Below are 115,343 nucleotides of genomic sequence, written 5' to 3'. Positions count from 1 at the left end.
CTTTTATTAATAATATTTTCACTTATACCCTTAATTTCTCTTGTTAAAGCAAAAAATCCATATTTTCTTATATTACTTGAAAATAAATTAGATAGAGAGCCTTCGTCTTTAGAATTTATAAAAGAAACAGAAGATGGTTTTTTATATTTATACAATGGAACTCAGAGGATAAATGTTCCATATAAAATTGTAAGAGTAATTAGAGAAGACCCAATTGGATACCATAAATTAAACGATGTAATAGAAAAATTAAATTTTTATCATGAGAAATATAATGATATTACTGAATTAAAATCAATTGGTAAAACATTTGAAAATAGAGATATTTATGCCTTAAAAATTTCAAAAAAGGATAAAGAGGATAAACCTACTATTTTAATTGTAGGTTGCCATCATGCAAGAGAGTGGATGAGTGTTGAAATTCCAATGAAAATTATAGAGTATTTATTAAATAATTATGAATTAAATAAAGATGTTAAAAGGTGGATTGAAAATTTTGAAATTTGGGTAATCCCAATTTTAAATCCAGATGGTTTTGAATATTCTATTAAATATGACAGAATGTGGAGAAAAAATAGAACATTAAATTTTGATTCCTCAAGAGGAGTTGATAATAATAGAAACTATGGATTTATGTGGGGTTTATCGGATGGCTCTTCATCTATTCCTTCATCTGAAACATATAGAGGAAAAGCACCATTTTCAGAATTTGAAAATATGGCTATAAGAGATCTTGTTTATGAAAATCCCCCTTCAATTGCTCTATCATATCACTCATTTTCAGAACTTATTTTATACCCATGGGGTTATACAACTGAACCAACTCAAGATAAAGAACTTTTTGAAAATTTAGCAGTTGAAATGGCGAAAACAACTGGTCCACCAAATGATAATGATTATCCTGGACCATATGATTACTATCCTATGCAATCAAGTTCTCTTTATCCTACAAGTGGCGATCTTACTGATTTTTTATATGGAGAGATGGGTTCTCTTGCATTTACTATAGAACTAAATTCAGTACAGGAATTTTTTGATCCACCACCTGAATTAATCGAACCAACTTGGGAACAAACAAAAGGAATATTTTTTGTAGCAATGAATTATGTTGATAAATTAGGATTATTAAGATTAAAAATTGTAGATCAAGATGGAAATCCTTATGAAGGAGAGGTTTCAATTTTAGAAAAAAATTTAAAAAAGAAAACACAAAAAAAGGGTCTCTTTAACTATTTTTTAGAGGAAGGCGAATATACAATCTTAATAAAGGGAAGAAAATATAAAGTTAGTATTAAAAATGGAGAAGTATCAGAATACTTTATTAATTTAGGTGAGATAAAAATAGATAAAGAATTAATTGATTTTGGAGAGATAGAGTATAAAGAGAAAATTCCTTTTCAATTTGAAGTTGAAGGAGAAGGAATAATTGAAGCACCAGAGGAAATTATTTTACCAAAAAATGAATTTTCAGGAAAAGAAAAAATAAGTGGATATATAAAAATAGAAGATCCAATTTATGATAAAGATTATGAATTTATAATAAAACTAATTGGTAAAACTGATACAAAAGAAGTTTTAATAAAATTTAAATTTGTAAAAGATAGCACCCCACCAGAAATAAAATTTAATATTGAAGATGGTTTTATTACAAATAAAAATAGCATAACAATTTATGGAGAGACTGAAAAAGACGCAAGAGTTTATTTTTTAGAAAATGAAATTAAATTAAACGAAGAGGGAAAATTTTTTGTTGATATAAATTTAATTGAAGGAGAAAATGAAATCAAATTTAAAGCAATAGATAAGTTTGGAAATTCAAAAGAGTATTTACTAAAAATAGTCTGCGATCTAACACCACCTATAGTTGACTTTGATATTAAAGATGTTTTTAAAACAACTTCTAATATTTTAACTATAAAAGGTAAAGTTAATGAAAGGGTGAAAATTTATATAAATAGTATTGATTATGGTTTATTTGAAGGTGATAATTTTGAAATAGAAATACCTTTAAATGATGGTATCAATAAATTAAATATTGAAACTTACGATTTAGCAAAAAATAAAACTGTTGTATTAAAAACAGTTTATAAGGTCGAAAAGAAAACAGTTGAACTTTTTATAGGTAGTAAAAAAATATTTATAAATGGATTTGAAAAAGAGATTGATACTTCTCCATTCATCTTAAATGGAAGAACATATGTTCCAATAAGATTTTTATTAGAAGCACTTGGTGGAAATATTTCTTATAATGAAATAGATAAAAGCATTTCTTTTACTCTCTATGATAAAGTTGTTTTAATGTGGGTTGATAAGAAAAATTATTTAGTTAACTTCAAAGAATATTTTATGGATTCTTCTCCAATAATTGTAAAACCAGGAAGAGTTATGGTTCCATTAAGATTTATTGCTGAAGCTGTAGATGCAAAAGTTTTATGGGACAACCTACTTAAAAAGATAACAATAATTTATCCTTATATTTAATTTATTTTGTACCAACAACAATCAATCTTGATGCCTTATAATCATAAGGAGAACCATTTAGGTCTCCAAAAATTTCTACTTTTCTAAAACCACACTCTTTTAAAAGTGATTTTATTTCAAAAGCAGAGTATAATCTTAATTTAATAGTGAACTCTTTGATTTTTTTATCTTTAATAATAATCCATTTTGATTCAATTCTTTCAAAATCCCCTAAAATTTTCCTCTCTTCTAAAACAATAAAATCACCCACTTTATACCAATCTCTTGCTCTAAATATTCTTGCAAGAATCTCTTTTCCTATTAAATCAATTAGTAATTTTCCCTATAAAAATTTCTCATATCTTCTTTTATAAATTCTATATTCAAACCCTCTTCTTTACTCTTTTTTATAGCCATTTTTTATCTACTTCAAGAGAAGTATTCTTTATTCTATCTTCATTAAAAAATATTGGTTGCAATGTTTTCCAAAAATTTTCGTCCTCATACCATTTATATTCCGTAAATATCCTCCTCATGTTATTTTGGTGTCAGACACCAAATTAACATATTAATGATTAATGAGCAAATCATTATTTTTTTAGCCCATACCTCCACCAGATCCTCCACCTCCACCCCCTCCACCTCCTGAAAATCCTCCACCTCTTCCACCGCCAGAACTCCATGAACTTCTTGAAGTTTTGTAAGAGTGAGATGTTGCAGAAACTATATTTGTAATTGCAGAATTTATATAGTTTAATCCCTTATTAAAACTTGAAAAATGGGAAGTCCCAGCAAACCCTATTAATCTTCCATTTTCAATATCTTCTATTTGAGGAAATATAATTTTAAGTGCTTTAAGAACAGTTTTTGAAACACCCAAAACTGTTCCATAAATTAAATATTTTTCCCACAAAACTATAGATTTTGGACCATACTCTTTTAAATTTGAAAAATCACTTAAAAATCTTTTGAATGCCATCCACTTATCAAACTCTTCTTTACCTTTAAAAGATCTTCTTTTTATCGCAAAAAACCCAGTTATAAAGTATATCGGGGATAAAATTAACCAAATAAGATAAAAAAGGTTTCTAAATAAAACTGTTAAAATTATTGATAAGACTGGTATAATGCATCCTAAACCAATAGTGAATACGCTTTTCTTTTCACTAACTTTATCAAAAAAATCATAATTTTTAGATTCTTTTTTAATTTCTTCTTTGAATTTTTCAAAATTATAATAATATTTTTCTTTATTTTTTCTTATTTTATTATTAAGTTCTTTTATTGTAAATCTATCACCCTTATCAAATAAAATTTTATCAATCAATATTTTCTCAAATTCTGAAAGTAAACTCTCTTTCTTTTGATAGTTTCCTTTATCAAGAATAAAAGATAAATTTTTTGTTGAAGACGAACTCTCTTCTAAATCTATTATTCCTTGATGAATTAAATCCATTATTGTTGCTTTTAAAAAAGATTCTTGAAATGCACCAAAAGTGATAAGATGACCTAAAATTGCTGGTTTAATATCACTTGGTGGCTCTCTAAAATATTCATAATTTTTAGGAATATTAAATTCTTTTCCATATTTTAAATATTGATAAATTAAAAGAAAAATTAGTAAAAAGAAAACCAATAATGGTAACCAAATATTTATTTTTGCAAAAATTCTTTCTCTATTTGCCTCATTTGCCCATCTTGTCTCTTCTTTTATAACACTCTCTTTTATGTTTCCTTTATTTATGGTTTCAACAGTAAAATATGATGATGGAATTAGGACTCTTACTTCAACAAATTTATGTGGAGGGACATCATTAACATAAAGATAGATTGTTTTATCATCAATCTTTTTTATTTCTCCCCAAAGTGGCCCATGAGCCCAAATAAAATATTCATCTTTTGGAATTGGTGAAACAAGTCTTATATTTGATTCAAATTCGCCAATTTTTTTATCCCAACCCTCTCCTTGAAGTTTCCAATAAAATTCACCATAATCTTCATAAACATGAATTACACCTTTTAATTTATAAACAAATTTAAATGTTTTAGTTTCATCATTTGCAGTATAATAAAAATTAATTCTATAATAACTATCTCTATCCTCTATAAAATATGTATAGAGAATTTTACTTGTATCTTTTTTGTATAATATATCTCCTTCATAAATCTCAAAAAGTTCAAGAGATTCATAACCCTTTTTAGGTAAATCATAATAACCAAAAGTAAAATTTCCCTGAAATGTATAGGTTCTCTCTTCAATAAAATTTGCACTTCCATCTTTATTTAAAATTACATCGATTTTAACTTTTGGAATTGAATAATCTTTTGCAAAAGATGTGTTTAAGTCTACTATGAAAAATAATAAAAAAATTATTAAAAAAATTATTTTTTTCATAAGCATAACTCCTTTAAATAAATTTCTTTAATTTTATCATTTATTTTATTATTTCACAAAGATTTTAGACCACTTCCTGTTAAAACACAAATGATTTTCTCTTTTTTATTTAAATATTTAATATACTTTTTTAATCCTGCATACTGAACTGCTGATGTGGGCTCAACAAAAATACCTTTTTTAGCAAGTTCTTTTTGTGATAATAAAATTTCTTTTTCATTAACAGTAATTACCTCACCAGAAGTCTCATAAATTGCATTTAAAATCTCTTTTCCTCTTAATGGATTTGCTATTGCAATTCCTTCTGCAACTGTTTCTCTTTTTTCAAATTTTTGAATTTCAAAACTTTTATTTTTATAAGATTCATAAATAGGAGCACAATTTTCTGCTTGAACACAAATAAGTTTTGGAAATCTATCTAAAAGTTTACCTCTCTTTAAATCTTGTAAACCTTTATAAATTCCAAGAAGAAGAGATCCGTTTCCAACTGGAATTACAATTGAATCAGGAAGAGAAAATTCAAGTTGTTCAAAAATCTCATAAATAATTGTCTTTGTTCCTTGCAAAAAATAGGGATTTAAAAAGTGACTCGCATAATAAAAATCTTTTGCAAATTTTCTTGCTTCAATATGAACTTCTTCTCTTGATAAAGGTAAAATATGTAAATTTGCTCCAAAAATCTTTATTTGGTTTATTTTATTTTTTGAAGCACTTTCTGGAACAAAAATATCACACTCAATGCCCCCAAGCGCACAATAGGATGCAATTGATGCTCCAGCATTTCCAGAAGAATCTTCCACAACTCTTTTTATACCAAGTTCCTTAATTTTACTTATCAAAACAACTGAACCTCTATCTTTAAACGAACCTGTAGGAAATAAAAAATCGAGTTTAAAATATATTTCATTCTCCTCTATATTTAATTTTATTAATGGTGTAAAACCTTCATTAAAAGACACTATATTTTTTTCGTCTTTAATTGGTAAAAAATTTTTGTATCTAAGGAGGCAAAATTTTTTTGTATCAATAAGATTAATTTTAAATTCAACATCGAATTGCAAATCTAAAAAACCACCACAATCACAAATAACCTTTTTATCTTCCTCTTTATAAATTTTGCTACACTTGTTGCATTTAAGATTTATTTTTTCCATTTAAAAATTTTATGTTTATTTCATTATTTAAAATTAACTCTTCTAAAGCATTAACAACTTGAGGGTCATATAAAATTCCTTTATAATTTTTTAACTCTTTTAAAGCATCCTCCACACTATATGCTGGTCTATATGGTCTATGTGAAGTCATTGCTTCAAAAACATCACAAACAGCAATTATTCTTGCTTCAAGAAGAATTTCATCATCTTTTAAACCAAAAGGATATCCTGAACCATTTAACCTTTCATGATGTTGAAGAACTATTTCTGCTATTGGTATAAAATTTTCAATTTTTTTAATTATTTCATATCCATTTTTAGAGTGCTCTTTTATAAGTGAAAATTCATTTTCTGAGAGTTTTCCACCTTTATTTAAAACTTCAACTGGAAGTGTTAATTTTCCAATATCATGTAAAAATGATGCAATTCTTATTTTTTCAATTGTTTCTTCTGGTAAATTCATCTTTTTTGCGATTTTTGTTGCAAGAAGGGCAACTCTTCTTTGATGACCTAAAGTATAGGGATCTTTTATTTCTGTTATTTTTGTTATTAGATTTAAAATATTTTCAAGAGATCTTGCGAGTTTTTCTCTACTTTCTTCAATTTCATGTTTCAACTTTTTTTCTTCGGTTATATCTTCAATTATTGCAAATTCAAATTGAAATTCACCATTCTCATCAAAAACTGCTGCACAATTTAATCTTGCATATATAATTTCTCCATCTTTTCTTATATATCTTTTTTCAATAGAATATGAGTCAATTTCTCTATTTATTAATTTTTTAAATAAATTCCAATCTTTATCTATATCTTCTGGATATGTATATTCTTTCCAAGAAACCTTTTTTATTTCATCTAAACTATATCCAATTATTTTTAAATATGCTTCATTTGATGCGATAATCTTTCCGTCTATATCACTCATTGTTATACCAACAGGTGATTTTTCAAAAAGGGTTCTAAATCTTTTCATGCTTTCCTGAACTGCTTTCTCTAACATTTTCTTTTCTGTTATATCTTCTATCATAGCAATTTCATAAAGGAAATCTCCTTTTTCATCATCTACTCTAACAACTTTAAGATTTATCCAAATTACTTTTCCATCTTTTCTAATTGCTCTTTTTTCAACTGAATAAGAATATAACTCTCCTTTTATTAATTTATTAAATTTTTCTAAATCTTCTTTTATATCTTCTGGATATGTTAACTCCATCCAAGTTTTATTTTTTAGTTCATCAACTTTATAACCCATGATCTCTTCATATTTTGGATTACAATATAAAATTTCACCGTTTTTACTAGTTAATGTAATACCAAGTGGAGCATTTTCAAAAAGGGTTCTAAATCTTTTCTCGCTTTCTTTTAGACTCTCCTCAAGGACTTTTCTTTTTGTTACATTTCTAAATATTCCCTCTATAGCAACTACATTTCCATTTTTATCTTTAATAAACCAATTATTTTGTTCTAAATAAACTATTTTTCCATCTTTTCTTATAAATCTTAAAACAATGGGGTCTTTTATCTCGCCTGATATAATTTTTTGGAGTAAAATTTTATCTTCAGGATGAACTATTTTAAAAAATAAATCAGGATCATTGTAATGCTCTTCTGGAGTATAACCTGTAATTTCAGTTACAATATTATTAATATACTCAAAACCTTTTTTTGGATAAAAAGCATATCTAAAAATAATGTCTCTTGAATTATCAAGAATTCTCTTATATTTTGCCTCTGTCTCAAAAAATTTTTCTTTTGTTTTTATACTTTCTGTTATATCAGTTATAATACCTTGAACTATCTTGACTTCAGGAATTTCAATTTTTAAAATTGATAAATTTATGCTTACCCATTTTATTTCACCACTTTTAGTAATTATTCTAAAAATTTCAGTTAAGGTCTTATCTTTTAATTCATAAACATCTAAAAATAATTTTTTAATTTTTTCATAATCTTCTTTATGAATTAAAGATTTGAGGTCATTCCTTTCTTTTAAAATTTCATCTTTTTTATAACCAGTAATTTCTTCAAAATTTCCTTCAATTTCAATTATTTTTATTTTTTCTCTTTCAAGTGTTATTGTAAAAACAAAACCTTTAATGTTTTTAATTAATGAAGTTCTTTCATTTTCACTTTTTAATCTTTCAATTACATAAGAAATTTGCTTACTTAAAAATGAGATTAAATTTAAATCATCTTCATCATAAGTTATATCTTTATCATAACTTTGAAGTGCTATAACTCCAATTAATTTATCGAAAACTCTTAGGGGAGCACCTATATAATATTCAGGACATGTTCCATAAAAAATAAGTTTTCCCTCTTCTCTCAATTTTTCTATTTCTTCTCTTTTTAAAAGAGTTGGCTCGCCTCTTTCTAAAATATATTCTGTGATTCCGCCTCTTCTTTTTCTTGGTGTGGGTTTCTCATCTTTTAAATCAACGAAATATGGAAAATAGATATAATCTCCACTCTCATCTATTAAAGAAATATAAAAATTTTCTGCATAAATATACTCTTTTAACAACTTATGAATCTCTTCCAATAACTCTTGAAGATTTTTTACTCTAAAGGCTAAATTTGATATCTCATAAAGAATTTTGTTTAAAGTTTCTTTTTTAATCTTTTCAGAAATATCATATAAAATCAATAAATTCTTATTAATTTCAAGATTAACTAATACACTTTTAAAAGTTTTAACATTACCACTTTTATCTTTTAATTTAATTTTAAAAATTTTCTGTTCATTTATTGTCATATTCTTTTTAAATTCTAAATATTCTTTTTCATCTAAAAAAAATTCTTTTATCTCTTTCCCAATCAATTCTTCCTCTTTGAAATTTAAAATTTTATAAAAATTTTTACTGATAGATTTTATCTTTTCATTTTCCAAAATAAATGAGACATGATTTTCTAAATTATCAAAAATATGAACTATTGATTCGTTAATTTTATTCATTAATCTAATTATAACAAAATTAAAATTTTATACAAATAATAAAGAAAATTTATTTAGATATGTTGAAAAATTGGAAAAAATTTATATTAGAAAATTTATGATTTTGGTGCCGGGACCGGGACTTGAACCCGGACGGGTCTCCCCATACGCACCTCAAACGTACGCGTCTGCCAATTCCGCCATCCCGGCATCAAAATAAAAATTATACCCCTAAAATTGTTAAAGTCAAGGAGAGAATTCCAAAAGCAATTGCGCCAACAAGTGCAATTTTACTTAAGATTGCGTCTTTCCTTTTTTGAAGATGAAATAGGTGTGCACCACCAGAAATTGCTCCTAATCCTGCTCCTTTTGGTGTTTGAAACATAATTGAAAGAATAGTAACTAAACATACAATGAGTTGAATGAATAATAAAAGTTCTCTCACTCTTTTACCTCCTTCTTAAAAATAAACTTATCATTTTCAAAATCAACTATTATTGTATCACCTTTTTCAAATTCTTTATCAAGCAATCTTTTTGCAATTTCATTTTCAATCTCTCTTTGAATTGTTCTTCTTAATGGTCTTGCACCAAAAATTGGATCAAATCCAATTTCAGCAATTTTTTCAGTTGCTCTGTCTGTGAGTTTTAAATCAATTCCTTGAGACATAAGTGTTTTTCTAACTCTTTCAATCAAAAGATTAACTATTTCTTTAATTTGATCTTTTGTTAATTTATGAAAAACAATTATTTCATCAATTCTATTTAAAAATTCTGGTCTAAACTTATATTTAAGAAGTTCTAAAACTTCTTTTTTTGCTTTCTCAAAATTCTCTTTGTCATTTGGATCAACTTTCAAAAGAATATCACTTCCAAGATTAGAAGTCATAATTATTATTGTATTTTTGAAATCAACTGTTCTTCCTTTTGAATCAGTCAATCTTCCGTCATCTAAGATCTGTAAAAGTATGTTAAATACATCAGGATGTGCTTTTTCAATTTCATCAAGAAGTATAACAGAATACGGTCTTCTTCTTACTGCCTCAGTAAGTTGACCTCCTTCTTCAAAACCAACATAACCAGGAGGCGCTCCAATTAATTTAGAAACAGTATGTTTTTCCATAAATTCACTCATATCTAATCTTATCATCGCATTCTCATCTCCAAAAAGAAATTCTGCAAGAGTTTTTGCAAGTTCTGTTTTTCCTACACCAGTAGGACCTAAAAACAAAAATGAACCAATTGGTTTATTTGGATCTTTAAGTCCTGCTCTTGCTCTTCTTATTGCTTCTGAAACTGCTTTTATTGCTTCATCTTGTCCAATAATTCTTTTGTGTAAGTGCTCCTCCATTCTCTTTAATTTGCTGATCTCCTCTTCAACGAGTTTTGTTACAGGAATATTAGTCCACTCTGAGACAACTTGAGCAATATCCTCTTGAGTTACAACTGGAACTGATGATCCTTTTTCTTTATCCCACTTTTTCTTTAAATCTTCGATTTTCTTTTTTAATTCATCTTCAAGTTTTTTAAGTTTTGCTGCTTTTTCATAATCTTCAGTTTTAATCTTAGCCTCTTTTTCTCTTATAACTTTCTTTAATTCATCTTCAAGTTTTTTAAGTTCGTCAGGTTCTTTTTTAACATCAAATTTAACCTTTGAAGCTGCCTCATCAATTAAATCAATTGCTTTATCTGGTAAAAATCTATCTGTTATATATTTATCTGCTAAAATGGCTGCTTGAACTATTGCTTCATCTGTAATCTTAACTCCATGATGTGCTTCATATTTATCTCTTAAACCTTTTAAAATTTCAATTGTCTCCTCAACGGTTGGTTCAGAAACTAAAACTGGTTGAAATCTTCTTTCAAGAGCAGGATCTTTCTCAATATATTTTCTATATTCATTTATAGTTGTTGCGCCAATACATTGAAGTTCTCCTCTTGCAAGTGGAGGTTTAAGTATATTTGATGCATCAACTGCACCTTCTGCTCCACCTGCTCCAACAACTGTATGAAGTTCATCAATAAAAACAATAATCTCTCCTCGTGATTCTCTTATTTCATCAACTATCTTTTTTAACCTCTCTTCAAATTCTCCTCTATATTTAGTGCCAGCAACAATAGCAGGAATATCTAATGCAACAACTCTTTTGTCCTTTAAAATATCTGGAACTCTTCCTTGGACTATTCTTTGAGCAATTCCCTCAACAATTGCTGTTTTTCCAACTCCTGGTTCACCAATAAGAACTGGATTGTTTTTTGTTCTTCTTGACAATATTCTTAAAGTTCTTGCTATCTCTTTTTCTCTACCAATGACAGGATCAAGTTTACCTTCACGAGCAAGTTGAGTAAGATCTCTTGAAAATTGATCAAGTGTTGGTGTTTTGGTTTGTCTTTTCTCTTTTACTTTTCTTTCTTTTTTCTCAAGATAAGAAATTATTTTATCTCTGTTTAAACCTTTTTCTTTTAAAATTTTTGCAGCAACACCCTCTCCTTCATCAATTAAACCAAGAAGAAGGTGTTCTGGTCCGATATATTCACTTCCAAGTCCACTTGCTTCTTTTTGTGCAAGATCAATAACCCTTTTAACCCTAGGAGATAAAGATATCTCTTTTGGTTTTCTATCTTTCTTTTTCATAGTTGAAAGAACTTCTGTCTCAATTTCTTTAAGATCAAAATTTAAATCAAAAAGAAGATTTTTTACATAATCACTTCTTTTTAAAAGAGCAAGAAGAAGGTGTTCAGTTTTAATTTCCTCTTCTCCAAGTTCAGTTGCAATATTTTGTGATTCTAAAATAACCTCTTCTGCTTCACCAGTAAATTCATAAGTTATTGCACTTTCTCTTGGTGCTGAGAAAAATTTTGAAAACTCATCTTCAAAAAAGGAGTCAAATGGAGAAAAGAAAGAAAATTCATCTTTTATATACCCATGTTCTCTTGCACACTCTTCACAAATATGAATTACTTTCTTTTCTCCATCAACAATTCTTGTTATTGTATAATCTGCTTCTCTTTTATGACATATATCACAAATCATAGACTACCTCTATTTAAAATTTTTTTCTTCAATATCTTTTATCTTATTTAATCTTCTCTCATGTCTTTCACCCTCAAAACTCTCCTCTAAAAATGTTTTTACAATCTCAATTGCATCCTCTTTTTTTGTGGTTCTTCCTCCAATACATAAAACATTTGCGTTATTGTGTCTTCTTGATAAACTAGCAGTATTTTTATCATAACAAAGCGCTGCATAGATACCTTTAAATTTATTTGCTGTTATACTCATGCCTATTCCTGTGCCGCATATAAGAATTCCTAAATCAACCTCTTTTTTTAAAATTAGATCACAAACCTTTTTTGCAAAATCAGGGTAATCTGTTGATTCTGTTGAATTTGTTCCTACATCTATTGTGTCATGTTCAGTGCAAAGATATTTTTTTATCTCCTCTTTTAACTCAAAACCAGCATGATCTGATCCAATTGCTATTTTCATAAACTCACTCCTTTAAAATATTTATAATTTCTTCCTTTTTTATTTTTCCTTCTCTTAAAACATTTATATTTCCATCAACAACTTCAACAACAGTTGATGGAACTCCTCCTAACTCTCCTCCATCTACAATAAAATCAACAACTCCATTAAAAATTCTTTTTAAACCATCTAAATTTGTTGGTGTTTTTTCACCTGAAATATTTGCACTTGTTGTGGCAAGTGGAAAATCAAGGGATTTCAAGAGATTTATAATAAATTCGCTCTTTGGGATTCTAAATCCTAAAGTATCAAATTTTTTTAATGAAATTGAAAAATTTGGATCTTTTTTCTTTAAAACAATTGTTGTTTCTCCTGGAATAAACTTTTCTATTATTTTTCTACTTGATTCATCAACAACTCCATATCTTTCAATTTCTTTTTCATCTTTCACAAAAAGAACAAGGGGTTTACTAAGATCTCTTTTTTTAATTTTATATACTCTTTTTATTGCATCTTTATTCAAAGCATTACAACACAATCCATAAACTGTATCAGTTGGAATTATTCCAATTCCACCATTTTCAAGAAATTTTTTTATTTCATCAATATTTTCAAAATCAGCACTAAATATTTTTGTCTCTCTTATTTTCTCTTTTTCACCAAATTTTGACTCTACTCCAAAAATAATTCTTTCGATATTATCTTTGTGTCTTAAAATTCCTAAAATTGATAATAAAATTGAGAGAGTTGAGTATTCAAAATTTTTAAAAATAAGGAAAACAAATGGAAGTGTAATAAGAGAAACAATTGATGAAATTGAAACAATTCTTTTAACTATTAAGGTTATTATAAAAATAAAAATTTCGATCATTGCAACAACTGGGTTCAAGCCAATAATCATTCCGAGAGAAGATGCTATACCTTTTCCACCTTTAAATTTTAAAAAAATAGAAAAATCATGTCCTAAAACACCAGAAAAACCTGATAAAAATAGAAAAATTGGCTCAAAATGAAAAATATATTTACATATAAGAACTGGTATTAGACCTTTTGATAAATCAAAAAGACCAGAGAAAAGTGCAACTGAAAAACCTGCTACTCTTAAAACATTTGTTGCACCAATATTGCCACTACCAACTTTCCTAATATCTACCCCTTTTGTCTTTTTAACAAAAATAAGACCAAAAGGTATTGAACCATAAATATAAAAAATAAATAAAACTAAAATCTTTAATAAAATATTCATCAAATTTAATAATACCAAAAATTTGATAAAATATTAAAAGTCGGAGGTTATTTTGGAAAAGATATGGAAACTTAAAAAAGAAGAGATTAAATCAATTTTAAAAACAGATTTTGAGTTTGGTTTATCACAAGAAGAGGCAAAGGAGAGGCTTAAGATTTATGGATTTAATGAAATACCACCTAAAAAACCAAAATCAATATTTGTAAGGTTGTATTATCAGATTAAAAATTTTCTTGTTTTAATTTTAATTTTTTCTGCCATAATCTCTTTAATTTTAGGTGAATTAATTGATAGTTTAGCAATAATTGCAATTGTTATTATTAATGCTTTTATAGGAATTTATCAAGAGATAAATGCAGAAAAAAGTTTAAAAGCACTTAAAGAACTTTCTTCACCAACTTCAAAAGTTATAAGAGATGGAAAAATTATTCAAATAAAAACAAGAGAAATTGTCCCTGGAGACATTGTTGTGTTGGAAACAGGAGATAAAGTTGGTGCAGATTTAAGAGTTATAGAACAAAAAAATTTAAGGGTTGAGGAAGCCTTTTTAACTGGTGAATCATTTCCAGTTGATAAAACTCAAGAAGAAATTGAAAAAGATGATTTACCTATACATGATAGAAAAAATATTGTATTTTCTGGGTCAACAGTTGTATATGGAAGAGGAAAGGGTGTGGTTTTTGCAACAGGGGTTAACACTGAAATTGGAAAAATTGGAAAAATTCTTGAAGAGATTGAAGAAGAAAAAACTCCTCTTGAAATAAAACTTGATCAACTTGGAAAAAGTTTAGGACAACTATTTCTATTGGCTTGTCTTGGAATTTTTGTTTTATCAGTTATAAGGGGACTTCCATTTATAACTTCATTTATGACAGCAGTCGCTCTTGCAGTTGCTGCAGTTCCAGAAGGTCTTCCTGCAGTAGTAACTATTGTTCTTGCTCTTGGAGTAAAAGCAATGGCAATAAAAAAAGCAATTGTAAGAAATCTTTCTTCTGTTGAAACACTTGGTTCTGTTACAACAATCCTTTCAGATAAAACTGGAACTCTTACAAAAAATGAATTAAATGTAGTAAAAGAAGTTATTTTAGGTCCAAAAGATTTTTTTTATCTTGCAATTGTTTTATGTAATGATGCAAAAATTCAAGAGGGAGAAAGAGATTTTGGTGATCCAACAGAAGTTGCTCTCTTAAAGCATGCAGTTAAAAATGGTTTTGTAAAAGAAGATTTAGAGAAACGCTTTATTAGAATTGATGAAATTCAGTTTGATTCAGATAGAAAACTTATGTCAACAATAAATAGTGATGGAGAAAATAAATATGTCTTTACAAAAGGTGCTCCTGAAATTTTACTAAATAGATGTGAATTTTATCATGATGGAATTGAAATTAAACCAATAGAAGAAATTATTAATGATATTTTAATAGAAAATGAAAAGATGGGAAAAGAGGGATTAAGAGTTTTAGGTGTTGCATATAAAAGATTGGTAAATGAAAAGAGGGAAGATTATGAAAAAGATCTTATATTTTTAGGTTTAATTGCTATGGAAGATTCTCCAAGAGAAGAGGTTTATAAAGCAATAGAGAACTCAAAAAGAGCAGGAATTAAAGTAAAGATGGTTACAGGAGACCATAAAATTACAGCAATTAGTATTGGTAAAAAATTAAAAATAATTAATGATGATAATGAGGCAATTGATGAAAAAGAATTAAATAATGAAGAAAATTTAATTGAAATTATTAATAAGAAAAATGTTTTTGCAAGAGTTTCACCTCATACAAAACTTAAAATTGTAGAGGAGTTAAAAAATCTGGGAGAAAAAGTTGCTGTAACAGGCGATGGAATAAATGATGCATTAGCATTAAAAAAAGCAGATGTTGGAATAGCAATGGGAATAACTGGAACTGATGTTTCAAAAGAGGCATCAGATATCGTTTTAACAGATGATAATTTTGCAACAATTGTTGAGGCAATAAGAGAGGGAAGAAGAATATATTCAAACATTAAAAAGGTGGTTATGTTTCTATTGAGTTGTAATATTGGTGAAGTATTAATTATTCTATTTGCAACAATTATGAATTTACCAATTCCTTTTAAACCAATTCATCTTCTTTATCTAAATTTAATCTCAGATGCATTTCCTGCTCTTGCTCTTGGTGTTGAACCAGAAGAGGAGGGGATTATGGATTTACCACCAAGAAAACCAAATGAAAAAATTTTAAATAGGGGTAATTTAATTGGAATTTTAGCAAGTGCTCTTGTTGAGGCTCTTATTACGCTTTTTACTTTTATAAATATTTTAAAAAGTGGTGGAACTTTGGAACAAGCACAAACAGGGGCACTTATAACTTTAATAATTGCTGAATTAATAAGAGCATATGCAAATAAAACTGAATTTAAACCTATAAAATTAAAAAATATATTTAATAATAAATTTTTAAATTATTCTGTTTTTATTTCTATTGCTTTATCTCTTTTAATAATTTATGTTCCAATTTTTGATAAAGTTTTTTCTTTAACTCCTCTAAAACCTATCTTTTTTGAATATTTCCCCTTCTCTTTCCTTCCTGCAATAACATTTGAGTTTATAAAATATCTTCAATCTAAAAAACTATTCAAAGAAAATTTTAAATAAAATCATAATTAATATACCAATTAAAATAAATACAGTTTTTTCAATATTATTTTTTATAGAAACCTTTTTATGAAGTTCAGGAATTAAATCTGTAAGTGAAAGATATAAAAAATTTCCAGCAGTTAAACCTATAACATATGGAATTAAATCCTCAAATTTTTCTAACAAATAAAATCCAAAAACTCCTCCTAAAATTGATGTCAAAGCAACAATAAAGTTTAGTTTAAGAGCCCTTTTTGGCGTAAGTCCACCAAAAATTAAAACTCCATAATCTCCTAACTCTTGAGGCACTTCGTGAAAAATAATGTTAAGAGTCGAAATTATTCCAAGTTTAAAATTAACAAGATAACTTGAAGAAATTATAACTCCATCGATAAAATTATGAAGAGAATCACCAAGTAAATTGATTGGTATAAAAGTGTGTTCTTCACAACCAAATTCATGGCAATGTCTCCATTTTAAAAATGTTTCAAGGATGAAAAATAGAAAAATTCCAAAAACAATTGAGTAAATAGAATTTGTGTTTTCATTAAGAGATTCAGGAATAAGATGAAGAATTGCACCAGTAAGTAAGGCACCAGTTGAAAAACTTACAAGATAAAAACTTGTTTTTTCCAAATATTCAATTTTTTTATTTATAAAAAATATACCAATTAAAGAGATTAAACTAACAATTATAGTTGAAATTAAAATGTAAATTAAAATCATAAAAATAATTTTTATTTTTGGAAGAAGTTTTTTATAACTCCTAAAACATAATTTATATCATATTCTGTATGCTCATAAGTTACTTGAAATCTAATTAATTCTTCTCCTTTTGGAACTATTGGATAGTTTAAACCAGTAGATAAAACTCCGTTTTCCCTTAAATATTTAACAAGATTTTTCGTTTTTTCTGTGTCTCTTATTATAAGAGGAACAATAGGATGTTCACTTATAGTTGTTTCAAGTCCAAGAGAAACTATTCCATCTCTAAATTTTTTTGCAAGTTCTCTAACATATCTTATCATTCCTTTTCCTTCTTCGCTATCAATTATATTTATTGATTCAATTATTGCATTTGCTTCTCCTGGAGTTATTGGATTTGTATAAATATAAAAAGGTGCTTTTTCTCTTAAATAGTCAACAATAATTTTATCTGATACAAGATATCCACCATTTACTCCAAATGCTTTTCCAAAAGTTCCAATTAATATATCAACTTTTGTATTAAGCACCTCCTCAGTTCCTCTGCCACTCTCTCCAAAAATTCCAACTCCATGAGAATCATCTACAATAAGAATTACGCCTTCATCAAAATCTTTATCATATTTATTTGCTATTTCTTGTAGTTTATCAAGTGGAGCGTAGTCTCCTCTCATACTAAAAACTCCGTCAGTAATTATTAAAACTTTTTTTGCTTTTCCAATTTTCTCTTTTATTTTTTCTTCGCACTCTTTATAATCTAAATGTTTATAAATATCTTTATCTTTTGGCTTAGATAATCTTATTCCATTTATTATACAATTATGATTCAACTCATCACTTATAACATAAGTCTCTTCATCTATAAGAGAAAATAGAGTTCCAACAACACAACCATATGCAGAACTAAAAATTATCGCGTCTTCCCTTGAATGAAATCTTGCAACTTTTTCTTCAAGTACTTTATGAGGTTCATATGTTCCACTTATAAATCTTACTGCTCCTGGCCCAACACCAAATTTTTTAATTGCTTCCTCTTCCTTTTGTTTAACTCTTTCATTTAGATGAAGTGCAAGATATGAATTTGAGTTCATTCTGATATATTCTTTATCCTCTTCTCCTTTTAAAATATATCTATTTCCTTTAACCCCATCACACTTTTTAATATCTTGAATTATACTCTCTTTCCTTTTAACTATTCCCTTTTCATCAATCTCTTTTATTTTCTCTTCCAAAGACTTTTTTAATTTATTTAATGGCATAATCACCTCCTAAAAGTTTTTTGGTTAATTTTTCAATCATATCCTTCACCATATCTTGAAAAGAATACTTTGGATTAAAACCCCACTCTTCTTTTGCACATGTTGAATCAATAGATTTAGGCCATGAATCAGCAATACATTGTTTAATAGGATTAATCTCATATTCAATTTCAAATTCAGGGATATATTTTTTTATTTCTAAATATAGTTCTTTTGGAGAAAAACTCATACTTTGAATATTATAAGATGCTCTATGAATCAATTTTTTTGAATCTGCCTCCATTAAATCAACTGCTGCTTTTATTGCATCTGGCATATACATCATAGGAAGATATGTATCTTCCTTAAGGAAACATTTATATCTCTTATTTTTTATTGCTTCATAAAAAATTTCAACTGCATAATCTGTTGTCCCTCCCCCAGGTGGTGTAACATATGAAATGAGTCCAGGGTATCTAACTCCTCTTGTATCAACTCCATATTTATTATAATAATATTCACATAACAATTCTCCAGTAAGTTTAGTAATTCCATACATAGTTGTTGGTCTAATTATTGTTTCTTGTGGTGTGTTTTCCTTAGGAGATGAAGGACCAAATACAGCAATAGATGATGGATAAAAAATTTTACATTTATAATTTCTTCCAATTTCAAGAACATTAATAAGAGAATTCATATTAACATTCCAACATGACATTGGCGATTCTTCTCCTTTTGCTGATAAAATTGCTGATAAGTGATAAATTGTGTCTATCTGAAAATTTTTTACCACTCTCTCAATATCTTCATAATTTTGTGTATCTAAAAAAATAAATGGTCCTGACTCTTTTAATTCTTTGCTTGGCTCTCTCTTATGACCCGCTGCAATGACATTTTCACTTCCAAAAATTTCTCTTAAATATAAAGTAAGTTCTGAACCAATTTGTCCTGTTGCTCCTGTTACAAGGATTTTGCTCATAAATCCCTCCTTTTTTTAAAGAGAAAATTAACCATTAAAATTATATTAAATAAAAATCATTTTTACAATGCTTTATAATTATAATTAAAAGGAGGTGAAATAGTGGTTGATTTTGAAAAATTAGGATATTTTTATCTTGGGAAAAAGTATGACATAGAAAAAAATGAGGTATTCGATGAAATAATATTGTATGATTCCAAAGATCTTTTAACACATGGTATTTGCATTGGAATGACTGGAAGCGGGAAAACTGGTTTGTGTATTGGAATTTTAGAAGAGGCAGCTATTGATAATATACCATCTATTCTAATTGATCCAAAAGGCGATCTTGCAAATATTGCTCTACTTTTTGAAAATTTGTCACCTGAAGAATTTTTGCCATGGATAAATGAAGAAGAAGCTGCAAAAAAAGGATTAACAAAAGAAGAGTATGCAAAAGAGGTTTCTAAAATTTGGGAAGAAGGAATTAAAAAATGGGGTCAAAGTAAAGAGAGAATTAAAAAATTAAAAGAATCTGTTGACATTGTTATTTTTACTCCTGGAAGCAAAGCAGGGATTCCAGTCTCAATATTAAAATCTTTTGCATCTCCTCCAAAAGAAATTTTGGAGGATGAGGAGCTTTTAAGTGATAAAATTTTTTCGATAACATCAAGTTTATTAAGTTTGATTGGAATAGAAGGAGATCCATTAAAATCAAGAGATCACATTTTAATTTCAAAATTAATAGAAAATTATTGGAAAGAAAATAAAAGTTTATCCATAGAAACACTTATTCATGAAATTCAAAATCCAGTTATTAAAAAAATTGGAGTTATGGATATTGAAAATTTTTATCCATCAAAAGAAAGATACAACTTATCTCTTGCATTAAACAATCTTATTGCATCTCCATCTTTTAATCTATGGTTTGAAGGAGTTCCACTTGAAATAAATAAGATACTTTATTCAGAAAATGGAAAACCAAGAATTTCTATTTTTTATTTAGCACATTTAAATGAGAAAGAGAGAATGTTTTTTGTCTCGCTTTTATTTAATGAAATACTCTCATGGGTAAGAACTTTATCTGGAACAAATCATTTAAGAGCATTAATATATATGGATGAAATTTTTGGATACTTTCCACCAATTGCAAATCCTCCATCAAAAAAGCCTCTTCTTACTCTTTTAAAACAGGCACGTGCTTTTGGAGTTGGAATTCTCCTTTCAACACAAAATCCAGTTGATATTGATTATAAAGGTTTATCAAACATTGGTACATGGTTTATTGGAAGACTCCAGACAGAAAGAGACAAGGAAAAAGTTTTAGAAGGTTTAGACATTGCATCGCAAAATATAAATTTAAAATTTGATAGAAAGTTTTTTGATAAAGTTATATCTTCTTTAGGAAAAAGAATTTTTATTATGAATAATATTCATGAAAATGAACCAATTATTTTTGAAACAAGACATGTTTTATCATATTTAAGAGGGCCTTTGACAAAAGATCACATAAAAATTTTAATGTCCTCTAAAATAAAAGAGGGTGCTTTTGAAACCAAAAAAGAGTATAAAATGCCTTTTGAAATAAAAAATGTAATTCAAAAAGAGGAGATTAAAAAAGAAATTCCTATTGTTCCACCAACAATAACTCAATATTTTTTAAACTCTAAAAAAAATAATCTCAGAATCATCTAAATTAATTTATAAACCCTTCGTTTTAGGAAGTGCAATTGTTAATTTTAGTGACTCAAAAAAGGGATTAGATTATAATGTTGAAAAAATTCTGGCAGCAGAAATAAAAGACGCACCAATTCCAGTTGATTTTTCAAATTCATTTGAATTAAATATTAACTTAAATGAACTCTCTTCAAAACCAGAATCAGAAGCCTTTTTTGAAAACTTACCTAAACAAGCTTTTAATCCAAAAAATTATGATACTTGGAAAAAAGAGTTTATAAATCATATAAGGAATAATATAAATCTTGAAATTTATAAAAGTCCAACCTATAAAATTTACTCAAAACCAAATGAAAGTGAAAGTGAATTTAAAATAAGACTTGTTGAATTATCAAGAGATAAAAGAGAAGAAGAAAAAGAGAAGATAATCAAAAATTATGAAGAAAAGTTAAAGTCAATAGAAGAAAAATATAGAAAAGCATTACAAATTCTTGATAGAGAAAAGGATCAACTTCAGCAGAGAAAACTACAAACTACAATTTCATTTGGTGCAACAATTCTTGGCGCAATACTTGGTAGAAAAATCACAGGAGTTGGAAATATAGGAAGAGCAACAACTGCAGCAAGGGATGCAACAAGAATAATGAAAGAAGAGGAAGATATAAAGAGAGCAGAGGAGACAGTTCAAAAATATGAAAGTGAATTAAAGGAACTCGAAAAAGAGTTTCAGATAGAGATTCAAAAAATTGAAGAACGATTAGATCCATCAAAAGAGAGTTTTGAGAAAATTATTTTAAAACCATCAAAAACAGAGATAAATATAAGATTTTTCTCTCTTGTTTGGCTTCCATTTATTGAGAAAGAAGGGAATATAAATCCTGGTTGGTAATAAATTTTAAATATTTTTAAGTAAAAACAATGATAAAAGAAAAGGCGTAAAAGTAACCTCTATTATTGATGCAATAAAAAGAAGAGGAATTACAATAATATATGATTTTAAATACAAATCAATAGATTTTATTCCATCTTTAGTAGGTGAGAGAGAGTGAGCAAAAGTCAAAGAGAGAAGAAAAGCAAAAATTTCAAAAATTCCATGAGGCGCTATGCCAAATAAAAAAACTGAAATAGGATTTGCCTTCTCAAATATTAAAGGAAGAGAGAATACAACAGCACCAACTAAAAATCCATTTATATATGCAACAATTTCTGAAAAGATTCCAAAAGTAATAAAACTTAATATGCCAGCCACAACAACAACTCTAAAATTGTTTAAAAATATAAAGAAAATTCTCCCAAAAATTCCTTTTTGAGTATAAGGAAGAAAATAGGTTTCAAGATGCTTTTTTATTTCATCAAAAATATTTTTAAATAAATCTTTATTTACATAAGATGAATTTTTTATAAAAATGAAAACAAAATATACAATAATTCCTCCAATTAAAAAAGAGATGAAAAATCTTAAGAAAAATTTGAATAATTCAAATTTTCTTTTTTTTATTTCCGTGAGAACGCTTTTTATTATCTTCATAAAGTTTTAAATAAAGTTTATAGAATGGGTTTTCCTCAATATCTTCTTTTTCAAGAAATTCAATGTGCTCACAAAATCCTTCGTTTAAATCTTTACCACAAATTGGACACAAACCTTTACAATCATCTTTGCAAAGTGGATATGGAGGGATTAAAACAATTATGTTTTGCCTTATTGCTTCTTTAATATTTATCTCCTCTCCATTAAACAAAAATGTTGAGAGTTCATCACGATTTAACAACTTTTTTGGTTGAATCTCTTCTCTTTTTGTTGTATAAATTTCGTCAATTTCTGCAACAAGTTTATATGGAAAAAATTTAAGACATCTTCTGCATTGTAGTTCAACAGTCACTTCAAAATTTCCTTTTACAGTAAATCCCATACCAATATTTTCTATTTCTATATCAACAAGAACCGGAGACAAAATTTTAAAACCTTCAATTTCATTAAAAGTAAGTTCGAGAGAAACCTTTTTTTTAAGACCTGTTTCTCTCTTTAGATCTCTTACACTTATCATTTAATCTTCCTCCGATAATGCGTTTATACCATCATTAATTATGTTTCTTGCCTTAAGAAGGTAGTTATCAACTTTTGACAAGAGTTCTTTTACAAACTCCTTACCCTCATTCTTAATTCTTTCTGCTTCCTCTCTTGCCTCTTTAAGAAGTCTTTCAGCCTCTTCTTTTGCCTCAAGAACTATTTCTGACTCATAAATCAATCTTTTCTTATCATTTTCAGCATTTTCAATTATTTTTTTTGCCCTTTCTCTCGCTTCAGATATAATACTCTCTTTATTTCTTAAAATCTCTCTTGCCTTTTCAAATTCAGAAGGAAAATTTTTTTCAATCTCTTCAATAATTGACAAAAGTTTTTTCTCATCTACCATCACCATATTTGAAAAAGGGACAGGTTTCCCTTTTTCGATTAAAGATTTTAAATTACTTAACAAACCTAATATGTTCATTTTACCCCTCTACTTTTAATAAATTTTACAACAGATTCTGGTACAAATTTGCTTATATCTCCATTATTTAAAATTAATTCTCTAACTAAACTTGAAGATAAAAGTGTATATTTACTATCACTCATTATATAAATTGTTTCAATTTCAGGATAGAGAACTTTATTAAATGAAGACATTTGAAACTCATAATCAAAGTCAGATGTAATTCTTAAGCCTCTAATTACAAATTTTATTTTATTTGCTTTAAGATAATCAATTAAAAGGCCATTCAACATTTGAACTTCAACATTTTCAATCTGTTCCACCATCTCTTTAACCATTAAAAATCTCTCTTCTTTTGAAAACATATAATTTTTGTTTTTGCTATCTGAAACCAAAACAATTAATTTATCAAAAATTTTAGATGCTCTTTTTATTAAATCAAGATGTCCCAAAGTAGGGGGATCAAAACTACCAGGATAAACCGCAATTTTTCCTTTTTCCTTATCCATTCGTGCTTCCTCTCCTTATTATTAAAAAATCTAAAATAGTTTCTCCAATTTTCAAACTTTTTACTATTTCAAAACTTGTTTTTAAACTTTCTCTTTTAGAGTGTTCATAAATTATTATTGTTTCATCTTTAATGATATTACTAATTGAAATTATTTCAAGTGCTCTTTCACCAAGCCCAAATTCATATGGTGGATCAAGAAAAATAAAATCTCCTTTAGGAAGAGAACCTTTTTCTCCTTTTAAAAATCTTAAAACATCTTTTTTTATAACTTTTGCTTTATCTATCAAATTTAAACTCTTAAGATTTTCAATTATTGTTTTAATTGATTTAAAATTGTTGTCTACAAATACAGCAAAACTTGCTCCACAAGACAAAGCCTCTATTCCAACTGCCCCAGAGCCAGCAAATAGATCATAAAAAACTTTATTTTCAATATGTCCTCTTAATGAATTAAAAAGTGATTCTCTTACAATATCAAGAGTTTCTCTTACTCTTCTGTCATTAACCTCTAAAATTTTTCTTCCCCTTAACACTCCAGATGTTATCCTCATGATATATCAAGTAATTTAAAATCTTTGAATCTCAAAGATAACTCTTTTAATAAATATGGATAATCGAGTAGTGAATAATTTTTAATAAAAGACTCAACATCTTCTCTCGCAATTTTTAAAATCTCAAAATCTTCTTCACTTAAAAGATTTACAATTTTAAACTCTGAAACTCCATGTTGTTTTTCTCCACCAAGTTCTCCAGTTCCTCTAAATTTTAGATCCCATTCTGAAATTTCAAGACCAGAATTAGTTCTTTCTAAAACTCTAACTCTTCTTAGAGAATCTTTATCATAATTTGAAAGAATTAAAAGACAGTATGACTCCTTATCTCCTCTTCCAACTCTTCCCCTTAATTGATGTAAAGTTAAAAGACCAAATCTTTGTGCATCTTCAACAAGAATAATATTTGCTTCAGGAACATCAATTCCAACTTCAATAACACTTGTTGAAATTAATATTTGTGTGTCACCCTCTCTAAAATTTTTAATCTTCGCTTCCTTTTCATCTCCCCTCATTCTTCCATGTAAAATATCAATTTTTACTCCTCTAAATATTTCTTTAAACTCTTCATATTTCTCTTTAACAGATGAAATCTCTAATTTTTCACTCTCCTCAATTAAAGGACAAACAACATAAATTTTTTCTCCATCTCTTAATTTTTCTCTTACAAATTCATATGCTTTTTCTTTTTCTTCTTTTGGAAACACAATTGTTTTCACTGGCTTTCTACCTGGAGGAAGCTCATCTATTGTTGATATATCTAGATCTCCATAAAGAGTAAGTGCAAGTGTTCTTGGAATTGGAGTTGCAGATAAAACAAGTGTATGAGGAAAACGACCTTTTTTAATTAACTCACCTCTCTGCAAAACACCAAATCTATGTTGTTCATCAACTATAACAAGAGATAGATTCTTAAATTCAATATCCTCCTCTATTAAAGCATGAGTTCCTATAATTATATCTATTTCACCCTCTTTCAATCTTTTTTTAATTTCGTCTTTATTTTTTGTGCTTCCGGTTAAAAGTTCAACTCTTATATTAAAAGGAGATAAAAATTTTTTAACATTATTATAAGTTTGAATTGCAAGAATTTCTGTTGGAGACATCATTGCTCCTTGTGTTTTATTTAAAACAGAAAGATAGAGTGAATATGCAGCAACTACTGTTTTTCCACTTCCAACTTCTCCATGTAAAAGACGATTCATTACCTTCCCACTTTTTAAATCTCTTTCAATTTCATCTATAACTTTCAATTGTCCTTTTGTAAGTTTAAAAGGGAGTGAAGATATAAATTTTTCTCTATCACTCTCTTTTACTTCATATTTCATCCCCAATTTCTCTTTTATCTTCATTTTTCTTACTTGAAGGAAAAGTTGAAAAAGGAAGAGTTCTTCATATTTCAATCTAAACTCACTCTTTTTTAGACTCTCCTTTGAAAGAGGAAAGTGAATATTTTTTAATGCAAAGTTTAAAGGTACAAGTTCTCTTTTTTTAATTATCTCTTTTGGAAGTGGATCAAATATAAATTTTTCTGTTAATTTAATTGCTTCATTTATACAATTTGAAATAATTTTAGAAGTAAGTCCTTTTGTTTGGGAATATATTGGGACTATTTTTTCTTTTGAATCATCTTTAAAACTCTCTATCTCTTCAAAATCAGGGTTTTCAATTTGCCATTCACCAAAATTATATGAAACTTCGCCCATAAGTAAAAACTTTTTTCCTTTTCTGAAAAATTTTTCAAGATAAGGTTGATTAAACCATACTCCATATAAACTTGAAGTTCCATCAAAAAATTTAACTTTTAATATTGAAAGATTGCTTCTTATATTTTTTTTCTCAATTGACAAAACTTCTCCTTGAACTTGTGCATACTCACCATTTTTTACATTAACAATTTTTGTAAGTTTTCCAAAATCAATGTACTTTCTCGGAAAATAATAAATAAGGTCATATGAGTTATAAATTCCTAATTTATTTAAAATCTCCTTTCTTTTTTCTCCAATTTGAGGAATCTTATCAAGGTCTATTTCTCTTAATTTAAAAATAGAGTCTATAATTTCATTAAATATATTCCAATAAATTTTTTTTCTTTTTTCTAAATTTTCCTCTTGATATTCATTTAAAAGTTTTTTTAATTTTTTTATATCAATTCCATATAATTCAAGATGTGAAATATTATTTAATAAAAATGAATTAAACCCGCCAATTACAGATTTATTGTCAAATTTTCTTTTTCTTTCAAGTATTAAAATATCGAGAATTTTATCTATCATCTTATTCTTTTTCTTATATAAAAATTTCCAGGAAAACTCTGAATTAACCCTTTACTTTCAAGAGAAACAAGAATAGAAAGATCTTTCGAAGATTCAATTATATCATCAATATATGTTATTGTATAAGGAACTTTTTCCAAAACTCTTTTTTCATCTTCATCTAAAATTGGAAGAGGAGTGTCTTTTGGTTTTATATTTAATAACTCAAGAATATCAGAATATTTACATAAAATATTAGCACCATCTTTTATTATCTTATGACATCCTTCTGATTTTTCGCTATTTATTTGACCTGGAACAGAAAAGACCTCTCTTCCAAAGTCAATTGCAAAATCAACTGTAATCAGTGCACCACTTTTTATAGGCGCCTCAACAAGAACAACTGCTTTAGATAGACCTGCAATTATTCTATTTCTCTCTGGAAAATGATAATCCCTTGGTTTTTCATCTGGAAAATATTCAGAAATTAATGCTCCATTCTCTTCAATTTTTTTAGAAAGAGTCAAATTTTTTGATGGATAAATAATATTTAACCCACTTCCTAAAACTGCATATGTTTCTCCTCCACCTTTTAAGGCTCCTATGTGTGCATATGTATCAATTCCATAAGCAAGACCACTTATAACAACTACCCCATATTTCACAAGATAAGATGACAACTCTTCACTTACAAACCTTCCATAATCACTACATCTTCTTGTTCCAACAATACTAACTCCAATAAAATCTTTTTTTAATTTACCTTTATAAAAAAGTGCTATTGGTGGATCATAAATATTTTTGAGAGGTTCAGGATAATTTTCATCAAGAAAAGTTATAAAGTTAATTCCCCTTTTGTTATAAAACTCCAACTCTTTTTCTTCTTTGTCAAAAGAAGAACTATTGATTTCTTTATGTATTAAATCACTTTTAATTAATTCCCATTTTTTCTTTCTTGATAAATTGAGTTTTAAGATTTTTAAAATAACTTCTTTTTCACCATAAAGGTTTATTAAATCTAAAAGGTTTTTCATAAAAGAGTTCTCTTTCTCCTTCAAGAAGCATCTCTTCTTTATTCAAAAATAAAGCATAGTTTAAAAGAGTTAACCCCCTTTTTTCAAAAATTGAAAAGTATTCTTTTAGTTTTTCTTTATAATCTAAATCTCTATATGGATGGTGCTCCATTATAAATATTTTAATATTTGTCTCATTTAATATTTTTTCTGTGCTTTTAATTGCTTTATCAAGAACTTCACTTACAGGGCCATCAAAAATTAAAATATCTGGTTTTTCATCAATAACAAAACTCTCTGAATTTTCACTTGAGAAACCTGATATATCAGATGAATAAATCAATTTTTCTCCATCATCAATTAAAACTGAAATAACTCCTCCCATTTTCTCATCTACTCCATGTGGAAATATCTTTGAAAATTTTATCTTTGTTTTTCCAAAATTTATTTCTCCATTAGCAATATGAAAATTCTTTGAGTTTTTTTCAAGAATATTTAATAATTTTTTTGCTCTCTCTTTTTGATTTTCACTTATATAATTTTCTGGATCTTTTATAAAAACAATTTTATTTTTATAAAAATCTTCATAATATGAAAAGTGATCCATATGATAGTGAGTTATAATTATTAAATCACACTCCATTGCTTTTTCTTTAAGAATTTTTTTTATTTTATCTGCTGCTCTAAATTCATAGGGAGTTGGAGGAAAGAGATTTTTTATTTGTGGAATTGAAAAACCAGGATCAATTAGAATTTTTAAATTTTCAGTTTGCACAAAGACAGATGTACTTCTTACACCAAGTGTCTCTCCAGCTATTGGAAAAATTTTCATCTAAATTCTCTTCCCAAAAAGTTCTCTTATGTTTACTCTTTCTACTTTTACTTTTACAATCTTTCCTAAATCGCTCTCCTTTACTCCTTCAACAATTGTTACTCTTCCACCCTTCTCTTTTCCAATTCCTTTACCCTCTTTTAAATTTTCAATTAAAACTTCAACCTCTTTTCCAATGAATTCACTATATTTTTTAAGAGTTATCTCATCTTGAATTTTTATTAGATAGTTGAGTCTTCTTAATTTTTCACTTTCTGGAATCTCGCACTCAAACTTTTCTGAAAAAGTTTTTGGTCTTTTTGAATAACTAAACATATATGCTCTATCAAATTCAATCTTTTTAACTGCATCAATTGTTAAAAGAAAATCTTCGTCACTTTCTCCAGGAAAGCCAACAAGAAGATCAGTTGTAATAGATGCATCTTTAAAAAGACTTCTTATTTTTTCAACTATTTTAATGTAATCTTCAATTGTATATCCCCTTCTCATTAATTTTAATACTTTATTTGATCCACTTTGAAGTGGTAGATGAAAAAGATGGAGTAAATTTTTAACTTCGCATAACTCTTCAATCCACTCTAATTTGAAATTTTTGGGGTGAGAGGTTAAAAAACTTATTCTTTCAAGAGGAATTTTTGAAACCTCTTTAATTACTTTTATAAAACCGTCCTGAATTCCAAGGTCTTTTCCATAATCATTAACATTCTGTCCAACAAGAACTATTTCTCTTGCTCCTTCATTATAAATTTCTTCAGCCTCTTTTAAAACAACTTCCAGTGGTTTACTCTTTTCGAATCCTCTTGCAAAAGGAACAATACAATATGAACAGAAGTGATTACATCCAAAAATAATTGGTAAATATCTTGAGACAAGGGGTAAACTTTTTCTACTTACATCAACCTCGATACTTTTTGCAATCTCTAAAAGTTCTTCCTCTTTATCATAAAGACCAACAATATATGGATTAAATTTATTCTTAATCTCATCTTTATATATTTCACCAAGACAACCTATAACAATAAGTTTTGCGTCTTTCTTTTTTATTTTATTTACCTTACCAATGTAAGAATAAATCTTGTGTTTTACTTTTTCTCTTACAGCACATGTATTAACAATGATATAATCAGCAGTTTTAACATCACTTTCCACACCTTTTGAAGACAAAAGGGAATATAAATAGAGTGAAGTGTACTCATTCATCTGACAACCAAAAGTTTTTATATGAAAGTTAATCACTCTTCTCTTTTTAGATATTTATCTATAAGTGCTTTAGCATCCTCTTTTGTTTTTATTTTTTCAAGAATTTGATGCGCTTTAAGATACATTAAAAGATCTCCAACAAATGGTGATGGTGTTAAACCATATTCTTTTACAATTTCATTACCAGAGATTACAAGTGATTTAAATCTATTCTTTACAAATAAACCAACAAAATCAAGAACTTCTTTTCTTGGAAATTTCTTTAAACCCTTATAGTAAAATGTAAGTAACATATAGGCTTCTATTGTTTCTTTTTTGTATGTTCTAAAGAATGTTCCAATAAAATCAACTGATAGGATGTCTTGTCCTTCATCAAAACTATTTTTCAAATATTTAAATGCAAAAATTATATTTTGTACCTTTGTACATGTTCTAAGAGATGCATTAAATTTCTTTCTAACAAAAAGAGCAGGAGTCTCTTCACTAAAGCAAAGTAGCGCAAGTTTAAATGTTTGAATATGAAACACCTCTTTCCCAACTGGTTCATTCCAGAAATTTGTGTAAACTTCTCTTACCTCTTCTTGTTTAAAATATTTATCTGGGTTTTTAACAGAATCATCAAGATTGGTTAAAGCCATATCAACAAATTCAAAATTTATATTTGGGAACAACTCTTTTAATACACCACTCTCATTTAAATCATATAGAATTTGATTATCCATCAAAAGAATTCTAAAAAACTCTTCTCTTAATCTTTCAGGAGAAACTCTATCTAAAAGAGATTTATTTGCTTGAAGATTTTTGAGAGTATCCTTTTCAATTTCAAAACCTAATGCATGTTTAAATCTAAACGCTCTTAAAACTCTTATTGGATCTTCTTCAAAAATATTGGAATTAGTTTGTTTTATAATTTTATTTTCAAGATCTTTTAATCCATTAAAATGATCAATAAAGAAATCCTCTTCATCTTTAAAAATTTTTGTAAGATTAACAGCCATTGAATTTATTGTAAAATCTCTTCTTTCTAACTCTTCTTTTAAATTTTCTTCATTTATGAAGGATACATCAATCCTTCTACCCTCCCTCATTATCATAACTCTTGCATAAATTTCTCTTTTTCTCAAATAAAATACACTTGCATTTAAAAAATGTGCAAGAGCCTTAACAGTGCTTGTTGGAGCGTCTACAATAATATCTATATCACTACTCTCTTTCCCTAAAAGCAAATCTCTAATATAACCTCCAACAAGGTATACTGTTGTATTGTTTAATGAAAAGAATAAATTAACGGACCTTAAGAGTTCGTCCTCTTTGATCCTTTTTTTAAGTTCTAAAAGTCTTTTCTCCATCTTATGCCCCCTCTTTTCCAAGGTTTATGTTATATCTTTTTATCATTAATGTTTTACCATTTTTTTCATTAATTTCAAGTAAAAGTGAATTTAATCTAAGATCCCCTTTTGCAACTTTAAATCTTGTGGGTAGTTTTGTAATAAAGTGGTGAATTGCTGCCTCTTTTTCAATTCCAATAACTGAATCAAAACTTCCAGTCATTCCGACATCAGTTATATAAGATGTTCCAGTAGGTAAAATCTCTTCATCTGAAGTTTGAACATGAGTATGAGTACCAATTAAAGCGGATACTCTACCAGAAAGAAAATGAAGCATTGCCCTCTTTTCACTTGTAGCCTCAGCATGAAAATCAACTATTTTAATTATTATATCATTAAATTTTTTTAATTCTTCATCTATTTTTCTAAATGGACAATCAATTGGCTCCATAAATGTTCTTCCCTGAATATTTATAATCAAAACCTTCTCTCCATTAACATCAATTACAGTACTCCCTTTTCCTGGTGTACCATCAGGATAATTAAGTGGTCTTAAAATTATATTGGGGTATTTTTCGAATACAAGTTTATACTCTTTATTATCCCATATGTGGTTTCCACTTGTTGCAACATTCACTCCAAATTTTAAAATCTCCTCAAACTTTTCCAAAGTTACACCAAAACCTCCAGATAAATTTTCAACATTAGCAATAACAAGATCTATTTTTTCTTTATTTATAATTTTTTGGAGGGTCAAACCAAGGACCCTCCTTCCTGATTCTCCAACTATATCACCAATAAATAGTATTCTCATTTAGCATATCCCAGTGCTTTACTCTCTCTTACAACTAAAACTTTTATTTGACCTGGATAAACAACCTCATTTTCAATCTTTTTTGCAATATCATATGCTAACTTTGGAAGAAGAGAGTCATCAATTGAATCTGGTTTAACAAAAACTCTAACTTCTCTACCTGCTTGAAGAGCATATGCTTTTTCAACTCCCTCAAAAGATGAAGCAATTCTTTCTAACTCTTCAATTCTCTTTATATATTGCTCTATTGATTCATTTCTAACTCCTGGGCGTGAAGCAGAAATTGCATCTGCTGCTTGAATTATAAAATCAAGTGGTCTTTCAAGTGGAATATCATAGTGGTGTGCTTGAATTGCATGAATTATCTCTTCATCTTCACCATATTTTCTTAAAAGTTCTGCTCCAATTTGAGCATGAGGCCCTTCAACCTCTTTATCAAGCGCTTTACCAATATCGTGGAGAAGGCCAGCCCTTTTAGCCTTTTGAACATCCATTTGAAGTTCGCTTGCAATTATACCTGCAAGATATGCAACTTCAACTGAGTGTTTCAAAACATTTTGACCAAAACTTGTTCTAAATTTTAATTTACCAATTAATTTAACTAAATCTTTATGCATATCAACAATATTTAATTCTAAAAGGGCTTTTTCTCCTTCCTCTAAAATTTTCTCTCCCATCTCTTGCTTTGCTTTTTCATACAACTCTTCAATTCTGGAAGGATGAATTCTTCCATCAAGAATAAGTTTCTCAAGTGTTAATCTCGCAATTTCTCTTCTAATTGGATCAAATGATGAAATTACAACTGCTTCAGGTGTATCATCTATTATTAATTCTGTTTCAGTTAATGATTCAAATGTTCTTATGTTTCTTCCCTCTCTTCCAATTATTCTTCCTTTAATTTCATCATTAGGAAGTGGCACAACAGTAATTGTTGATTCAGCAACAAAATCTACTGCAGTTCTTTGTATTGCAGTTGAAATTATCTCTTGAGCCTTAATTTTTTCCATTTCTTTTAATTTATCTTCATATTCTTTTATTTTTTTACTAATTTCTAAACTCAGTTCCTTTTCAAGTTTTTCCATTAGTTCTCTTTTTGCTTCTTCTTCTGTTAAATTTGCTATACGTAAAAGTTCCTGTTTATGTTTTTCATATTGTCTTGCGAGCGCTTCTCTCATTTTTCTAACTTCTTCTTCTTTTTGAGCAACTGTTTTTTCTCTTCTATCAATAGATTCAAGTTTCTTTTCAATAATCTCCTCTCTTTGAATTAGTTTTGCTTCAAGTTTTTGTATTTCTTGCTTCCTTAATTTTAGTTCTTTTTCAGTTTCGTTTCTTATTCTAACTGCCTCTTCTCTTGCTTTTGAAATTATCTCTTTTGATCTTGATTCAGCATCCTGAACTGCCATCTCTTTAATTCTCTGCGCCTCTTTTTCTGCTCCACCAATTTTACTTTCAGCAACATATCTTCTTATGTAAAAACCAACTAACCCTCCTAAGAGAAAAACTAATATTATTAAAACTTCATATGCAATTAATGATAAATTCATATCTCATCCTCCTTCTTTTTTAGAACTTCAAAAATTAAAGATTCTCTGAAACCTTTGTTTATAAGATAATTTACTTTTTTTTCAAAATCATCTTTTCTTTGAGAAAATTTCTTAATGTTTTCTTTTTCAAGTGATAAATCTAAAAATTTTTTTATGCTTTCTTCAACAAAATTTTTATTTAGACCTAAATTTATTAAATATTTGTATATTTTAAATTCACCCCAGCCTTTTCTTTGATAAAAATTAATTTTTCTCTCTATAAGAGAGAAATCATTTATAAAATTTCTATCTTTAAGATATTCAATTACCTCATCAATCTCTTTTTCATTATATCCACAATTTATTAATTTCATCTTTAACTCTATTTCAAAATAATCCCTATTCCCTAAAAGTTTAAGGGAATAGTTAAGTAGTTCTTTATTCAATTTTATTTATTTTCTTCTTTATTAAGTTTTTCTTCTTCTGGAAAAACTTTCTTTCTTACCTCTTTTTCTATATCTTTCAAAATTTGTGGGTTCTTTTCAAAAAATTCTAAAACATTCTTTCTTCCTTGAGCAATTCTTTCTCCTTTATAAGAATACCAAGTTCCACTCTTTTCTATTATTCCAAGTTCAGTTGCAGCATCAAATATACATCCACTTTTAAGCACGCCTTTCCCATAAATTATATCAAAATAAGCCTCTTTATATGGTGGAGCAACCTTATTTTTCACAACCTTTGCTTTAACTGAGGTTCCAATAATTGTTTCTCCTTCTTTTATTGAATCTCCTTTTCTTATTTCAATTCTTATTGTTGAATAAAATTTTAGTGCTCTTCCTCCTGGTGTAACTTCAGGATTACCAAACATAATTCCAACTTTTTCTCTAACTTGATTCACAAAAATTGCAACAGTTTTTGATTTTGATATTGCTGTGTTTAATCTTCTTAAAGTTTGAGACATAAGGCGTGCTTGAAGCGCCATATATTGATCTCCAATTTCTCCTTCTAATTCTGTTTTAGGTACAAGGGCTGCCACAGAATCAATAACAAGAATATCAATTGCTCCACTTCTTGCTAAAGTTTCTGCAATTTCAAGCGCCTGTTCAGCATAATCTGGTTGAGAAATATATAATTTTGCTAAATCTACACCAATTGCCTCAGCATATGCTGGATCAAGAGCATGTTCTGCATCAATGTAAACTGCATAACCACCTTGTCTTTGAACCTCTGCTACTGCTTCAAGTGCAACTGTTGATTTTCCACTTCCTTCTTGTCCAAAAATTTCAATAATTCTTCCTCTTGGATATCCTCCAACACCAAGTGCAATATCGAGAGTTAATATTCCTGAAGATATAACTTCAGTATCAAGGAGCTCCCTTTTTTCTCCAAGTTTCATTATGGAGCCCTTTCCAAATCTTTTTTCTATATCTGATATAGTTATATTTAGCATCTTCTCTTTTTCGTCAGCCATTATATATACCTCCTAAATTTTCCATTTTCTTCAATTTTACCAGATTTTAGAAAATATAAAAGATTTCAAGTTAATTTAATTTTTGTTAACATTAAAATAAATATATTATGGAGGAAAGGAAGAGATGGAAAAGTTTGATGTAATTATTTTAGGTGCAGGTTCTGCAGGATATGTAGCAGCAATAAGACTTGGAGATTTGGGAAAAAGAGTATTAATAGTTGAAAACAAAATTTTGGGTGGAACATGTCTTAATCGTGGTTGTATACCAACAAAAGCAATTTTAAAAGCATCTGAGATTTATAGAGAGTCAAAAGAATCAAAAATTTTTGGCATTAATATAGATAATGTCTCTTATGATCCAAAGGGTATAAAAACATGGAAAGATAATGTAATCAAAAAACTTGTCTTAGGAGTTGAATACCTTTTAAAATCAAGAAAGGTTGAAATAAAATATGGAAGAGGTTATCTTGTTGATGGAAACATTGTTGAAGTTGAAACCTCACAAGGGAAAGAGAGATTTGAAGGTAAAGATATAATTATTGCAACAGGATCAGAACCTCTTTTGATTCCTGCATTTAAAATTGATCACATTAATGTACTCACATCAGATGATGCGCTTGAGTTAACTGAATATCCAAAAGAAATGGTAATTGTTGGTGCTGGAGCTATAGGTATGGAATTTGCAACATTTTTTAATTCATTTGGTACAAAAGTAACTGTTGTCGAAATGATGGAAAATGTTGTTCCAACTTTGAAGGATAAAAAAATCGCAAACCTTATTAAAAGAATTTATGAAAAGAGAGGGATAAACTTTAAATTAGGAGTTAAAATTGAAAATATTGATATAAAAGATAACAGAGTGTATCTTACTTTAGGAAACGGTGAAATTCTTGAAACTGAAAAAGTTCTTGTTTCAATTGGAAGAAAACTTAACTCAGATAATATTGGTCTTGAAAAAGTGGGTATTCAAACTGATAAAGGAAAAATTGTTGTAAATGAATACTTAAAGACAAATGTTGATCATCATTATGCAATTGGTGATGTTGTTGGTGGATTACTTCTTGCACATAAAGCAATGAAAGAGGGTGAAGTTGTTGCAGAAATTATTGTAGGATATGATACAAAGATGGATTATAGAGTTGTGCCATGGGCAATATTTACAACACCAGAAATTGCATCTGTTGGTATAACAGAAGAAGAAGCAAAAGAAAATGGTATTGATGTTATAACTGGTGAATTTCCTTTTATTGCAAACGGAAAAGCAGTTTCAATGAATTCAACAGATGGAATTGTAAAAGTTGTTGCAAAAAGTGATACAAAAGAGATAATAGGTGCTCAAATTGTGGGACCTGATGCATCAGTTATGATAGCAGAAGTTGCGCTTGCGATTAAAAATAAGTTAACTCTTAAAGATATTTCTGATACTATACACACACATCCAACACTTTCTGAAGCAATTATGGAAGCAACTAAAGTTCCATTAGGAGAAGCAATTCATATTGTTGTTAAAAGATAATTTAAAATAAGATTTTTGAGAATCTTTAAGTTTCAAAAGAGTATGGGGTGGTTTTTACCACCCCTATTTAATTTCTATTTAAAATTTCGTTTAACTCTTTTTTTAAAGATTCAAAAGAAAGCGCTCCAACAATTGAACCGATTACTTTTTTATCTTTAAAAACAAGGAGTGTTGGTAGATTAACTATATCATATTCCGATGCAAGAAAACTATTTTCTTCAACATCAACTTCATAAAATTCAACTTCTCCATTATAAAGTTTTTCAAGTTTAACTAAATGTGGTTCAATCACTTTACACGGATAACACCACTCTGCTGTAAATTTCACAATTTTTATACCACTTTTATTCAAAATCTTCTCTTCAAAATCTTCTTGAGTTAATTTCTTTAAACTCATATTATAAATTATAAATTAATTTTCTTCGAAAAATTTTTCATCTTTTATCTCATCTGGTAAATATTGAATCTTTTCATCTGGATGATCGTGTGGATATACATAACCTTGTCCCCAACCTAAATCTTTTAAACCTTTTATGACTGGATTTCTTAAATGTAGAGGGACAGGAAGATTTCCATATTTCTCTATTACTTCTAAAACTCTTTCTTGTGCCTTAAGTACTCTATTATCTTTTGGTGCCCTTGCAAGATAAAGAACAACTTCAGAAAGAATTAATTTTGCTTCAGGAAGACCAACTCTATCAACTGCCTCAGCACATGATGTTGCAATAACAAGAGCGAAAGGATCAGAAAGACCTATATCTTCACTTGCTAAAATTATTAATCTTCTTGTTATAAATCTTAAATCTTCACCTCCTTCAATAAGCCTCATAAGGTAATAAAGAGATGCATTGGGGTCACTTCCTCTTATACTCTTAATAAGTGCTGATATTAAATTATAATGCTCTTCTTTTCTATCAAATTTTATTTTTTTTGTAATTAAAAAATTTTCAAGATCATTAACGCTTATCTTGACTTTCTTATCTTTGTATTCTGCTTTTATGTTTTCAAGAACATTTAATAAAAATCTTGCATCACCATTTGAAATTTCAATTAAATAATTTTTAGAATCTTCGTCTAATTCAATATTTTCTAAAATTTTTAAAGCATTTTCTAAAATTTTTTCCATCTCTTCATGTTTATAAGGCTCTAAAATAAACAAGAAACATCTTGAAAGAAGAGGTGGAACAATTGTAAAATATGGATTTTCTGTTGTTGCTCCAATCAATATTATGTCTCTTTCTTCAACAAAAGAGAGTAAAAAATCTTGCTCTTTTCTATCTAATCTATGAATTTCATCAATAAAAAGAATTGTCTCTTTTTGAAAAAAATCTTTCTCTCTTTTAGCATTGTCAATTATAATTCTCAACTCTTTAATACAAGTTTCTGCTCCAGAAACTCTTATAAAATTTAGTTTGCTCTCATTTTTTATAATTTCTGCAAGAGTTGTTTTGCCAGAACCAGGTGGTCCCCAAAGAATAAGATTTGGAACTTCACCATTTTTAATTTTTTGTTTAAATGATTCAGTTATTATATCTTTATGACCTATAAATTCATCAAAATTTTTAGGTCTTAAAATAATTGAAAGTGGTTTTTTCATAAATCTTCAATAAAAACATAAAATGCATCAAGAATTAATTTATCATCTTTATACATATTTTCAGCATATCTTTTTATAAAATTTATTCCTAAACTTTTACTTCTTTCTTTTAAAATTTCCCATAACCTAAAGGTTAAAATTGCATCATCAATTGCTCTATGATATTCATCTGAAGGTATACCAAACTGATTTAAAGCATTTCTTAAAGAATGAGATTTTAAGTTTGGCGCTAAAAATTTTGATATGATTAAAGTATCAGAGAGGCGATTTTTAAGTTTTATATTTCCCCTTGTTTCAATAAATGGGACATCAAAGTTTAGTATATTATGACCAATAAGAGGATAATTATCAATAAATTCAAAAAATTCTCTAATTGCCCTCTCTTCTTCAACACCAAAATTAGAAATATCCTCTTCAGTTAATCCTGTCAACCTTTTAATTTCATCTGGCAAAGACTCTTTTGGATCGATTATTCTAGTAAACTTCTCTTTTATTTCTCCATCATAAACTTTTACACATCCAATCTCAACAAGTTTATTATATTCTGGATTAAGCCCTGTTGTTTCAATATCAAAGAAGATAAGAATCATTTTTAAGAGTCACCTCAACTCCAACTTTATCAAGAATTCCTTTAATAGGAGGTGAAGTTTTTTCAACTCTTACTGTTATATATTTTACTCTTTTATCTTCAAGAATTTTTCTTCCAATTTCTTTTGCAAGTGTCTCAATTAGTTTAAATTTAAAATTTTCAACAATATCTTTAGTTTTTTTATAAATTTCTGTGTAATCAATTGTTTCTTTAAGTTCATCCTCTCTTGGAGTATCACACTCTAATTCAATATCAACAACAAATCTCTGGCCAAGCAAATTTTCTTCTTTTATTGCACCGTGATAAGCATAAAATTCCATTCCCTTAAGAAATATTTTCATAACTCTCCCTTACAAACTCATCATATACTTTTACTGCTCTTTTTATCTCTTTAACATCATGAACTCTTAAAATATCAACTCCCTCTTCAACTGCTTTAAGAGATGCTGCAATTGTTCCTTCTAATCTTTCATAAACTGGTAAATTAAGAAGTTCTCCAATAAAACTTTTTCTACTTGGTCCTAATAAAATAGGAAAACCAAGATTTTTGAAAACACTTATATTTTTTATAATTTCAAGATTGTGCTTTAAATTTTTTCCAAAACCAATTCCTGGATCAAGAATTATATTTTCTTTTTTAATTCCATTTTCTAAAGCATAATTTATTCTTTCATTAAAAAAATCTATAATATCCATTATTACATCTTTATAATAATTTTCTGTTGGGGGTTTACCTCCTCTTCCATCAATTGAGTGCATTAAAACAACAGGTACATTATATTTACTTATAATTTCTACCATCTCTTTATCGTATCTTAAAGCAAGAGTATCATTTATTAAACTTGCACCAATATGCAGAGCCTCTTTTGCAATTTGAGGCTTATATGTATCAACTGAAATTGGAACATCAATTTCTTTAACAAGTCTTTTTAAAACAGGAATAACTCTTTTCCTTTCCTCTTCATAAGAAATCGGAGTTGAACCCGGTCTTGTTGATTCTCCTCCAATATCAATCAAATCCGCTCCCCATTCAACCATAAGTGTTGCAAGTCCAATTGCATTATCAATTAAATTTTCTCCATACAATCCATCTTCTGAAAATGAGTCTGGAGTTAAATTTATAATTCCCATAATGTATGTTCTTTTACCCCATTCAAAAATTTTATTTCCTATTTTTGTTTTTTTAATTTTTTCACCTAATATAATTTTTTCAATTTCCTCTGCCACTATCTTTAAACCAAAAGGTTGAAGTTTTAATTTAGGAATTAATTTTTTATAAATTGCTTGTGTTCCAATAATAATACAATCTACCTTCTCATTTTTTAAATTATATGCGTGATATGGAATTGCACAATCTCCTCCTAAAGATAAGCACTCCTGTTTTAAAATGTTTGCACCCCTCGAATCTAATTCTTCAACTTTTATGAGTTTTAATACCATTTTATCTTTCATTATTGATATTCCAACTGGATGAACATCAAGATCTTTTAAAATTTTTTCTTTTTCAAAATCTTTCAAAGATAGTTCTCTAACTCTATAATTCATTGTTTCCTTTTGAAATTAACATTAAAAATTCACTTCTTGTTGAAGCATATTTTTCGAATCCTCCCCTAATAGCAGAAGTAACAATTAAACTTCCCATCTTTTTAACTCCTCTCATAACCATACAAAGGTGCTCTGCTTCAATAACAACACCTAATCCCAAGGGTTGCACTTCTTCAAAAATTATATCTGCAATTTCACTTGTTAATCTTTCTTGAAGTTGTGGCTTTCTTGAAAGAGAGTCAACAACTCTTGCAATTTTTGAAATTCCAACTAGTTTTTTACTTGGAATATACCCAACATGTGCTTTTCCAAAAAATGGTAAAAAGTGATGTTCGCACATTGAGAAAAATGAAATATTTCTTAAAATAACCATTTCGTGATGTTTTTCTTCAACAAATCCATTCTTAAGGTATTCTCTTGGATTTTCATGTAAACCCCTAAAAATCTCTTCATACATATCTGCAATTCGAGTTGGAGTATCTTTTAAACCTTCCCTTTCTTTATCCTCTCCAATTGCCTCAATAATTAATTCAACCGCTTTTTTAATCTTTTCCTTATCTATCAATGTTGATCACCTCTCCATTAATTATCACATATTTTATAAAATTCATACCAACATAGTAAGGAATCTCTTTAAAACTTTTAAGTGAAAAAACAACAAAATCCGCTCTTTTACCAACTTCAATGCTACCAACCTCATTTTGTAAATTTAAAGCATACGCACCATTTATTGTGGATGAATTTATTGCCTCTTCAACTGTTAAACCCTCTCTTATTATACTTAAAGAAAGAATAAGAGGAAAATTTAAAGAAGGAGATGTTCCTGGATTAAAATCAGTTGATATTGACAGTGGAATTCCTAAATCTATTAATTTTCTCCCTCTTCTCTCATCTCTTTTAAAAATAAATCTTTCAAGCGGAAAAATTATTCCAACTGTGTCGCCCTTACTAAGTTCTTCTAATTCACTCTCCTCTGTTAAATCAAGATGTGAGAGAGATTTTATTTTATATTTTTTCGCAAGTTTTGAAGCCTTTAAATTATTAAATTGATCAATGTGAAGTGAAACTGATGCTCCTAAATTTTTAGTTACCTCTAAAATTTGAGTAGCCTCCTCCACTGAAAATGCCCCTTCTTCAATAAAAATATCAATGAAATCAAAAAGATCCTCTTTATAAATTTTTGGCATAATTTCTAAAACTTCGCTTAAGAAAACTTTTCTATCAAACTCTTTTGGAATAAGATGTAGTAAAAATGTTGAAACAGTTTTTATTTTACTTTCCTCCTTTATTTTCTTAATTGTTTTTAAAAGTTTAATCTCTTCTTGAAGAAAAAGTCCATATCCACTTTTTATTTCAAGAGTTAAAATTCCATAAGAGTTTGCAGTTAAAATTCTTTCTTTTGTTATTTTAACCAATTCATCTTCATTTAATGATATTGTATCTTTTTGCGTTTTATAAATACCCCCGCCTTTTTTCTGAATTGAAAGATATGATTCACCATTAATTCTTGCTAAAAATTCATCTTCTCTTGATCCACCAAAAAGAATATGTGTGTGAGGATCTACAAAACCAGGAAGCAAAATATTTTCATTTTTTAGATCAAGCACCTTTTCACCTTCAAATCTATCAAGAACCTCTTCTGTATCAGAAACACACAAAATTTTTCCATTTTTAATTGCAATTCCTCCATTATTAATAATTTTTAACTCTTTTAACTCTTCTCCTCTTTTTAGATTTGAGTTATAAGGAGTTATCAATTCTTTTATGTTATAAATTAATAAGTCGACATTTTCTTTCATTTAATCACATTTTGAATAACCACAATTTGGGCAAGTATAACAACCTTCCATACTTATCATAAGAGACCCACATTCAGGACAAATTTGAATATCTTCTTTTTTCAATTTAACTTCAACTTCTGGGGCACTTTTTTCTTCAAATTTTAATTCTTTCTTCTCTTCTTTACTCATTGAAAGATAAATCTCAATTGCCTTTGCAATTGCATCAGCACAAGAAAGTATCTTTTCTCCATCTTGCCAAATTGGATTTGGGCATCTTATTCCTTTAAGTTGTTCTATTATTGGTTCAGGTGAAACACCTGAACGAAGTGCAAGAGAAATTAATCGAGATATTGCTTCGGTTTGAGATGCAGCACATCCTCCTGCTTTGCCAAGAGTTGAAAAAACTTCACATATTCCATTTTCATCTTCATTTATTGTTACATATAAATTTCCACAACCAGTTTTCATTTTAATTGTTGCTCCATATGTTATTTTGGGTCTTGGTCTTGGAGAAAGTCTCTCTTTTTTTACATCTTCTTCTTTTTGTTCTTTACCTTTAACAAGAACTTGAACCTCTTTTGATCTATCTCTATAAACTGTTACTCCCTTAAGTCCAAGTTCATAAGCCATAAGGTAAACTTTTCTTACATCATCAACAGTGGCTTCATTTCTCAAATTAACAGTTTTTGATACAGCATTATCAACATAATCTTGAAATGCTTTTTGAATTTTTAGATGCCATTCTGGTTCTATATCATGTGCTGTTACATAAATTTTCTTCATATCTTCTGGAATTTCATCAATGTGTTGTATAGTTCCCTCTTCAATAATCTTTTCCATTAATTCATCGCTATATAATCCTCTTTCCTTTAACTCCTTTTCAAAAAGAGGGTGAATTTCAAACCATTGTCCTATTGCAACTTGTCTTTTAAATGCAAGTGCAAAAATTGGTTCAATTCCAGATGAGCAACCTGCAATTATACTAATAGAGCCAGTTGGTGCAATTGTTGTAACAGTTGCATTTCTTACTTTTCTATTTTCTTTCTCATAAACACTTCCACTCCATGCAGGAAAAACACCTCTTTCTATTGCTAACTCTTCTGACTTTTCCCATGCTTTTTTGCTTATAAAGGACATAAGTTCCTTTGCTAAGTTAATTGCATCTTCTGAATTGTAAGGAATCCTTAATTTAATAAGAAGATCTGCAAAACCCATTATTCCAAGTCCTATTTTTCTTGTTAGTTTTGTCATCTTTTCTATCTCTGGTAGAGGAAATCTATTTGCATCAATTACATTATCAAGAAAGTGAACTGCATCTTTAACAACTTTCCCTAATCTATCATAATCAATTTTTCCATCTTTTACAAATTTAGAAACATCAATTGATCCCAAATTACAAGATTCATAAGGAAGTAAAGGTTGTTCACCACAATCTAAACTCAAAATACCATTTGTTATCCATGTATAATCATTAGGAGCTTTTATATCATATACTTCCTCTTCACCATCTTCTTCTATATTAATAATTTTCTGATATTCATAATTAATTAAATTTTCATTTTTATAATCTATAAATCCAATTTTTTTATTAAATAACTTTGCTCTTTCACCTGAGACAATAATTCTATATATATTCACATCTGTATAAATTAAATCTGATGGAATTCCTAAAAATAGTAAAATTATCTGAACTTGCTCTAAAAGTTTTTTAGAAGCTGAAGATAAAGATATTGTTAATCTTCCATTTGAGTCATAAATTGAACCACAAGCTGAAAAAAGACCTCTTAAAATTGCTTTTAATGCTTCACTACTATTTTCTAACAATTCATCAGGTATTGTTTTTTCTTGATAATTAGAAAAATTAAATAAACTATTCAATTTATTAGTAAAATAATTTTTATAAGAATCAATAATATTAGAAGAGTTTGAATAATTTTTGAGAATTGGTGAAGAATGTGAAATTAAAACCTTTTCACTTCCTAAAGGAAGATTTATATTATTTGAATTACTTAAAGATTCTTTTCCTAAAAAATATCCTAAAAGTTCAAAATATTCTAAATTTTGATTTTCAGATTTAATTTCAGGTGTATTTAAAGGAATAAAAACTTTTTCTCCTATTTGAATTTCTTCTAACTTTTTCCATCCATTTTCAGTATATAATTTATGATCTTTGGTTATTTTTAAACTAATTCCTGACTCTAAAGTAATTTTATAAACCTTTTGAACTCCATTATTAATAACTTCTTGAATTTCATTCCATCCCTTACCTCCCCAAACTTTTAGACCTTTAACTAAATTTTTTGCTTTAACTAATCCTTTATTTGTAAAAACATATGTATCTCCAACAACGCATGGGTTTGTTGATTCAATTTCACCAAGGTGGGGTGTTGGATTTTTCTTGTTAATATTATCAATAAAAATAACCCCTGGGTCACCACTCTTCCAAGCGTGCTCAACAATCATTTCAAATACATCTCTTGCCCTAAGTTTTCTCCAAACTCTTCCATCTCTTGGATTAATAAGTTCATATTCTTCATCATTGAAATATTTGTTCATAAAATAATCTGTTATTGCAACAGAAATATTGAAATTTGTTAATACTCCTTCTTTATCTTTTGCTGTAATAAAATCCAATATATCAGGATGATCAACTCTTAAAATTCCCATATTTGCTCCACGTCTTACCCCACCCTGTTTTATTGTTTCTGTTGCTTTATCAAAAACCTCCATAAAAGAGAGAGGGCCTGACGCAACACCCATTGTTGATTTAACAATATCGCCTTTTGGTCTTAATCTTGAAAATGAAAAACCTGTGCCTCCACCTGATTGGTGAATTAAAGCAGCATATTTTACTGCATCAAAAATTTCTTTTAATGAATCACCAACAGGAAGAACAAAGCAAGCGGAAAGGTTTCCCAATTCTCTTCCAGCATTCATAAGAGTTGGTGAGTTTGGTAAAAATTCTAAACTGACCATCATATTAAGAAAATTTTCAAAAACTTTTTCTATGTCAACGTCTTTATTGTAAATCCTATCTATATTTGCGATTACTCTTGCAACTCTTTCAAAAAGTTCAAATGGGGTTTCTATAACTTCACCTTTTTCGTTTTTCTTAAGATACCTCTTTTCAAGAACAAGTTTAGCCTGGGGTGTAAGATTTATCTCTTTTTCCATGATATCCTCCTAAAATTATGAGTCTTTATTTAAATTTACAACCCTAAATATCTTAAGTCAATACAAGAATTTTTCTCATTTGAAAAGAATTTTTAATCTAAAAATCTTGGTATCGGAAGATCTTTCATTGTAAGTAATCCTGGTCTTGCTGCATATACAATAGGAATCATATTAACAGCAATTGAAATTGTTGCAACCCCACCCTGAATTTCTGGCTTGTTAACAAAATTTATTGGAGGTTCACCCTCAATAAAAATATAATCTCCAGTCTCAACTCCTTCCAGTTGAGGTAAAATTTGCTGAGGATGTTCTAAAATTATTTTCTCTTCTCCATCAACAAATCCTTTTGCAACATGTTTACATCCTGCAACCATACCAGGTTTAACTTCTATATATTGAGTTTTTCTATAAACATTTGAAATTATAGGCTCTCTATACTCTTCTATTTTTTCTAATTTCCAATTTAAAGCATCACAAATCATGCTTATAGATTCAGGAAATCCAAAATGTCCAACAATTTCCCCCTTTTTTAAGCCTTCATTAAACTCTTCAATTGTTGTTCCAACACCTTGAGTTTTCATAACAGATGGACCATATGGAGAAAGATCATTTACTCTTTTTGCGTATATTTTGTTAATTTTCTTCATTACGCCTGTTAAAGCAATAATTAAAGTATCTAAAACAAATCCAGGGTTAACACCTGTTCCAAGAAGTGTAACACCACCTTCTTTTGCTAATTTGTCGAGAGATTCTGCTAATTCTTTAGATGCTCTCCATGGATAAGCCATCTCTTCTGCAATTGTAATTACATTAACTCTATTTTTTAAAATAGGAACAATTTCTGGATACGCATCTTTAACTCTTGAGCATGTAGCATGAATAAATATATCAACTCCATTTTTAATTACTTCAAGAGGGTCTATGCTAATTTTAATTCCTAAAGTACCTTTTCCAATAATTTCTCCTATGTCAATACCTTTTCTCTCTTTTCTCTTTGAAACAACTCCAACAAGTTCAAGGTTCTTTTTCTCAAGAATTAAAGAGATAATTCCAGAACCCATTGCTCCTGTTCCATAAACTGCGACTCTAAATTTTTTCATCTCTCCTCCTCAAACCACTTTAAAATTAATTTATTATAACCTTTTTCATTAATAATTTTAGAAATTGAATAATTTATTTTATATCTTAAATCATTATCTTCGTCTCTTAATACAATAACTAAACCATTACTATAAACATTTGTCTTGAAAAATTTATTTTCATCTAATTTATATATATCTACTACAACTTTTTCAACAAGAATTGCGTCTGCTTCTTGATTTTCTAAACTTTTTATTGCCTCACTAAAATTTTTGTATGGAATTTTAGTAAGATTTTTAACATTTTTTACAATCTCTTCTGCATATGTATAAAGAGGAAGTATAAGAATTTTATTTTCTAAAGAGTTAATAGAATCTATTGGAGAATCGACTCTTGATATAAGAAGATAAGATAAATCAAAATAAGGAATAGAAATTGAAACTCCCTGAGGATATTTATATTTTAGTGGATATCCTCCTATTAAAATATCAATATCTTTTTTCAAAAGAGGTTCAAAATTTATTCCTTCAATTTCAATAAATTCTTTATCAAAATTTAACTCTTTAAGAAGAAGATTTAAAAAATCAATGTTAAACCCAACTAAATTTCCATTTTCTTTATATGAAAATGGAGGAAGGTCTATATTTATCCCAATTTTAATAACTTCTTTTTTATTTTTACAAGAAAAAAGAAAGAGACTTAAAAAAATTAAAATTAAAATAAGTGTCTTTTTCATTAAATTAATTATAAAACACACTCACTTTTAACTCTATTATCATCTAAAAATGTAACTCCCTCAAAAATAAGAAGCATCTTTTTTAAATCACTTCCATATCCATAATCACCTAAAGTAAAATCGCTCTTAATAACTCTATGGCAAGGAATTATAATAGGAAATGGATTTAATCTTAATGCATTTCCAACCGCTCTAAAAGAATTTTTTTTATTTAGTTTTAAAGATAGATTTTTATATGTTGTTACCATTCCACGTGGTACTTTTGATAAATGAATTAAAACATCTTTTTGAAAATCTGTTAAAGAATCAAAATTAATTAAATCCAAATTAAAAAACTCTTTTTTTCCAAAAAAATAACTTTTTATTTCATCAATAAAAATTTCATATTCTTGAGAGTAATTTTCTTCTACTTTCTTTTCAATATTTACTTTTATTATCTTAGCATTATTAATTTTTACTCTTAAATAAATAAAATCTAAATTTATTAAAATTTCTTCAAAGTCCAATTTCGCTTCCTATTTCTTTCATAGCATCAAGAGCAATTTCAATAAATTTTTCAAGTGGAATATTAAGTTCACTTTCACAAGTTTTAATGTGTTCTCTATTTGCACCTCTTGCAAACTCTTTTGTTTTAAACTTTTTCATAACTGAACTTGCTTTAACACTCATAAGTTTTTTATCAGGCATAACAAGAGCAGTTGCAACAATTAAACCAGAAAGTGGATCTGCTGCAAAAAGAGCCTTTGCAAGAAGAGATTCTCTTGGAATTCCATGTATTTCATTATGAGATTTAACTGCATTAACAAATTCATCGTCAAAACCCATCGATTTTAAAATTTCACCTCCAACCAAAGAGTGATTATTTGGATCATCCTTTGTTTCAGAATAATCAATATCATGTAAAATTCCACACAACTCCCATCTTTTCTCGTCTTGTCCAAGGAATTTTGCAACTCCCTTCATTATTGCGCCAACTGCAAGCGAGTGGTTTACCAAATTTACATCTTGTAATTTTTCTTTAATTAAATTAATTGCCTCTTCTCTATTCATTCATAGACCTCCACAATCATTGATATTTCAATTGCAGCATTTAATGGCAAATTTTTTACTCCTATAGCAACTCTTGAGTGTTTTCCTTTCTCTCCAAAAATTTGGAAAAGAAGATCGCTTGCGCCATTTATAACTTTTGGTTGATCAAAAAAGTCATCATTTGATGAAACAAATCCCTCTACCTTTATTATCTCTTTTACTTTATCAAGAGTTCCAATCTCATTTTTTAAATTTGCGAGGAGTTTTAAAAGAACCTTTTTACTCTCTTCATATCCCTCTTCTACTGTTAAATTTTCTCCTAATTTTCCTTTTTTCTCAGAAATAACACCAGAAAGAAAAAGTATATTTCCAACTCTTTTACATGGAATATAAGAACCAACTGGTTTTGTTGGTTCTGGTAAAGAAAGGCCAAGTTCTTTAATTCTCTCTTCAATCATATTAAACCTCCAAGTTCAAAATTTTATCTAACTCTTTAAAAACTTCATCAATATCTGAGTTTATATAGAGATCATATTTAACATTTTTTAATGAAACATCTCCTTTATTAATAATAACAACTTTTCCATTTGTAAATTGAGGCAAAAGAGAGGCAGGATAAACTTTTAAACTTGTTCCAATAACAAGAAGAAGATCACATTTTTTAACAAGTTCAACCGCTTCATCAAAATGGTGCACACTTTCTCCAAAAAAAACAATATTTGGTTTTATTAATCCTTCACATAAATCACATTTTGGAACTTTTTGAAATTTTAATTTCTCTTTCATCTCACTAAGAGAATATTCTTTACCACAACTTACACAGAAAGATTTCTCAATTGAACCATGAAGAGTCAATACAATTTTATTTCCTGACCTCTCATGTAACATATCAATATTTTGAGTTATTACTCCTTTTAATTTTCCTACTCTTTCAAGTTTTGCTAAAAATTTATGAGTAAAGGTGGGAATTGCTTTTTCAAGAAGAGATAAAAAATCCCTTGCAAAATCATAAAAGTATTCTGGATAAACAAAAAAATAATTTATATCAAAAGTCTTATCTGGATCATATCTTTTTGTTGTATATATTCCCATAGGACCTCTAAAATCTGGAATTCCTGCATTTGTTGAAATCCCTGCGCCAGTGAGAGATACAATATTATTTGAATTTTCAATCAGTTGTTTTAATATTTCTAAATCCTTATACATATTTTAAATTTTAGCATAAAGAAATTATATAATTTTATTAAGAATATGAATGAAAAAATTGGAATTGTTGATGATGAAAAAGATATTTTAGAACTAATTGATATAAACTTAAAAAATTCTGGTTATAAAACTTTTCTTTTTGAAAATGGTGAAAGTGCTCTAAAATGGGTTGAAAAAGAGAATTTTGATCTTATGATAATTGATCTTATGCTTCCAGATATTGATGGCTTTGAGTTAATAAAATTAATAAAAAACAGATCACCGCAAACTCCAATAATAATATTAACAGCAAAAGGGAGTGAAATAGATAAAATAGTTGGCTTTGAGATTGGTGGTGATGATTATATAGTCAAACCATTTTCAGTAAGAGAATTAATTGCAAGAGTTAAAGCACTATTAAGAAGGGCAAAATCTAAACAAGATGAAGAGAAAATAGTAATAAATGAAAATTTCATAATTTATCCGAAGAAATATGAAGTTTATATAGATAATGAAGAGATAAATTTAACAAAAACTGAATTTAATATTTTGCTTACTTTATATAAAAGAAAGGGGGAAGTTCTTACAAGAGATGAACTTCTTGATATATTATGGGGAATGGATAAAATAGTTATAGACAGGACAATAGATGTACATATAAAACACTTGAGAGATAAATTAAAAAATTTTGGAAGTTATATAAAAAATGTAAGAGGAGTAGGATATAAATTTGAAGAGGAGTAATTTAGAGAAAAGATTAATAAGACAAATTTTAATATCACTTCTCATCTCTTTTATTTTTATTATTTCAGTATCTACATTTTATATAAGAAGAGAGTTTATTAAAAGTTATGAATTAAATTTAATAATGATTGCTAATTCAATTTCTGAAGAGATAAAAAAATTTCATAAAGAAAATAGAATTAATGAAATTGATAGTTTTATAAAAAGCATAAAAATTTTAGAGGGATATAGAATAACAATAATAGATGAAAATGGAGTTGTTTTAGGTGATTCAATTTTCAATATAGAATTTATGGATAATCATAAAAGTAGACCTGAAGTTATAGAAGCATTAAATGAAAAAATAGGAAAATCAATAAGATTTTCAACAACAACAAATGAAGATATGCTTTATATAGCTGTTCCAATTAATATTGATAATAAAAAGGTAGTAATCAGAACAAGTTTATCATTAAAAGAATTAAATAGGGTTATATTCACCCTAATTTCTGAAATAACAACAATTTCAATTATCTCTTTTCTAATTGGTTTTTATATTTTATATCTCTATTCAAAAAAAATTAGAGAATCTCTTAATCTTATAAATTTAAAAATTTCAAAAATTATCAAAGGAGAATTTAAAGATAAAATTATATTAAAAAATGAAGAATTTAAAGAGATCGATGAAAATATAAATATACTTGGAGAAAAAATAGAGAATTTATTAGATCAAGTTGATATTAATAAGGACAGGTTAAACTCAATTCTCACTTCAACAGACGAAGTTATATTTGTTGTTGATCAGCAAGGTATAATAACATTTGCAAATAAAAAATTTGAGGAGTTTTTTAATGAAAAAAACTTTATTAATAAATATTATTGGTCAATAATTAAAGATTTGGATATTCTTACCTTTATTGAAAATGGTTTAAAAAGAGATTTTTTTGAGAAAAAAGAGTTTGAAAAATTAAATGGGTTTTATTTAATATCAAAAAGTCTAATTGATAAAACAAAGGAGAGAATCTTTACAATTTTTGATATAACATCTATTAAAAAGTTTGAGGAAATTAAAAGAGATTTTGTTAAAGATGCATCACATGAATTGAAAACACCAATAACTGTAATAAAGGGCTTTATAGAAACAATAGAAAATGAAGTAAAAAATAAAAAATATATTGAAATAATAAAAAGAAACATAGACAGAATGATAAATATTATTAATGATCTTTTAACTCTTTCAAAACTTGAAGAAAAAAAAGAAATTGAGATGAAAGAATTTGATTTCAAAAAAACTCTTCAAAATATTCTAAAAATTTTTGAAGAAAAAATTAAAAATAAAGGTCTTGATCTTATATTAGATATAAAAACTAAAGATACTACCATTTTAGGGGATGAGTTTAAGATTGAGCAAGTTTTAATTAATTTAATTGATAATGCAATAAATTATACAGATAGTGGATATATAAAAATTAGTTTTTATAAAGATATGGAAAATGCATATTTTGAAATTGAAGACAGTGGAATTGGAATTCCAAAAGAGAGTTTAAATAGAATTTTTGAAAGATTTTATGTTGTTGATAAATCAAGATCAAGAAAAAGTGGAGGAACAGGTTTAGGTCTTTCAATTGTTAAACATATAATTATTCTTCATAAAGGTAAAATTGAAGTAGAGAGTGAATTAGGAAAAGGGACAAAATTTAAAATTACACTTCCTCAAAAATTAACAGAAAATTAACAAAAAAATTAATTTTAATTAACAAAATAATGGAAAAATAAAATTGTGAAAAACTTTTTAGGAGGTTTTTTATGAAAAAGTTTGTTTTAAGCATCATTATTTTAGGTTTGGTAGTATCACTCATTTCTCTAACTGCTTGTAAAAAAGAAGGAAAGAGTGAGCCTGTTGAACTTTTGGGAGCAGGAGCAACATTTCCTCAACCACTTTATATAAAATGGTTTGATTATTATTACACAAAGACAAATGGTTTAGTTAAAGTTAATTATCAAGGAATAGGTTCAGGTGGTGGTATTCAACAATTAATTGAAAAAGTTGTTGATTTTGGTGCATCAGATGCTCCAATGAATGAAGATGAAGAGAAAAGAGCAGGAGCAGAAGTAATTCATATTCCTGTTGCGCTTGGTGCAGTTGTTGTAACTTATAATCTACCTAATAATCCAAAATTAAAACTTACAGGTGATGTTGTTGCTGATATATTTATGGGAAAAATAACAAAATGGAATGATCCACGAATTCAATCTCTTAATCCAGAAGTTACATTACCCAATTTAGATATAACAGTTGCTCATAGATCTGATGGAAGTGGAACAACATATGTTTTTAGTGATTATCTTTCAAAAGTTAGTGAATCTTGGAAAAAAGAAATGGGGGTCGGAAAATCTCTAAATTGGAAAGTTGGTTTAGGTGGAAAAGGAAATCCTGGAGTTGCGGGTATAGTTCAACAAACATTAGGTGCCATAGGATATGTTGAACTTATTTATGCAGAACAAAATGGTATGCAATATGCTATGATCAAAAATAAATCTGGTAAATTTGTTGATGCAAATTTAAAATCAATTTCTGCCTCTGCTAATGTTTCTCTTCCAAAACATACAAAAGTTTCAATTACTGATACAGATAACCCAGATGGATATCCTATATCAAGTTTCACTTGGATTATTGTCTATAAAGAACAAAATTATGGTGGAAGAAACTACAATAGAGTAAAAGCACTTGTTGAATTATTAAAATGGATGAATAGTGAAGAAGCTCAAGAGATTAATGAACAACTTCTTTATGCAAAAATTCCGGAAGCAGTTAGAAAAATTAACGTAGAAAATATTAAAAGTATAACATTTGATGGAAAAGAGGTTAAATAGTATAATAAGGTAGAGATATGAAGGTTGACAGGGTCTTTAAAATAATTTTAATTTCAGGTGGATTTTTAATGGTAATTTTACTCTCAGCAATTTTCCTATCTCTTGTCTTCTCTTCAATTTCTTCTCTTAAAGAATATGGAATACGCTTTTTGTTCACAAAAGAGTGGGACCCTGTCAACCTAAAATTTGGAGCAGTTCCATTTATTATTGGAACACTTTTAACTTCATTTATATCTCTTTTAATTACTATACCTTTCTCGCTTTCAATCTCTATTTATCTTTCAGAATTATTAAAAAATAGAACAATATCAAAATTACTTCAAACTCTTATTGAATTAATTGCAGGAATACCATCTGTAATAGTTGGATTATGGGGTCTTTTTATTTTAGCACCTATTATAAGAAACATTCAAGCAAAATTAGGAATTCAACCAATTGGAGTTGGAATTTTTACCGCTTCTCTTATTCTTTCAATTATGATAATTCCATATTCTGCATCAATAGGAAAGGAAGTATTATCTCTTGTTCCAATAGAGGTAAAAGAAGGAGCAATTTCACTTGGTGCAACAGAGTTTGAAGTTATAAAAGGAATTTTAATTCCAACATCATTTAAAGGAATTTTTGGTGGATTTCTTCTTTCATTTGGAAGGGCTTTTGGAGAAACAATGGCTGTTACAATGGTAATAGGAAATGCAAATAGAATTCCAAAAAGCATATTTTCTCCTGGACAAACTATGGCAAGTTTAATAGCAAATGAATTTACAGAAGCAACCTCTATATTACATCTTTCCTCATTAATTGAAATAGGTTTAATACTATTTATTATTTCTGTTTTAATTAATATTTTAGGAAGAGTCATTATAAGAAAGGTTACATTTTAAATATGAATAAACTTGATTATATTAATAAAAAAAGGGTCATAAAAGATAAAATATTTAAAAAATTTGTAACAATTCTTACTTTTATCTCTATAATTCCTCTTTTCCTTATAATTTATTTTGTTTCTATAAGGGGTTTTAGATATCTTTCCTTAAGATTTATAACTTCTCTTCCTAAACCAATGGGAGAAGCTGGCGGTGGAATTTTTAATGCAATTATTGGTAGTTTTATAATAGTTGGAATTGCAGCATTAATTTCAATTCCAATTGGAATTATTGTTGGAGTTTTTCTATCAGAATACAAAGAGACAAAATTTAGTGAAGTTGTTAAAATTTTAATCGATACGCTTCAAGGTATACCATCTATTGTAATAGGTATAATAGGTTATATTTGGATTGTTAAACCACTAAAACACTTTTCTGCAATTTCAGGAAGTATAGCACTTGCAATTATGATGCTGCCAATAATTATCAAATCGACAGAAGAAATTTTAAATATGGTGCCTCAAGAGATAAAAGAAGGTGCAATTGCACTTGGTGCTCCATATTATAGGGTAGTTTTAAAAATTCTTTTACCTTATGGTTTTGTTGGAATTTTTACAGGAATACTTCTTGGTATTTCAAGAATTATGGGAGAAACTGCTCCGCTTTTATTTACTGCTTTTGGAAATCAATTCTTAAATTTAAATATTTTTAAACCAATGAGTACAATTCCATATGTAATTTTTGTTTATGCAACAAGTCCATATAAGGAGTGGCACAATCAAGCATTTGCAGCCTCGATCATTTTGATTATAATTGTATTATCTATTAATTTAATAGGAAGGGCTTTAGAGAAGAAATGGAAAATGTAATATTATCTATTAAAAACCTATCAGCATATTTTGGAGATAATAAAGTTTTAAATGAAATTAATTTAGATATCTATAAAAATAAAATAACCTCAATTTTAGGACCATCTGGTTGTGGTAAAACAACTTTTATTAGATGTTTAAATAGGTTACACGAACTTGTGCCTAATGCAAAAGTTGAGGGTGAAATTCTTTTAAATGGAGAAGATATATATAAAATGGATCCTATGATTGTAAGACAAAAAATAGGAATGGTTTTTCAAAAACCAAATCCCTTTCCCACAATGTCTATTTATGATAATGTAATTGCAGGATATATTTTAACAGGAATTAAACTCTCAAAAGAAGAAAAGGATAGAATTGTTGAAGATTCTCTTAAAAAAAGTGGACTTTGGGATGAAGTTAAAGATAATCTTTTTAAAAGAGGAGTATTTCTTTCTGGAGGACAACAACAAAGATTATGTATAGCAAGAGCACTTGCAATGAATCCAGAAATTTTACTATTAGATGAACCAACATCTGCGCTTGATCCAATTTCAACTCTTAGAATTGAGGAATTAATGATTGAACTTAAAAAAAGTGTTACAATTATTTTAGTAACTCATAATATTGGACAGGCAGGTAGAGTTTCTGATTATACTGCTTTCTTTTATCTTGGTGAACTTATTGAGTATGGAAAAACAACGGATCTCTTTACAGTACCAAAAAATAAAAAAACAGAAGAGTATCTTTTAGGAAAAATTGGATGAAAGGAGTAAAAGTGAATGAGTGAAATCTTAGATAAAAAAATTTTAGATTTAAAAGAGAAATTAGTTAATCTCTCACTTCTTGTGAGAGATCAAATGGAAAAATCTTTTATAGGATTAAAAGAAAGAGATAAAAATTTGTGTAAAGAAGTTATCGATAGGGATGATTTGATTGATGAAAAATCAATTGAACTTGAAAAAGAGGCTCTTCAAGTAATTGCAACACAAGACCCAAAAGCAGAGAGCCTGAGAGTAATAAGTGCAATCCTCTTTGACAATATAGATCTTGAAAGGATGGCTGATCACTGTGTTGATATAGCAGAAATAACAATGACAATCGCAGATGAGCCACATTTAAAACCTTTAATTGATTTGCCAAGAATGAAAGATATTTGTATTAAAATGCTTGATAATGCAATTAAAGGATTTTTAGAAAAAGACACTGAATTATGTAGAATAACAATTGAAGATGATGATATTTTAGATGATTTGAACTCACAAATTTTTAGAGAACTATTAACATATATGCTCGAAGATCCAAAAAACATAAAAAGAGCAAATGCTTTACTTCAAATAAGTCAACATTATGAAAGAATCGGAGATCACATAACAAATTTATGCGAAAGAGCAATTTACGCTTTTGAGGGAAAACTTATAAAGACAAACCCCCATAAACCAAGATATTAATCCATCTTAAATCTTCAGTTTATATTACTCTTATAAAAATAAAATTAACTACTTTATCATTTCACAATAATTAGATTAAATTAAAAATCTCTTGACATATTTTTAATAATTTGTAAAATTAAAATGAATTGGGCCGCTAGCTCAGTCGGTAGAGCACCGGCCTTTTAAGCCGGGTGTCGCAGGTTCGATTCCTGCGCGGCTCACCATGGTGGCCTCATCGTCTAACGGTTAGGACACCGCTCTTTCAAGGCGGCAATGGCGGTTCGATTCCGCCTGGGGCCACCATTTTATTTTTAATCAATTTTCCAACTCATAAGATATTTTTCTTGCTCTTCTGTTAAACTATCTATTTCAATCCCGAGTGTTTTAAGTTTAATTTTAGCAACTTCTTTATCAATTTCTTGAGGAACATCATATACCTTATTTTGGAGAACTCCTTTGTTTTTTAAAAGATATTCAAGAGAAAGTGCTTGATTTGCAAAACTCATATCCATAACTGATGATGGGTGCCCTTCTGCTGCTCCAAGATTCATAAGTCTTCCATGAGATATAAGATAAACTTTTTTACCATTTATCAATTTATGTTCAGTTAAATTATCTCTTATTTCTTTTTTTTCAATACTAATTTCATTTAAACCTTCTACATCAATTTCAACATTGAAGTGTCCAGAATTCCCAAGAATTGCACCATCTTTCATCTTTAAAATGTGTTCTTTTGTTATAACATTTTTATTGCCTGTTGCAGTTATAAATATGTCTCCATAAAGAAGAGATTTCTCAATCTTCATAACATCATAACCTTCCATATATGCTTCAAGTGCTTTTATTGGGTCAACTTCACATACAATAACATGAGCACCCATTCCTCTTGCTCTCTCAGCAATTCCTTTTCCACAAAAACCAAAACCTATAACAACTAAAGTTTTACTTGAAAGAAGGATGTTTGTTGCTCTAAGCAAACCATCAATTGTCGATTGTCCAGTTCCAAATCTATTATCAAAAAATCTCTTTGTTTTTGCATTATTTACAGCAATGATAGGATAGGCAAGAAGTTTTTCTCTTTCCATACTTTTTAATCTAATTACCCCTGTTGTTGTCTCCTCGGTTCCTCCGATTATTTTTTGGGTTAAATATTTAAATTTCTCATGAAGAATAACAGTTAAATCACCTCCATCGTCAACTGTTAAATCTGGTTCTATTAAAATAACTTTTTCAATATGGTTAAAATATTTCTCTTTATCCTCTCCTCTTATTCCAAAAACAGGTATTCCAAAATCTTTAACAAGAGATGCTGCAACATCATCTTTTGTGGAAAGTGGATTTGAAGCACACAAAAAAACTTCTGCGCCTCCTTCTTTTAAGGCAACAACAAGATTTGCAGTCTCTGAAGTTATATGTAGTGAACATGCTATTTTAAGGCCTTTAAATGGTTTTTCTTTTTTAAATCTTTCACTTATTTCATTTAAAACTTTCATCTCACCTTTTGCCCAAAGAATTTTATTTAATCCCTTTTTGTTCAAAGAAATATCTAAAATGTCATAATCCATACACACCTCAATCTAAAAGTTTTTTGCATTATAGGCAAGAGATAAACTTGCCATCAAAAAATTATATATATCCTTATATGAATTTGATTCAAAACAAACTCTTCTTCCGTCTAATCTTTTGGAGTTTGGAATAAGAGATGCAAATTCTGCCATAAGAGTATTTACAAATGTTATTTCTATATTAATTGGTTTATCAAATTTTAATGGTTTTACACTCTTAATATTTTTAAGAGAGTTTTTCGTCTCTTCTCTTAAAATTTTATGAACATACTCTGGGTGGTATAGTTTAGCAGAAAATCTTCCAAGAGACTCCTTTGTTATAACAAAAGTTGTTTGAGGGAAAAAAGATAAAGAAAATTTTTTAAGTTTATCGTCTCCAGAAATTAAAACAACTGGGACATCAAATTCTCCAAGAAAAGCACCATTAATTTCCGCCTCTCCAACTAAAATTCCATTTATTTTAACTTCAAAAATAGTTGAACTTGAATAAGTGTGATCCATTTCACTATTTAAATATCCAACTGGTGCATGATATCCAATAAAAATTCCTGCATCAAAACTTTCATCAACTCCTGAAATCATATAAAACTCTCTTGGATAACCAGAAATTATTCTTACATCCTCATAAATTCTTTTAATATCGAGATTTCTTCCATGAGAGTGAGAATCACATAATACAATTTCACTATCTTTATCAAAGTCTTTTATTCCATCTAAAACTGCTAAAACTTCATCTGTCATAAACTTCACTATTTTTTCTTCACTTTCTTTCCAATAAGTTAAACCAGAAATTCCTTCCATATCAAGAGAAATAAATATTTTCACTAATCACCTCCATTAAAAATTTCTAAATAATTATATCACTTTAATAAATTAACTAATTAATAAAATTAAAGATGTGTCTATCTTATTTATGGGCATAGACAATTGAAAAAGTCTCTTATTGATTTTACCATTTATTTATGATATAAAGATTAAGATTTTAAAAAAACACACGCTTCTGATTCTCTTCAAGGTGCCTCTTGAGGTTCAAGGGGTGTGAAGAGAAGATGACGAAGCGGAGGAATAACCTAAAAGGAGGAAAAGGTAATATGCAAGTAACAATGAAACAACTTCTTGAAGTTGGTGCTCATTTTGGTCATCAAGTCAAAAGATGGAATCCCAAAATGAAAAAGTATATTTTTATGGAAAGAAATGGGATTCACATCTTTGATTTAAGACACACAATTGATGCAATTGATAGGGCAACAAAACTTGTCTCAGATTTAATAAGACAAGGAGAAATTATAATTTTTGTTGGAACAAAAAAACAGGCACAAGAGGTAGTAAAAGAAGAAGCAGAAAGGTGTGGAATGTACTATGTTAATGAACGTTGGGTTGGAGGGCTTTTAACAAATTTCTATGAAATTAGAAAAAGGATTGATAGATTAGAAGAGATGATAAGAATGGAAGAGAGAGGAGACACTCAAAAATTTTCATATAAAGAACTAAAAGAGTTTAAAAGAGAAAAAGATAAACTCATCAAACTTTTTGGTGGATTAAGAGGGATCCCAAAAATTCCAAAAATAATATTTGTTGCTGATACAAAAAAGGATGTAAATGCTATAATTGAAGCAAGAAAAGTAAAATCATATGTAATTGCAATAGTTGATACAAATTGTGACCCAGATCTTGCTGATATTCCAATTCCTTCAAATGATGATGCAATAAGAGCAATAAAACTAATCACATCTGCTATTGCAGATGCAGTAATTGAAGGAAAAGAGGGTAAAGTTATAGAAATGCCTCGTGAAGAAGAAAAAATTGAAGAACTCTTCTTAACAAGTGAAGAAGAAATCGAAGAGTTTATGAAAGAAGGAATTAATAAAGGCGATTATGAAGAAAAGGAGGAGTAATATATGGCAAATATGGAACTTATAAAAGAGTTAAGAGAAAAAACTGGTGCAAGTATATCTTATTGTAAAGAGGCGCTTGAGGCAACTCAAGGAGATATAGAAAAGGCAATTGAGTATCTCAGAAAAAAGGGACTTGCACAAGCAGAAAAAAAGGTTGGTAGAGAGACAAGGCAAGGAATAATTCACTCCTATATTCATCTTGGTGGGAGAATTGGTGTTATGATTGAACTTAATTGTGAAACAGACTTTGTCGCAAGAACAGAAGATTTTAAAAAACTTGCAAATGAACTTTGTCTTCAAATTGCTTTTGATTCACCAAAATATATTTCGAGAGATGATGTACCACAAGAAATAATTGAAAAAGAAAAAGAAATAATTAGAGAGCAACTAAAAGATATGAACAAACCACCCCAAGTTATTGAAAAAATAATTGAAGGAAAACTTGAAGATTTTTATAAAAGAGTTTGCCTTTTAGAACTTCCTTACATTAGAGATGATAAAAGAAAGGTAATTGATATTATAAAAGATGCAATTGCAAAACTTGGTGAGAATATAACAATAAAAAGATTCATTAGATTTGAGGTTGGTGAAAAAGAGTAGATGGAGTATAAGCGGATACTCTTAAAAATTTCAGGAGAGGCTTTAAAAGGAAATAAAGAAGAAGAGTATGATATAGATTTTATAAAGGATCTCTGTCTCCAAATAAAAAAGATAAAGGAGATGGGGATCCAAATCTCAATTGTTATTGGTGGAGGAAATATCTGGAGAGGAACTTTTGGAGAAAAATTTGGAATTGATAGAGCAACATCAGATTATATTGGAATGATTGCTACAATAATGAATGCACTTCTTATTCAATCAATTCTTGAAAAAATGGGACTTGAGACAAGAGTCCAATCTGCATTAACATTAACTGAAGTTTGCGAACCATATATAAGAAGAAGAGCAGTAAGACATCTTGAAAAAGGAAGAATTGTAATTTTTGCAGCAGGAACTGGAAATCCATATTTTACAACAGACACGGCAGCAGCACTTAGAGCATCGGAGATTGGTGCAGATGTCATATTAAAAGGAACAAGTGTTGATGGAGTATACTCTTCAGATCCAAAAATAGATAAAGATGCAAAATTATTAAAAACTATAACTTATACTGACTTTTTAATTAAAAATTTAAGAGCACTTGATCCAACTGCAATATCTCTATCAAGAGATACAAATATTCCAGTTATTGTTTTTAATATAAAGAAAAAAGATGGAATAATTAAAGCAATATTAGGAGAGGAAGGAACAATTATAAAGGGAGGATAAATATGAAAGAGATCATTCAAGAAACTGAAGCATTGATGAAAAAGGTTGAAAAAAATTTGCTTGAAGAGTTTTCTAAAATAAGGTTAGGCAAGGCAAACCCAGTTATACTTGAGGAAATAAGGGTTCCATATTTTGGCCAAAAATTACCATTAAATCAAGTTGCGTCAATTAATGTTATTAATCCTCAAACTATTGTAATTGAACCATGGGATAAAAATATTATTAAAGATATAGAAAGGGCAATAAATGAAGCTAATTTAGGCTTAAATCCTCAAATTGAAGGAAATGTAATAAAAATTTTCTTTCCTCCACTTTCAGAAGAGAGAAGACAGGAACTTGTAAAATTTGTAAAAAAGTTAACTGAAGAGAGAAGAGTCTCAATTAGAAATATAAGAAGAGATGCAATTGAGAAAATTAAAAAAAGTGAAAAAGAGAAAAAAATTTCAGAAGATGAGAGCCATAGATTACAAGATGAGATTCAAAAATTAACTGATAAATATAATGAAATTTTAACAAATCACGAAAAAGCAAAAGAGAAGGATATTTTAAGTTAAGGAAACAAGTTGAGAGAGTCTAATTTAATTATTCCTGAATCTGTTGCCATTATAATGGATGGCAACGGAAGATGGGCTGAAAAAAGGGGGCTTCCAAGAATATACGGTCATAAAGAGGGAGTTAATGCTGTTAAAAGAGCAATAACTTATGCTTATAAAAAGGGTATAAAAGTACTTTCCTTTTTTGCTTTTTCAACTGAAAATTGGAAAAGACCGAGAGAAGAAGTTAATTTTTTAATGAATCTATTTAAAGAGGTAATACAAAAAGAGTTTGATGCAATAGTTGAAAAAGGGATAAAAGTGAAATTTTTATCAAGAAAAGATGAACTTCCAGATTTTGTAATAAAAGAGATTGAAAGAGTAGAAGAAAATTCAAAAAATTGTGATAAAATGACACTTCTTATTGGTTTAAACTATGGTGGAAGGTTTGATATTGTTCAAGCAGTAAATAAAATAATTGAAAGTGGTATTAAAAAAGTGGATGAAGAGATATTTTCTAAATTTCTTTTAACATATCCATATAAAGACCCAGATCTGCTTATAAGAACTTCTGGAGAATTAAGAATTTCAAATTATTACCTTTATCAACTTTCTTATACAGAACTCTATTTCACTGAAACTTTATGGCCAGATTTTGATGAAAATGAGTTTGAAAAAGCAATAATTGAATATTCAAGGAGAAAGAGGCGTTTTGGTGCAATCTGAATTAAAAAATAGAATAATCGGAGCACTTTATTTTGGAATTCCTTTTATAATTTTTTTGTACTTTGGAGGGGTTTATTTAAAAATATTTTTAATTTTTTTAAGTTTTGTTCTTTTTTTTGAAATGAGCACTATTTCAAATTTAAAAAAGTGGCTCTTTTATTCTCCATTTCTTCTTGTACCATTTTTTTTAAATTTGGAATTATCTATTTTTTTATTTCTTCTAATTTCATTTATTTTCTTTTTAATTAAAAAAGAAGAGATAGAAAATTTTTTAAAAGAAGTTTTATTTCCATTCTCTTTTCTTATTCTTTCAACTTTTCCATTTTTTTGTTTATTTCTTTTAAGGGAAAATAAAGGGATATTTAATACATTTATAATATTAATTTCAATATGGATTTCTGATATATTTGCATATTTTGTTGGAAAAAGATTTGGAAAAAGAAAACTTGTTCCAAAAATTTCCCCTGGTAAAAGTTTTGAAGGACTTATAGGAAGCATTATTTCTCTTTATATTTTTTACTTCTTATTAAGTTTGTTTTATAAAAATTTTTCAATTTTGAATCTTATAGTTCTCCCATTACTAATTGTTTTCTTATCTTTTTTGGGAGATATTTTTGAATCAACAATAAAAAGGTATTTTAAAGTAAAAGATTCTGGAAAAATAATTTTGGGTCATGGGGGTCTTTTTGATCGGGTTGATAGTTTTATATTTACAATTCCAATTTTATATTTTATATTATGAAAAAAATTTTTCTTGTAGGTGCAACTGGTTCAATTGGTAAAAGCACAATTGATGTTATAAGAAATTTAAAAGATAAGTTTAAACTTGAAGGAATATCTGCAAATAGTAATTTAAATTCTTTGATTGAAATTTATAATGAGTTTAAACCAAAATATGTTTTGATAAATGATGAAAAAAAATCAAAAGAATTAAAAGAGATAGTAAAGTCTAAAAATGTTGGTCTATTTAAAGAAATTTTTCCTTATGTTCTTAAAGATAGTGATATAGATATAATATTTTTTGCATCGAGAGGAGTTGATGATATTTTTTGGATACTTGAAACAATAAAAGCAAATAAAGAAATCTATATTGCAAACAAAGAAGCATTTGTATCTGCTGGTAAATTAATAATGAAGGAGATAGAAAAAAGAAATATGAAATTTATTCCAATAGATTCAGAACATAATGCAATTTGGGAGATTACTTTGGGAAGAAATGAAGAGGAAATTGAAAAATTAATAATAACTGCGTCAGGTGGACCATTTTTTGATTTAAGTGAAGATGAACTTAAAAATATTAAACCAGAAGATGCGCTAAAACATCCAACATGGAGTATGGGTAAAAAAATTACTATTGATTCAGCAACTCTTTTTAATAAAGGAATGGAGGTTGTTGAAGCAAATTTAATTTTTGAAGTGCCTTATGAAAAAATTGAAGTTATAATTCATAGAGAGAGCATAATTCATTCATTAGTTGAATTTATTGATGGTGAAATTATTGCTCTTTTATATGAACCAGATATGAGATATCCAATTCAAAGAGCACTTACCTTTCCTGAAAGAATAAAATCTTCTTACAAAAGATTCGATTTCAAAAAAGGTCTTTCATTTTATGAATTTAAAAAAGATCGCTTCCCATGTTTTGAAGTGATAGTTGAAAGTGGAAAAGATGGAGGAACAAAACCATTTTCAATTATATATGCAAATGATATTTTAATTGATCTTTTTCTTGAAAGAAAAATTGACTTTCTTTCAATAGGAAAAATTCTAAAAATAGTTTATGATAAAATTGAAAAAAGAGAATTTAATCTTTCAATTTTAGAAGATTTAAAAAAAGAGATTGAAGAATTAATTAAGAAAGAGGTGGAAAGTTGTATATAATTTATGCAATAATTGCTTTATCAATTGCTGCAACAATTCATGAATTTGGTCATCTTATTATGGCTAAAAAGGGTGGTATGCAGGTTGAAGAGTTTAGCATTGGTTTTGGTCCGAAAATCATCTCTTTTATTAAAAATGAAACACTTTACTCATTAAGAATTATTCCTTTTCTTGCTTATGTAAAAATTAGGGGAATGGATGACAAATTAGAAACACCTGAGGGATATTATAAGAAACCACTTAAAAGTAGATTATTAACAGTATTAGGTGGACCATTTGCTAATATTTTGCTTGCCATTCTTATATTTATAATTTTATTTTCAACATTTGGAGATTTTAATAATCTTTCAACTACTATTTTCTCTGTTCAAGAAAACTCACCTGCATATAGTGCAGGACTAAAAAGTGGAGACAAGATTCTATATATAAATGATAAAGAGATTAAAACTTGGGATGATGTAAGAAATGAAATTCAAAATAGCAATGGAAACGAAATAAAAATTGTTGTGAAAAGAGGAGGCGATACCTTAACTTTTTATGTTAAACCAACACTTGAGAATGAAAGATGGGTAATTGGAATTATAAGTGGCTTTGAAAAATTAAATTTCTTTCAAGCAATATATTACTCATTTAAAGAAGTTTTAAGAGTAATTCTCTTATTCTTATCATCAATTCGACTAATTATTACAGGAAGGGCAACTGGTGGAATTGTTGGTCCAGTTGGAATTGTACAAGTTGCATCAAATATAGGGAAATCTGCTGGTTTATTTGGAATTATTTGGTTTTCAGCAATTCTAAATATTTTACTTGCATTAACTAATCTACTTCCAATTCCTGCACTTGATGGTGGAAGAATCCCATTTCTTATTTATGAGTGGATAACCAAAAAAAGGGTTCCTCCTGAAAAAGAGAATTTAGTACATCTTATTGGTTTTATATTTTTACTTGGCCTTCTCTTTTTGGTTACATTTTTTGACATCTTGAGATGGATAAAATAAAAAGAAGGTTTTTCATAGGAGATAGAAAGATAGGGGAGGGTGAGATTCTTCTTCAAGGAATGATAAAAGGGAATTTAAAAAAATTTAATGAAATAAAGAAAGAAATAGATAAAATGATAGAAGAGGATGTAGATCTTATAAGAGTTGCTGTTCCTGATAAAAAAAGTATTGAGTATGTTGAAAAAATTGTAAAATATTCGAAAGTACCAATAATTGCAGATATTCATTTTAACGCAGAACTTGCGATTCTCTCAATTGATGTTGGAGTTAAAAAAATAAGACTAAATCCATCAAATATTAAAGAAAGGAAAGATATTGAAAAAGTTGTTTTACATGCAAAACATAAAGGTATCCCAATTAGAGTTGGAGCAAATGTTGGGTCTCTTGTTTATGAAAAAAAAGAGGGTGAAAGATTAAAAATTATGTTAGAGGCAATTGAAAGGGAAGTTAAAATTTTAGAAGAATTTTCTTTTTTTGATATTGTAATTTCGGCAAAAAGCGAAGATCCAATTGAAACAATTAAGATAAATGAAATCTTATATGAAAAATTTAATTATCCAATACACATTGGAGTTACAGCAGCAGGAAGCGATGAAGATGGAATTATAAAATCAACAATTGGAATTTCAAATCTTCTTTTAAAGGGAATTGGAGATACAATAAGAGTTTCTCTTTCTAATGATTCTTCATATGAAGTGAAAATTGGAAGAAAAATTTTAGAGAATCTTTCGTTAAGAAAAAGAAGTAGAATTGAAATCATCTCATGTCCAAAATGTTCAAGATGTAATAAAAATTTTGATAAAATTTTAAAAGATATTAAAGACAATTTTTCAAACTTAAAAATTCCAATAAAACTTGCGGTTATGGGTTGTGAGGTTAATGCAATTGGTGAAGCAAAAGATGCTGATTTGGGAATTGCTATGACAAGAGGAAAAATTTTATTTTTTAAAAATGGTAAAATGATTAAAACTCTTGAAGAAAATGAAATTGTACCCTTTTTAAAAAGAGAACTTTTAAAAAAGGAGTGAGATATGTATTTAAGCAAAATGTTTGTTCCTATTCAAAGAGAAGATCCAAAAGATGCTGAAACAATAAGTCATAAGTTGATGATTAAGGCTGGATTAATAAGACAAATTAGTTCGGGAATTTATGCTTTTTTACCAATTGGTTTTAGAGTTTTAAAAAAAGTAGAAAATATTATCAGAGAAGAGATGAATAAAATTGGAGCACAAGAAGTTTTTCTTCCTGCTCTTTTACCAAAAGAACCATGGGAAGAAACAGGTAGATGGGAAATTTATGGAGATGAACTTTTTAGATTAAAAGATAGAAGAGGGAGAGATTTTTGTCTTGGTCCAACACATGAAGAGATAATAACAATGATTGTAAGAAATACAGTTAGATCTTATAAAAATCTGCCGCAACTTCTCTATCAAATTCAAACAAAATTTAGAGATGAAATAAGACCAAGATTTGGAATAATGAGAAGTAGAGAATTTTTAATGAAAGATTTATACTCTTTTGATGTATCATGGGATGCTCTTTTTGAATCCTATAAAAAAGTTTTTGAAGCATATAAAAAGATTTTTGATAGATTTAAATTAAGATATTATGTAGTTGAGGCTGATTCTGGTGCAATTGGTGGAAAAGTATCCCATGAGTTTGTTGCTGAATCTCAAATTGGTGAATGTGAGTTTGTAGTATGTCCAAATTGTGGCTATGCTGCAAATATAGAAGCAGCAAAAAGTGGTGAAATTAAAGAAGAAACTCAAAAAGAGGAACCACTTGAACTTATTTATACACCAAATATGAAAAGGGTTGAGGAAGTAAAGAGTTACTTAAATATAAGCGAGGAAAGATTAATTAAAGCAATTCTTTATATTATTGATGAAAAACCGGTTTTAGTTTTAATTAGAGGCGATGATGAGATAAATGAAGTAAAACTTAAAAATTTTTATAATGCAAAGTCTCTTCGCCTAGCAGATGAATTTGAAATTGAAAAATATACATCATCTCCTCTTGGTTTTTCCGGTCCTATTGGCTTTAATGGGGAGATAATAGGGGATTTAAGAATTAAATATGTTAAGAATGGAGTATGTGGGGGTAATAAAAAGGATTTTCACTATATACATGTATCATATCCAAGAGATTTTAAAGTTAAAGAGTTAGTTGATTTAAGAAAAGTAAGAGATGGTGACCCATGTCCAAAATGTGGTGAAAAATTAATTAAAAAAATTGGCATTGAGTTAGGGCACACTTTTCAACTTGGAACAAAATATTCTGAGGCTATGAAAGCATATTTCCAAGATGAAAATGGAGATTTAAAACCATTTATTATGGGGTGCTATGGCATTGGACTTGGAAGAATTATTGCAGCAACAATTGAACAATATTCTGATGATAAAGGAATAGTATGGACAAATGTAATTGCACCATATCATGTGATAGTTATTCCAATCTCACAAAATTTAGAAACAATAAAAGAAGCAGAGTTATTTTATAATGAACTTTTAAATATTGGTTTCGAAGTTCTTTTTGAAGATAGAGATCTATCTCCAGGTGAAAAATTTAAAGATGCTGATTTACTTGGAATTCCTTATAAAGTGATTTTTGGAAAAACTTTTGAAAAAGAGAATTTAGTTGAAATCAAAAGAAGGGCCGATGATAAAATTTTTAAATTAAAAAAAGAGGAGGTTAAAGAATTTCTAAAAAGAGAAATATATGATAGTTAGTTTAATAATACCAGCATATAATGAAGAAAAAACAATTGGAGATGTAATTAAAGTTGGAATTGAAAATCCATTTATTGATGAAATAATAGTTGTAAATGACGGTTCAACAGATAAAACTGGAATTATTGCAAAAAAATTAGGAGTAAAAACAATAGATCTTAAAGAAAATAAAGGAAAGGGATATGCTCTTTATGAAGGAGTAAAAAATAGTATTGGAGATATAATTTTATTTCTTGATGCAGATTTAATTGGGCTAAAACCATTTCATATAACAGAACTTTTAAGACCAATAATTGAAGGTGAATATCTAACAACTTGTGGAATTTTTGAAAAAGGACGTTTTGCTACTGATATTTCGCATAAATTAACTCCATTTTTATCAGGACAGAGAGCGATGACAAGAGAACTTTGGAATAATTTTAAATACGATCCAGAAGTAAGATATGGATTTGAAATTTTGCTATCAGACTATTTCTGGAGAAATAAAATAAAAGTTAAATATGTTGTTCTTGAGGGAGTTACACAACTTATGAAAGAAGAGAAAATTGGATTTAAAGAAGGAAGAAAATCTCGCATTCAAATGTATATGGATATTGCAAAAACAATTTTAAAAATTGCAAAAGATAAATTTTTAGAAACAAAGGAGGATTAAAATGGAAAAAATTGTAAAACATTTTAATGAAGTTCCTGAAGAGATAGTGGAGATGCAAGGTGCTAAAAGTGCTTTTATAAGATGGTTAATTAAGGGACCAAATTTTCATTTAAGATACTTTAGAATCAAAAATGGAGGAAATTCTCCAAGACACTCTCACAATTATGAACATGAAATATTTTTCCTAAAGGGCAATGGTAAAGTTTTTATTGATGGAGAAGAGTTTTGTGTACATGAGAACTATTTTATTTATATTCCTCCAAATAAAGAACACCAAATAATAAACGATGGAGAAAGTGATATAGAATTTCTCTGTATAGTCCCTAATGTAAAATAATTATTTTAAAACTATTTCCACTGGCGTTTGATTTCTTATATTATCTGATATAGGACACCTCTCCTCAACTTTTTTAAGAAGTTCTTTAAGTTTTTCTTTTGGTTCATTAGATTTTATATCAATTTCTACTATAATTTTTTTGTATCCTGCTCTTTCTCTCAAATCTTTGCCCAAAAATCTTAACGGGTTGAGTTCCCCCTTCAAATTAATTTTTATTCCTTCAACTTTTAAATTCATCTCATTAGCAACAACTTGAATTACAATTCCAAGACATCCTCCAAGAGCAAATAAAAGGTATTCAACTGGGTTTGGTCCTAAATTTTTACCTCCTAAGTTTTCTGGTTCATCAATTATAAGAGAAAAATTTCTTGCTTTTGCTTCAAATGTTAAACCCTCTTTTAATTCAACACTTGCCTCAAATATTAAGTCTTTCATAATAACCTCCTTATAATAAGTATATCATAATTGAAAAAATTTTTCAAATATTAAAATTTAAAATATTATATAATTTAAACATGAAAACATTTTTCGATAAAAAGAAAATCATGTTTTTATTGTTAATTGTTTTTATAATTGTAAATTTTTTAATTTTTGTTCCAAAATTTATATTTGGAGATGAAGCATGGTCTGCAAAAATATCATCAATGGGTTTTCTTTCAAGTATCCAAAATTCGCTTAATGATTTTCATCCTCCTTTATATCACTTAATATTATCTTTATTTCTTTATATATTCCCTTCAAATGAAATTTTGTTAAAAATACTTTCAATTATTTTTGGAGTATTGACTTTATATATAATTTTATTTAAATTGAATGAATTTTTAGGTGAAGAGGAGGCTCAATATCTTTCAATATTAATTACTTGTTCTCCATTTTTTCTTTATATTACCACAATTGTTAGAATGTATTCACTTGCATTGTTACTTTCTTCTCTTTCACTTTTTTTCTTTTTTAAAATTTTAAATGAAGAGAGAAAATATAAAATTCATTTTATAATATCAAATATTCTTATGATGTTAACACATCACTTAACAATTCCTCTATTCTTTATAGAAAGTTTTTATTTTCTAATTAAGAAAAAATGGCACTTAGTTCTAACCTCAGTTATTTGTGGTGCACTTTATTCACCATTTTCATATATTTTTTTAATTCAACTTAAAAGAAGACTTGGACTACAAAGGGGATGGGGAAACATAACACTTGAAAACTTTTTTTCTGATTTCTTTTCATTTCTTTTTTTTAATTCAAAGGGAACTCACTTTTTATTAATACTATTTTTTATATTCCTTTTAATTTTAGGATTTATAAAATATAAAAATGATAAAAAGGTTTTTATATTATTTTATTTCTTTTCATACTTTTTAATGTTTCTAATTATAACAAAAATTTTGGGCTCACTCTATTTCCATTACATATCACTTATTATCATACCTTCATACTATTTATTGGTTGAAGGTGTATTTTTCTTTAAAAAACACAGGGAGAAGATTTTAATTTTTTTAATAATTTTTCTTTTTGTATTTACTCCGTTTAGTTTTATTAAAGGATACCCAGAGATTCCTCAAATAAAAAATCTTTTAAATGGAAAAAAAGTAGTTTTTTTAAATAGATATGAGATGTATAGATACACATTCAATATAAATGGAGATTTTAAATTTATATCTGATCTTCCTCTTAATAATTTCACATTTGATACATCAAAAAAAATTGAATATGCAATAAATTTTATTGAAAATGAGAAAAAACCATTCATTTTTGTTTATTCTCAATTAGGAAGTGATCTTTTAAGTATCTATGACCCAAAGGGAAAAATTAAAAAATACCTTGAAGAAAAATCAAATTCAAAAATTCTTTTTGGAATTTATTCAGAATATCCAATTTTTATTTATTTTTACATTCCATGAAATAGAGTTAATAAAAGTGCTGACAAAATTAATGAAAATACAACGCCTAAAGTAACTTTTTTAATATAATATCCCCATGACACATTTATTCCACTTTTCTCAAGAATAGATAAAGCAACAACATTTGCTGAAGCACCTATTGGAGTTCCATTTCCACCTAAATCAGTACCAAGAGATAGTGACCATGCAAGAAGACTTAAAGACATTGATTTGTTTAAACTTATATTTTTAATTATTGGTACCATTGAAAATGCAAGAGGAACATTATCAATTACACTGGATAAAACTCCTGAAAAAATAAGTATGCCAGATGGTAAGATTTTATCATTTTTAATAAATTTAGTTATTAAATTTGAAATTTCCTTTAAAAATCCAATTTTTTCTAATGTTCCAACCAAAACAAAAAGACCAATAAAAAACAAAAGAGTATCCCAATCCATCTTATCCCATATATTTCTGAATTTATTCCCATTTAAAAATAGAGCAAGGGAGGCTCCTATTAATCCTATTGTACCTACTGAAATATTAAATTTTTTATGAAGGGTTAAAAGTACAATTGTGAACAAAAATACGAAAATTGAGATATAAAAATTATATTTATTCTCTATTTTAATCTCTTTTATTTCAACAGCCTCTTTTTTGTTCATTTTCAAATCTTTTTTAAATATCAATAAAAAGTAAATTACATTAAAAATCAAAATAATAGTTGAAATTGGTGCAACGTTTTTTAAAAAATCTATGAATGAAAAACCAAGAGATGTTCCAATTATTACATTAGGTGGATCACCAACCATTGTAGCACTCCCTCCAATATTTGATGATGTAATTTCAGCTAAAATAAAAGGAACAGGATTAAAACCTAAAACTTGCGAGACCTCAATTGTTAAAGTTGATAAAAACATCATCACAGTGATACTATCCATAAAAGCAGAAAGAAAGGCGGTTAAAATTGGTAAAACTATAAATAAAAGCAAAATATTTTTGCCAAAGATTCTCACTACTCTATTACCTAAAATTTTGAAAAAATTAACCTCTTTTAAAGTAATGACAAGAGTAAACATCCCAAAAAGAAGTGTTATTGCTTCCCAATTAACAAAGGTAAGCGCTTCATGTGGTGTAATAATTTTTAATAATATAAGAATAGAAGATGAGAAGAAAACAATTATTGTTCTAGGTAAAATATCAAATATTATAAAAATATAAGATAATAAAAAAATTAATATAGGGAGAATTTCATTTGTCATTTTTTCCTCCTAATCACAGATGAGTAGTATAGGTTTTTCTGCTAATGTAATTGTGCTTCTTACAATATAATCAAGAGAAAACTCCTTTATTAAAAATCTCAATTTATATTTAAATCCTTTATATCCTCTACTTCCTATAATTAAATCATGTTCTTTTAAGTTATCTAAAATTGATTTAAGAGAGTCATCTTCTGCTATTTTAAAGTTAATAGGAACATTCAATTTTTCTCCTTCACTTTTAATTTTATTTAAATATTTATAAGCCTCGCTCTCATTTTTAATTAAATATAAAATAGTTAAAATACCATTAAATTTTTTTGCAAAATTTAAAGCAAAAATTGAAGCCTCATAAGAAAAAGGACTTCCTGTTGTCGGATTTAGTATCTTTGGATTTTTTGGTGGTTCAACAAGTGAATTCATTATTAAAACTGGTTTATGCGAATTTACTAAGATAATTTTTGCAATACCCCCAAGTTTTAACCTTTTAACTCCTGGGGCGGAGTGACTTCCTATAACTATTAAATCTATATTTTCATTAATTACTATATCAAAAACATTATTAACAACCATTCCTTTTCTTATAAAGATTTCATATTTTACCCCTTTTTTGTTCAAAATATCTTTATATTCCTCTAAAGATTTATCAATTAATTGAGATATGTAATCCTCATACAATTTCATTCCTCTGCCAAGAAATCTTGTTGTATCTATTACTGATAAAATATAAAAAGTTGAATCAGGAAAAAGTGAAGTAATGTAATTTAAAAAAATTTTCCATTCTTTTGAAGGTTCAATTGAAACTAAAATTTTATTAAATAATTTGTTCATAAAAATATTATATAATAAAATAGAATTTATGGAGAAGAATAAATGAAAATCTATTTTGCTTTTTCAATAAGAGGAGAAGGAAGTGATTTTGGCTTAATTTTAGAAATTTACAATTTCTTAAAAAATAAAGGGAATGAAATATCAACTGAATTTAATATAATCTCTTCATCAAAAGAGAAATATTTGAGTGATTTTGATATTTTTAAAAGAGACATAGATGCTCTTGAAAAATCAGATATTTTACTTGCTGATGTTAACAATCCATCTCTTGGTGTTGGATATGAGATTGCTCATGCTATAAATAAAAAAATTAAAGTAATTGCTTTTGCAAAAGAAAATGTTAACCTTTCTGCAATGATAAATGGAAATCCTGATATAACTTTAATAAGATACAAAGACATCTTTGACCTTAAAGAAAAATTAAGCAAATATTTTTAAACCTCCTCTACAATGATAAATGTTATAATTTAATTATGAATTTCTTATCAAAATATGTAGAGTATTTTTTAAAATTGATTTTATTAATTTCAATTTTTTTGTTAATTAAAATATTTTTAAATATAATCAAGGGAAACCTTATAAAATTTTATGAGAAAGTTGAGATTTATAAAAAGAGACTAACTCTTGTAAAATTAATTTTTTCTGTCTTAAATTATTTTTTAATTTTTCTTTTCATATGGTATCTTCTTAAGATTTTTAATATAGATACGACACCACTTCTTGCAGCAAGTGGAATTGTAGGAATTGCAATTGGTTTTGCTGGACAAACATTTTTTAAAGACGCTATCTCGGGAATTTTTTTGATTTTAGAAAACTACTACTCAGTTGGAGATATGATTGAAATTGATAACATTTTGGGCACAGTTGAAGAAATTGGAATAAGAACTACAATTATAAGAAATTATGAAGGTAAACTATTTTATATTCCTAATGGAGAGATAAGAAAGGTTATTAAATATGGTTATGGGGATCAATTTTTATGGATCGATATTCCAATTTCTTATGAAGTAGATTTAGATAAAGCAAAAGAGGCTATTTTAAAAGTCGGAGAGTTGCTTCTCTCTCAAAATGAGATCATTGAGTTACCTCAAATAATGGGAGTAAATCAACTTGGAGAATCATCAATTTCAATTCTTGTTAAAATGAAAATTGATAAAGAAAAAAGGTGGAGTGCAAGAAGAAAATTTTTAGAAGAGATTAAAAAAATTTTCGATAAAGAAAAAATTGAGATTCCATATAATAGATTGATAGTGTATCTAAAAGATAAAGAAAAATGAATTTATGAAGCCCTCGTATTTTTCTTTATCAACAAAAGAAATTAAAAAAAGAGGATTTGAACTTTTTACAAGACTTTCACATTGCGATTTATGTCCGAGAGAGTGCAGGGTAAATAGAATTTTAGGAAGAAAGGGATATTGTGGTGGTGACTATAAATTAAAAATAAGCACATATTCTCTTCATTTTGGAGAAGAAAGACCGATTTCAGGTTTTAGTGGTTCTGGTACAATATTTTTCACAAATTGTTCATTAAGATGTAAATTTTGTCAAAATTATACAATAAGCCAACTTGGAGAAGGTGATGAATATGAAATAGAGGATCTTGCAAAAATGATGATTCACCTTCAAGATCTTGGAGCACACAACATAAATTTAGTTACTCCAACCCACTATTCTCCTCATATTATTCTTGCAATTTCAATTGCAAAAGAGATGGGACTTAAAATTCCAATTTTATATAACACATCTGGATATGAAAAAGTTGAAATTTTAAAATATTTAAATGGAATTGTTGATATCTATCTTCCAGATGCAAAATATCAAGATAGAAATTTAGCAAAAAGATATTCTGATGCAGAAAATTATCCAGAAATAAATATAAAAGCAATAAAAGAGATGGTAAATCAAGTTGGATTTATGAAATTGAATGAAGAGGGTATTATAGAAAGAGGTGTTGTTGTAAGGCATCTAATATTACCAAATAATGTAGAGAATTCAAAGTTAGTTCTTAAAGCACTTTATGAAAATATAGGAAATGCTTTAACCATATCTCTTATGACACAATATTATCCTTGTTTTAAAACTCTTGGTGATAAAGAATTGGGAAGAAGAATTACAAAAGAGGAATTTTTAGAAGTTTTAAAATATATGAGGGCGTTAGGATTTAAAGAAGAGTTAATTCAATATATTTAAGAAAAGTCTTTAAAAATCGCTTCTATAAATTTTTTTCTTTCAAATTTCTCAAAACTTCTCAAATCTTCTCCATAAGATAAAAATAGAATTGGAATTTTATATTTTTCATAAACTGGAAAAAGAATTCCAGGCTTTATTGTTGAATCAATTTTTGTTATAAATAATCCTGTTACATTCATTGCCTCATTAAATTTTTCAACTTGAGAGTAAATGTTTTCTCCTTCTGTTGAATCAATAATAAGAATTGTTTCTGTTATCTCCATAAAATTTTTCTCAATCACTCCTTTTATCTTTTTAAGTTCAAGAATTAAATTCTTTTTTGTCTCTAACCTTCCTGCTGTATCAATAAAAATTTTATTAAATCCTCTATTTAATCCAAAATTTAATCCATCATATATCACACTTCCAGGATCATCTCCTCTTCTTCCACTAAAAACTTCTACTTTAATCCTTTCTCCCCAAATTTTAAGTTGTTCATTTGCACCAGTTCTAAATGTATCACCTTGAATAAAAAGAACCCTTTCTCCTTTTTCTTTAAAATAATTACCCAATTTTGCAATTGATGTTGTTTTACCACCTCCATTAACTCCTAAAAAGAGATAAATTGAGGTCTCACATACTTTTAAATCTCTCTCACTTCCCTCTAAAATTTCATACAAACTTTTTTTAACATCATCCATTCCACCCTTTTTATAAATTTTCATTAATCTTTGAGAAAAATCAATTCCAAAGCCTGATAGAAGCAAAAAATCTTCGAAACTCTCAAGATCTTCTCTTCTATCTTTTATAAATTCAAAAAATTTGAAAAGATTCATAATTAAATGATATCATATTGATAGATGGAAGAGAGAGATGTAAGAGAAATTGTCTATGGACCTGTCCTTTCTTGGAGATATAGAAAATCTCTTGGAATAAACCTTTTAGGAAAAACAAAAAGAATTTGCACATTCTCTTGCATTTATTGTGAACTTGGACCCTTTAAGGTTAAAGAGATAAAAGATTTATATAGATCAAATAGAGAAATTTTTGTTGAGACTGAAATCATAATTGATGAGTTTAAAAAATTTTTAAATTTTGATTTTGATGTTATAACATTTTCAGGGGCAGGAGAGCCAACTTTAGCAAAAAATATAGGCGAGACCTCAAAAAAAATAAAAGAGTTGAAGCCTGAAAAACCACTTGTTTTACTTACAAACTCATCTCTTCTCTATTTAGATGAAGTAATAAAAGATATATTAAATTTTGATATAATTGATGCAAAAATTGACGCAATAAGCGAAGAAAGTTTTAAAAAAGTAAATAGGCCAACTAATGGAATAACAATAGATAAAAACCTTTTTGGAATTAGAAAATTAAAAGAAAATTTTAAGGGTAAACTACATATTCAAATTATGGTTACTCAAATAAACATAAATGAAATTGAGAAAATTGCAAATTTTGTAGATGAAATAAAACCAGACGAAGTTCATCTAAATACACCTACAAGATATCCTTGGAAAAAACCAATCCCAAAAGAAATCCTTATACCACTTAAAAAATTTTTTAAAAATCTTAAAGTTAGAACTCCTTATGACTAAATTTTATTAAAATTTATTTAATATCTCTCTAAATTCCATCCAATGATATCTTAAATTTTATCATAAAATTTATAAGTGTTATAATTAAATTAATGAAAAAAATTATTATATTAACTCTAATATTTTTATCATTTATTTTAAACTTAACTTATTCTAAAAGTGAAAAGATTTTAATTATACATATAGAAGGAGAGATTGAGTTAGGACTTTCAAAATATGTTCAAAGAGCATTAAGTGATTTAGAAAATGTTAAAGCAATAATTTTTATTGTTGATACATTTGGTGGAGAGTTAAATGCAGCAACAGAGATAAAAGATAAGATTTTAGAGTTAAATTCAAAGGGAATTCTTACAATTGGTTGGATAAAAGGAAGAGCCTGGTCTGCAGGTGCACTAATTACTCTTGCAACCAAAAAAATTGTTTTCTCATCTGGAGGAAGTATTGGTGCTGCAGAGCCAATTCCTGCAACTGAAAAAACTATTTCAGCGCTCAAAGGTGAATTTATGTCAACATGCGAAGCAAATGGAAGAGACCCACTTATTGGCGCTGCAATGGTTGATAAGGAGATAGAAATTGAAGGAGTTGTTAAAAAAGGAGAAATATTAACTCTCTCAAAAGAATTAGCAAAGAAAACTCACTTTCTTGATTTTGAAGCAAATTCACTTGAAGAGATTTTGAATGAATTTAATTTAAAAAATTATGAAGTAGTTGACATAAAATTTACTTTTACTGAAAAAATTGCTCGTTTTATAACTCAAAGTATAGTTAGAGAAATTTTGCTCATTATTGGTTTTTTAGGACTATTAATTGAAGCAACAACACCTGGCTTTGGAGTGCCAGGGACAATGGGGTTAATTTCCCTTGCATTATTTTTTGGAGGTCATATGATTGCAGGGCTTGGAAATTGGTTATATGTTGGATTATTTATTATAGGAGTAATTCTTCTTTTAATTGAAATATTTTTAATTCCAGGTTTTGGTTTAACTGGAATTTCAGGAATTATTTTAATTTTCATCTCAATTTTCTTTACACTTGGTGGAGGCACAAGAGCACTTTACTCAATTGGAGTTGTTGCAGCAATTCTTTTAATTTTATTTATAATCCTTCTTGTACTTTTTCCAAAACTTCCGATATGGAATAAACTTGGATTAAAAGAGAGTTTAAAAACAGAAAAAGGTTATACAACATTTACTCCTCTTGAAGAACTTATCGGGAAAGAGGGGAAAAGTTATAACAACATTAAGACCATCTGGCACAATTGAAATTGATGGAAAAAGGTATGATGCAATTTCTCTTGGAGAGTTCATTGAAAAAGATTCAAGAGTGAAAGTTGTAAAAATTGAAGGTAACAAAATTATAGTAGAAAAACTTTAACATGTTAAAATGGTGTCAGACACCTTTTTAACATATTATAAAAATTAAAGGAGGTTTAAGATGTTTGGTTTAGGAGTTTGGTTCATAGTGCTTTTAATTGTAGTGTTATTAATAATTCTTTTTTCATTTATTCCAATTGGTTTATGGATTGCATCAATTGCAGCAGGTGTTCCTGTTGGGTTAATTAATTTAATAGGAATGAGGTTAAGAAGAGTAGTTCCTGCGAAAATAGTCTTACCATTAATAAAAGCAACAAAGGCAGGTCTTTTTGTTTCTGTTGATAAACTTGAAGCACATTACCTTGCAGGAGGAAATGTTGATAGAGTTATTGATGCATGGATTGCAGCAGAAAGAGCAGGAATTCCTCTTACCTTTGAAAGAGCAGCAGCAATTGATCTTGCAGGAAGAGATGTTTTAGAAGCAGTTAGGATGAGTGTAAATCCAAAAGTAATTGAAACACCGGTTGTTGCAGCAGTTGCAAAAGATGGAATTGAACTTAAGGCGAAGGCAAGGGTAACAGTTAGAGCAAACATTGATAGACTTGTGGGTGGTGCAGGAGAAGCAACAATTATTGCAAGAGTTGGTGAAGGTATTGTTACAACAATAGGTTCTGCAGAAACACATAAGGAGGTTTTAGAAAATCCTGATAGAATCTCAAAAACTGTTTTAGAAAAAGGACTTGATACTGGAACTGCATTTGAAATACTCTCAATTGATATAGCAGATGTAGATGTTGGGCAAAATATTGGTGCAAAATTAAGAATTGATCAGGCAGAAGCAGATAAAAGAATATACCAAGCAATGGCTGAACAAAAAAGAGCAATGGCAGTTGCAAGAGAACAAGAAATGAAAGCATTAACTCAAGAGATGAGAGCAAAAGTTGTTGAAGCAGAAGCAGAAATTCCAAAAGCAATTGCAGAAGCATTAAGACAGGGAAAACTTGGAGTTTTTGATTATTATCAATTAAGAAATATTCAAGCAGATACAACAATGAGAGAATCAATTTCAAAAATTTCAGAAGAAGAGAAAAAAGAGGAAGAAAAATAAATGAGTTATTTCACAATAATTATAATTCTTTATATAGTTCTCTATTTTATTTTAACAATAGTTAGTGCAATAAATGAAAGAAAAAGAAAAGAAGAGATTTCAATTAAAGAAAAGGTTAAAAAAGAAGAAGTTTTAGAAGAGCAATTTAAAATAGAAAAGGCACCAGAGAAAATTTACCAAAAAGAAAAACTTGAAGAAGAGTTTGTTCAAGAGGTTAAAGAAGAAATATTAAAAGAGGAAGTTGAACAAAAACCTCCTTTATATAAAGAAAAAGAATTTTTACCTATTAAACATGAGGAGCTTCCATCCAAATTAAAAAAAGTTCTCTCTTTTTCAAAAAGTGATATTTTAAAAGGAATAATTTTTAAAGAAATCTTAACCCCAAAGTTCAAAAAGTAAATCTATGTAATATTAAAGGGCTACCAATTTTGGTAGCCCTTTAATATTTTGTTTATGCAAATAAATTTACTTTTAATTTGAAATTTTAATTGAAATCTTAGTTATTCTGTCATCAAAAATAATATGGTATCTACTCGGTTGTGTAAAATCAATTCCTAAATGGTATCTTTTATCTGCATATTCTCCCCAAAAAGAACTACCTGTAATTTTATATCTATTAAATCTCATCCAGCCTGTATCATAATTTTTTGAAGAAATAATAACTCTCCAACGTGGTGAATAATTGGATACAAGGTCTAAAAGAATAATTGCTCCTATGTTTTTCTCAACAAAACTATTAACAAAAAGAGCTTTAATATTTAAATTTTTTGTTATATTTATCTGTAAAGGATTTAAAGTTGAAGCAATATCACCACTCCATTCTACAAAATACCAACCAGATGTTGGTATTGCAGTTAAGGTTATTTGAGTATAAGGATTATATGGACCTGATGGTGGATTTATTATAACATTGCCATTACCAATTATAGATAAATTAATATCATAATAAATTGGGGTGAATGAAATATCATTTGGACTTCTAACTCTTATTCTATGACCTTCACTATATTCACCTGATAAACCTATAACATATAGATAATCTCCTACTTTCAATCCTTGAGGAAGAGTTCCTATATACCCATCAATAAATACAATTATTTCTCCACTTCCATCATCAATTTTACATGTTCCTGAATCAATTATTTCTGTGACGAATCCTTCTGTTTTAACAAGCCAACCTTCATTTTGTTCTAAATTAAGTTCGCCTGTTCTAAAATATTTTGCTTGAGGTACATCTGTCCATCCAATCCATAAGAAATCTCTATAAAAATCATCAAATTGTAACTCTGTATCTCCATTATATTGATCAATTATTCCTGTTACTTGTAAAATAGCACCTTCAGGTATTATTTTATCAGTTGGAAAACTACCAAATACTGTTATACCTCCAGTTTCATCTTGTAAATAAATTACATCAAAAAATTTCCCTGAACCTGAAGTAACAACACCTCTTATTGTTACTCTTTCTCCCAATCTATCTGGTACATTGTTATTATCAACATCTTTTCTAGCCTCAGCTATTGGCATAACTCTATCAACTTTACATAACCAATCAACAAGATTTAGGGTAAATGCATCATTATTACAAGCAGCTTGACCCTCAACCCAATTTCCTAATTCATAATTTGAAAATACTGCTCTTCCTAAAACAGCAACTCTTGCTCCATTTGGAAGTGTCTGAACTGCCATTGCAGGCATATTTGATCCATTTGGGTTAGAGCGATAACTATAAATGTAGTAACCTGGACCTACATGGTTATTTGCGCCACCAACATCATCTTCATCATAACTTGTTTGGTTTGCATATGCAAGGATTTCAATTTTATTTATTGGATCTGAAACTAGTGGAGTTCTATCTGGTTTTATTAAAGATGCACCACTAAAGAATCTTATATTTTTTATTCCCTCACAAATTTTTGATTCAGTTTCAGGAAAATTATATAAATTTACACCCCAAAGATAACCATAATTATTAACATCATCATAAATATTATCATGATTTATGTTTATTCCTAATCCAAGATATACAAGAAAATCATTATATCTTGTTGGGTCTTCATTATAATTTGATTTTGCAGTAAATAAGAGTGATCCACCATTTTGTACAAAATTTTTAATTACTTGTTTTTCAGAATCAGAAATATCTCTTTTTCCTGTTCCACTTTGTGGATAAGTTATTACGAGCAAATCAATTCCATTAAGTAATTGATCTGTTATCTCTTGATAAGAATCAATAACTTCATATCCATTGTAGGTTAATAAATCTGCAAATTCTGAGAGATTATATAAACCAGTTGTTGATGTATAATCGTTTTTGTGATATCTATCAATTAAAACTCTCTTACCTAAACTTTCAAGAACCCTAAATGTAATTTTTTGCATATTATCAAATTCTGGATCACCTTGTGGTGGTTCTAATATAGCGTAAATTGTGTATAATCCCGAAGAAATTGGTGTCCAAGTTGTTGAAGTTTCAATTTGAGAGCCAGATGGTAAATTAACAGTTTTTGTATCAATTAAAACTCCACCAGATTGAGGATCACCTTCATAAAATTTAACAGTTAGATTTGAAAATGAAATTAAGCCATAATTTTTTAAAGTTGCTTTAAGTGTTACTTGTTTATTAGGAAAAAGCGCTTTTGGTGAATAACTTAAACTTATAACTTTTAAATCAATATCAGAAGGTGGAGTCCAAATTGGTGAAGTTATACCAATATCACCATCTTCTTCTAATATTCTTAAATAATACCATGCACTACCACCTTGATAATTAATTGTATATGTTGTTTCAAAAATTTGCGAATTGTTTGTCCAAGATTTAAGAATATATCCACCATTTGTTATAATTTCAACCTTGACGATTTTCTCACTACTATCAGGATCATATGCATAAATTTCAAATTGAATATCTTCGCCATTTAAAACTGGAATTGTTGAGCCCATAAAATAGTTATTTGCTTTAAAACTTAATCTTAAATTTCTATCTTCTGTGCTATAAGTTCTCATCATTTTTAAAGCATCAAGAACATTGTTTTTTGTCAAGTTGTTTGCAATAATTCCAGTTAAATTATTTGGTGGATAACCCCAGTTTGTAGTATGGTTATCTTGTCCATTTGTTGCTCCAACATGCCAACCTTTATCAAGTGCATAAATATATGCATTTTCAAGCCTTGCATAAGAATATGGAGGTGATCCATTTCCAACTTCTTGAAGAGTTATTATTGAATCAAGTATCTCATCGTATGCAAAACCATTAAAGTCATCAAGAGTAAATGGATGATTAAATTGTGCTATTGCATTTGGTTGAGTTTTTAACCATGCATAAAACTCTTCCAATGTATCATAATTTGGATCATTCCTTGAAACAAAGGTATCTGTATTATAAACATTTATATGACCTTGTGTTGTATGAGTATATTCAAAGCCTCTTAAAGCAACAAAAATACCATCTTGAGTAAAAGCTTCTGCTTGATTTAAAGTGTCTGTCCACTCATTTGCATCCAACCAGTTTGAATGATCTGTAATTGCAAGAAAATCTATATTAGCTACATCTCTTGCATATGTGAAAGCATCTTGAGGAGTCAAAGCTCCATCTGAATATGATGTGTGAGCGTGAGGAACACCAAAATAAAAGTTTGGAGTTGTTAGTTCTTCTATTATATAAAAATAGTAATTAACTATATTCTGATTTCCAGATAAATCTTTTACTCCAATTTCAACACTATGTTTACCAATAGATAAATCGTTTGTTGGAGTATAAGTTAATTGTGTTTCTGTAATTGTTGCATCTGAAGTTAAATCAATTCCATCAATTTTTAAATAAATATTAGATGTATCAATTCCACTTGAAGGTTCAGGATCATAATATTTCGCAGAAATTGTTGGTTTTTTATTGTAATTTGATGAAAACCTTGGCGGAGTTAATTCATATATAACTGGTGGTATAGTTTCGCCTTCAACAATTGGTCCACTTTTTAAGTTAGTTGGTTCTCCAGTTGCATTTGCATTATGTTCATCTTTTGCCTCAAAATAATATGAATAGTTTCCAGCTGATAGATTAGTTGAAAATTTATATAATTTTCCATCTGTATAATCTGTATCGTTTGAATCAACCTCTTCCATAGAAAATGGGCTTCCAGTAATTTCAGCTCCTTCTTTTAAAATATGAACTTTTGGATAACCACTTAAAGGTGGGTTATTATCTTGATCAACATATTTTATTCTAAATTCAAATGTTGTTGAAACATTGCCACCATCTGGTTCAACACCATCATTTTCATAACCACTTTCTCCTGTCCATTCTAGAACAGGTGGATTGTTTGTGAAAGCATTAATGTTAATTCCGGATGTGGTTTGTCCAGCATTAACACAAATATTTTCAACTGTTCCATTAACATAAACAACATTTGTAACTGGATCCCATAATTCAACTTTTAAATTACAACCTACTGGGGAAGCGACTTTAAAATATCCTGCACCACCTCCATAATTTTCATTAATACCATTATCTTCAGTCATATAAATACCAACAATTGTGTTATTAGAGTCTTTAACAACAACAATTTTTCCTTGAGCAGGATTTCCATCTAAATAAGCATATCCCTCAATCCAACCTCCATTTCCTGATGTGCTCATATTCATTAAATTGACTGTATATAAAGTGGCATCATAATTTGTACTACCCAATGTGATTCTTACTCTGAAATTAACAGGACCACCAAAGTTAGTTGAACTATTTGTTTTAAAAACTAACCAACCTTTCCAATTTCCATTACCATCTGTTGTAATTTTAGGTCTTAAAGATGTGCTTCCAGGTGTAGCAAACCAAGAATTGTTTTGTAAATGCCATATATAACCAGATGAAGTTGTAGAGTAATAAAAGTAACCAGTTACATAATAATCTGTATTAGGTTGACCACCAGATAAATTTACAAATACTCCAAATGGAGTACCTGCTGTTGAAGTTCCATCAAATGGATAAAAGTAATAACCAAAAGGAAGTTTAACAGTTTCGGCCTTAGAGATCTTTGGAAATAAATTTAAAATTAATAATGCCAAAAGAATAAGAGTAAGAAATTTTTTTGACATTTACACCTCCGTTTAAACTATTATTTTTGTTCAAAGCATTCATATTAACATTATAGCATTTTGTATAAATCTTTTTACTTTTTTCAAAAATTAAAAACATTTAACAAATTTAAACATAAATTTAAAAATAGTTAGGATTCAAGATTTAATTTAAAGTTTGAGTTTTTATTTATTAATGAAATGCTTAATATTTAAGCAAAAAGAGTAATGAGAGTTTTGCTTTTCTTTTTAATTCAAAAACCACTTTTAAACTAAAAGTCTATCTTAAAACAGTCAAAAAAGTTTTGTCTTATCATAATATTGGTTCTATCTTACTATATGAAGTTGTTTATGAGAGTAACACCTATTAAAACCAACAAAATACCAAAGGAATAATTTATTAAATTCCCAATTGTTAAACCAAAATTTTCAAATGGGATCATCGTTTCACCCCCTCATTTTCTGTTGCATTGATTATATATTGTAATGCTTTTGAAGAAAAATATTGCATGAATTGAATGAAAATTAATTATGTTTTTATATGTAATATACAAGATATTTAATTAAATGCAGAACTTCTAGTGAGAGTCATGTTAATTTCTGTTCTGTAGTTATCTATATTCGATATGTATGGATATGTTCGATATTTGCTTACCAAATTGTATAAGTTAAATTAGCTGATGATATATATTAGGATCAAAATCAACTTTACTAATACGGTAATTGATAATTTTTCTTAGTAAGAACTTCATGTTATAGAATCATATGTGAAATATTAATTAATATATATACACAACAGATGCTGAAGTTACTGCATTAGAAAGTTTATATTAATTAAAAAAATTTTTTAAAAGAAAAAGGGCTGGAGTAACTCCAGCCCTTTTATCTTTTTAACCCAAATCCCCACAGGAGACCCCATGATAAGGAGTCCCCTGTGGTTCCTGTAGGTGTCTTAGTTATACCAGAGGAATTCGATTGTTACTGTTTGATAGAGGGAATTCCAGTCAACTTTGGCACCAAATGCTTCTGCTACAAATCTAAGTGGAACGAATGTTCTTCCATTTACAATTACTGGAGCAACATCAAGTGTTACGACTTGTCCATCAACAATTGCTGTTGGGTTGCCAACTTGGAGACCAATTGTGTGAACTGCTGATTTAAGTTGAAGTGTTATGTTGATTCCCTTTGTCTCTGGAATCCATTCAACATTAGCGCCAAATGCTTCTGCGATAAATCTCAATGGAACCATTGTTCTTCCGTTCTGGATGAATGGAGCTGCCTCAAGTGGATCACCATATACACCATTTACTTTTGGTGTTGGATTACCAATTTGAAGTTCAAGTGTTGTTTTTCTAAATACAACAACTTTAACTTCAACTTTCTTAGAGTTACCAACAGCATCTGTTGCAACAACTGTAACCAAGTTTTCGCCATAATTAAGTGTGAGTTCAACTTCCCAATCGTCATATGTTACTGTTGCTGGTTTATCATTAACAACTACTTTTGCTCCTGCTTCAACGTAACCTGTGAGTTTAACCTTTGTTGTGGTGATTGGTCCAGGTGGAACCATAACTGTTACTTCTGGTGGAATTGTATCAAGAACTACTTTTACTACTTTTTCTGTCTTGTTTCCAGATTTATCTTTTGCAACAACAACAATTTCGTTCTCTCCCTCTTTAAGTGTAACTTCAGCAGAGAATTTTCCATCAGCACCAACTGTTGCCTCAACTCCATTAACCATAACTGTTGGAACTCCAGCATTATCTGTTGCGATTCCTGTAATTGTTACTGTTGGTTTATTTGTTGGGGAAATTGGTTTATCAACTGAAAGTTCTGGTGCAATTGTATCAGCACCAACAACAACTACAACCTTTCCTGGAACATATCCATCTTTTGATGCAGAAACAAGAATTTCTCCTGCTTCTGTTGGTTTAACCATGAATTTTGCAACACCATCTGCATCTGTTACACCAGATAGATCAACTCCAGCACCATAAAGTGTAACACTTGCTCCTGCAACTGGGAAGTTTGGACCAGCCTCAGTTACTTTTACTACTACTTCTGTCTCAACTCCAACTACAAGGTCACCTTTAAGTGAGAGGCCGAGACCTTTTGCTGAGTCAAAGTATGGAAGTGGCCAACTTGCATTACCAACTGGTGGTGAAATTCTTGTGAGTTTTCTTGCATCTGCAAGGTCATGACCATATGGTTTAACAGTGCCATAATATTCTTTTGGATATCCACATACATATTCTGATGTGAAATCTGGTGCTCTATCATCATATGTCCAGTAGAGTGGTTCACCTGGTGATGTATAATCAGCCCACCATGGCCAAGTCATATCTTTCATCCAGAAGAAATCATCACCATAGTGATTTACAACAGCAAGGTATGCAACCTTTGTTCCTGTTCCACGAGGTCTAAAGTTAAGTGTAGCCATAGAGTTTTCATCAAGTGTACCATAAGCCCAAACTTCAACATTTCCAACAAGTTGTACTTGAACACCTGGTCTTGCTGGTAGATCTCTTTCATCTGCAGGTAATGCATGTACAACAAGATGATTCTCAAGTCCATATGTCAAGTCATAGTAATTTGGATTGAAAATATCTTTACTTAGTTCAAGATGTGTCTCACCATCAAGAACTTCAAATCTCAAGAAGTTAATATCAACTTTGGTGTCAGCATTTGCATACCAATCAAGATAGAATGCACCATCGCCATTTATATCATCATCATTGTACAGATTCTTACCAAGAATACCAGAAAGAGCACCAATATCTGTTGTAATTACAAAGAATGTTGCTTGTCCATTTTCATCAAGTGGTATGGTATCATCAAGATTTATTACTGGACACTCGTCCTCAGGTGTGCCAGAAAGATCTGGGAATAGTTGACCCCAATTCCACTTATCATAGTTGTAATCATTGTTGTATATTGCATTGTTTGTCCACCAACCTTCATCTGGTGGATTTGGTACACCATCAACTACTGTATCACCAAATACATCAAATTTTGTGAATCCATAACCAAATTCTGGCTCTCTTGGTTCATAGAAACTATATACTCTTCCTGCCTCATCATAACTTGTTGCAACAAGGTTAAAGTAATGAGGTGTATATGCAACATATGGTAAGAATCCAGCATATACTCCTTCAATTTCTGGTGCACAAATATCAGCTGGTTTACCGGGCCCACCTATTGGATTTCCATTGCAATCTGTTGCAGTAACTGTAACTTTATAGAATCTTAAGTCACCAACTGTCATAACAAAGTCTGGATCTCCTGGTACTTCATGCACTGTTCCATTTGGATCTTCAAGGTTTACAATTTCCCATTTAACTTTTGGAAGTTCAACTACAACTTCAACTTCACCATAGTGCTTTCTATCTGGTGAATAGACTTGAACAAGGAATTTTCCTTTATCATTTGCTGTGAATCCAAGGAATTTATAGACACCAGATGCTATTCCTGTGAAATCTCTAATTGCAAAAATTGTTGAATTCCATACATTATCATCAACTGTAGAATTTAGTAATACTCTTACCCAGTTATTCACGCCATCATTTGGTCTAAAGAGATAGTTTTGAATTAATGAGTAATCAGTAATTGTTACGCCATTAACTCCTTTAGAAAGATCAACTGGATTCCCATCTGCGTCTGTTACAACAAATGTTAATGGATCACTTCCATTATATTCTGGAACAACTCCAGCAGTTAAGCATGGCTTTGTTTCAACATTATAATCTTTCTTTCCAACTACCTTCAACTCCTTTTGACCTGCAAGATAGACTTCCCAATCATCAATATTTCCAGTATATTTGTTTGCTACTCTTGGATTGATACCATCATCACCATATACATATGAAGTTAATCTTACTGGAATTACTTCATTATCTAATAGGATTCCATTTCTATCAAAATCAAATCCAATTTCGTTAAGTTGTGCTCCGAAAGCTGAAATCAAATTAAATACGTATTCACCTTGGTTAATGTTTGTTGTTAGTGCAGTATAACTTATAAAGCCGCCATTCCAAGATCTTGTTGCAATGTCATATGTACCAACAATTTCAGTTTCATAATCTTTAAATGAGATCTTTCCATCGCCTGTAAAATCAAATCCATTGTATACAGGGCTTAAAACAGGTGGGTTATTGGTTAAATCATTTGCAACATTAAGTCTTGTGCCACCCTTTGGTGTTTGTCCTGAAATCCATCCATCACCTACACCATATCTTGTTCCAAGTTCTGGTCTTACTGGATCAAGAATTCCTCTATCTTGCCACAAGAACATAACAACATTGTTTGCAAGTGGTTGTTTTGTTGTGATTGTTGTTTCACCATATGGTGTTGTATCTTTGTCAAATGGATAAACTTTTGCTGTTACTTTAAGAGTATTGTCTGCATCAACTTCAAGTTCATTCTTATCTGTTACAAGTTCAACTGCATGAACTGGAATATTTTCTGGTGTATCCATACAAGAAGTGCAATATTTATATGTTACTGAATAAGTTTTTCCAGCTTCTGCGTCATAATAATAAGCAGTTACTTTAATATATCCTGGGCCAGTTGGTATTATTCCTTGTAATAACACAACATCCTCTAATACCCAACCATCTTCATACTCAAACTCATCAACAATATAACCACCTGGTAACTCTGGATACCAAATTGAACCAAATGAAGTCACACTCCAATAATTAAAGTATTTATATGACTTTGGTAGGTTAGGAGTTGTATTATATGTATATGCTCCATTATATGGTCCAACCATAAATACTGGCTGTCCATCTGGACTTGCTTTGATTCCTTCCACAACTACTTTTGTTGGTGTTAAATGATATCCATATTTATCTTTTAGAATAAATCTTATTGTATAATTTGTTAATGGATAGTATTCTGTACCAAGTTTCCAGAATACATTTCTAAATTGTGCATGTCTTGAATTAAATCCATTTGGTAAAAGAACAGATGGATTAGATGCACCTACTGGTCCTGTATTTGGTTGTCCTTGCCAGTTATATCCCCAACCTGAGCCTGGAAGGTTAGATTGACCACCTGGATAAGATCTTAATTCCATTGTTAAGTTTCTTAATACCCATGGGAATTGATTTGCTGCTGGTCCATATGGAGGATATGGATTTCCAAATGGAGAATTTCTTAAGCCTTCATCTACAATTTCAAACTCTGCAAAGTTGATATCATAAATTTTTGCTGTTTTTACAGTCACTGGCTCTTTTGTCATGTAATCAATTAATTGGAAGTCAAGATTTAATGGGAAGGTTGGATAATCATACCAATAACTATCTCTTGTATCTAAATTATTTTCTTGAACATAGGTGTTCTCAAGTGGATAGAGAATATTCCAGTAATTTGTTGTAGTAAATACTGTAAATTTAATTTCATCGCACTCTTTTGTTGGTGGTTTGACTGGAACCATAACCATACTATTAACTATTCCAACTGGAAGTGGATAGTCAACAATTGTATATGTTGTTCCTGTTGTTCCAACAGTTTCTCCAGGATCTGGAATTCCGTTCTTAAGTGGTGCACTTGTTGAATCAACAAATGTCATTGCTGGAGAAACAGAAATTGGTGTACTATTAAGAATTTCGTTGTTTGGACTCCAATCATAAACATTGGTTAGAGGTCCAGCAGTGTCATCCATTAGCCATAGATAATCAACAGATGAGCCTTTCTGTAAGATGTAAAGATTATTATTTGCATCTTTTACAAGAGCATACCATAATATTCCACCGCCACTTGCATTTACATAGGCGTAAAGATACTCTTCTTCTGCTGGATTGAATGGTCCAGATGGATCATCAACATCTATTGGGTTATCAATATTTTCAAGATAGATTCCAAAGTTTGGAAATCTTTGATCAAGATAAGAGATACAATCTCTATCACCAGTTGCAACAATTACTTCTGGTTCGATTGGATAATACTTTTCAAACCAGCAATCATACATATTTCTAAATACACCATTTACAAATAGATAATCGTCATCAGGGTCATTTTGAACATAAGCATCTGCAGGGAATGGAACAACAATATTTCCATATGTTCCATCTTCTGGACCGATTGCTCCACAAATTTCTGCATATGCTGAAATTCTAAATTGTGGGTAGTCATGTTTCATTGTTTTTGCAAGTGAACCTCTCCATGGTGTAACTTCAAATCTATAACTCTTTTGTGATGCACTAAGATAGAAATCTCCACCAGGAAGCACTGTTTCATAACCTTCAACAAATGGTGGATTAGGAGCATTTCCTAAATTAACTGGATAATAACCTGGAACCTGTGCTAAAACATGTACTCTTGCTCCAGGTGGTAATGTGCAATCATCAGGCAAAGAAACAACCACTGTGTAAGTTTCTTCTACTCTTAATTTATCAACTACATTTCCATCTGGGTATGTTTCATAAACTTTAACATCAAGATTCATTTTTCCTGGTAGAACTGGTATATCAAAACCTCTAAAATCACCAAATCTTAATGTTAATCCAGTATATAAAAGTGGAGTTTCATAATAAAAAGTATCATTTGCAACCACTGTATCTCCTGCTGAAATAGAAGTATCTCCATCGATATCAATTACATTAACATCTGCGATAGGTACATATGGTGTACCTGTCCATACGGTAGAATCTACAATATCGATTTGTTTTTTTACTTTAAAATAAAGTTCATCTTCAATAGGTTCTAAAAGGAATTCGCCAGGTTCAACAATGTTATCACCATCATCTAAGAAATATTGTGTATTTCCATAAACATCGGTGTATCTAATTACTTGACCTTGGTTAGGTAAATCACCATAGTTTCCACCAAGTGCACCAAACCATAGTTCTCCTTGTGTTAATGGTACATAATCATCAGATGTGTTGTGAGAAATTAATGTATAATCATCTGCGGTAATATTATCATAACCGTCATCAAACCAAATTTCAAGGTCAAGAAATTCTCTGTTTGTTAATTTTATATTATGGAAAACTGTGGTTGCAACTTTTTGTGCAACTGACCATGAAAGTTGTTGAGAAATTGGAGTTAAAATATCAGTTCCTGTTCCTTTTGACAATCTTGCTGCAATAATTGGGTTTCTTGGAAGATTTTCTGTCCAGTAGGCAGGTTCCATATCAGATTCAACTGCTATATCATAAACTACTTCATTACCGCAGCATGATGCTTGTAAAACTTCAAATAAAACAAGTCCATCTCCTTCGTTTAAATCATCATAATAATCATTATCTAAGAAGTTTAAAACAAAGTTTCTTCCACTAACTACAATTGTCCAATCTGATAGTGTGCTTCCAAGTGGAAATGGTCCATATCTTCTTGTATTATTTGTTGTCGCTGGTGTCTCAAAGGTTGTATCTGGATCAAGAAATAGGTGTAAACCATTATTGCCATCAATAGCTACTATTGCATAATATCGATCTAATAATTTTGATCCAGCTGCATCAGAAATAACTGTTAAATAAACATCTGTTCCTAAAAATGGTGTATAACCAGTAACATACCATAAGAAAGAATAAGGTCTTAGATCTGAATTAACAGTGCTTCTAGTTGGAGGAGCATTAAATGTTACACTCCATAATGCATTTACAATCATTGTTGCATTTTTGGCAGATTGTGCTGAAACTGTTTTTGTCGTTCTGAATGGGACAAAGGAGAGGGCCATTAATGTAATTAAAATAAATGCTAAAATTTTACGCATAAGCGTAAACCTCCTTTTTTATAAATTTTTTGAGGAATCCGTCCTCAAGCGGGGTTAGGGTCTTAATTAAAAAGTTATGTTTCTTATCCTCCCTAACCTTTAGGATAAGAAACCTCTTCTTTTTCACCTCTTACTCTCACCTCCTTTCTTTGAATTTGAGTTTGAGAAAACTCTTGGCGTCTCCTACCCACTCTGGTTTTTACCCAGCGGTTTGGAGTTACTGCCAATTCTCAAACTCCAAAATATAATATGCAAATTTTATGCCAAAATTAAAAATAAGATTTATAAAGCGCTTTTTAAAAATTTTGAAAATAAAAATTAAAAAATTTTTGTTTAATTTTTTTCACACCTCTTAAAAATATTAATATAATCATTCACTTTTCTCTGTTTCCAATTTTCACACCACTGTGCAAATTTTACACATGTTACAATGGTGTCAGGCACCTTTGTAACATTTTTGAGAGGATTAAAAATAAAAAGCCCTGGGAAATGCCCCAGGGCTTTTTAAATAACTTTCCTTTATACCTTGTTTTATGGTCTTCCAACAACTTCGTGAATGATAACCTTCTCCTTCTTCATATTAAGTAGAATTCTAAATGATTGAGTATAGAAGTTTCCATCAAATACAAGGTTTGTGTTTCCATCAGCATAAACAACAAATCCTTTTCCTGTCTGAGTGTCAAACTCAAATCTTGTTGTTGGATACCAAGGTGTATATAGATTTTTACTTGGCCACATAAATCTCCACATCTTTGTTGAAGGATTAATCTGGAAGAAGTATCCTTTTGACCTATTTGTTACAGTTGGAAGAGTTAAACTTGAATTTCCAGCAAAGTCTATAGCTTCGACTAAGAAGCTATGACCTATTGGTGAGCCAGATATTGTATATGATGATGTTGATGGACTTACACTATCAATCAATTCTCCATCCATATAAATGTTAAATCCCCAAATACCACTTCTTTCATCTGTCGCATTCCAATTTATAAATGTATTACCACTGTTTTCACTAACACTCCATGTAACAATTGGAGATATTGTATCTATAATTAATGGAAAATCTTTTATGTCATATGTTTTAGCGCCACCTGTTGGATCTGAGCCAGCCTCTGCTTGAATTCTAAAGTAATAGTTTCCATCGGGTAAAACATTTCCAGATGAATCTTTTCCATCCCATACCCAATCATAATTCCATCCATACCAATATTGATACCAATTTGGTTGTAATCCATTTTTTCTTACATAAGTATCAATTATTGGGGTTAATAATTTTTGTTTTGAACTATTTAATACTTGAAATTGAATTTCCTTTGTTCCTCTTAAAAGGGAAAGAACTGCCCAAACTTCATCTTTAATTCCATCAGCGTTTGGTGAAATTGCAATTTTACTTCTATATAAATCACCATAGAAATCTTCTCCAAGTGGATAAAATGTTGTACCATCAAGATAATATAGCCATGTATAACCAAACCACCACCACCGTTCATTAGGATCAAAGGCCACAGGATCTATTACTGGATTGTGTGTATACCATTGATTTTCATAATCATAAGATACATCTTGCCAATCACCATGAAGGATTGAAAATGGAAGGTGTAAATTTGGTTGAGAACCAGTTGAATTCAAATAGATAAATCCATCAACAAAAACATTTTCAAAATATGCAAATGAACTCATATCTAATTCCATATAAAATTCAACTACACCATTTGCTGGAACTGTAATTGATGTTATTGGATTAAGTGAAAGATCTCTAAAAGTAAATCCTGTGGTACTAGCAGAATATAACGTCCTTACAAACCAAATCGTTTTATAACCTGATAGGTTGTATGTTAAATCACTTGAAGATTTGTTAACAACTTTTATTTTTTCTCTAAATATTGAAGAACCTTCACTATCTCCAGTAATCCATGGAGAATTTGGATTATTTCCATAAACTAAAACCTTGTAATCAAGAGCGTTTAATGCATTAACCATATCAATCCTTCCAGCACCCTGTAATCTTGGTGAATATGGATAGCCAGATACTGTTAAGATCTTTGAAGTTGTCATTAGTATATTTTTAATTTCATATGGTTTAAGTGTTGGATCTTTTTCTAACATTATGGCTGCAGCACCTGCAACATGAGGAGATGCTATAGAAGTACCGGACTTAACTGCATAGCCACCATCTGGAACAGTTGAATAAATATATCCACCTGGTGCAGAAACTTCAGGTTTTCCTTCCATAAACGGAGTTAATCCCCAAGAAGTAAATGAAGAGGGTGTATCCACAGTTGAAACTGGAATACTAGTTAAATCTCCTGTAAATCTTATTTTAGGGGAGGAAAGATCCCTTAAATAAATTCCATCTGAATAACCTATAAATATTGCAGGGATTGTAATATCACTTGCTAATGACATAACAACTAAAGCATTACCGCCACTTGCATGGTTATGTACAATTGCTGCAATAGCACCTGCATTTTGAGCGTTTCTCACTTTATTAACAAAAGTTGGATCACCAGGTCCGCCTCTCTCCATTAAAGCAATTCTTCCAGGAACAAAACTTGAAAAGTCACTAGGGCTATTCCCATATCCTACAAATTGAACATCATATTCATTAGTTGTACCAAGAACTTGAACTGGATCAGGAGATGGGCTCCCTACAAAATATTCTAAAACTTGGTTTGGAGTTTGACTTGTTTCAAGTGCATAGGGTACTGTCATATAAGAGTTATCTGATGATGCAACAGAAATTACTACAGGGGTTGTTGATGGGTCTCCTACAACTCCAATATCTGGATAAATCATACTATACTTTCCATTTCCAAATTGATCTATCCAAATATAAGGATAATATTGATAATAAGCATTACCTGCTGATATTGCAACTGTTATTCCAGCATTTACAGCATTTGATATTGCAATTTGCTCTGGATCGTCTGGTTGATTAAAACCATAATCTGAGCCAAATGACATATTAATTACATCTACACCTAAATTTGTTAAATATTCAAAAGCAGCAATAATTGATTCACTAGTTGCATAATCAAGACATCCACTGACAATTTTTGCAGCAACAAGTTTTGCATCTTTTGCAACACCTTGTATGGTTCCATTTGCTGCTACAATTCCAGCCACATGTGTACCATGCCCATTACAATCTATAGGATCAGAATCCCAATCGCCAAAATCATATCCTGCTATTACCTTTGAATTTGGAAATCCTGGACCACCTAAATCAGGATGATTATAATCGATCCCAGTGTCAACAATTCCTACAACTAAACCATTTCCAGTATAACCTAAACCACCAGAAGGAGCACCTCCTTGAATTAAAGGAACAGAGTAAATAAGCTCTATTTTCCAAACTCTTGGAAAAGAGATTCTTTTTACATAAGGAATTTTTCCTAAATTATTAAACTCTTTTATTGGAATCTCAATTGTTATTTGATTGTAAAGGTATTGAGTTTTTGTAACAACTTTAAAGTTGATTTTCTTTGTCTCAAGGTACTTAATTACTTCATTTTGTTGATATTTAATTCTCCACTCTTTTCCTTTATTTACCAATGGAGGTTCTTGAAGAGTAAGAATTAATCTAATTTTTCCTTCTTCTCTTACAATTGGTAATTCTGCATAATATTTTGGAATTTTTACTCCATCAATGTACACATAATTTGATATCATAGGGATGCCTTTAGTAATATCAGGCTTTTCACGATTTTGTGGTAAAACCTCTTCTTCTGTTAACTCCAAAACTGGTTCTGGAGGTGAAAAGGCTTTTGTGGTAAACCCATGTAGAAAAAGAAATAATAACATGATAAGAATAATTACTGTAATCTTTTTCATAACTCCTCCTTTAAACTCAATTTTTATATTTTTATTCAAATTATAATATTAAATCACGAATTGTCAAGATTATATAAATAAGTTTATTCCTGAAGTTTCAGCAAAAGAAAGATATGTACCAACTCCTCCTTCTTCTATTCCATCAATTAATTCTTCTCTTTTTATTCCCATAAGATCCATTGTCATTCTACACGCAACAACTCTTCCACCATTTTTTATAAAAGTTTTAAGAAGTTCTTCAGGTGGTAAAACATTATATTTTTTCATAATTCCTTTGATCATTTTTGTTCCAATTCCAAGCATATTCATTTTTGATAAGGTTAGGCGTTTTGCACCCCTTGGCATCATAAAACCAAACATTTTTTCAATAAAATTCTTTTTAACTTCTACTTTATAATCTTTTCTTAAAACATTGAGACCCCAAAAGGTAAAGAACATACTAACTTTTTTACCCATAGAAAGAGCGCCATTTGCAATAATTAATGATGCCATAACTCTATCAAAATCATTTGAAAAAAGAATAATAGAAACTGAGTCACTTTTTTTCTCTACACTCTCTTTTAACCTCTCACTTTGAGTATCTTTTTTAAGAAGTGCTTTTATTATTTTTCCTTTCTCAAGTGAAAGAAGAGATAAACCTTTGCTTTTAGCATAAGATTGAATATCATTATAAAATCCAGGATCTGTTGCTTCAATTTCTATTATTGTTCCAGAAGAAACCCTATCAAGGGCCTCTTTTAATTTCATAAGAGGTCCAGGACATGAGAGTCCTTTTGCATCTATCTTTACAATTTCATTTTCTTTTATAAAATCAACACTCTCTCTTTTTTCTTCAACTTTTTTTGATTGCAATTCTTTTTCTCCACCAAAACAAGATGAATAAAATGTTAAACCACCTGCAAGGTATTTTGCATTATATCCATTATCAATTAAAAATCTTACAGCATTATATGCTCTTTGTCCTTTACCACAACAAACAATATAAAGTTTGTCTTTTTCAAGTTCATTAAATCTATCTTTTAATTCACTTAAAGGAATATTAATTGAATTTTCAATTTTATTTGTTAAAGTCTCTTCTCTTTCTCTTATATCTAATAAAACTGCACCTTTTTTAACCAAATCATCAACCTCAAAAATTGTTACCTTAGGCGCAAGACCTGATAAATCATCTTCTGCCATTGTTCCAATGATATTTAGTGGATTTTTTGCATGACCATATTGAGGTGAATATGCAAAATCAATATCTTTAAGTTCTGTTACTTTTGCATTAAATCTTATTGCTGTTGCAAGAGAGTTTATAATTGTATCAACACCATCAAAACCAACTGCTTGACCCCCTAACACTCTCCCAGAATTTGCATCATAAAAAACTTTAATATAGAGTGGATATGCATCTGGATAGTAACCTGCATGGTTAAAGGTGGAAAGGCACTCAAATTTATAATTTATTCCTAACTTTTCTAAACTCACTGAGTTTAATCCAGTTGCTGCTCCTGTTATATTAAAAACTTTAACAATTGCTGTTCCAATAGACCCAAGATATTTTGAAGAGATTCCACAAATTGTATCTGCTGCTACTCTCGCTTGTTTATGTGTTGGACCTGCAAGAGGAATTCTTGTTTTTGTTTTTGTAATAAAATTTTCGATTTCAACTGCATCACCAATTGCAAAAATATTTGGGTTTGATGTTCTCATATTCTCATCAACTAAAATTCCACCTGTTTCACCAATTTTAAGTCCTGCCTCTTTTGCTAAGGTGATTTCTGGCTTAACACCAATTGAAAAGACAACAAAATCACTTGAAATACTTGTTCCATTTTCTAAAATTGTCTCAATTTTATCTTCTTTTTCTTTAAACTCTTTAACAGCAGAACCTAAATAAAGATTTACTCCATTTATTTTTAACTCATCATGAATGTAAGATATTAAATCTTTATCAAGGAAAGATAAAACTTGAGGAAGTGCTTCTACAAGATTTACTTTAATCCCTCTTCTTACTAAATTTTCTGTTACTTCAATTCCTATAAAACCGCCCCCAACCACTGTAGCCTCTCTTTTTCCACTCTCAATTTCTTTTATAATATTATCTGCATCTCCAACTGTTCTTAAAGTAAAAATCTTTGAAGATTCAATTCCTGGAATTTTTGGTTTTATAGGAGATGCACCTGGAGATAAGACAAGAAAATCATAGCTATCTTCAAATTCTTCTTGAGTTTCAAGATTTTTTACTAAAATTTTTTTCTCTTGAGGAAATATTTTTAAAACTTCATGTCTAACATAAACATCAATACCATATTTTTTCTTCATCTCCTGGGGATTTGTAACAAAAAGGCGCTCTCTTGGTATAAGACCACCAATATAATATGGAATCCCACAATTTGCATAAGAAATGTAATAATCTCTCTCAAAAATTTTAACATTTGCATCACTTTTTAATCTTTTAATCCTTGTTGCACAGGTCGCTCCACCTGCAACTCCACCAACTATAATTACCTTCATACTCTCTCCTTTCTTGTTATTAATTAAAATTTAAAATCAATAAAATTTTATCAAAAATTATGTTAAAAAGGTGTCTGACACTTTTGTAACATGTTGAAATATGGAAATTATTCTCTAAGAGAACGGTGTGCTTTATAAAATTTGGTAGCGCCACGGGGAATCGAACCCCGATCTGAGGATTGAGAGCCCTCCGAACTAACCATTGTTCTATGGCGCCACCCAATTTCAAAATAAATTATACATAAATTAAATTTTCCTTGCAACAATTATAAAACCTGTATGAGCGACCATTCTATCAAGAGGTCTTGTTGCATTTTCCTCAATTTTCCATCTTCTCTCAAGTATTTCATACATCCCCTCAAAATAATAATTTTTAAATTTATCTAATTCAAGTTTGAATTTTATAATTTGCTGAATTGTTGGATTATATGAGATAAGAATTCCTCCTTTTTTTAATCCATTATTAACATTTTTTAAGGCATTCCATGGTTCAGGAAGGTCAAGAATCACTCTATCAAAATTTTTATCATCTTCATGTAGACCTTCAGTGTAAATGTCTCTTTTTCTTAAAATGAAATTTTTGGGTAATTCGCCAAAAAATCTCTCTACATTTTCTTTAAGTATATTTAAAAAATCTTCTCTTATTTCATATGTTACGAGTTTACCTCTTTTTCCAATAATTGATACAAGATAAATTGAAAGAGCACCACTTCCGCCACCTACCTCAAAAATTTTTAAACCAGCATGGATATCTCCATAAATTAAAATTTGTCCTATATCTTTTGGATAAATAATTTGTGCACCCCTTTTCATACAAAGTATATAATCAGATTTTTTTACTGGAAAAACAAAAACTAAAAAACCTTTTGAAGTTTGAATTATAGATCCATAACTTTTTCCAATTATTTGGTCATGTTCTATATATCCATAATGAAAATGAAATTTCTCACCTTTTTTAAGTTTTAAAATGAATTTCCTCTCCTTCTTATCAATTATCTCAACTAAATCACCTTCTTTAAACTTCACTTACTTTTCTTCCTGTTAATTTACAAAAATTACAAATTTCCTCATTTGTTGTTGGCATTCCACATATTTTACACTCTTTTAATTCTACATCTTCTATTTTGAAAAAATCTTTATTCCTTAAAAAACCAAAATAAAATGTTCTTTTTATACCTTTATAATTTTTATCTATAAAATCGATAACTTCTTTTGTTTTAGTTAATGTTACTTTTCCTCTTTTATAAGGACAAACAAAATCTGTATGTGGGATACCCATTAAATTTGCATAAATCTTGATCTCTTTATCTTGTAGTCTATAAAGTGGTTTGATTTTCTTAATTAATTTCTCATTTTTTGTTTCAAGAATTGGAAAATTTCTTGAAATAGTTTCAATATCCCAATTTAAAAAAGCCTTAAAAATTATTGCTATAGCATCATCAAGGTTGTGTCCAGTTGCAACTGCATCAAATTTATAATCATAAGCAATTTTATTCAATAAATACCTCTTTATTGAACCACAAACAGAACATGCTTCTCTATTTTTATTTCTTAAAAAAATCTCTTGCATATCAATATCAAAATCTTTTTTTAAATCAAATATCATTAATGGAAAAGAGTTGTTTTTAGAAAATTCATTAACTATATCTAAACTTTTCTCTGAAAATTCACCATAATTTAAGTTAATATGTACTGCTGTTGCATCAAATTCATATTTTTTTAGTAAATACCATAAAGACATACTATCTTTTCCCCCAGAAACAGCAACAAGAACCCTCTCATTTTTTCTTAGCATTTTCTTTTTTAATCCCTCACCATTTATTGCTCTCAAAAAACTATTTTCAAAATATATTTTAAAACAATCATCACAGAATCTTAAACTATCAATAAAAATTGTTGCTTCTCTCTTACATCTTACACACTTTGCCATATACAAAAATTTTATCAAATTTAACCAGATTTAACTATTGGAATTTCGTCCCACCTTGTTGTATAATTTTTTGATCTTCTAAGTTGCCTCATCATGTATGGTTTATTTATTCCATTTGAAAGTGGTTTTATTGTATCTCTTCCAAATTTTTTATTTATTGTATCAATCGTCTTCATTAACATTTCTTCTCTACTTCCTTTATAAATTGGATCGAAAAAGAAAAAAAGGCTCTCTTCTTCTGGAATTAATCCTTGTAATATTACTCCTGCTTTTTTATATAAAATTCCACTTTTATAGATTTTTTTAAGTTCATTAATTCCTCCTTCAATTATTTCGCTTGTATTTGCAGTTGGTCTTGGAAAATAAAAAGATGATGTTTTAAAATATTTTTCTGTTTCTTTAAATGGATTACTCATTAAAAAAACTGTAACAATAGAAGCAAGTTGTTTTTCCTTTCTCAATTTTTCTGCTGCAATTGTTATAAATGATGAAATGGCCTCCTTAAGATCTTTGAAATCAGTAAGATCTTTACCAAAAGACCTTGATGTTGAAATTGATTTTTTAGGTTTTTCCTCAAACTCCATTTCAATACATGGAATTCCATTTAATTCAAGAAGAATCCTTAATCCTAATGTTTTAAGATGTTTTTTTACCCATTCATATGGTAAATATTTAAAATCATATGCTGTTATAATTTCATTTTTCTTTAAGAATTCTTCAAAGGAAGGACCAATTCCCCAAACATCTCTTATCTCAATTTTTTTAAGAAATTCATCTACATCACTCCTCTCTAAAAGATTAAATATACCACCTAAACTTTTATCCTTTTTTGCTATTTTTGTTGCAATTTTTGCAAGTGTTTTTGTTTCTCCAACACCAATTGAAATTGGAATTCCAGTCCACTTTAAAACTCTTTCTCTTATTTTTTTAATATATTCATTAATGTTATGATATTTAAATCTATCAAAAGAGAGAAAAGCTTCATCTATTGAATATATTTCTATATCAGGACACATTGTTTTAATTGTCTCCATAACTCTTCTTGACATATCTCCATAAAGTGTGAAATTTGATGATAAAAGTTCTATCTTATATTTTTTAACTAAATTCTCATATTGAAAGATTGGGGCACCCATTGGAATTCCTATTTCTTTAACTTCATCTGATCTTGAAATTACGCAGCCATCATTATTTGACAAAACTACTACAGGTTTACCCTTAAGTTTTGGATTAAAAACTCTTTCACAAGATACATAAAAATTGTCACAATCAACAAGTGCAAAAACTTTTCTTTTCATCTTTCCACAATGTTACTATGGTGTCAGACACCATAGTAACATGTTACAAAAGTGTCAGACACCATAGTAACCTATTCTTCATATAAAGGTGCTAACTTCTCAATTTCATTATAAAATTTAACAATATTTGGATTTTTTCTCATTTCGCTTTCAATTTTGTTAGCGATTCTATATAGATGGGTTTTGGAAATGTCAAAATAATCTGCTATATCATCTACATTGAAATTTTTGTTTAACAAATAAAATATAATTAAATTTCTAAAAATTTTTTTATCTATATTAGAAAAGGCTTTCTCCAAATTTTTAATAACTTCAGAAATTCTTAGTGGATTCCCATTAATTGAGTTAATATGATTTATTTCACTTCCTGAGGAGATGAGACTCTCATATAAATTATTCACATAATAGATATAATCTTCCTTTTTTAAAGAGATTATTTCATAAAAAGAATTTTTATCTATAAGTGAATTTTCAATATCATAATAATAAAATTTGTAACTACTCCAATTGTAGTTTTGAGGTTTATCGATAAGATTTGCTTCAAGAGGGTTCAAATGAATATATCTTGAAACATTCAAGAAATATCCATCACTATTGATATAAAAACTTTTAAATCTATCCATAAAAAGATGGCCTAATCTAAAATTTTTATTATTGAAATATAAGGAGTATCTATGATTTAAATATTTCATAAAATATGATAAATTTGAATTATTTGTTTTTAACAAAATATGATAGTGATTTGGCATAAGACAAAAAGCAAAAATAGAAATATTATGTTTTAATCTCTCTTCATTTAAAATTTTTAAAAATTTTTCATAATCCTCATCATCATTATAAAGATTTGTCTCTTCAACAGATTTAGAAATAACATGAAAATAACCATTTTCAATATTTAGTCTTCTTTCTCTACCCATTTTTCACCTCAATACATTAAATGTTACTATGGTGTCAGACACCATAGTAACATCTATAGGATTTTGTGAATAACATAGGTTACTACTCCCCAAATTTCGCACTCCATTCCCTCTTTTATCTCTATCGGATTAAAGTCTGAATTTTCAGGAAAAAGATAAAGTTTTCCATCTTTTTTTCTTATTCTTTTTAAAACAAATTCACCGTCAACATTTGCAATAACAATATCGCCTTCTTTTGGCTCAAGCGCTTTGTCTACTACTAAAATATCTCCATCCCTTATATTTGCATTGATCATTGAATTACCTAATACTCTAACAAAAAAAGTTGCTTGTGGGTGTTTTATAAGAAGATCGTTAAGATCTAAGGTTTTTTCAATAAAATCATCTGCTGGAGATGGAAATCCTGCTGAAACTTTACTTGAATAAAGAGGAAGTTTTAACTTTTTCTTTTTCCTTCCCATAATTTTATTATAAATTTTTTAACATGATGTTACAAATGTGTCTGACACTTTCTTAACATGTTACAATGGTGTCTGACACATTTTTAACATTGTTAGTAAAAAGAATTGTGGTAAAATTAAAGTGGTCAGGTGTAGGGAAGAGGGTGAAAATCCCTCGCTGCCCCGCAACTGTGAGTGGGTATCTTCCTTTATCTTTAGGCCACTGGGAAACTGGGAAGGTCTAAAGAAAAGAGACAGCGCCCACAAGCCAGGAGACCTGCCTGATCAAATTTTACCTTCCGCCTTCGCGGGAAGGAAAGGAGGATCAAGATGAAAAAATTTTTAAAATTTACTCTTTTAGTCACTCTATTATTTATTTTATTTTTTTCATCTTATCTTAAATCAATCAATTTAACTTATTCATTTAATTTAAATTTTTCATTTACTCTTGAGTCAAAAAGTTTTCTAAAAAATGGAGAGATTTTAAATTTTACTGAGAAGCCTTTAGTATTAAATGGAAGAGTTTTTATTCCACTTAGAGACTTCCTTAATGCTTCTGAAATAGAATATAAGTGGAATGAGATGGAAAAAAGCATAAGTTTTGGGTTTAATAAAAAGGATATTAAAATTTTTGTCAAAGAGGGATTCTACACTTTTGATGGAACAAGAAAAGAATTTCTTTTTAAACCAGTTTTATTTAAAAACTTAACTTTTATTTCAGTAAGAGATATAAGTAAAATTTTTGACTTAAATCTTATTTGGGATGGAAAGAATAAAAGAGTGCTTCTTTCTGGATATATCTATCCTAAAATAACAATAAAAGATGATCTTTACAATGAAGTAACATTTTATGAAAAACCAAAAAGAATAATTTCTCTTGCCCCATCAAACACAGAAATTCTTTTTGCACTTGGTTTAAAAGATGAAATTATTGGAGTAACTGAATTTTGTAATTATCCTGAAGAGGCAAAAAAGAAAGAAAAAATAGGCGGTTTTTCAAATCCAAATCTTGAAAAAATTTATTCTCTAAAACCAGACTTTGTTTTTGGTATTAGAGGAAATCCAATTGATCTATTTATTAATCTTAAAAAATTAAACATAAAAAATCTTGCGTTTGATCCAAAAAGTCTTGACGATCTATTTAATTTGATTTTAACTATTGGAAAAGTTGTAGATAAAAGAGAAGAGGCAAAAGAACTTGTTAAAAATTTAAATGAAAGAAGATTTAAAATTTTAGAAGAGGCTAAAAAATTGAAAAAAAGAAAGGTTTATCTTGAAATATGGAATAATCCTTATATGTCAGTTGGGAAAAATACATATTTAAATGAGATAATAGAAGAAGTTGGAGGAATTAATATAGCTAGCAAAGCAACCGGTGATTGGCCAATTCTTTCACAAGAGTTTATAATAAACGAAAATCCTGAAGTCATAATAATTACATATATGGGACAAAATATAGATGATATTTTGAAAAGGCCGGGATGGCAAAACATTGATGCTGTTAAAAATAGAAGAGTTTATATATTTGAAAAAGAGGATTTAATTTTTAGATTAGGGCCAAGAATAATTGATGGAATGGAGGAGCTTTTTAAACTTATTCACAAAGATGAACTATCACAATCTCTAAGGGAGGAGAGACTCTCCTCCCTATTTATAAGATGAGAGAAAAAATTTTTATTATAATAATAATTTTTTTACTTATTATCTCAATTTTTTTATCTTTATCATTTGGAGCAAAAAGATACACTTTTCAGGAGATAATAAATTTTATTTTTAATTTCAAAAATAGTGATGAATTATTTGTAAAAATAAGATTTCCAAGAGTCTTTGCTTCTTTATTTGTTGGCGCATCTCTTTCAATTGCAGGCCTTCTCTCACAAACTCTATTTTTAAATCCTCTCGCAGATCCATTTTTATTTGGAATATCTTCTGGTGCAAATTTTTTTGTAACCCTGTCTCTCTTTTTAGGTCTTGATGCTTTATTTAAATTCTCATTATCTTTTTTCTCTTTTTTAGGTGCTCTTTTTTCTGTCTCAATAATATATTTAATAAGTAAAATAAAGGGGAAAATAACACCTCTTAATTTACTTCTTTCTGGTATTGCAATTAATTATCTTTTCTCTTCCCTTTCAACATTTCTTATCATATGGGGAAGAGATGTTTTAAATAAATCTGTGTTTTGGTCTTTAACGGGTTTCTCAAATGTTGATATGAATAAATTTCTTTTTTTGGTACTTATTTTTATTCCATCTTTTATAACTTCAATATTTTTAAGTTTTAATCTTGATGTTTATTCTCTTGGAGAAGATCAAGCAAAAACTCTTGGAATTAATACAAATTTACTTAAAACTTTAACTCTTATTTTAATTTCAATTTTAACTGGAATAAGCGTTTATGTTTCTGGAATAATAGGATTTGTTGGTCTTATGGTCCCAAATATATTAAGAGAAATTTTTGGCTTAAAACATATAAAACTTCTTTTTCTTTCAATTTTTTTCGGTGGTCTTCTTCTTACTCTCTCAGATTTATTTGGAAGAGCAATATTTTATCCAAATGAGATACCAGTTGCAACTATTACTTCATTTTTAGGTGTTCCATTTTTTTTATATGTATTATGGAAAGAGAAGGTGTTTTAATGAATAAAAGTTATCTTGAAATAAAAAATGTCTCTTTTTCATATAAGAATAAAGAGGTTTTAAAAAATATAAGTTTTACTGTTAAAAAGGGAGAAAGTATATCAATTTTTGGACCAAATGGAAGTGGAAAAACCACACTTCTTAAGGTTATTTTGGGTATTTTAAAACCACAAAAGGGGGGTGTATATTTTAATGGAATTGATATTTTTAAAATAAGTGAAAGAGAGAGGGGTAAAATTTTCTCTTATGTTCCTCAAAAAGTAAACATATTTTTCCCATTAAAAACATTTGATTACCTATTAACTGGAAGGGCTCCTTATATTGATGGATTTGTAAAAAAAGAGGATAAAGAGATTGTTTTATATTGGATGGAAAAATTTAATATAACTCATCTTAAAGATATAAATTTTCAAATTTTATCAGAAGGTGAAAAACAACTTTTGACTTTAATTAGAACATTAATTCAAGAAACAGAAATAATTATTCTTGATGAACCATTAACACATCTTGATTTGAAATTTAAAATTAAAATATTAAATTTATTAAAAGAACTTAAAAGTTCACAAAAAACGATCATCTCTGTTTTTCATGAAATAAATTCAATAAAATATTTATGTGATAAAATAATTTTACTTAAAAATGGGGTTTTGGAAAAATATGGAGAAGTAAAAAATTTAGTCAAAATAGAAGAAATTATAAACCTTTTTGAAGAAAATATCCCCTTTATTTTCTAACATGTTACAAAGGTGTCTGACACCATTGTAACATGGTATAATTAAAAAAAGTCCCAAAACGGAGGTGGTAAGTAATGATTAAAATTGCTGTTATTGGTGCAGGTAATGGGGGGCAAGCTCTTTGCGCCTACCTTGCTATGAAAAATTTCGATGTATCTTTATACAATAGAAGCAGATGGAGAATAGAACCTATTATAGAAAGCAAAAAAATAAAAGTCGAAGGCGAAGTAAAAGGAGTTTTTGAAATTTCACTTGCAACAACAAATTTAGAAGAAGCAATAAAAGGAAGAAAACTTATAATGGTGGTTGTTCCTGCATTTGCTCATAGAGAAATTGCCGAAAGAATTGCCCCTTTTGTAGAGGATGGACAAATAATTTTATTAAATCCTGGTAGAACTTGTGGTGCACTCGAATTTAAAAATGTTTTTAAGTTAAAAGGAGTTAAAAAAGATGTATTAATTGCAGAAGCGCAAACTTTTATTTTTGCGTCTCGTATGTCAAATCCAGGAGTTGTAAAAATTTTTAGAATTAAAAATGCTGTTCCAATTTCAGCGATTCCAGCGAAAAGAAATGATGAACTTAAAGAAATTATGAATGAGGTAATGCCTGAGTTTGAAGTAGTTCCAAATACAATTTATACAAGTTTTAATAACATTGGTGCTGTTTTTCATCCAGCAACTTTAATTCTTAATGCTGCGAGAATTGAATCAACTGCAGGAAAATTTGAGTTTTACTTAGAGGGAATAACACAATCGGTTGCAAAAATTCTTGAAAAAGTTGACGAAGAAAGATGTCTTGTTATGAAAAAGTTTGGAGTCGAACCTTTAACCTCTCTTAATTGGTTAAAATATGCATATGATGTAACAGGTAAAAACCTTTATGAAGCAATTCATAATAACAGTGGATATCAAGGAATAATAGCCCCACCAAGTATTGATAATAGATACATAACAGAGGATGTTCCAATGAGTTTAGTTCCAATCTCTTCATTTGGAAAAGAGTTTGATATAAAAACACAAATCATAGATTCAATAATTCATTTAGCAAATGTTATGATGGGTGAAAACTATTTTGAGTCTGGTAGAACAGTTGAAAAATTGGGCTTAAAAGGAAAAACTCCAGAGGAGATTATAAAATATCTGGAGGAGGGGTATGAATAAAAAGGTTGTGGGTGCAGCAATAGGAAATGATATACATGTTGCAGGGCTTCTTAATTTTTTAAATCTAGCAAAAAAGGAGGGATATGAAATACATTATCTTGGAGGAGCGGTTCCAATTGAAAAACTTTTTGGAGCAATTGTTGAAGTTGATCCAGATATTGTAGCAATTAGTTATAGATTAGGTGAAGAACCTTTAAGAAATCTTTTAAATGAACTAATTGAAAAAATTAAAAATATAAAAAATAAAAATATAAAATTTGTTTTTGGTGGAACAATTGAAACAGGAAAAGTAGCAAAGGAGTATAAAATTTTTGATAGAGTTTTTGATGGAAGCGAAGAGATAGAAGAAGTTTTAAATTTTTTAAAGGGAAGAGAGAAAATAATTAAGGAAGAGGATTATCCTCAAACTTTATGGGAGAGAGTAGAATTTAAAAAACCATATCCACTTATAAGACACCATATTGGACTTCAAACATTAGAAGAAACTATAGAGGAGATTAAAAAACTTGCAGAAAGTATGCTACTCGACATAATTTCTATTGCTCCAGATCAAAATTGTCAAAGTTATTTTTTTGAAAAAGAAAAAATGGACGAAAAGTTATCTGGAGCAGGTGGTGCTCCTATAAGAACAGAGGATGATTTTAGAAAATTATATGAAGCATCAAGGAGAGGAAACTATCCACTTGTAAGATGCTATTCTGGGACAAGAAATATTGTAAAATTTTCGAAATTACTCAAGGAAACTATAAATAATGCATGGGCAGCTATTCCAATATTTTGGTATTCTGAACTTGACAGAAGGAGCGATAGAGAACTTCTATCTGCAATAAAAGAAAACATGGAAGGAATAAAATGGAACGCAGAAAATGGAGTACCAGTTGAGGTAAATGACTCTCATCAATGGGAGTTAAGAAATGCTCATGATACACTTGCGGTAGCAGACTCTTTTCTTGTTGCATACATTGCAAAAAAACTCGGAGTAAAACATTATATTCAACAATATATGTTAAACTCACCACCTAACCTTTCACCAAAAATGGATATTGCAAAAAGTTTAGCAAGAAAAGAACTTGTTGAATCACTTCAAGATGAAAATTTTAAAGTTTACACTATGATAAGAACAGGACTTCTTTCTTATCCATCTGATCCATATCAAGCAATGGGCCAACTTGTTTCATCAATGTTTTATGGCTCATATTTGAAGCCAGATATAATTCATGTTGTTGCTTATACTGAAGCGATAAAAAGAGCAACAAGTAAAGAGATAATTGAAAGTGTAAAAATGGTAAAAAGAGCATATCTTGTAGCAGATTCTGGTCTCCCAGATTTTTATCAAGATAAAGACATAAAAAATAGGGTTCAAGAGTTAAAAGATGAGGCACTCTTCCTTGTTGAAAAAATTAAAGAATTAGGAAAAGGAAGGGAGGATCCACTTTTAGATCCAGAAACTCTATATATTGCAGTTAAAACTGGAATTCTTGATGCACCAGGATTAGTTGGTTTTTCAGTTGCAAGAGGGGAGATAAGATGTGAAGTAATAAATGGAGCAAATTATGCTGTTGATGAGAACGGGAAAATTTTAAAAGAAAAGGATAGATTAAAAAAATTAGGATTTTAAGTATAAGGTGAAATTTTATGAAAATAAAAATAATTGGTGTTGTTCATGATAAAATTCTTGACAAAAATAAACAAAAAATGGTTGATTCTGTTTTTTATGCATTAAATAAAAAATATGATGCAATTAAAATTCCATTTGATGAAAACTTTTTTGAAAATATAAAAAATGTTGATTTTGTTTTTAATTTAGCAACAAGCGGAGGAAAAGAAGGAAGACAAATTCATGTTCCAGCAATTTTAGATATATTAGGAGTTCCATACACTGGCTCCTCTGCTTTTGTTCATACAATTTGTCTTGATAAATTTATTACAAAACTTATTTTATCTTTTTATGGAATTTCAACTCCAAAATTTACACTTATTAAAGAATATGAAATAAACTCATTTGAAAAAAATTTTAATCTTTCTTTTCCTGTTATTGTTAAACCAGTAAGAGAGGGAAGTGCTTTTGGTCTAACAAAAGACTCGATTGTTTATGATATAGAAGGAATAAAAAGAGAGGCAAATAAAATTCATAAGGAGTTCTCTGAGCCTGCCATTGTAGAAGAATTTATAGAAGGTAGAGAGATAACTTGCGGAATAATTGGAAATGGAGATGAAATAGAAGTGTTACCATTTCTTGAAATTGATTTTTATTCACTTCCAGATGGCATTGAAAGATTTTTCTCTTATAGGGTAAAAAATGAGATAGAAGAAGTGAAATATTACTGTCCTGCAAGACTTTTAAAAGATGAGGAAGAATCTTTAAAGGAGGGTGTTGTTAAGGCATATAAAGTACTAAATTTAAGGGATTATACAAGAATGGATATAAGAATTAAAAATGGAAAATATTATATTTTAGAGGTAAACTCTCTTCCTCTTCTTGTACCAGGATATTCTGATATTTTAAAAATGGCAGAAAAAGCTGGATTTACTTATGATGATTTTATTTTAAAAATCATTGAGATTGCAATAAAAAGATATATGTAAATAAAAAGGAGGGCAAATCGCCCTCCTTTACACTTTTTTGACAATATATTAAAAACTTAAGGTGCTTGTGTTCCAAAGTTTTGGGCTAAAAGAAGAAGGTCTTCTGCATCAACCTTTCCATCTCCATTCAGATCACATTTTTCATTATAATCTGGGTCTCCTAATTTAGTTCCAAATGCTTTTGCAAAAATAATCAAATCTTCAGAATCTACTTTTCCATCACCATTTATATCTCCTTGTAAGGGAGTAATAATTATTATTTTATCAATTTTAATAAATTCAATTTTAATTTTATTAATGTCAAAACCATATGCATATGTTTGTGTTAATTTTACTCCACCATCTTTTATGGAATTAAATTTTAATTTTAATATAGTGCCTTCACCTGATATGCCATCTGTTAAGGTAATTGAAATTTTTACATCTATAATTCCGTTTTTATTGTCTATTTTAGTTTCAATTTTTGCATTATTATCATTTCTAATTATAAAATCTCCAAGATTAACTTCTAAAATTGAAAGATGCTGAGGATCATATTCAATTGTATATCTTAATTCCTTAATATTTTTTAATTTATTAGCATGTAATTCGATATTAAAAATTGCTCCTTTGCTATATTTATCAAGAGAGATAAATTTTGAAAATGGAATTTTAACATTTTCAATTTTAAAATCTCCTGTTAAACCAACCTCCTCAACAAGTTTTAAAGTGTCTCCTGATTGGATTGTAACTGTGTAAATTTTATATTTATAATTTCCATTATCCAAAAAATATTTTCCATCATAATCTTTCCCATCCCAAACAAACTCATAGGAACCATTCATTAAAACTTTTTTGTAAATTGTTCCTAATTTTGTTGTCTCTTTTTCGTCAAAAATGTCAATTATAACTCCACCAACTCTACTTCTATATGATTTTTCATCTCTTAAACCCTTTTCACCATAATTTAATTTAAATTTAAAATTAATAAAATCATTTATCCCGTCACCATCTGGGGATAAAATTTTTGGCTCAACTGAAAGCACTTCTAAAACTTTTGTTGGTACTTTAGGAATTCCTTTTTTAATTATTATTGGAACATGAAGTGTTCTATCAGAAAGTTTAAAATATATTATTCCATCATAATATCCTTCTGATAATTTATCATCAATACTATATTTGAAATTAATTGTCAATTCACTTTCTTTATCAACTGAAAAACTTTCTTCTTTGTCTATATAATCAAAATTAATTCCTGATATATTACCTATAACGCTAGAACTGACTTTAAAATCTACTTTATCTTTTGTTACATTTTTTACAACTATTGATATTTCGCCCTCTTTATCTTTTATAAAAATTGAATAAGGTTTTATTAAAAGAGGTGTGGTTGCTGCAGCAAAAACATCTACTCTTCCAGATCCTTGATCTGTCCAAGAGAAAGGAAGATTATTATTTGGATTAATTAAAATAAATGCATTATTCATTAAACTTGTTTTTATATCAAATGGAGTCCAATCTGGGTGAAGTTGTTTAAGGAGCGCTGTTGATCCACAAACAAAAGGTGTTGCTCCTGATGTTCCTCCAAATCCATAGGTATATTGATTTTGAGGTGCAGTTGTAAATGTATTTGTTCCAGGTGCTGCAACTTCTGGCTTAAATACATCATCTGGTGTTGGTCCTTGTGATGAAAAATCAGCAACTAAGTTTTCTTTTCTTAACTTTCTTGTAAATGAAACTCTAACACCTTGTTCTATTAATGATTTCAAAAGATATCCATCCTCTTCCATAATAAAAACTGCTGGTTTTAATTCTACCCCGGGATGATTCTGTACATTAAGAGCCATAATTACATTGGGTCCAGGAGCAGTATTAAAAACAATAACCCCTTCAGCACCATAAGAAAGGGCATTAAAATACTTTGTTTCAAATAAAAGTGCTGACTCTGGCGCAAGTGGTCCTCTTTGAATTAAAGCAAGTTTTCCTTTTAAATCTTTACCTTCAAAATCTTTTTCTCTACCATACCCACAATATACAAGTTCGTACTCTTTTCCCTCAGGAAATTCAGGAACTCCTTCTCCATATGTAAATGGTATAAATTTATCTTCATATCCTGAAGGATAAACTATATTTACAGTTCCCCCACCCTCATCACTTGCAGCAACAGATATTGCATTTTTCGCACTTGATGGTGCGCTTATTGGCCAACCAAGTTCTTTACTTCTTAATCCATCATTTCCAGCAGCTGCAACAACAATTAAACCTAAATTAACTGCATTATTAATTTGATTTGTCTCATCATCTCCTTCACTTTTTCCACCTGGTGAACCTAAAGATAAATTAACTGCAGTACAACCATCTTTTAATGCTTGTTCAATTGCTGCAATAATATCAGCATCGCTTGCCCCTTCTCCTCCATCTGGAAAAACTTTATAAGCCATAAGATTTGCATCTGGTGCTACACCCTTAACCTTACCATTTCCTGCTACAATTCCTGCAACTGCTGTACCATGTCCCTCCACATCACGTGGATCAGAATCTTTATCTGCAAAATCATACCCACCTTTAATCTTAAAATCTTTTCCAATTCCACCACCTAAATCTGGATGGTTATAATCAATTCCTGTATCAATAATACCAATTAACATTCCCTTTCCTGTTACAGGAAGCCCATTTTGATCACTCATTTTCCAAACTTGAGGTGCTTTTAAAAGAGGAACAAAAATATCTGTATTTAGTTTATGAGTTTTTGCGATAAAGATATCTTTTACAAATTGGTTTTTCTTTATTTTTTCAATATCTTCTTTATTAACCTCGCCAGAGATGCCATTGTAAGATAAAAAATAGTGCCATCTCTCTTTAAAATAAATTTTACTGTTTAAAATTGAAAATAAGAAATTTTGATGTTCTTTTTGAAGTAAATTTAAATATGAATTCTTTGTAAAATTTGACATTGGCAAATTTCGTTTATTAGATAAAAATTCTGAATATGATGGTGATTTTAGTTGGACTATTACAAGCACTTCTTGAGAATCTGCATTAACTTTTAACAAAGGTAAAAACGAAATAAACAGTATAAAGATTAAAGTTAATAATAAAAATTTTTTTGTCATCTAATCCTCCTTCTTTAATAGTTATATTTTTATTATATTAATTCTCTAAAAATTTAAATAGTTAAATTTTTTTAAAACAACTCTCCTTTTTCTTTTTTATAAGGTAAAATTAATTCCTCAAAATTATTTTCTGGATTATTTACTAAATTTGAAATTTCAAATATATTCATTAAATCTTCAGGAAATGGTTTAAAAAATTTTATTAAATTTTTGTGATTTTCATAACCTGTATCTAGCCATGCTTTTTCACCCTCTCTATCTAAAATAACTGGCATTCTCTCATGGATTTGTTTTATTTTTTCATTTGGCTCTGTTGTTATTATTGCAAAACTTAATATTTCTCTTTCATTATTTTTATAAATATCATATATACCAGCAAAAGAAAAAAGTCTGTTATTTTCAATGGAAATAAAATATGGAATTTTTGTTTTCTTTACTTTTTTCCACTCATAAAATCCATTTGATGGTACTATACATCTTCTATTAATTAAAAAATTATAGAAATTTGGTTTTGTTAATAGTGAATCACTTCTAATGTTTATAAATGGTTTAAATTCATCTAAATTTTTGACCCAATGTGGTATTAAACCCCATTTCATTAATTTTACTTTATTAAAATTTTCCTCTTTTATAATCACAGGCACCTCTTGACCAGGATAAATATTATAATTTGGGGAAAAATTGAGTGTTTTTTCGATTATTGCATCAAATCTCTCCTCTATTTTATCAACTTCAAAAAAAATGAATCTACCACACATTTTTAAAAAAATAGATTGGCTGGGGAGCAGGGATTCGAACCCCGATTAACGGATCCAGAGTCCGCTGTCCTACCATTGGACGACTCCCCACCATTTAATTAAAATTATAATTTATAAATATTTTTTTTCAAACATTAAATTTATTTGATGTAAATAAAAATTTCTTCATTACATAAAAATTTTCATTTTATATTGTTAAAATTAAAACTTAAAAATAAAAAGAATTTTAACAATTAATTTATTTATTAAAAAAGTTTATTTAATTAAAATTTTTAAAACATATTATCAAATTTATCTTGTCTATGTCTGAGAAATATTAAAATCGTTAAATATTAACAATTTTAATTATTTTAATTCTAATAAAGTTTAGTTTACAAAAATTTTTTAGAAAAATTTATAAAATTTTAATAAAAAATCTTCAAAAGGTATTGACAAATATTAAATTTATTTTATAAATAAATGTGCTATTTTTTAAAAGATTGAAAACTATACTATATTTATATAATTACTCCTCTTTGGAGGGAGGTGAAATGGAAACAAAAGGGATGCATCTCATTTTAGAACTCTCAGGTTGTGAGAGAGAGATTATTAATGATTTGGATCAAGTGAGAAAGATTCTCACTGAAGCAGCTATTGTAGCAAATGCTGAAATTTTAGAAACTGTGTTTCATAAATTTTCTCCTCAAGGTGTGAGTGGAGTTGTTGTAATTTCTGAGTCTCATTTATCAATTCATACATGGCCTGAGAAAAATTATGCTGCAATAGATATATATACCTGTGGCAAACATACAATGCCATGGGAAGCGTATGAATATATAAAAAGAAAATTTAAAGCAAAAATTATTTATTTAACCTCCCTTCAGAGGGGTGAATTTGAAGATGGTATTTACAAACACAAAATAGAAAAAACAGTAGTTTCAGAAGGAGAAAAAGAAAGTGAGTTGGATGTGGTTTCACGATAATTTTGAACCAACAGAAAAACACCTTCATGGTTTTACAAAATATATTGTAGGATATAAAACAGATTATCAAAAAATTGAGATAATCTACTCTCCTTTTTATGGAAAAATGTTAATTATTGATGGAGATGTACAGTCAACTGAAAAAGATGAATATATATACCATGAATCTCTTGTCCATCCAGCAATGATAACTCATAGAAATCCAGAAAAAGTCTTAATAATTGGCGGAGGAGAAGGCGCTACATTAAGGGAGGTTTTAAAACATAAGAATATAAAAGAAGTTATAATGGTTGATATTGACACAAAGATGATTGAATTTGCAAAAGAACATCTTTATGAATGGCACAAGGGTAGTTTTGATTCAGAAAAGTTGACTTTAATTATAAAAGATGCGAGAGAATATATAAAAGATATAAAAGAGAAAAGTTTTGATGTAATAATTCAGGATGTTACTGAACCTTTTGAGGGTGGTAGTTCATATTTTCTTTTTACAAAAAACTATTTTAAAAAGATAAGTGAAATTTTAAAAGAGGATGGAGTTTTTGTTCTTCAAGCCTCAATGTTAAGATGCGTAACATATGAGATGCATAGAAAAATATATTGGACTTTAAAAGAAAGTTTTAAAAACACATTTTCATATTATTCATATGTCCCCAGTTTTGATACAACTTGGAGTTTTATCTTCTCCTCAAATAGTTTAAATCCAAAAAAATTTGAAATTGAAGAAATTGACAAAAGGATAAATGAAAGAATAGATGGAGAACTTAAGTTTTATGATGGTGAGACACATAAAAAACTATTTTTACTTCCAAAAGATATAAGAAAAATTTTAAGTGTTAAGGTTGAACCCATAGAAGAAGAGAAGCCATTTGTTTTACCCAAGAAAGATAGTCTCTAAAAGAAAAGAGACAAAAAAAGAAATAAAGAAAATAAAATTTTTTAAAATTTTCCTTTTCTTTTTATTTATAACAATTACTATTTTTTTAACACCAATTTTATTATATTATTTTGAAATCTCTAACTCTCTTCCAGATCTTAAAGAGATACAATATGATCCTCCACAAAGTTCTGAAATTTTTGATAGAGAAGGAAATTTAATTAAAGTTGTATTCTTTTCAGAAAATAGAATTTTT

At 28.6% G+C, this 115,343-nt stretch carries 99 protein-coding genes, 5 tRNA genes and 1 riboswitch (1 of these 105 running past the window's edge); of the genes, 44 read left to right on the top strand and 60 right to left on the bottom strand.

The window, feature by feature from the left end; translation table 11 throughout:
• Positions 1–2,481: the 3' portion of a M14 family zinc carboxypeptidase gene (locus QMD25_02070; protein MDI6860787.1), read on the top strand. It extends 27 nt beyond the left edge of the window; 2,481 of the gene's 2,508 nt are visible here — the last part of the coding sequence; its start codon lies off the left edge, out of view; its stop codon occupies positions 2,479–2,481.
• Position 2,482: 1 nt separating this feature from the next.
• Here the strand turns inward: QMD25_02070 and QMD25_02065 are convergent, their stop codons facing one another.
• From QMD25_02065 to QMD25_02025, 9 genes are all read right to left on the bottom strand, one after another.
• Positions 2,483–2,731 carry a hypothetical protein gene (locus QMD25_02065; protein MDI6860786.1) on the bottom strand — a complete coding sequence of 83 codons (249 nt, stop codon included), beginning with the start codon at positions 2,729–2,731 and terminating at the stop codon, positions 2,483–2,485.
• 327 nt (positions 2,732–3,058) lie between these two features.
• A complete protein-coding gene (locus QMD25_02060) occupies positions 3,059–4,855 on the bottom strand; it encodes a DUF2207 domain-containing protein (GenBank protein MDI6860785.1) in 1,797 nt (598 codons plus the stop codon).
• Positions 4,856–4,908: 53 nt separating this feature from the next.
• Positions 4,909–6,009, bottom strand: a complete 1,101-nt coding sequence (locus QMD25_02055; protein MDI6860784.1) for a threonine synthase — start codon at positions 6,007–6,009, stop codon at positions 4,909–4,911.
• Entirely contained in the window at positions 5,990–8,965 is a 2,976-nt protein-coding gene (locus QMD25_02050) for a PAS domain S-box protein (GenBank protein MDI6860783.1), read from the bottom strand. The genes QMD25_02055 and QMD25_02050 overlap by 20 nt, the downstream gene beginning before the upstream one ends.
• A gap of 104 nt (positions 8,966–9,069) precedes the next feature.
• Positions 9,070–9,154, bottom strand: a tRNA-Leu gene (locus QMD25_02045).
• 13 nt (positions 9,155–9,167) lie between these two features.
• Positions 9,168–9,389, bottom strand: coding sequence for a preprotein translocase subunit SecG (secG, locus tag QMD25_02040; GenBank protein ID MDI6860782.1), 222 nt, complete (start codon positions 9,387–9,389; stop codon positions 9,168–9,170).
• Positions 9,386–11,977, bottom strand: coding sequence for an AAA family ATPase (locus tag QMD25_02035; protein ID MDI6860781.1), 2,592 nt, complete (start codon positions 11,975–11,977; stop codon positions 9,386–9,388). The genes secG and QMD25_02035 overlap by 4 nt, the downstream gene beginning before the upstream one ends.
• Positions 11,978–11,986: 9 nt before the next feature.
• A complete protein-coding gene (gene rpiB, locus QMD25_02030; protein ID MDI6860780.1) occupies positions 11,987–12,433 on the bottom strand; it encodes a ribose 5-phosphate isomerase B in 447 nt (148 codons plus the stop codon).
• Positions 12,434–12,437: 4 nt separating this feature from the next.
• Positions 12,438–13,658: an L-threonylcarbamoyladenylate synthase gene (locus tag QMD25_02025; protein MDI6860779.1), complete on the bottom strand. Its 1,221-nt coding sequence runs from the start codon at positions 13,656–13,658 to the stop codon at positions 12,438–12,440.
• Positions 13,659–13,710: 52 nt separating this feature from the next.
• Between QMD25_02025 and QMD25_02020 the strand changes: the two genes are divergently transcribed.
• Positions 13,711–16,290 carry a cation-translocating P-type ATPase gene (locus tag QMD25_02020; GenBank protein MDI6860778.1) on the top strand — a complete coding sequence of 860 codons (2,580 nt, stop codon included), beginning with the start codon at positions 13,711–13,713 and terminating at the stop codon, positions 16,288–16,290.
• Here QMD25_02020 and QMD25_02015 read toward each other — a convergent pair.
• Genes QMD25_02015 through QMD25_02005 form a run of 3 tightly spaced genes read right to left on the bottom strand, consistent with a single transcriptional unit; the run spans position 16,267 to position 19,194 of the window.
• A complete protein-coding gene (locus QMD25_02015; protein ID MDI6860777.1) occupies positions 16,267–16,998 on the bottom strand; it encodes a ZIP family metal transporter in 732 nt (243 codons plus the stop codon). The genes QMD25_02020 and QMD25_02015 overlap by 24 nt on opposite strands.
• 11 nt (positions 16,999–17,009) lie before the next feature.
• Positions 17,010–18,236: an aminotransferase class I/II-fold pyridoxal phosphate-dependent enzyme gene (locus tag QMD25_02010; protein ID MDI6860776.1), complete on the bottom strand. Its 1,227-nt coding sequence runs from the start codon at positions 18,234–18,236 to the stop codon at positions 17,010–17,012.
• Entirely contained in the window at positions 18,223–19,194 is a 972-nt protein-coding gene (locus QMD25_02005) for an L-threonine 3-dehydrogenase (GenBank protein ID MDI6860775.1), read from the bottom strand. Before QMD25_02005 ends, QMD25_02010 begins: the two co-directional genes overlap by 14 nt.
• Before the next feature lie 102 nt (positions 19,195–19,296).
• Between QMD25_02005 and QMD25_02000 the strand changes: the two genes are divergently transcribed.
• Both QMD25_02000 and QMD25_01995 read left to right on the top strand, forming a co-directional pair.
• Positions 19,297–20,868 (top strand): DUF87 domain-containing protein, encoded by a 1,572-nt coding sequence (locus tag QMD25_02000; GenBank protein MDI6860774.1) that lies wholly within the window; start codon positions 19,297–19,299, stop codon positions 20,866–20,868.
• A gap of 625 nt (positions 20,869–21,493) precedes the next feature.
• Positions 21,494–21,739, top strand: coding sequence for a hypothetical protein (locus QMD25_01995; GenBank protein ID MDI6860773.1), 246 nt, complete (start codon positions 21,494–21,496; stop codon positions 21,737–21,739).
• Between the two features lie 6 nt (positions 21,740–21,745).
• Here the strand turns inward: QMD25_01995 and QMD25_01990 are convergent, their stop codons facing one another.
• The 14 genes from QMD25_01990 to recA all read right to left on the bottom strand — a co-directional run bounded on the left by QMD25_01990 (position 21,746) and on the right by recA (position 34,822).
• The gene (locus QMD25_01990; protein ID MDI6860772.1) at positions 21,746–22,378 is read right to left on the bottom strand and encodes a stage II sporulation protein M; all 633 of its coding nucleotides are present in this window, start codon (positions 22,376–22,378) and stop codon (positions 21,746–21,748) included.
• Entirely contained in the window at positions 22,329–22,895 is a 567-nt protein-coding gene (locus QMD25_01985) for a DUF177 domain-containing protein (protein ID MDI6860771.1), read from the bottom strand. The genes QMD25_01990 and QMD25_01985 overlap by 50 nt, the downstream gene beginning before the upstream one ends.
• A complete protein-coding gene (locus tag QMD25_01980) occupies positions 22,896–23,342 on the bottom strand; it encodes a hypothetical protein (GenBank protein MDI6860770.1) in 447 nt (148 codons plus the stop codon).
• On the bottom strand, positions 23,339–23,833 hold the full coding sequence (gene coaD, locus QMD25_01975) for a pantetheine-phosphate adenylyltransferase (protein MDI6860769.1): 495 nt from the start codon (positions 23,831–23,833) through the stop codon (positions 23,339–23,341). The genes QMD25_01980 and coaD overlap by 4 nt, the downstream gene beginning before the upstream one ends.
• Positions 23,826–24,386, bottom strand: coding sequence for a 16S rRNA (guanine(966)-N(2))-methyltransferase RsmD (gene rsmD, locus QMD25_01970; GenBank protein MDI6860768.1), 561 nt, complete (start codon positions 24,384–24,386; stop codon positions 23,826–23,828). Before rsmD ends, coaD begins: the two co-directional genes overlap by 8 nt.
• Entirely contained in the window at positions 24,383–26,662 is a 2,280-nt protein-coding gene (gene recG / locus QMD25_01965) for an ATP-dependent DNA helicase RecG (protein MDI6860767.1), read from the bottom strand. The genes rsmD and recG overlap by 4 nt, the downstream gene beginning before the upstream one ends.
• On the bottom strand, positions 26,659–27,675 hold the full coding sequence (gene dprA / locus QMD25_01960) for a DNA-processing protein DprA (protein ID MDI6860766.1): 1,017 nt from the start codon (positions 27,673–27,675) through the stop codon (positions 26,659–26,661). The genes recG and dprA overlap by 4 nt, the downstream gene beginning before the upstream one ends.
• The gene (locus QMD25_01955; protein MDI6860765.1) at positions 27,638–28,486 is read right to left on the bottom strand and encodes an MBL fold metallo-hydrolase; all 849 of its coding nucleotides are present in this window, start codon (positions 28,484–28,486) and stop codon (positions 27,638–27,640) included. The genes dprA and QMD25_01955 overlap by 38 nt, the downstream gene beginning before the upstream one ends.
• Complete coding sequence (miaB, locus tag QMD25_01950; GenBank protein MDI6860764.1) at positions 28,487–29,722, bottom strand: tRNA (N6-isopentenyl adenosine(37)-C2)-methylthiotransferase MiaB; 1,236 nt, start codon at positions 29,720–29,722, stop codon at positions 28,487–28,489.
• Positions 29,719–31,035: a hypothetical protein gene (locus tag QMD25_01945; GenBank protein ID MDI6860763.1), complete on the bottom strand. Its 1,317-nt coding sequence runs from the start codon at positions 31,033–31,035 to the stop codon at positions 29,719–29,721. Before QMD25_01945 ends, miaB begins: the two co-directional genes overlap by 4 nt.
• Before the next feature lies 1 nt (position 31,036).
• On the bottom strand, positions 31,037–31,828 hold the full coding sequence (locus QMD25_01940) for a TIGR00282 family metallophosphoesterase (GenBank protein ID MDI6860762.1): 792 nt from the start codon (positions 31,826–31,828) through the stop codon (positions 31,037–31,039).
• Complete coding sequence (gene rny, locus QMD25_01935; protein MDI6860761.1) at positions 31,825–33,372, bottom strand: ribonuclease Y; 1,548 nt, start codon at positions 33,370–33,372, stop codon at positions 31,825–31,827. Before rny ends, QMD25_01940 begins: the two co-directional genes overlap by 4 nt.
• Entirely contained in the window at positions 33,369–33,725 is a 357-nt protein-coding gene (locus tag QMD25_01930; GenBank protein ID MDI6860760.1) for a RecX family transcriptional regulator, read from the bottom strand. The genes rny and QMD25_01930 overlap by 4 nt, the downstream gene beginning before the upstream one ends.
• 74 nt (positions 33,726–33,799) lie before the next feature.
• Positions 33,800–34,822, bottom strand: coding sequence for a recombinase RecA (gene recA / locus QMD25_01925; GenBank protein ID MDI6860759.1), 1,023 nt, complete (start codon positions 34,820–34,822; stop codon positions 33,800–33,802).
• Between the two features lie 124 nt (positions 34,823–34,946).
• Between recA and lpdA the strand changes: the two genes are divergently transcribed.
• Positions 34,947–36,338: a dihydrolipoyl dehydrogenase gene (gene lpdA / locus QMD25_01920; GenBank protein ID MDI6860758.1), complete on the top strand. Its 1,392-nt coding sequence runs from the start codon at positions 34,947–34,949 to the stop codon at positions 36,336–36,338.
• 67 nt (positions 36,339–36,405) lie between these two features.
• Here lpdA and QMD25_01915 read toward each other — a convergent pair whose 3' ends face one another.
• From QMD25_01915 to QMD25_01850, 14 genes are all read right to left on the bottom strand, one after another.
• On the bottom strand, positions 36,406–36,735 hold the full coding sequence (locus QMD25_01915) for a thioredoxin domain-containing protein (protein MDI6860757.1): 330 nt from the start codon (positions 36,733–36,735) through the stop codon (positions 36,406–36,408).
• 15 nt (positions 36,736–36,750) lie between these two features.
• Complete coding sequence (locus QMD25_01910) at positions 36,751–37,935, bottom strand: replication-associated recombination protein A (GenBank protein MDI6860756.1); 1,185 nt, start codon at positions 37,933–37,935, stop codon at positions 36,751–36,753.
• On the bottom strand, positions 37,932–38,525 hold the full coding sequence (locus QMD25_01905; protein MDI6860755.1) for an exonuclease domain-containing protein: 594 nt from the start codon (positions 38,523–38,525) through the stop codon (positions 37,932–37,934). Before QMD25_01905 ends, QMD25_01910 begins: the two co-directional genes overlap by 4 nt.
• Positions 38,506–38,865: a dihydroneopterin aldolase gene (gene folB, locus QMD25_01900; GenBank protein MDI6860754.1), complete on the bottom strand. Its 360-nt coding sequence runs from the start codon at positions 38,863–38,865 to the stop codon at positions 38,506–38,508. The genes QMD25_01905 and folB overlap by 20 nt, the downstream gene beginning before the upstream one ends.
• Positions 38,849–40,069: a dihydropteroate synthase gene (gene folP, locus QMD25_01895; GenBank protein ID MDI6860753.1), complete on the bottom strand. Its 1,221-nt coding sequence runs from the start codon at positions 40,067–40,069 to the stop codon at positions 38,849–38,851. The genes folB and folP overlap by 17 nt, the downstream gene beginning before the upstream one ends.
• Entirely contained in the window at positions 40,059–40,634 is a 576-nt protein-coding gene (gene folE / locus QMD25_01890; protein ID MDI6860752.1) for a GTP cyclohydrolase I FolE, read from the bottom strand. Before folE ends, folP begins: the two co-directional genes overlap by 11 nt.
• Entirely contained in the window at positions 40,624–41,868 is a 1,245-nt protein-coding gene (gene hutI / locus QMD25_01885; GenBank protein MDI6860751.1) for an imidazolonepropionase, read from the bottom strand. The genes folE and hutI overlap by 11 nt, the downstream gene beginning before the upstream one ends.
• The gene (locus QMD25_01880) at positions 41,869–45,024 is read right to left on the bottom strand and encodes a ribonucleotide reductase N-terminal alpha domain-containing protein (protein MDI6860750.1); all 3,156 of its coding nucleotides are present in this window, start codon (positions 45,022–45,024) and stop codon (positions 41,869–41,871) included.
• A gap of 92 nt (positions 45,025–45,116) precedes the next feature.
• Positions 45,117–46,124, bottom strand: coding sequence for a 2,4-diaminopentanoate dehydrogenase (ord, locus tag QMD25_01875; protein ID MDI6860749.1), 1,008 nt, complete (start codon positions 46,122–46,124; stop codon positions 45,117–45,119).
• Positions 46,121–46,840, bottom strand: coding sequence for a transporter substrate-binding domain-containing protein (locus QMD25_01870; GenBank protein MDI6860748.1), 720 nt, complete (start codon positions 46,838–46,840; stop codon positions 46,121–46,123). The genes ord and QMD25_01870 overlap by 4 nt, the downstream gene beginning before the upstream one ends.
• Before the next feature lie 8 nt (positions 46,841–46,848).
• Positions 46,849–47,346 (bottom strand): methylated-DNA--[protein]-cysteine S-methyltransferase, encoded by a 498-nt coding sequence (locus QMD25_01865; protein MDI6860747.1) that lies wholly within the window; start codon positions 47,344–47,346, stop codon positions 46,849–46,851.
• A complete protein-coding gene (locus QMD25_01860; GenBank protein MDI6860746.1) occupies positions 47,336–47,890 on the bottom strand; it encodes an HDIG domain-containing protein in 555 nt (184 codons plus the stop codon). Before QMD25_01860 ends, QMD25_01865 begins: the two co-directional genes overlap by 11 nt.
• Positions 47,887–48,327, bottom strand: a complete 441-nt coding sequence (locus QMD25_01855; GenBank protein MDI6860745.1) for a RidA family protein — start codon at positions 48,325–48,327, stop codon at positions 47,887–47,889. The genes QMD25_01860 and QMD25_01855 overlap by 4 nt, the downstream gene beginning before the upstream one ends.
• A 1-nt stretch (position 48,328) precedes the next feature.
• Positions 48,329–49,075, bottom strand: a complete 747-nt coding sequence (locus QMD25_01850; protein MDI6860744.1) for a Sir2 family NAD-dependent protein deacetylase — start codon at positions 49,073–49,075, stop codon at positions 48,329–48,331.
• A 45-nt stretch (positions 49,076–49,120) separates the two neighbouring features.
• On the opposite strand from QMD25_01850, the gene QMD25_01845 reads away from it, so the two are divergent.
• The 9 genes from QMD25_01845 (at position 49,121) to QMD25_01805 (ending at position 56,098) form a co-directional block, all read left to right on the top strand.
• Entirely contained in the window at positions 49,121–49,798 is a 678-nt protein-coding gene (locus QMD25_01845; GenBank protein ID MDI6860743.1) for a response regulator transcription factor, read from the top strand.
• On the top strand, positions 49,785–51,512 hold the full coding sequence (locus tag QMD25_01840) for an ATP-binding protein (protein ID MDI6860742.1): 1,728 nt from the start codon (positions 49,785–49,787) through the stop codon (positions 51,510–51,512). The genes QMD25_01845 and QMD25_01840 overlap by 14 nt, the downstream gene beginning before the upstream one ends.
• Before the next feature lie 71 nt (positions 51,513–51,583).
• Positions 51,584–52,651 (top strand): phosphate ABC transporter substrate-binding protein PstS, encoded by a 1,068-nt coding sequence (gene pstS / locus QMD25_01835; protein ID MDI6860741.1) that lies wholly within the window; start codon positions 51,584–51,586, stop codon positions 52,649–52,651.
• A 17-nt stretch (positions 52,652–52,668) separates the two neighbouring features.
• Positions 52,669–53,532 (top strand): phosphate ABC transporter permease subunit PstC, encoded by an 864-nt coding sequence (gene pstC / locus QMD25_01830; GenBank protein ID MDI6860740.1) that lies wholly within the window; start codon positions 52,669–52,671, stop codon positions 53,530–53,532.
• A gap of 2 nt (positions 53,533–53,534) precedes the next feature.
• Positions 53,535–54,383, top strand: a complete 849-nt coding sequence (gene pstA, locus QMD25_01825; protein MDI6860739.1) for a phosphate ABC transporter permease PstA — start codon at positions 53,535–53,537, stop codon at positions 54,381–54,383.
• Positions 54,371–55,129 carry a phosphate ABC transporter ATP-binding protein PstB gene (gene pstB / locus QMD25_01820; protein MDI6860738.1) on the top strand — a complete coding sequence of 253 codons (759 nt, stop codon included), beginning with the start codon at positions 54,371–54,373 and terminating at the stop codon, positions 55,127–55,129. Before pstA ends, pstB begins: the two co-directional genes overlap by 13 nt.
• Positions 55,130–55,144: 15 nt before the next feature.
• Positions 55,145–55,813, top strand: coding sequence for a phosphate signaling complex protein PhoU (gene phoU, locus QMD25_01815; GenBank protein ID MDI6860737.1), 669 nt, complete (start codon positions 55,145–55,147; stop codon positions 55,811–55,813).
• Between the two features lie 130 nt (positions 55,814–55,943).
• A tRNA-Lys gene (locus QMD25_01810) sits at positions 55,944–56,019 on the top strand.
• Between the two features lie 4 nt (positions 56,020–56,023).
• Positions 56,024–56,098, top strand: a tRNA-Glu gene (locus QMD25_01805).
• Between the two features lie 8 nt (positions 56,099–56,106).
• Here QMD25_01805 and QMD25_01800 read toward each other — a convergent pair.
• Together QMD25_01800 and QMD25_01795 are read right to left on the bottom strand one after the other, a co-directional pair.
• Positions 56,107–57,360 carry an adenosylhomocysteinase gene (locus tag QMD25_01800; protein ID MDI6860736.1) on the bottom strand — a complete coding sequence of 418 codons (1,254 nt, stop codon included), beginning with the start codon at positions 57,358–57,360 and terminating at the stop codon, positions 56,107–56,109.
• 12 nt (positions 57,361–57,372) lie between these two features.
• Positions 57,373–58,185, bottom strand: a complete 813-nt coding sequence (locus QMD25_01795) for a M55 family metallopeptidase (GenBank protein ID MDI6860735.1) — start codon at positions 58,183–58,185, stop codon at positions 57,373–57,375.
• Positions 58,186–58,451: 266 nt separating this feature from the next.
• Between QMD25_01795 and rpsB the strand changes: the two genes are divergently transcribed.
• Genes rpsB through QMD25_01735 form a run of 12 tightly spaced genes read left to right on the top strand, consistent with a single transcriptional unit; the run spans position 58,452 to position 68,419 of the window.
• Entirely contained in the window at positions 58,452–59,255 is an 804-nt protein-coding gene (gene rpsB / locus QMD25_01790) for a 30S ribosomal protein S2 (protein MDI6860734.1), read from the top strand.
• 3 nt (positions 59,256–59,258) lie between these two features.
• Positions 59,259–59,855, top strand: coding sequence for a translation elongation factor Ts (tsf, locus tag QMD25_01785; GenBank protein MDI6860733.1), 597 nt, complete (start codon positions 59,259–59,261; stop codon positions 59,853–59,855).
• On the top strand, positions 59,856–60,563 hold the full coding sequence (gene pyrH, locus QMD25_01780; protein MDI6860732.1) for a UMP kinase: 708 nt from the start codon (positions 59,856–59,858) through the stop codon (positions 60,561–60,563). It abuts the gene before it with no gap.
• A gap of 2 nt (positions 60,564–60,565) precedes the next feature.
• Positions 60,566–61,117, top strand: coding sequence for a ribosome recycling factor (gene frr / locus QMD25_01775; protein ID MDI6860731.1), 552 nt, complete (start codon positions 60,566–60,568; stop codon positions 61,115–61,117).
• 54 nt (positions 61,118–61,171) lie between these two features.
• On the top strand, positions 61,172–61,822 hold the full coding sequence (gene uppS / locus QMD25_01770; GenBank protein ID MDI6860730.1) for a polyprenyl diphosphate synthase: 651 nt from the start codon (positions 61,172–61,174) through the stop codon (positions 61,820–61,822).
• Positions 61,812–62,564, top strand: coding sequence for a phosphatidate cytidylyltransferase (locus QMD25_01765; protein MDI6860729.1), 753 nt, complete (start codon positions 61,812–61,814; stop codon positions 62,562–62,564). The genes uppS and QMD25_01765 overlap by 11 nt, the downstream gene beginning before the upstream one ends.
• A complete protein-coding gene (gene dxr / locus QMD25_01760) occupies positions 62,561–63,703 on the top strand; it encodes a 1-deoxy-D-xylulose-5-phosphate reductoisomerase (GenBank protein MDI6860728.1) in 1,143 nt (380 codons plus the stop codon). Before QMD25_01765 ends, dxr begins: the two co-directional genes overlap by 4 nt.
• Positions 63,694–64,701 (top strand): RIP metalloprotease RseP, encoded by a 1,008-nt coding sequence (rseP, locus tag QMD25_01755; GenBank protein MDI6860727.1) that lies wholly within the window; start codon positions 63,694–63,696, stop codon positions 64,699–64,701. The genes dxr and rseP overlap by 10 nt, the downstream gene beginning before the upstream one ends.
• Complete coding sequence (ispG, locus tag QMD25_01750) at positions 64,689–65,729, top strand: (E)-4-hydroxy-3-methylbut-2-enyl-diphosphate synthase (GenBank protein ID MDI6860726.1); 1,041 nt, start codon at positions 64,689–64,691, stop codon at positions 65,727–65,729. Before rseP ends, ispG begins: the two co-directional genes overlap by 13 nt.
• Positions 65,730–65,732: 3 nt before the next feature.
• Positions 65,733–67,430, top strand: a complete 1,698-nt coding sequence (locus tag QMD25_01745) for a proline--tRNA ligase (protein MDI6860725.1) — start codon at positions 65,733–65,735, stop codon at positions 67,428–67,430.
• Complete coding sequence (locus tag QMD25_01740; GenBank protein MDI6860724.1) at positions 67,420–68,082, top strand: glycosyltransferase family 2 protein; 663 nt, start codon at positions 67,420–67,422, stop codon at positions 68,080–68,082. The genes QMD25_01745 and QMD25_01740 overlap by 11 nt, the downstream gene beginning before the upstream one ends.
• Position 68,083: 1 nt before the next feature.
• Positions 68,084–68,419, top strand: a complete 336-nt coding sequence (locus QMD25_01735; protein ID MDI6860723.1) for a cupin domain-containing protein — start codon at positions 68,084–68,086, stop codon at positions 68,417–68,419.
• Here the strand turns inward: QMD25_01735 and QMD25_01730 are convergent, their stop codons facing one another.
• Positions 68,420–68,854, bottom strand: a complete 435-nt coding sequence (locus QMD25_01730) for an OsmC family protein (protein MDI6860722.1) — start codon at positions 68,852–68,854, stop codon at positions 68,420–68,422.
• Between the two features lie 110 nt (positions 68,855–68,964).
• On the opposite strand from QMD25_01730, the gene QMD25_01725 reads away from it, so the two are divergent.
• Positions 68,965–70,323, top strand: a complete 1,359-nt coding sequence (locus QMD25_01725) for a glycosyltransferase family 39 protein (GenBank protein ID MDI6860721.1) — start codon at positions 68,965–68,967, stop codon at positions 70,321–70,323.
• Here the strand turns inward: QMD25_01725 and QMD25_01720 are convergent.
• Both QMD25_01720 and QMD25_01715 read right to left on the bottom strand, forming a co-directional pair.
• Positions 70,311–71,567 carry an SLC13 family permease gene (locus QMD25_01720; protein ID MDI6860720.1) on the bottom strand — a complete coding sequence of 419 codons (1,257 nt, stop codon included), beginning with the start codon at positions 71,565–71,567 and terminating at the stop codon, positions 70,311–70,313. The genes QMD25_01725 and QMD25_01720 overlap by 13 nt on opposite strands.
• 9 nt (positions 71,568–71,576) lie before the next feature.
• Positions 71,577–72,395: a universal stress protein gene (locus QMD25_01715; GenBank protein MDI6860719.1), complete on the bottom strand. Its 819-nt coding sequence runs from the start codon at positions 72,393–72,395 to the stop codon at positions 71,577–71,579.
• 42 nt (positions 72,396–72,437) lie between these two features.
• Between QMD25_01715 and QMD25_01710 the strand changes: the two genes are divergently transcribed.
• From QMD25_01710 to QMD25_01700, 3 genes are read left to right on the top strand one after another with little or no spacing between them, the layout of a single operon-like run.
• On the top strand, positions 72,438–72,833 hold the full coding sequence (locus QMD25_01710) for a hypothetical protein (protein ID MDI6860718.1): 396 nt from the start codon (positions 72,438–72,440) through the stop codon (positions 72,831–72,833).
• 35 nt (positions 72,834–72,868) lie between these two features.
• Entirely contained in the window at positions 72,869–73,672 is an 804-nt protein-coding gene (locus QMD25_01705) for a mechanosensitive ion channel family protein (GenBank protein MDI6860717.1), read from the top strand.
• A 4-nt stretch (positions 73,673–73,676) separates the two neighbouring features.
• On the top strand, positions 73,677–74,585 hold the full coding sequence (locus tag QMD25_01700; GenBank protein MDI6860716.1) for a radical SAM protein: 909 nt from the start codon (positions 73,677–73,679) through the stop codon (positions 74,583–74,585).
• Here the strand turns inward: QMD25_01700 and QMD25_01695 are convergent.
• Positions 74,582–75,400, bottom strand: coding sequence for a signal recognition particle-docking protein FtsY (locus tag QMD25_01695; protein MDI6860715.1), 819 nt, complete (start codon positions 75,398–75,400; stop codon positions 74,582–74,584). The genes QMD25_01700 and QMD25_01695 overlap by 4 nt on opposite strands.
• Positions 75,401–75,424: 24 nt before the next feature.
• Between QMD25_01695 and QMD25_01690 the strand changes: the two genes are divergently transcribed.
• The 5 genes from QMD25_01690 to QMD25_01670 all read left to right on the top strand — a co-directional run bounded on the left by QMD25_01690 (position 75,425) and on the right by QMD25_01670 (position 78,982).
• Positions 75,425–76,162 carry a radical SAM protein gene (locus tag QMD25_01690; protein ID MDI6860714.1) on the top strand — a complete coding sequence of 246 codons (738 nt, stop codon included), beginning with the start codon at positions 75,425–75,427 and terminating at the stop codon, positions 76,160–76,162.
• Between the two features lie 92 nt (positions 76,163–76,254).
• The gene (locus tag QMD25_01685; GenBank protein ID MDI6860713.1) at positions 76,255–77,424 is read left to right on the top strand and encodes an ATP-dependent Clp protease proteolytic subunit; all 1,170 of its coding nucleotides are present in this window, start codon (positions 76,255–76,257) and stop codon (positions 77,422–77,424) included.
• The gene (locus tag QMD25_01680) at positions 77,360–77,536 is read left to right on the top strand and encodes an NfeD family protein (protein MDI6860712.1); all 177 of its coding nucleotides are present in this window, start codon (positions 77,360–77,362) and stop codon (positions 77,534–77,536) included. The genes QMD25_01685 and QMD25_01680 overlap by 65 nt, the downstream gene beginning before the upstream one ends.
• Positions 77,537–77,596: 60 nt before the next feature.
• On the top strand, positions 77,597–78,583 hold the full coding sequence (floA, locus tag QMD25_01675; protein MDI6860711.1) for a flotillin-like protein FloA: 987 nt from the start codon (positions 77,597–77,599) through the stop codon (positions 78,581–78,583).
• Complete coding sequence (locus QMD25_01670) at positions 78,584–78,982, top strand: hypothetical protein (GenBank protein ID MDI6860710.1); 399 nt, start codon at positions 78,584–78,586, stop codon at positions 78,980–78,982.
• A gap of 72 nt (positions 78,983–79,054) precedes the next feature.
• Here the strand turns inward: QMD25_01670 and QMD25_01665 are convergent, their stop codons facing one another.
• The 11 genes from QMD25_01665 to umuD all read right to left on the bottom strand — a co-directional run bounded on the left by QMD25_01665 (position 79,055) and on the right by umuD (position 102,303).
• On the bottom strand, positions 79,055–83,671 hold the full coding sequence (locus QMD25_01665; GenBank protein ID MDI6860709.1) for a CehA/McbA family metallohydrolase: 4,617 nt from the start codon (positions 83,669–83,671) through the stop codon (positions 79,055–79,057).
• A 931-nt stretch (positions 83,672–84,602) separates the two neighbouring features.
• A complete protein-coding gene (locus QMD25_01660) occupies positions 84,603–91,367 on the bottom strand; it encodes a stalk domain-containing protein (protein ID MDI6860708.1) in 6,765 nt (2,254 codons plus the stop codon).
• Positions 91,360–91,494: a hypothetical protein gene (locus QMD25_01655; GenBank protein ID MDI6860707.1), complete on the bottom strand. Its 135-nt coding sequence runs from the start codon at positions 91,492–91,494 to the stop codon at positions 91,360–91,362. The genes QMD25_01660 and QMD25_01655 overlap by 8 nt, the downstream gene beginning before the upstream one ends.
• Positions 91,495–91,898: 404 nt before the next feature.
• Complete coding sequence (locus tag QMD25_01650; GenBank protein MDI6860706.1) at positions 91,899–95,198, bottom strand: S8 family serine peptidase; 3,300 nt, start codon at positions 95,196–95,198, stop codon at positions 91,899–91,901.
• Positions 95,199–95,267: 69 nt separating this feature from the next.
• A complete protein-coding gene (locus tag QMD25_01645) occupies positions 95,268–97,697 on the bottom strand; it encodes an FAD-dependent oxidoreductase (protein ID MDI6860705.1) in 2,430 nt (809 codons plus the stop codon).
• Positions 97,698–97,839: 142 nt separating this feature from the next.
• Positions 97,840–97,914 (bottom strand) — tRNA-Glu (locus QMD25_01640).
• A gap of 29 nt (positions 97,915–97,943) precedes the next feature.
• Positions 97,944–98,723, bottom strand: coding sequence for a tRNA (adenine-N1)-methyltransferase (locus QMD25_01635; GenBank protein MDI6860704.1), 780 nt, complete (start codon positions 98,721–98,723; stop codon positions 97,944–97,946).
• Positions 98,713–99,627: an ATP-binding protein gene (locus QMD25_01630; protein ID MDI6860703.1), complete on the bottom strand. Its 915-nt coding sequence runs from the start codon at positions 99,625–99,627 to the stop codon at positions 98,713–98,715. Before QMD25_01630 ends, QMD25_01635 begins: the two co-directional genes overlap by 11 nt.
• Before the next feature lie 20 nt (positions 99,628–99,647).
• On the bottom strand, positions 99,648–100,925 hold the full coding sequence (locus QMD25_01625; protein MDI6860702.1) for a Y-family DNA polymerase: 1,278 nt from the start codon (positions 100,923–100,925) through the stop codon (positions 99,648–99,650).
• Between the two features lie 71 nt (positions 100,926–100,996).
• Entirely contained in the window at positions 100,997–101,842 is an 846-nt protein-coding gene (locus QMD25_01620; GenBank protein ID MDI6860701.1) for a transposase, read from the bottom strand.
• 53 nt (positions 101,843–101,895) lie between these two features.
• Entirely contained in the window at positions 101,896–102,303 is a 408-nt protein-coding gene (gene umuD, locus QMD25_01615; GenBank protein MDI6860700.1) for a translesion error-prone DNA polymerase V autoproteolytic subunit, read from the bottom strand.
• A gap of 110 nt (positions 102,304–102,413) precedes the next feature.
• Positions 102,414–102,582: riboswitch (cobalamin riboswitch) on the top strand.
• Between the two features lie 30 nt (positions 102,583–102,612).
• Between umuD and QMD25_01610 the strand changes: the two genes are divergently transcribed.
• The 6 genes from QMD25_01610 (at position 102,613) to QMD25_01585 (ending at position 109,398) form a co-directional block, all read left to right on the top strand.
• The gene (locus QMD25_01610; GenBank protein ID MDI6860699.1) at positions 102,613–103,944 is read left to right on the top strand and encodes a helical backbone metal receptor; all 1,332 of its coding nucleotides are present in this window, start codon (positions 102,613–102,615) and stop codon (positions 103,942–103,944) included.
• Positions 103,941–104,918 (top strand): iron ABC transporter permease, encoded by a 978-nt coding sequence (locus tag QMD25_01605; GenBank protein ID MDI6860698.1) that lies wholly within the window; start codon positions 103,941–103,943, stop codon positions 104,916–104,918. The genes QMD25_01610 and QMD25_01605 overlap by 4 nt, the downstream gene beginning before the upstream one ends.
• Entirely contained in the window at positions 104,897–105,652 is a 756-nt protein-coding gene (locus QMD25_01600) for an ABC transporter ATP-binding protein (GenBank protein ID MDI6860697.1), read from the top strand. Before QMD25_01605 ends, QMD25_01600 begins: the two co-directional genes overlap by 22 nt.
• A 77-nt stretch (positions 105,653–105,729) precedes the next feature.
• Positions 105,730–106,812 carry an NAD/NADP octopine/nopaline dehydrogenase family protein gene (locus tag QMD25_01595; protein ID MDI6860696.1) on the top strand — a complete coding sequence of 361 codons (1,083 nt, stop codon included), beginning with the start codon at positions 105,730–105,732 and terminating at the stop codon, positions 106,810–106,812.
• Positions 106,805–108,430 carry a cobalamin-dependent protein gene (locus tag QMD25_01590; protein MDI6860695.1) on the top strand — a complete coding sequence of 542 codons (1,626 nt, stop codon included), beginning with the start codon at positions 106,805–106,807 and terminating at the stop codon, positions 108,428–108,430. The genes QMD25_01595 and QMD25_01590 overlap by 8 nt, the downstream gene beginning before the upstream one ends.
• A gap of 17 nt (positions 108,431–108,447) precedes the next feature.
• Positions 108,448–109,398: an ATP-grasp domain-containing protein gene (locus QMD25_01585; protein MDI6860694.1), complete on the top strand. Its 951-nt coding sequence runs from the start codon at positions 108,448–108,450 to the stop codon at positions 109,396–109,398.
• 56 nt (positions 109,399–109,454) lie between these two features.
• Here QMD25_01585 and QMD25_01580 read toward each other — a convergent pair whose 3' ends face one another.
• From QMD25_01580 to QMD25_01570, 3 genes are all read right to left on the bottom strand, one after another.
• Positions 109,455–112,490, bottom strand: coding sequence for a S8 family serine peptidase (locus QMD25_01580; GenBank protein ID MDI6860693.1), 3,036 nt, complete (start codon positions 112,488–112,490; stop codon positions 109,455–109,457).
• Positions 112,491–112,561: 71 nt separating this feature from the next.
• The gene (locus QMD25_01575) at positions 112,562–113,248 is read right to left on the bottom strand and encodes an SOS response-associated peptidase (GenBank protein ID MDI6860692.1); all 687 of its coding nucleotides are present in this window, start codon (positions 113,246–113,248) and stop codon (positions 112,562–112,564) included.
• A 16-nt stretch (positions 113,249–113,264) separates the two neighbouring features.
• Positions 113,265–113,338, bottom strand: a tRNA-Gln gene (locus QMD25_01570).
• 440 nt (positions 113,339–113,778) lie between these two features.
• Here QMD25_01570 and speD point away from each other — a divergent pair.
• The 3 genes from speD to QMD25_01555 all read left to right on the top strand — a co-directional run.
• Complete coding sequence (gene speD / locus QMD25_01565) at positions 113,779–114,210, top strand: adenosylmethionine decarboxylase (GenBank protein ID MDI6860691.1); 432 nt, start codon at positions 113,779–113,781, stop codon at positions 114,208–114,210.
• Positions 114,194–115,108 (top strand): polyamine aminopropyltransferase, encoded by a 915-nt coding sequence (speE, locus tag QMD25_01560; protein MDI6860690.1) that lies wholly within the window; start codon positions 114,194–114,196, stop codon positions 115,106–115,108. Before speD ends, speE begins: the two co-directional genes overlap by 17 nt.
• A partial coding sequence (locus tag QMD25_01555) for a hypothetical protein (GenBank protein ID MDI6860689.1) occupies positions 115,080–115,343 on the top strand: 264 nt, incomplete at its 3' end. The genes speE and QMD25_01555, both read left to right, overlap by 29 nt.

Source organism: Caldisericia bacterium (assembly GCA_030018355.1).
In the GTDB taxonomy this organism is placed as follows: Bacteria; Caldisericota; Caldisericia; order B22-G15; family B22-G15; genus JAAYUH01.
The sequence above is the reverse complement of the archived record's forward strand: the minus strand, read 5'-3'. Positions and strand labels throughout refer to the sequence as shown.

Coding starts and splice junctions, on each gene's coding strand:
- folB (MDI6860754.1), bottom strand. CDS start 38,865: ATGAAAATATTTCTTAAGGGAATGGAATTTTATGCTTATCACGGTGCA.
- pstS (MDI6860741.1), top strand. CDS start 51,584: ATGAAAAAGTTTGTTTTAAGCATCATTATTTTAGGTTTGGTAGTATCA.
- QMD25_01905 (MDI6860755.1), bottom strand. CDS start 38,525: ATGATTCTTATCTTCTTTGATATTGAAACAACAGGGCTTAATCCAGAA.
- QMD25_01710 (MDI6860718.1), top strand. CDS start 72,438: ATGAAAATCTATTTTGCTTTTTCAATAAGAGGAGAAGGAAGTGATTTT.
- dxr (MDI6860728.1), top strand. CDS start 62,561: ATGAAAAAAATTTTTCTTGTAGGTGCAACTGGTTCAATTGGTAAAAGC.
- umuD (MDI6860700.1), bottom strand. CDS start 102,303: ATGGGAAGGAAAAAGAAAAAGTTAAAACTTCCTCTTTATTCAAGTAAA.
- frr (MDI6860731.1), top strand. CDS start 60,566: ATGAAAGAGATCATTCAAGAAACTGAAGCATTGATGAAAAAGGTTGAA.
- QMD25_01955 (MDI6860765.1), bottom strand. CDS start 28,486: ATGAAAATTTTTCCAATAGCTGGAGAGACACTTGGTGTAAGAAGTACA.
- recG (MDI6860767.1), bottom strand. CDS start 26,662: ATGATAGATAAAATTCTCGATATTTTAATACTTGAAAGAAAAAGAAAA.
- QMD25_01585 (MDI6860694.1), top strand. CDS start 108,448: ATGAAAATAAAAATAATTGGTGTTGTTCATGATAAAATTCTTGACAAA.
- QMD25_01980 (MDI6860770.1), bottom strand. CDS start 23,342: ATGAACATATTAGGTTTGTTAAGTAATTTAAAATCTTTAATCGAAAAA.
- QMD25_01580 (MDI6860693.1), bottom strand. CDS start 112,490: ATGACAAAAAAATTTTTATTATTAACTTTAATCTTTATACTGTTTATT.
- QMD25_01600 (MDI6860697.1), top strand. CDS start 104,897: ATGGAAAGAGAAGGTGTTTTAATGAATAAAAGTTATCTTGAAATAAAA.
- QMD25_02060 (MDI6860785.1), bottom strand. CDS start 4,855: ATGAAAAAAATAATTTTTTTAATAATTTTTTTATTATTTTTCATAGTA.
- uppS (MDI6860730.1), top strand. CDS start 61,172: ATGGATGGCAACGGAAGATGGGCTGAAAAAAGGGGGCTTCCAAGAATA.
- QMD25_01995 (MDI6860773.1), top strand. CDS start 21,494: ATGAAAGAAGAGGAAGATATAAAGAGAGCAGAGGAGACAGTTCAAAAA.
- QMD25_02005 (MDI6860775.1), bottom strand. CDS start 19,194: ATGAGCAAAATCCTTGTAACAGGAGCAACAGGACAAATTGGTTCAGAA.
- QMD25_01720 (MDI6860720.1), bottom strand. CDS start 71,567: ATGACAAATGAAATTCTCCCTATATTAATTTTTTTATTATCTTATATT.
- QMD25_01665 (MDI6860709.1), bottom strand. CDS start 83,671: ATGTCAAAAAAATTTCTTACTCTTATTCTTTTGGCATTATTAATTTTA.
- QMD25_01670 (MDI6860710.1), top strand. CDS start 78,584: ATGAGTTATTTCACAATAATTATAATTCTTTATATAGTTCTCTATTTT.
- QMD25_01985 (MDI6860771.1), bottom strand. CDS start 22,895: ATGATAAGTGTAAGAGATCTAAAGAGAGAAACAGGTCTTAAAAAAAAG.
- QMD25_01620 (MDI6860701.1), bottom strand. CDS start 101,842: ATGGGTAGAGAAAGAAGACTAAATATTGAAAATGGTTATTTTCATGTT.
- QMD25_01725 (MDI6860721.1), top strand. CDS start 68,965: ATGTTTTTATTGTTAATTGTTTTTATAATTGTAAATTTTTTAATTTTT.
- QMD25_01745 (MDI6860725.1), top strand. CDS start 65,733: ATGTATTTAAGCAAAATGTTTGTTCCTATTCAAAGAGAAGATCCAAAA.
- QMD25_01605 (MDI6860698.1), top strand. CDS start 103,941: ATGAGAGAAAAAATTTTTATTATAATAATAATTTTTTTACTTATTATC.
- QMD25_01800 (MDI6860736.1), bottom strand. CDS start 57,360: ATGGATTATGACATTTTAGATATTTCTTTGAACAAAAAGGGATTAAAT.
- speD (MDI6860691.1), top strand. CDS start 113,779: ATGGAAACAAAAGGGATGCATCTCATTTTAGAACTCTCAGGTTGTGAG.
- rpsB (MDI6860734.1), top strand. CDS start 58,452: ATGCAAGTAACAATGAAACAACTTCTTGAAGTTGGTGCTCATTTTGGT.
- rsmD (MDI6860768.1), bottom strand. CDS start 24,386: ATGAGGATAACATCTGGAGTGTTAAGGGGAAGAAAAATTTTAGAGGTT.
- pstB (MDI6860738.1), top strand. CDS start 54,371: ATGGAAAATGTAATATTATCTATTAAAAACCTATCAGCATATTTTGGA.
- QMD25_01855 (MDI6860745.1), bottom strand. CDS start 48,327: ATGATTGAAGAGAGAATTAAAGAACTTGGCCTTTCTTTACCAGAACCA.
- QMD25_01910 (MDI6860756.1), bottom strand. CDS start 37,935: ATGAAAAAACCACTTTCAATTATTTTAAGACCTAAAAATTTTGATGAA.
- rny (MDI6860761.1), bottom strand. CDS start 33,372: ATGAATTTATCATTAATTGCATATGAAGTTTTAATAATATTAGTTTTT.
- QMD25_01650 (MDI6860706.1), bottom strand. CDS start 95,198: ATGAAAAAGATTACAGTAATTATTCTTATCATGTTATTATTTCTTTTT.
- QMD25_01690 (MDI6860714.1), top strand. CDS start 75,425: ATGGAAGAGAGAGATGTAAGAGAAATTGTCTATGGACCTGTCCTTTCT.
- QMD25_01945 (MDI6860763.1), bottom strand. CDS start 31,035: ATGGAGAAAAGACTTTTAGAACTTAAAAAAAGGATCAAAGAGGACGAA.
- QMD25_01695 (MDI6860715.1), bottom strand. CDS start 75,400: ATGAATCTTTTCAAATTTTTTGAATTTATAAAAGATAGAAGAGAAGAT.
- QMD25_02015 (MDI6860777.1), bottom strand. CDS start 16,998: ATGATTTTAATTTACATTTTAATTTCAACTATAATTGTTAGTTTAATC.
- QMD25_02025 (MDI6860779.1), bottom strand. CDS start 13,658: ATGAATATTTTATTAAAGATTTTAGTTTTATTTATTTTTTATATTTAT.
- QMD25_01610 (MDI6860699.1), top strand. CDS start 102,613: ATGAAAAAATTTTTAAAATTTACTCTTTTAGTCACTCTATTATTTATT.
- pstC (MDI6860740.1), top strand. CDS start 52,669: ATGAAGGTTGACAGGGTCTTTAAAATAATTTTAATTTCAGGTGGATTT.
- QMD25_01685 (MDI6860713.1), top strand. CDS start 76,255: ATGAAAAAAATTATTATATTAACTCTAATATTTTTATCATTTATTTTA.
- QMD25_01705 (MDI6860717.1), top strand. CDS start 72,869: ATGAATTTCTTATCAAAATATGTAGAGTATTTTTTAAAATTGATTTTA.
- QMD25_01575 (MDI6860692.1), bottom strand. CDS start 113,248: ATGTGTGGTAGATTCATTTTTTTTGAAGTTGATAAAATAGAGGAGAGA.
- tsf (MDI6860733.1), top strand. CDS start 59,259: ATGGCAAATATGGAACTTATAAAAGAGTTAAGAGAAAAAACTGGTGCA.
- lpdA (MDI6860758.1), top strand. CDS start 34,947: ATGGAAAAGTTTGATGTAATTATTTTAGGTGCAGGTTCTGCAGGATAT.
- QMD25_01880 (MDI6860750.1), bottom strand. CDS start 45,024: ATGGAAAAAGAGATAAATCTTACACCCCAGGCTAAACTTGTTCTTGAA.
- pyrH (MDI6860732.1), top strand. CDS start 59,856: ATGGAGTATAAGCGGATACTCTTAAAAATTTCAGGAGAGGCTTTAAAA.
- ispG (MDI6860726.1), top strand. CDS start 64,689: ATGGATAAAATAAAAAGAAGGTTTTTCATAGGAGATAGAAAGATAGGG.
- QMD25_01625 (MDI6860702.1), bottom strand. CDS start 100,925: ATGAAAAGAAAAGTTTTTGCACTTGTTGATTGTGACAATTTTTATGTA.
- QMD25_01630 (MDI6860703.1), bottom strand. CDS start 99,627: ATGGCAAAGTGTGTAAGATGTAAGAGAGAAGCAACAATTTTTATTGAT.
- QMD25_01915 (MDI6860757.1), bottom strand. CDS start 36,735: ATGAGTTTAAAGAAATTAACTCAAGAAGATTTTGAAGAGAAGATTTTG.
- QMD25_02035 (MDI6860781.1), bottom strand. CDS start 11,977: ATGATTTGTGATATATGTCATAAAAGAGAAGCAGATTATACAATAACA.
- QMD25_01845 (MDI6860743.1), top strand. CDS start 49,121: ATGAATGAAAAAATTGGAATTGTTGATGATGAAAAAGATATTTTAGAA.
- QMD25_01730 (MDI6860722.1), bottom strand. CDS start 68,854: ATGAAAGACTTAATATTTGAGGCAAGTGTTGAATTAAAAGAGGGTTTA.
- pstA (MDI6860739.1), top strand. CDS start 53,535: ATGAATAAACTTGATTATATTAATAAAAAAAGGGTCATAAAAGATAAA.
- QMD25_01590 (MDI6860695.1), top strand. CDS start 106,805: ATGAATAAAAAGGTTGTGGGTGCAGCAATAGGAAATGATATACATGTT.
- floA (MDI6860711.1), top strand. CDS start 77,597: ATGTTTGGTTTAGGAGTTTGGTTCATAGTGCTTTTAATTGTAGTGTTA.
- folP (MDI6860753.1), bottom strand. CDS start 40,069: ATGAATTATAGAGTTAGAGAACTATCTTTGAAAGATTTTGAAAAAGAA.
- QMD25_02055 (MDI6860784.1), bottom strand. CDS start 6,009: ATGGAAAAAATAAATCTTAAATGCAACAAGTGTAGCAAAATTTATAAA.
- rpiB (MDI6860780.1), bottom strand. CDS start 12,433: ATGAAAATAGCAATTGGATCAGATCATGCTGGTTTTGAGTTAAAAGAG.
- coaD (MDI6860769.1), bottom strand. CDS start 23,833: ATGGATAAGGAAAAAGGAAAAATTGCGGTTTATCCTGGTAGTTTTGAT.
- speE (MDI6860690.1), top strand. CDS start 114,194: ATGTGGTTTCACGATAATTTTGAACCAACAGAAAAACACCTTCATGGT.
- recA (MDI6860759.1), bottom strand. CDS start 34,822: ATGGCTGACGAAAAAGAGAAGATGCTAAATATAACTATATCAGATATA.
- QMD25_01700 (MDI6860716.1), top strand. CDS start 73,677: ATGAAGCCCTCGTATTTTTCTTTATCAACAAAAGAAATTAAAAAAAGA.
- ord (MDI6860749.1), bottom strand. CDS start 46,124: ATGAAAAAATTTAGAGTCGCAGTTTATGGAACAGGAGCAATGGGTTCT.
- QMD25_01990 (MDI6860772.1), bottom strand. CDS start 22,378: ATGAAGATAATAAAAAGCGTTCTCACGGAAATAAAAAAAAGAAAATTT.
- QMD25_01870 (MDI6860748.1), bottom strand. CDS start 46,840: ATGAAAAAGACACTTATTTTAATTTTAATTTTTTTAAGTCTCTTTCTT.
- QMD25_01940 (MDI6860762.1), bottom strand. CDS start 31,828: ATGAGAATACTATTTATTGGTGATATAGTTGGAGAATCAGGAAGGAGG.
- QMD25_02010 (MDI6860776.1), bottom strand. CDS start 18,236: ATGCCATTAAATAAATTAAAAAAGTCTTTGGAAGAGAAAATAAAAGAG.
- phoU (MDI6860737.1), top strand. CDS start 55,145: ATGAGTGAAATCTTAGATAAAAAAATTTTAGATTTAAAAGAGAAATTA.
- dprA (MDI6860766.1), bottom strand. CDS start 27,675: ATGAAAAACCTTTTAGATTTAATAAACCTTTATGGTGAAAAAGAAGTT.
- hutI (MDI6860751.1), bottom strand. CDS start 41,868: ATGAAAGAAAATGTCGACTTATTAATTTATAACATAAAAGAATTGATA.
- QMD25_01850 (MDI6860744.1), bottom strand. CDS start 49,075: ATGTATAAGGATTTAGAAATATTAAAACAACTGATTGAAAATTCAAAT.
- QMD25_01860 (MDI6860746.1), bottom strand. CDS start 47,890: ATGAATAGAGAAGAGGCAATTAATTTAATTAAAGAAAAATTACAAGAT.
- QMD25_01930 (MDI6860760.1), bottom strand. CDS start 33,725: ATGAAATTAATAAATTGTGGATATAATGAAAAAGAGATTGATGAGGTA.
- QMD25_01735 (MDI6860723.1), top strand. CDS start 68,084: ATGGAAAAAATTGTAAAACATTTTAATGAAGTTCCTGAAGAGATAGTG.
- QMD25_01660 (MDI6860708.1), bottom strand. CDS start 91,367: ATGCGTAAAATTTTAGCATTTATTTTAATTACATTAATGGCCCTCTCC.
- QMD25_02050 (MDI6860783.1), bottom strand. CDS start 8,965: ATGAATAAAATTAACGAATCAATAGTTCATATTTTTGATAATTTAGAA.
- QMD25_01645 (MDI6860705.1), bottom strand. CDS start 97,697: ATGAAGGTAATTATAGTTGGTGGAGTTGCAGGTGGAGCGACCTGTGCA.
- QMD25_01715 (MDI6860719.1), bottom strand. CDS start 72,395: ATGAACAAATTATTTAATAAAATTTTAGTTTCAATTGAACCTTCAAAA.
- QMD25_01740 (MDI6860724.1), top strand. CDS start 67,420: ATGATAGTTAGTTTAATAATACCAGCATATAATGAAGAAAAAACAATT.